Here is a 115,343-nt window from a genome sequence, read left to right as displayed (position 1 = left end):
CAGCAGATGCAGCTTCGTCAACGGGCAATCAATCAGAGCCACGAGGCGGCGGTGGTGCGGGGTGTGATATGCCGCAGCGAGCCCAACGGCATTTGTTACTTGCCGGTCACTTGCCGGTACGTGGGGGGTTGTGGCTGCCACCCTATTTAGATCGTATTGCATCTGATCAAGGTCCAACCTGCCTGGTTCAAGAAGATGTCAGTGGTGTGCGAATTCAATGTGCGCAGGTTCCTTTGGGGCAGCTTGACGGTCTTGCTTCCGAGCAGGACCTTGAACGAGTGGTCGTTGATCTGGCGCCCGAGATTGCTTGCTGGATTATTCTGGTTGATGAACAAATGCATCCGATCGATTTGTTGCGGAGTCAACCTGATCAAATCACACTCTTGACAAGTGCGGATCAAGCGGCATTGGTTGCGGCTTATCGGCGCATTAAAGTATTGGCCTTAGCAGCCCAGGAAGCTGAAATGCCATCACCAACGGTACATATGGCAATCGTTGGTTGTGATGATCACCAGGCTGAACAAATGATGGATCGCTTAAGAGCGACAACAGAAGCCCATCTTGGGGTCAAGCTACACTTAGGTCTTACGTTGCCACGTATTGATGTGCTTAAACACAGTCACCGTTCTTTGAATTGTGAAGGCGGTTTGAACGATGCGGTACTCGATATCATGACTGCTGTTCATGTTCCTCGAGCGGTGCGTTGGGAGCAGCCACCAGTTGATCAAAATGCCCCCTCCGCCCAGGCAACAGAAACAGCTCGTCCCAAATTGGAGATGCCAGCTGCTGCTGGATCTGCAACGGCCCTCGATGCGCTGGTGACATCGGAATCAACATCGCCATCTCAGCGCAGTGTGGTTGTTGACACAGCGCCGACTGAGCAAGGTCAATGGTCTTCACTCATGAAAGATCTGTTGCCTTTGAGACAACGCTGTCCTTATGATCAGACAATTGAGTTGGCAGTTGACAATGAGGGCCGGCTCAATATTCTCGCGTGGCATGATCAACTTCGTAAACTCGTCATGGTGACTTCATGGGCGAGTGACCACCTGCCGCTGCTCGCTGAAGCCTGTCATGGCGAAGGTCTGCGGGCCAAAGCCGAGATCAGGCAACATCTGTTTGCAGATAGCGCCGGGGATCTTGATGATCTTCATCGCTGTGGCTTTGAACTACATCTGGTGCTGCCCGAAGATCCTGACCAGCGTCCTCGCTGTATTGATTTGTAGGCACCACGCCATGGATCTTGCTGGCATTAGTCATTTGGTAACGCGGTTCGAAGGAAATTGAGCCAGTTGGCGTGCTCAAATCCACGAATGTCTGATGCAGACCAGCCCCTTTGGCGTAGTGCTTGGCTCAAGGCACCATACTTAGATGGATGATCAAGACCCTCCGGCATCTGAGTGGGTGCAAAGCCGCCATCAAGATCTGATCCCAAGCCACAGCCCTGATGATGGCCCATGACTGAACAGATGTGTGAGATATGGTCTATGCAATCTGCGACACGGGCACGGCGGTTGGGCGTTAGAAACTGGCTGAATAAATTCAGCCCAATCACGCCATTGCGATTGCTAATCTCTTTGATATGAGCATCCTGGATATGACGCTCATTGCCAGGAATGAAATGCCGAGCATTCGAGTGCGAGGCAATCACCGGTCCATGGCTGATACTCAGTAATTCGTCTACAGCTGGATCAGCGAGATGAGAAAGGTCGTGAACAATTTTATATTCATCAAGTGCAGTGATGAGTGCTCGGCCTTCATCCGTCAGGGGATGACTTTGAGCGTTTCCTCCCGCATAGCGACTTCCCATTGCCCATGTGAGTCCTACCACGCGCAGGCCGCGTTCAAACCACCAGCTCACTTCATCTGGTCGACGGATTGGGTCAGCGCCTTCCATGAGCAATACAATGCTTAGGCAGTCACAGTTGACGTCTAGATCACTGGTCGATCGGACAATGCGAATGTGTCCGTCTCTTTCTAGATTTTCGTAAACGGCCAACTGTTCCAGTCCAGCTTCATGACACCAGTTTCGTATTTCTTCATCAGTATGTGTGGCAATCATTTGGGGGCTGGGTGGATCAGTGAAGATTGTGGCAAAGGCATACTGAACATCACCCTCTGCAAGATCAGGCAAGCTGAGCGCAGCTTCTGAACGATCAGGGCAGGGTGTTGTCAGATCACGACCCTGGACGGCAGCCCAGGCCATATCAAGATGAGCATCGAGCCACATACAGAGAGCCTCCGAGTGTTTTGTATTAACGAGGCCTAAGTGAGGTTTCACGCAGGCTGATCATGATGAAAGCGCTGCAGGCTTTGATACACCTGCAAGGAAGGGGTAGGGTAGTCGAATCATGGAGAAATCGAGACCCAATTCAACCAACTTGACCGAGAGCGGCAATGCCGAGCTGTGCGCGGAAGCTCCTGGGGGGCAGTTGGTGGTGGAGCAGGCTCAGCGAATGGATGCTGTCGGAGCGCGGCGCCTTTGGGGCTTAACTCTTGCAATATTGGCAGGAACGCTACTTGGCATTGCAGTCTCATTGAGCCCTGATCCAGATGGCTATGGAACGCATGCTCAACTCGGTCTGCCGGCATGTAGTTGGATGTCTGGCTTTGGTATTCCCTGCCCAACCTGTGGTATGACCACTTCATTTTCACATGCGGTGAAAGGAGAACTGGGGCATGCATTTATGGCTCAGCCTTTGGGCGCAATCCTGGCAGTTGTGACTGCGGCTATTCTATTACTCGGCGTATATGTTGCTATTACGGGGTCTCGTGTGGCCAATCGTTTGGCAGGGCCGTTTCGTGCGAGGTGGCTATGGACGATTAGCGCAGTTGTGCTCGTTGCATGGGGCTATAAAATATTAGTGGTTACGACCGGGGCTTCATCATGAGCAAGACAATTCAGAGACTTTACGTAGGTATTGGAATCTGCCTTCTTGGCTTTGCAAACATTGGCCTCAGTGGTTGTGGTGTCATTAAGTTGGCTGGTGCTATGGCGCAGAACTATGAGTATCAAAAACTCATTGAGGTGCATCCTGAGTATTCCGGCCTTGAGAATCATACGGTTGCAGTACTCGTTGATGCAGACTACTCAATTCTCTTCGAGCACCCTCGCTTAATGGAGGTTGTTGCGGATCATATTTCAGCTCGCTTGGCGAAAGAGGTTGAGGGTATTCGGGTGCTCAATCCACAGATGGTTCGTACGTGGCAGTATCAGACGCCACAATGGAATGCGATGCCTTTGAGTGAGGTGGCCGATGATTTGGGGGTCAATCGTCTTGTTCATATTGACCTTTACGAGTTTCGCCTCAATCCGCCAGGAAATCAGTGGCTTTGGGAGGGTGTGGCAGCGGCCACAATCGGCTTGGCCGAACGCGAAAGTTATGATTCAGATCAATATGCAGAGACTTTTAATGTGGTGGCCGAGTTTCCAGACGTGCGCGGCGTGACACGTGACGGTGCCTCTCAGAATGCCGTTGAGACTGGCTTGTTGTCACGCTTCGTAAAGGAATCAACCTGGTTGTTTTACACCCACACTGAACCGAAGTATCCAGATAAATATAAGCCTGATACGACAAGTCAGGGGCAATCAAAATGAGCGGCACGGTTTATTTTTGGGTGGCACTGCCATTGCTCGCCGCCGTGTCCATGGGCTGTAATGTTGTAGCGCCGGTCGCATATGCAATTGGTCCTGAACCAAAAATTGCAGCGGTTCATATCATTGAAGATAAGCCGACCGTGGTATTTGTTGACGATCGTCTCGGGCGTGTCAGTCCGTCGCGATTAGTTCGTACGTTGGCTGATCAAACCAGTGAGATGTTGCTTGATATGGAACTGGTTGAGACCGTGTATCGGCCAGCCGATGCGATCGCATTTGTGAAGCAAAACGATCGCTCAGACAATGTGGTTTCTAATCAAGATATTGCTGAAGCAGTTGGTGCTGATCAGCTTGTGTATATCGAAGTTATACGATTTGATCTCACTGCGGGTGGGTATTCTAGTAAGCCGACGGCAGTGCTTAATATTAAGGTTTTAGATATCGAAGATAGCAGGATTGTTTTTCCTGATCCTGAAAGTGGTCAGATGATTCATCAGTTGTTAGTAGAACTACCCACCGTTGATATTGAGCTCTTTCGATCTCTTTCGGGGCGTTCCCAGATTAAAGAGCAGCTCGCTATTGAATCCGGCGATGCGGTGGCACGGCTCTTTTATGAATACGAACCACGGATTTTGGGTGACAGGCTCCAAGCAAGATAAAGGTGAGATAGCGCGTGCTTTCAGTATTGCATCTAGTCGATCCATCCTCACCCGGGGGGGGTGCCTTCACACTCCGCATGATTGCAGATCTTATTGACCGCGATCAGAGTGCAAATCATCGTGTTCTCATTCTTGGCAATCAAACGCATGTCAGACTGGCTGAGCGATGTGGCCTGCGACCAGTAGGGTCTATTTGTGCCCCACGTGGTGTGCGATTAGCAGAGCGATCGCTTCGGCAGTGGCTCTATGCTGCGGGACGCGTTGACATCATTCATGCTTGGACGATTGCATCTGCAGTGATGGGACGCGCTGCTTGTGATGGCTTGCGGGCGGTTGCCTTCACGGCCAGTATTGGCCCGGTCCGCAGTGTTCCCACAATTCGGTGGCTGACGCAGGTTGCAGATGGCGGTGTGCGAATGATGGTGATGTCTGCGTCCATTCAACAAGAATACGCTGCACTGGGATTATCGTCATGTGATATGAAGGTCGTGCCACCTTCGATTGACCCACATTTGATCGATACGTCCAATCGAGCTGAACTCCGCGCTAAGTGGGGTATTGATGATGACACATTTCTTGTCGGTCTTATGGCTGAACCGCTGCGTAGTGGTGATGCACAAAGAGCAGTCTCTGCAGTCGGGCGGGTTGCCTACTCAGGGCACAAGGTTGGCCTACTTGTACATCCCGGCGCAAAGAATAGTACGTCTGCCAGGCAATGGTCAGAGCGATCGATGCCAGGCGTTCGTGATGTTGTTGTGTTTGAGGAAGGACTTGCTGAGCCGTGGAATATTCTCAGTGGTTTAGACGGCGCGCTCATGCTTGGCCTGCCTTGTTGTGACGTGACGTACCACCCATCACTCACGCAGTTATCTCTGAGTGGAGCCAGTCAGCCAGATCTTGGCCAGCCAGGGGTGATGCCACTGTTATGGTCGATGGTTGCTGGGCTGCCCGTGATTACTGATGCAACACCAGCAGCTGATTTATTAGTGCGGGACGGAAGTTCAGGCCTCACTAACAAAAATCCAGACATCAACTGTATTTGTCGCCACTTATTGAAGCTGGTTGAAGATCCATCTTTGGCCGCCTCGATCGGCCAAGCGGCGAGAAACCGAGCTAAAGGTTTGTGTGCACCCCAACGTTTCGTTGAGCGTGTGCATGAAGTCTATCAGTCGTTTGAGCAAGCGCCTTTGCCCAGTAGTAGTGCTGTTGCCGCGTCGTGATAAACACTTTTGAGTAAGTGATCAGGGAGGGCCATTCCGCAGAGTGTGGGGCCATCCAACGGTGACGAGCCCTCGGGGTCGATGAGCGCGAGATCAGGATCAGCAATTGGTGAAGGAATTTTAAGATCGCTTTCGAAGAGCGTTCTTAAGGCCCAATAGCGACTTGCATAGAGATCAATTGCATCCTGCTTGTTGTTTGCTTTTAGGCTGTAAGCAGTCGCGTCCTCTTCAGGAGGCTGAAGATGTTGGTCGGATGTGAGAATATCCGAACCAAAGAGAATGCGTCCTTGGAAGTGTGTGATGAAATCACGAAAGTGACTCGGTTCATGCTTACTGATTTCTCGCACCATCCATTTTGTCGCACTTGTATCCAAATGACAATTGGGGTGTTGTTCTAGTAATTCCGTCAAGAATTCTAGATCTTCTGGCCAGCCACCCAGGTGAGCGATAATCCACGGTTGTGTAAACCTATCTAAAACATGACGCAAGGGTCTGTACTGATCAAGCTTCGTACCGAATTGCGATGCATCTTTGTATCGCGTTTGAAACCAGGTGTCAGGATCAGCTACATGAGCCATGAGAATCATGTCCAGACTCGTGGCTAGTTCCATTGCAGCGATGCGAGCGGGGGCATCAAGATTCATAAAATCTGGATCACCGATTGACTTCCCGTATTCACGCGCCCCGGGGGCCGCCCAGAATTTAGCAATGCGGACACCTTTCTGGTGATAGGCTTCAATTCGTCGGAGATATCCCTCTCCAAAATGCCAACGATGATCTGGATCTCGGAAGTTGGGGACGGCGATAAACGCTACCTTCTCACCTAACACTGAGCGGACCACCTCAATCTCATCCAGATCGGTCATGGAAAAGGTCATTCCAATGCCGTAGAGGCGGGCAATCTCCTTGTATAGAAGGCATGCCGATGCTCCAGAGAGGTGGGTGTGAACGTCGATGATGGGGTAAGGCAGCTTCTGGAAAGAAGCAGCCTGGGCATGATAGTCAAGGTCAAGTCGGTTGGAAGTCGTGGGATGGGGGGATACTGTGTGGGACATTCGCTGATGATACGTCTTTCTGACCAATTTGAGATCGTTCTTGCCCATGATTGGTTGGTGGGCTTACGTGGTGGTGAGTGGGTTCTCGATCAACTTGCACAAATGACAGGGCCAACAAAGCTCTACACAATGGTCTCAAATGGACAGCCATTGACCGATGCAATCGATGCATGTGAGGTGATCACATCATCTCTGCAAAGGTTGCCAGGCGCTGCTGGCCGCTGTCGCCGTTGGTATTTGCCACTGATGCCAAGGGCGGTCACCCAAATGAAGGTGGCGCCGTGCGATCTCATCATTTCAACTTCTTCGGCGTTCATTAAGTCCATTCCAGTTCCATCTGGAGCCGCCCACCTGTGCTATTGTCACTCGCCGGCGCGGTATTTGTGGGAACAGACCCATGATTATGCTCAAGGGCAGGGGGGGCGTTTGCGTTCTTTGGGGCTGAGCTTTACTGGTCCACGTCTTCGGAGTTGGGATAAAAAAACTTCAGCAAGCGTCACAAAGTTTCTTGCAAACTCACAACATACGGCTCATCGGATTGAACGGTGCTACGGCCGAAAGGCACAGGTGTGTTACCCTCCAGTTCGTGTTGGTTACTTTACGCCCGACGAGAACATTGAGCGTCAGCCTTGGTGGTTAGTCGTGGCGGCACTGGAGCCGTATAAGCGCACTGACTTAGTTATTGACGCAGCTCGGCGCGGTGGCTTTGCGCTCAAGGTGGCTGGTAGTGGTTCGCAGTTCGAAGAGCTACGACGGCATGCTCCTGAGCATGTTGAGTTTCTAGGACGCGTCACGGACGAGCACCTTCGCCAGCTCTATCGCCAAGCCAGAGGACTCATATTCCCACAGTTGGAGGACTTTGGAATTATCGCCGTCGAAGCACAGGCATCTGGATGCCCAGTGCTCGCGTTTGGTGAAGGTGGGGCATTGGAAATCGTGACGCCCGAAACGGGGTGGCTATTCAATGATGTCACCGCCCATGGTATTGCTGGAGCGGTCAAAGCTGCTGCCGCAGATCAACGTGATAGCAAGGCTTGCGTTGCCAATGCGCAACGCTTCTCCCCATCTGTTTTCGAACAGTCAATTGCGGATGCAGTTGATGCATTGATGCGGGTAAAGAAAGGCTCGTGACATGTGGTGGGCACGTCACGAGCGAAAGGGAAGGAGTTCTTCTCTTAACTTTCCCTTGTCCCGCGAGTAGGCCTCAGAGAGGCCTTCTCACGGAGACACGGTGCAGGGCTTGATCAAAAGACCAAGCATCGTGAAAGCGAAACGGGAGCACCGGCCATCCATGGCCGGTGTATGCTGTCGGGCGTCCTTGCCCGCTTTATCCCGCGCCCCGTTCGGGTGGTGGGTGCGAACGGAGCTTATCTTGCACGGAATGGATCTTGAACCGTTTGGGGCTCAAGAGCCTGTTTCAGAACCAGGCTGCTGCTGACGGAGTGCTTCTCGGGCGCGAAGCATGATGCTTCTCTGTTGACCGAGCTGCTTGTCGAGCTGCTGTTGCCAATTTGCAGGGTTGTGTAATTCCAGATGGTCTTTGACCCCCAGGATCATGATGGAGGGGCCAAGTTTGAAGTGATCCACCAATCGTTGCGGAAGGCGTATTCGATTGGTTGAGTCGATTTCTAGATGGGTCGCTTGGGAGAAGAGCAGCTGCTCGTAGAGCATTTGTTCTTCGGTTGGTAGGAGGGATTGCTCGAGCGCGCCCGACATTGCTTCGAAAACACGTTGGGGCCAGAGCCAGGGAACATCGTTGGGACCAGGTGCTAAATAGAACCCCGTCCCGTGGCGAGCTGGATCCAACGCGGCACGAATATCCGACGGAATCGCCAAGCGATGCTTGGCATCGAGATTGTGTTCGTACTGTCCTGTAAAGAGCACGCATTGGACCTCTCGTGACTGTCATTCAATGTTTGGGATCTTAACCCACTATGACCCACTTCGCAACACTTTGCCACTGAAAAGGTCATTTATGCTCCCTAAATGGTGGAAAATGCGCAACAGCCGATAAATATGGTCATGGAATCACAAAAATTCAGCAGCCCCGCGACGGCGGGGCTGCTTTTTGCATCAGCAGATATCTTCAACGCAGGAATCATCTACCACTACTTACTTGTAGTGTCCTACATGAGAAGCGTTTTTGTTCGATTATCTTGGATGGAAGTATCGGGCGTTGGTACTTAGCTACCGCCGGAAGCAGGGCGAATTGAACCGACAACGTGGGGTTTATCAGCCAAAATCTGATCAGCGACTTCGCGCCGATGTACCTCTATTTCGCGGGGAAAATCGAAGGCCAGCCTAATTCGATCACCTTTGATTGAAACGATCCGTACAACCCCAACTGGGCTTGAAGGATCTCCAATCACCACCTCTTCCCCTTCGCGTCGCGTAATAACGAGCATGTGCCGGACCTCCTGCCCATGAATTGCCTAGCGCCCTCGTGCACTAGTCCACCAACGCATAGGGTACATCACCACAGGCGTTATCCAAAGGGGCAAAGAGCCGGTTCACAGTAAATTTTAGAGATAAAAAACGATTCTAATCAATTGCAACCACTGAGGTTACGCCTGGAACAAGGTTTTTTAGATTTCTCTCGATGCCGCCATGTAAGGTGCTCGCACGGCTTGGGCAGTCGACGCAGGCGGCTTTGAAGCGAATTTCCACCACGCCTTCAGGTCGGACATCAATCAAGTCAAAGTCGCCACCATCGGCCTGTACTGCTGGTCGGATCAATTCCAGTACATGTTCAACGGAGGCTCGCAGGTCACCGCCTGATTGGGCGCTCGACTCTTCATGTGAGGTTGCATTCATTGCTTGGATCTCCGTGGACTTGGGGCTGCATCATAGTACTCACCATTACAAAGGGCCACTTTCAATTTGCACCGCTACACTACGGGCATGGTGAGAACTACTGCATGGAGGCGTTCACGCTGGTCGGTTTGCTCCTTTCAAGGGCTGGCCGCTGGATTCGTCATTCTGGTGATCGCAGGATGTGGCCCCAAGACGTTTGATGATCCAGTCACCGTGCTGCGATCGCCAGATCGGTCACCCTACGATCATGAAGATGCGATGATTCAACTTGATGTGACGCCTGATAACGAGGCCTATCACGAAGTGCTCCGGCGAATGATCTGGAAAAGTGGTTTCGCAATTGATACCAAGCGGGCTGCTTTTGATCGTCTTGAACAAAATGATCTCGAAGGCCTCAAGCGTACGATTCGTTTGCAGCTTCCTCGGATGACGACGATCACCTGGCTTGAGATACTTTGTCAACTTATTGAGGAACATGGTTGGCGTGATTTGAGTCCGGCGTTGGTGAGCAGTTGGTCACGTGAGGCGCAGGTTTGGGGCCCCGATGAAGAAACTCGTCCTGAGTACCTCGCACTCGTAGGATTGCACGGAGAAGATCAAGTCATTGATGTGGTCTTTGAAATGTTCAAATCGTCTGACACTGCTCGGGAAAGAGGCCTGCGCGAACGTTCTTGGACACTGCTCCATCGTTTGGGAGAGCGGGAGCGGCTTGTTGAACTCGTTGCTCAGCCTCTGCCCGAAGATAGCAACGATGGAATGTTGCTGGATCTACAATCGGGTGCTCAAGATCTAGGCATTCTGCCACGAAATCGTGAAGAGATTCTGTGGATGCGAAAGCTCAGAGATCCATCACGTTCTCTTTTCTGGAAAGAAGCATCTGGAGCGGTGAAGCTGATGCCACAATCAGAGCGCGTCAATTTGGAGTTGCGCACGCTTCCAGTTGTTGTTGCGGCTGCTCGGCATAGGCCTGAGTTACTGGTTGAGGATACAACATCTCTATACAGCGATCTTTCGAATCAATTGGATCAACGTAAACACTATGGCTACTCCCGCACATTCAAGGGTTTTAGAGGCGACTCTCCGCAGCGTCTTAATGAATTCTCAGAGAAGCTGAATTGGGGTGATTTGGCAGCGATGCACATTGCGATCGAAGCAATGTCTGTGCCAGAGCTTGTTGGCCATATGTTCGACTACGCTGATCGAGATAAGCAGGATGCGACAACGGAGTATGGTGGTGTCATCAATCTCGATGTTCAGGGTCGATTTCAGATATTGGAGTTCACCCCACGTAACCGCCGTCATGATGAGATGTTTGTCGCTTCTCAGGAAATGTTTGATGCTGGGTACACCTCCCCTTATCACTTTCATCTGCACGTCCAGCAACACGACAATAAAGAATTCGCAGGGCCGGGGCATGGTGATTTGAATTATGCAGATAACACGCGAACAAATTGTCTCGTGTTTACTTTTGTTGACGAAGACACACTAAATGTTGATTTCTATCGCCATAGCGGTGTTGTTGTAGACCTCGGCGTTATCAAGCGGCCATAGCGAAGCCTGTGTTTGTTTCTGTGGAGCATTCATGCAGCTCTTTTCAGTGCTTTTGGTAGCAGTTGTGATGGCTGTCGATGGCGGCTTGCAGATGTCATTGGAATCATCTCCAGTGACGGGCTGGTACGCCATGGCGGTTGCGGTTGTGCCAACACTGTTATTGGTTGCGGCTGCAGCGATTGCTATTCAAGTTGTGCGGCGTGCGATGGATCAGCAAGGATCTGTCAAGGCTTTACGGTGGGGTGATCGCATTATGCGACTCACTCGCTCTGGTGTATTAGTGATGTTCATTGTGTCGGTGGTCATGTTTGAGTGGTTGACAACCGTGCGCCATGTGACCGGGGACTTGGTTCTATTAGATGAAATTCTAGTGCTGTCTGTGCCTATTGGTGCAATGGTACTTCTTTGGGTGTTCTGGTATCCAATTGAGAGGCGCATGCGAGAGGCGGTCTTAATCAGGCAACTCGACATGGGCGGATCGATTCGGCCACTTCCAACGCGCGGTTCGTACGTGCTCTGGAAGCTTCGGACAAATGTGCTCTTATTGCTGGTCCCTTTACTGTTGATTGTGGCAGCCAGTGAAATTGTTGAGCATGCTTTGGGTGTATCAGACGGGAGCACGACCTGGATTGTGGAAGGTGTAACAATAATTGTTGCAGCGTCTATTTTTACGTTGAGTCCTCTTGTAGCAAAGTTTATTTTGGGTTTAAAACCACTGCCAGAAGGTGAGTTACGTACAGAACTGTTACTCCTTTGCAAAACGCACAGCGTGAAGGTGCGAGAGATCATGCTCTGGCAAACTGGGGGCTCGATGATCAATGCAGCCGTGATGGGTATTGTTGCACCGCTGCGATACATCATGCTGACTGATACGCTTCTTGAAGTACTGAATCGTCCACAAGTGTTGGCTGTCATGGCTCATGAGATTGGTCATGTTCGTCGCAGACATATTCCTTGGTTTTTGGTTTGCTTTGTCGCGATCGCAACGGTGCTTGATTTAGTGAGTCTTGGATTAATTCGATGGGTATTGCCTGAACCAAATATGGTTGTGCAGGGTGCAGAGATGCAGCTCGTTGCTGGTTGGGGCGATTCTGGCGTGCAAGTGGGGCTCCTTGTTGGTGCACTGGTGGTGATTATGTTGCTGTTTGGCTGGATCTCTCGCCGTTTTGAGCGGCAAGCGGATACGTTTGCATCACAGCATTTTGCGTTACACATCAGGGAATCGAGTGAAGCGATGGGTCAGATCAGTGAAGCCGCAGTGGTGCCAATGGCAACGGCATTGGCTCGTATCACAGAGTTTCATGCGCTGAATCCACGCGGAAGAAGTTGGCGACACGGATCGATCGCATGGAGGCAGGGGTATTTGGAATCATTAGTGGGAAAGCGAGCAGATGCATTGCCTATTGATCGAACAGTGCGGCGTATCAAGTTGAGTGCAATTGCAGTTCTGTTCTTGGCATTAGTATTGCGTGTTCTTTGGACGATTGGATATGAACAAGATGTGTCTATACAAGCTCTTTCAAAAACAGCGACGCTGATTGGAAATATCTTATGACCCGATCATTTTCAAAAATGCATGGCCTTGGTAATTCTTACATCTTCGTGTCAACGTTTGAATCGGTATTGATATCACCTGAAACACTAGCTGTTGCCGTGAGTGATCGAAATCGAGGCATTGGTTCAGATGGGCTTATTGTCATCGGGCCAGGAGACGATTCCTCACACGTGAGTATGCACATTTATAATGCCGATGGTAGTGCAGCGGAGATGTGTGGGAACGGTATCCGTTGTGCATGCAAGTATGTATATGAGCGAGATCTATGTCGGGCAAACCCGATGGTTTTTTCGACGCCAGCTGGTTTGCGACGTGTATGGTACGAAGCCAATGAACAGGGTTTGATTCATGAAGCTCAGGTTGAAATGGGCATTCCTAAGTTTGGTATTGATGCTATTGCCTTGGATCAGCGCTACGTTGATTTAGATGCAGATGGCCTGGTGTGTTTATTGAATCCTGTTACAGGAAAGCCGTCTCCAGAGATTCCGCCACTGCATTTGGTTTCTATGGGTAACCCACATGCAATCATCTTCGTCGATGCTCTGGACCTCATCGATATGTCTACTTTGGGACCTTGCATTGAAAAGCACCCTGCATTTCCTGAGCGTATTAATGTGCATGCAGTTGAGATAAGTCGGGAATTAGCTCAGCGTTCATCGCCGCTGAAGATGTTGACCTGGGAGCGTGGAAGTGGTCTCACTCAGGCTTGTGGCACGGGCGCTGCAGCAGTTTGTGCCGCTGTGGTTGATGCTGGTTATGCGTCTGGGCATATGGAAATCTTGCTGCCAGGGGGGATGCTGGCGCTAAACTGGCCTGGCGGCGATACGGAAGTTTCTCTGCGTGGTGATGCGGTCGAGGTCTGCTCGGGAACGCTGTGTGAGATAGCTGAGCCAGGTGATGCTTGTGCAGTGATGCCTACGACTCACTTTGTCTCAGATCGGCTTCCCCATTCATAAAGAGAAGCTTGGAATTGATGGCTCGATCTCCAATGCTGCGACCTTACTTCAAAGAGAACGCATATCTATGCACTGGCGATGTAGTTCAACTTGTGAAAGGCCTGTCGTGTTTATTACTTAGATGCAGCTGGCTTTGTGGAATCGCTTCATAGATACGAGGAATGATCTGACACAGAAGGTCTGGTTAGGTACTATTTAGGACTCCCAATAATAAATTCCAGAGCATTTCATGTTACGCCAGTTTATTTTCATAATCATCATTGCCACGTTCATGTCATCTGGCTGCCAAGATCGCAATCCGAGCGATACAAGCAGCGGAGGGCAGCTCACTATTAGGCGTATGCCAAAGACTATGACGGTCAGCACACAAAATGGCGATGTGTCAGTACTCGCTGATCCGTCGTTGGACCATGTTGAGATTCTATGGGTGGCCCATCTCTTTAGTGATGATGAATCGAATGAAACCAATGGAACTCAGCGGGCTGAGCTTCACCAAGAATGGTCGCGAAGTGATCATCTTCTCCTTGAGCCGAGGTTCTTCGGCGGCGCCCATCGAGAGAACGGAATGGACTTGATTGTGCACCTGCCAGATCTAAGTGGGCTGACAATTCAAACCCATAATGGAGATGTTCATACCAGAGGTACACAGGGGCAGTTAGCCATTAATAACCGAAGAGGTTCTGTGAGCGTGACCTCCCATGTTGGAGCGGCAAGATTGATCACGTCAAATGGTTCAATCATGGTTAATGGCCAAGTGGGTGATTTGTTGATTCAGACGTCAAATGGGCTGGTTCATGTGCAAGAACTTGCGGGTCAGCCAAGCATCAAGGCAACAAATGCCAGCATTAGCCTTCATCTCAATGAAGATCAGCGAGGCCCCATTTTTCTTGAGACAAGCAACGCACCAATCGCGTTTGAAGTTGGGCCTATGTTTGGTGGTACCATTTTGGCTGAAACGACAAATGCATCTATTCATGTTATTGATTCTGGAGATGCCATTCGTCGAATTTCAGACGGGCAATCTACAAAGCGTATTACGATGTTTGACGCAGGTGAAGCATCTCATGTTAAGACGACGAATGCTGACATTGAGGGTTGCATCGAAGCGGCTTCAGCGGAGTAGTCCGGTAGATCCTGCTTGCGTTTTACGAAGTGCTAAAATCAACTCAATCTTTCCAACCTGCTCATCGAGGGACTGAGCGATTTCCATGGCATTCTGGCCAAGATCAGCTCGGTCGTAAACACACTTGGAGAGTGGGTCAAGCGAAGCAGTGGGTATTGCGGTGTCGGCATTGTCCTCACTGGGAAGCATGCTTGTTGTCATAGGGTGATTTTTGGCATGTTCGAGCTGGGTCGTCAATTCGGCGATTCGTTCGTCAGCCTGATCTAGTAAATACTCAAGTTGCTTCGCTCTATTAGCCATTTGTGTGGCTAGTTTCTGTGACAAGACCTGTAGCTCACCTTGCAAGTGAGCCGTTCCCGTATGCTCTTCGCGCCGCTGTTTGATCTGTGAGATTTGTGTGCGTGGTGGTGGCGTTGCTTGCTTTCGCCGGGTAATGCGGCCTCTCACTTGCCAGAGGCATAAGAGTCCAACGCCCAGCAGTAAAACCACACCTGCCAGCAACATATACTCTGGCAGCCCAAGCTCTTTTTGTGATTCAGCGGTTTCACCATCGAGGCTGGTCTGGAGGGCTCGTTCGGCAGCAATCTCTCGGCCGACATTCAGGCCAGTCATGCCTTGCTCTCGGTCGAGGAGATCTCCAGAAAAGGAAGCGCCAGTGGGGTCCACTGAGGGCCAAGCATCAGTGATTATTTGATCGGTGGTCTGCGGCATCCATGCCTCCTACTCACGAAACGAGTGTTCTTCCATATCCATATCGGAGGAACCAGTGATTCGACTGCAGCATGGTAGTACCATCTGTGAGATGACACCACGATCAGGCTCATGTTCGACACTTCCGTTGGCTGCACGCCGTCATTGGCTGGTTGGTGAGCTCGATGCTGTTCTGACTCGTTTGGAGGTTGATCTTCGTCGGGTGGTCATTGCCTGTAGTGGCGGTGCTGACTCGACAGCGCTGCTCTTGGCTGCAAGTGTAATATCTGACCGATCCGATCAAGTTCAGGATTCAAGGCCTCTCGTGGTCTACGTTCACCATCATCTCCGCTCTGAAGCAGATCAGGAGGCCAAAGATGTGGCCACATTGTCTGATCGCATTGGTATGCCTTTCCGCTGTGTGAATATCAAACCAGCTGAAGAAAAGGGGAGTCTGGCTGCAGCAGCTCGCTCACTTCGCTACAGCAGTCTGCTAGAAGAGGCGAGCCGCGTGGGCGCTCAGGCTGTCTTGACGGCACATCACGCCGATGATCAGCTTGAGACCGTGCTTATGTCCTTAGCAAGAGGGGCAGGTGTTGCCGGCATCAGCGGTATGAGTCAAAAACGTATGCTCAGGTCAGATCGTACGGAGGGGATCATGCTTGTCAGGCCCTTGCTGCATGTGACGCATCAGATACTTTGCGAGTATTGCAGTCTGGCCCAAGTGCCCTGGTCTGAAGATGCAAGCAACCTTGATCCCCAGAGTCCGCGCATTCGTGTCCGCTCAGAAGTGACACCAGTACTCGAATCGATATGGCCTGGAACATCACGTCGTAGTTCAATTACAGCAGAAGTGCTTGAGCAGGCAGCCTTGGCACTAGAAGAAAAAGTGGCGCATATTTTTGGCCCACCGGAAGTCACCAGATGGGCTCGAAGTACGTTGGCTTGTCATCCGAGAGTCTTGGTAGGGATGGGCCTACAGCGAGCGGCTAGACACCTCGGCATCGCACCTGACAGTGTTTGTCAGCGGCAGATGCTGCCTGCAGCTGATGCAATCCGAGACGACGTAGATCGGCCTCGTCAGTTTGATTGGGAAGGTGGTGTGGAAGTTCACATCACGGCAAAGGAAGTCTGGCTGTCCTGTATTGCGGACGGCACTCATTAACGGATTACTTCTTTGCCCCGCATCAACGGCCGAAGTACTTCGGGCACCGTCACTGAACCATCTTGATTTTGGTAAAGCTCAAGTATGGGAATCAGAATGCGTGGACTTGCAACAACGGTATTATTGAGTGAATGACAAATGGCTCGCTGGTCTGCATCGTTGTAGCGGATATTGAGTCGTCTACACTGGTAGTCGTAGAGCCTTGAAGCAGAGTGTGTTTCACCCCAATGTCCTTTTGGCATGCCATCAGCATCCTCATCGCCTCGTGACGGCATCCAGCACTCGATATCAATCATATCTGCATTCTTTGGCCCCAAATCACCGGTGCAGCACTGGAGTAATCGATAGGGCAGTTCAAGTTGTTGCAAAAGTGATTCAACGATTCCCAGCATCGTTTTGTGCCAGGCTCTCGATTCTTCCTCATCCGCTCTGCAAATGACGACTTGTTCAACCTTATCAAACTGGTGAATTCTGTAGAGCCCCGCCGTATCCTTGCCGGCAGCGCCAGCTTCTCGGCGGAAGCAGGTTGAGCAGGTCGCATATTTCAGAGGTAGTTGATCCACATTAAGGATCTCATCTGAATGGAGCGACATCAAGGAAACTTCACCAGTTCCTGTTAGCCACAAGTCATGAGTGCCACCACGATGTTGTTCGTCAACAAGGTAAGCTTGATCCTTACCGTGTGGGAAGAAGGCTGTGCCCTCCATGCTCTGTTCGCGAACGATCACGGGTACGGACACAGGTTGAAAGCCGTGCTCTTCAGTGATGTATTGCAGGGCGAGTTGTAAGATGGCCTGATGTAAACGCATGCCATCGCCGGTTAGGACATAGCTTCGCGAGCCAGCTATTTTTACGCCGCGCTCAAAGTCGGCAAGTCCAAGCGATTTGACAAGTTCGATATGACTCTTGGGTTGGAATCCTTTGTTTTTCTCAAATGTCTTAGCGGGGTCGAACCATGATGGATTCCATGTGCGAAGCTCAACATTTTGATCGGCCGATGCACCAACTGGTACATCTTCGTCAGGCGGCTGCGGTACACACAACCATAAATGGCGCCATTCTGGTTCAAGCGATTTGAGCTGTTCATCAAGGTCATGAATTTCTTGCTTAAGTGCCGCAGGTTTCGCTTCAAGTAATTGGACTTGTGCTTCGAGATCAGGGCGCTGATCATCAGGAGCGGATTTGAGTTGCCCCTTTAGTTTGCCAAGTTGTGGGCCTACTTCTTTTCCAAGTCGTTTTTGTTGGCTGCGGGCTACTTCCTGTCGAGACATGAGCTCACGTCTTTGTTCGTCCAGCAACAGCAGACGATCAATATCGATGTCCATGCCTTTTAGTCGGGCCCCGTTCTTGAAGAGATCAGGATTCGCTCGCAATGCCTTGAGGTCAATCATGGGATGGCATGGTAGCAGCAGTTACAGGCAACGGCATCAGCGGTGTTCTAGCTCCGATTCAAAACGTCATCCAGTAGATCGGCAGGCCAACGCTCAATGAAGCCTTTGGCAAAGTCGATTTTTTCCATGATCTCAGGAGCAGACCATGTTGAATAGCCGTCACAGATCAAGCAGTCACCAGCCTTGATCTCAATTGGTGTGAAGGGTTCGGTCAGAAAGAACTCCATCATTCCCTGGTGTATAAGCCCGTAGGTGAATTGCCTATTCTTGCCTTTGACAAAGAATTTTCGGCTGAACTCACTGGATTCGAAGTCAATATCATCAAAGCCAATAGCAGCTCCAATTTTGTCGAATATAGACTCTGTCCGAACAATCATATCTGGCACATCAATAAAGGGTAGTCTCAAGATGAGATAGCTCAGATGATGTGTGGTTGTTTTCGTCGTCTTCCCATTGTTGCTTGTGACTGAATATTTGTAGTCGCCAATCTGTGCCCGAACATCTTTGCCGCCAATGGTCATTGTTCCAGCAAGCGTGTTATATGCCAGTCGGTCATGACCTTGGGAAAATGTTGTGAAATGCTTAAATGTATCGCTGGTTCTTGGACTCTCACGTTTTGTAAAAGTAAAGCCAATATTAATCGCTAATTGCTTGAGGTTCTTGCGGCGACCAGCAGCTTTCTCAACTGCGATCTTATTCATTGCGACCACCAAAATAACGAACGCCAAAACGAGTAACGGGGACATCATCCAAAAGACAGTAAAAATATTGTCCAAGTATGGCGCCTCGTTAGTTGCTCCGCTGGTGGGGATCAAGTGGAAGATGAGCCCAGCCTAATTTTTCTCGTAATGTCTGCCAGTAATGCAAAGTGGGATTCAAAACCAGAGAGGTTCGTTTGGTATGTCTGCGTACAGTAATTTCGGCATTCGTCTTGAGAGGTATCTGTACTTGGCCATCAAGAACCAGTGTACTACCAGGGTTTGCACGGTAGACCGTGCATTTCAGCGTCTGATCTGCACTGAGCACGATTGGCCGATATGACAGTGTATGAGCGCCCAGTGGCGTGAGGGCGAATGCGTCAAGGGTTTGCTGCACAATAGCGCCGCCAGCTGAAAGATTGTGGGCGGTCGAGCCAATAGGTGTCGCAATGACCAAGCCATCACCCGCCATAATTGGCCCTGGTGACTCATCCACTGCGAGTCCAATCTGAATGACACTGAAAGGTGGTCCACTATGGATGACACAGTCATTTGCTGCGATCATTGGATCGTTGGTATCTTCGTTTGGTTGGGCGACATGAACTGCAAGTAGCATTGGTGATGCGAGACAAGGATTGGGGCCAATAGCGCTTTCAAGATTGTCCTCTAAAGAGGCCACATCAAACTGGGTGAGGAAACCAAGGCGTCCACTATTGACGCCAATGATGGGGACTTCCTTGCCGGCCAATCGTCTGATCTGAGAAATCATGGCGCCATCGCCACCAAGGACCATCGCTCTTTCAATGCCATCTGGTAGTGGGATGTCATGGTCAATTGAACAGTCGATCAGTTCAGCATGATCGCCAACGACCTCATGGATCTTGGCAAGAATTTTTGTTACGCCTGGGCGTTGCTTGTCAGCGAGTAATGCGATGCGAACGGTCATGAGACCAGTCCTCTTGTGAGTCGCATGAAAGCGGTCTCAAGATTCAGTTGCTCAGGTTGCATCGCAGTCAGCCTAAATCCCTGGGCAATCAAGCGATTTGGAAGATCTGACATATCCAAGCCACTCTCAGGATTAATGGTCACGTCAATGCGCGGTTGGTTGTTTTGCCTAGTGAGATCAACCTTTGTGATTCCATCAACGTTCACAAGCAGCTTGGCTGCTTCTTCAGCGCGATCTCTTACGGTGATATGTACAACCTTTCCGACAGCAGCTTGTGCCATAATGTCTTGGACACTCCCCGAGTAGATCAGTTTTCCTTGTTCGATAATTCCGACTGAGGAGCAAAGCTCTGCAAGCTCATGAAGAATGTGGGAACTAATCAGAATAGTCTTACCCATACGACGAAGTTCTTTGAGTAGCTCACGGATTTCAATTCGTGCTCGAGGATCAAGCCCAGACGCTGGTTCATCAAGTAGTAACATCTTGGGATCATGCAGGAGTACGCGAGCAATGGATAGCCGTTGGCTCATTCCTCGGCTCAGACTATTGACATCCGCGTTTGACTTATAGGAGAGATCAGTCAGGTCAAGGACATCGCCGACGACTTGCCGGCGTTTTTTCCCGTGTAAGTTGTAGCACGCAGCAAAGAATTCAAGGTATTCCACAACAACCATGTCTTCGTACGCACCCATAAAGTCAGGCACATAGCCAATGATGGGACGAATGAGACCGTTCTGATATCCAACAACTTTGCCATCAATTCTTGCTTCACCCCAGGTGGGTTTAAGGAGGGTGGCAAGAATTTTAATTGTGGTGGTCTTGCCTGCGCCATTGGGGCCGATGAAACCATAGCACTCTCCCTCCTCAATAGTGAGGTTGAGATTGTCCAGCGCCGTCAGGTCGCCGTACTTCTTCGTCAGGTTGATGGTCTCAACAATGGGCACTGGTTGGTCATCATAATTTATAAAGAGGTTTTAAGGCATCATCGATTGGGTGCCATATAGTAGCCAGCGGGTCGAGAGGGTGGCAACATCAAGAATTCCAGATGGATCTTTCACGGGTGAGGTCACTGGATCTGCCAAGGAAGCTGTGTGAGCCATCTTAGAGTGCTGATTAATTGTCATCTGGTGTGATCTCTTCTTGCCACTGATCAATGGCTGTAGGAAGAGGATAGATCCATCGAAAGAGCGTCAAGCCAGTGCTTGGGATAGCGTCCGGATTACCCTCAAGCTGAATTGGCATCGGTGAAGTGCTGCCTGGCATATAACCCATGATAATAATACATGGCCGCGACAACCATCGGCCTAGATCAAGTGATCGCCCAACCCATCGCTGTACTTGCAGTGCAGGCTCTTCATTTTGGTTTGGTGATTTGAGATAGGTTGGAGGCGTTAGTTGGTTATAAAAACTCAACGCCTCTAGATGCCGACGCCGCACTGAGGGCGCAATATTGCGCAATCCAGAAAAGGCCTGGGTGCTTTTTTGGTAGGCCTTGTAGTAGCTGTCATTTAGAGCTGTTTCAAGTGAGAACGCAGGTGTGGTCGGCAGGCTTAGGTTAATAACTTCGCCCGGTGAAATGGCATCGATTGTCCAGAGATAGCCTCGATCAAGAAGATCGCCTGAATCTCGCATTTGAATCCACGGTTCTCGATCACCGTTGACAAGATTCGTCGCATAGGAGCGAGGTTTATTTCGCTCATTGGTGATCCAGATGATAGAAATATCTTCGAGCTCACTTGGTAGCTCACTAATAATGGCCCCAGCCAAACTGGTTTCCCGTCCATCTTCGTCTGTGATGACCCGTGGCGGATTGCTCGGATCAATTCGTAGCAGCGAGCCCCATTGATCTGGATCGACACCGCCTCGCCATTGGGAAAAGAAGTGAGAAGATGTTGCTCTTGCAGGCACTTGAAATTGACTCTGAGTCTGTCCAACATCGACCTGATAATTTTCTCGATTAGGAAAGCCTTGCCGAATCTCCTTAGGGCCCTTCCAGGGGTAGAGCAGATCTCGATTGTCTGTGGGGTTATTAAGGGAGATTTCTGGATCGCCATACATTGGAAGAAAGACTGTAAACCAGCTACTTGCTCGTTGCTGATGTGCTTCATCTGCGAGCGCAATGTGATCAAGCACTGTGACATGTTGTAGATTTAACTCGCGTCGCTGGAGTATGGAAACACTGCCCCACGTAATTGCAGTAAAAGCAATTGAGCATGCCGCGAAGACGATCCAGGCGTGCTGTGTCATGCGGTAGCGTTTGAGTAAAAAGAATGATCCTGGACCTGCGACAGCCCAATACAACAAGAACAATAAAAGCGCTAATATGAGTCCTTGTCCTGCTCGTTGTTGTAGCTCAGTTGCCTGTGAGAAGAGTTGCCCTTCGCCGAGATCCGTCCAGGTCGGTTGCACAAGGGCGAAACGATCTGCGGCTTTTGTGTCAGCAATTTCTGTTGGTGTCGGCGTGTCAGCACGTCTGCCTAAGACACGGTTCCAGAAGATGTCGGCTTGTGGCAGTGAGGGGAGGCTGCGGGCCAAGTCGCTATCGCTCAAGTCAATGCCAATGACTGTGATTGCTCCAAATCCTAATGGGCGTTCAACAACGATGACTCGTCCATCTTCGAGAGAAATGAGTGGTTGGTATGGCGCAAGGGCCTCAAGAGATTGCTTGTCTTTGCTTGCGAAAACCTGAAGAGCAATTTCCAAATCTGTTTGATTATTTCCAGCATTGATGTCCAACCGTGTCCTGGTTTCAGGCGTCTTGCTCAGAACATCAAGTAGGTTGTTAAGCGGTACATTTTCGTAAGTCCTTGGCGCAACAGGTGGGAGTAACGATCGAAGATAGATGTTGGAATTGTCACCGCGAGCAAGTTCCCATGAATCGACGTTTGGAGGCAGAATGATAATAAGATGCCCACCATTGCGTACATATTGGATGATTGCATCAGAAGTGCGGTCATTGAGTTGATCTGGACCATGTTGGGAATCAGTCATCCAGATGATCGATTCATACTGGCGTAATCCTTCCCAGCGATCGGGGAGATCGATGGGCTGGATGAGTTGGTTAATGACAAGCGGTTCGTGTGCTGCCGGGGATGGCTCGGTGCCCATGGCGTAAGAGAGCTCTGCTAAGCCAGCTGGCATTGGGCCAATGACACCGATCAAGCCTGTACGCGCGGACACAATTCGCATCGAAGGATCGTCAGCGGCTCTGACTGCCGTAGAGGCCAGGAGGTTGCCGCGTTGTCCATCTTCATATTCATGAACATGAATCGTCCATGGGTCCAGGCCATTTTGGTCAATATCAAAGGGAAGTGGGGCGTAGAGCCATATCGACTCTGAGCCAGCCAGGGTGATGACGCGTCCATATTCTGCGATGTCTTGATCTGGATTGGGTACCTCCCAGTGCACCCAAACTTGTCTAGGTTCACCGGTGTTATTGATGAGATCTAATCGAATGGCAGCCAATTCGCCCGCACGGGCAACAGAACCAATGCCAAACTTGTCAAGTTTGATAGAGATATCATCGACTTGGGCGCTGCTTGCAGTGCTGAGCACGAGAAGGGCAAGAGCCATAATGAACCAGCGGATATGCATAAGCGGATTCTAGCCCCATAGCGATGATCACGGCGAGTCGGTGTGATCATCGTTGCTTAATGGGCGACTAAGAGTCTGTTGAATGGGTGATCAGCCGTTTTTTTGAGATCAGCAGGACATTCCCGCAGGGCATTTCGCAAAGTGAGCAATCATGGCCACATGAGAAGCAGCGCCTTTCTCCAGGCAAGTCAATTCAAACTTCTCATTTGGCGAATGAATCCTATCGTCATCAAGGCCAAATCCAACGAGAAGGCAATCAAGATCAAGGATGTCTTTGAAAAAAGCCGCAACTGGTATCGAACCACCGCAGCCAATCAGTACGGCCTCTTTGTCGTAGATTTCAGTGAGTGCTTCACAACATGCATCAACCCAACACGACTCAGTTGGTACTCGAATGGCCGGGGCAACATGCGTCTTCCCGAACTCCCAATGGCAGCCTGGCGGCGTCCGAGCTTCGAAGAATTCTTGTAAAGCAGTTGCAATTTTGTCGCCATCCATACCAGGAACAAGGCGGCAGCTAATCTTAGAAGATGCTTTGGATGCAATGATTGTCTTCCCGCCTTCACCGGTGTAGCCACCAATGATGCCATTAAGGTCGCAGGTAGGACGTGCCCAAATGCGCTCCAGAGCAGAGAAGCCTGCTTCTCCGGTACCCGCGGTCATGCCCACGTCCTTGACGGTTTCTTCTTCGCTGAAACCGAGTTCGGCCCATTGTTGTTTCTGTTGCTCGGTGATCGGAATGATGCCGTCATAGAAGCCAGGAATCTGGATGCGTCCTTCTGCATCAATCAGCTGGCCAAGGGCCAGGGCGAGGCCGTTGATTGGATTTGCAACTGCACCGCCATACATGCCGGAGTGAAGATCATGATCGGGGCCATGGAGTGTGACCTCTGTACTTAGAACACCCCGCAGCATGGTGGTAATCGCTGGTGTATCAATATTCCACATACCAGTGTCACTGATGATGCAGACATCGGCCTTAAGTTCTTCAGCATGTTTGCTTAGGTAGCCTGGCAAGCTATGACTGCCTGACTCTTCTTCTCCTTCAATGAGAACACTGACTTGGAAGGGGAATGTTTCATTGACATCATGCCAGGCTCGTAGTGCTTCAAGGATCGTCCGTACCTGGCCTTTATCATCAACAGCACCACGCGCCACAATGCGCTTTCCGTGTTTTCCATCGAGGATGGTTGGTTCGAACGGGGGTGAATCCCAAAGTTCGAGAGGGTCTGCGGGCTGAACGTCATAGTGTCCGTAATAGAGAATGTGTGGTGCATCACCACCAGGCCCTGGATGATGTGCATAGACAAGAGGTTGGCCTTCTGTTTCGCGCAGTTCCGCCTTCAGTCCACATTCCTTAAGATCATTGACAAGCCATTCAGCGCAAGCTCTTGTATCTTTGTCAAAAGCGGAGTCTGTGCCGACACTCGGAAATCGAAGCACATGACAGAGTCGCTCCAGGCGAGCTTCACTTGTCGTTGCGAGGTGATCTAAGACGGGCTTTGAATCATTTGACATGGGTACTCTCCTGGCCATTGCATATTGACAATCATAAGACGTAAAGCAGCGCGGCATCCTACCACGACATCGGGCAAAGTCCGATTGGGTTGATGCTTGCAGCTCATGGGCCCAGCGTGCTTATTGACTCTGAGTCGTCTTGAACTAGATCAGTTGGGAGCTTCGACCAAGCCAGCCTCAACGTGCCATGGCAGGCATTGTGGTTCGTAAGATTCTTCAGCCTCACTGACGCAGACTATTTTGCCGTTATTGAGCGCAATGACGAGTGGCGGTTCAATCGCCCAATCTGGGCCCACAGGGAGCTCAAGCTCCTCACAACCATCGCAGGGCATACTCCAGAGGCCCTCGGTGGCATATCCATTGGCAGTGTCCGGAAAAGCAACCAGTGTTGATGGTACGACGGGCTCGCCATAGAAGTGATCGTAAATGAGTTCTTCGCAGTGATCGCAGGTCCTGCGGTAGAAGACGATGTAACGCTTACCTTTGTCTAAGTCCTTTGGTTTTACTTTCATATATTTGTAGAGATCAATAGAACGAAAAGACTGGCCCACCCAGGCATCTGGATCATCAATATAGTAGAAGCTTGGAAGTTGAATCTCAGTGACGGTTGATTGGTTGGCGGAGATGGAATTTCCATTTTCAATATCATTCGGAGATGGATCAGGTGTATTTGATGTTTCATTATTTGGTTGTGCGATCGTGATCACACGTTGATTGGCAGACCTGACTCCGAGTATGCGGATGTATGTAAATCCAGCAACTAATATAAAACAGGCTGTTACCAACGCCAGTAGGTAAGCATTGCTTTCAACAGATTCGCGTCGTTGCCAAGTGAGTAAGACACCAACAAGTAGAGAGCCGTCAATGATAAGCATGACCCAAGGCGGAATGGGTAGTGTTCCAAAGCAGCCACAACTCGTAACATTGCCTTGGAACATTTCTGCAAGCAGGATGAGGCAAAAAGCCACCAGCATAAAAACGGCCATTGGCCGCGCCCAACGTGTGAAGAACATGACTGCAATAGCAAAGAGTTCTAAGACGAGCAGCGTGGCCAGTAGCCAGTGAGCATCAATGCCCATTGTCTTATGGCCGAGTTGCAAGATCGTTGGTGGTAGGTTGGTAGGTGTTGCATGCGATAGCTTGAAGATCACCCCAGCAAGGACCCAGCAGGGAACAATGATGCGGGTCAGGATCGTGCCGAGTGTCCGGCGCCGACTCACTGAGGTTCGCGCCAGGGACTGGGACTGCGGTTCGTCATTGGGGGCCTTGGTCATCATTTGCTCCGATTCAACCCATCTCAACTTATATATTGATGCTCGGCCACCTTGGCTCAGCAATATTCTATTGGTCGCTCCGACTTTATCGGGCGTCAGGCAACTTCAGAGTGAACGTCCCTGAAACCGATTTTATGCAGGTATTAGATAATCCTGTCATTTAGAGGCCTTGTACGGGTCCGATAAATGCCAAACCATCAATTTAGGGTGGTTAAAATTGCCTGCTGTCTTCCCCCGCCTATACATTACATATTGTCTCCAAAGTACTTGCTGCTTTGGGCATGGTGTGCCTGGGAATGATCCGATAGAGGAAGGCGACACCCAGTTCTGTGGGCGAGGTCTGGTGGGGACCGCTCTCGTCCAGAAATTTCATTGAGAGAACTCGATCTGGCTCGGGAGGCTGGGTCGAAGTAAGAGCGGCTCCCCCTAAGCAAAACGCTTCGTTGATGCAGTCTTAATGCGTCAGGCGGATCGGGAAGGATAGTAGTAGATGAGCCTCTCCCCCCAGAGCGTGCATCAGTTTGATGCCCATCGAGACCATGTGGTGAACCCAGCATCGCCTCGCATTCATGAGGGTAGCTGGTCAGATGTTGAGGAGGCAGCTCGTTCACTTAATGAGCCTCTGCTGATGCCCATCACACCACACGCCGATGATCGGGGTTGGTCTTTGATGAATTGCATGGCAGGCGCTTTATCTGATCAAGGTCAGATCAACTATTCGTGCCAGCATCCAGGTATTGTAAAAGCGTGGCATCGACATGATCGCCAGACAGACTTTTGGTTGTGTGTGAATGGTCATCTAAAGGCTGGTGTTTGGCGGGAAGATGATGGCGCTTCATGGATGGCCGTACTCGGTCAGATGCGTCCAGCAGTGCTTGTGATTCCACCGCCGCTATGGCATGGCGCAGCCTGTGTTGGAGCTGAAGCAGCTGGCCTTCTTTATTATGTGACAGAGAGATATAACCCAGAAGCGCCGGATGAACATCGACGTGAATGGGATAGCGTGAGTGGATTCCCATGGCAACCGCGCCATGGGTAGTTTCTGAGTTGGGTTTCCGGGAGATTTTAGAAACGTGATATCGGGGATTGTTGTAGTCATGTTGGCGGGCCATATGCGCAGTTCTTCGCTGCGTGATTCGTTGGATACACCAACGATCTTGTTGCCATTGCGCCGATCTGCAACTGTTTTCGAGTCATGGTTAGAAATACTGAATCAGGCCTTTGTAGACGAAGTACGCGTGGCTATAAATCTTGATAAAGATACCCACGCTATTAATGCAGCAATCGATGCGATGACGCGAAAAAGAGACTTCCAGGCTGTGACCAGGACATTTTTGGAGCCAGCGGCATGGCGTGGTCCAGGCGGTGTGGTTCGTGACATCACTTTGGATCTTGATGCGGACACCATTGTGGTCATCGTTGAAGGAAATAGCGCCCCAGTTTCCTCAGTAAAGGATGTTATCTCTACGGTTCAGGGCGGTGCTGATGGAGCCGTTGGCGTGTGTGGATCAAATAGCCCAGCGGGCGTGTCTGCATTTCGTCGATCCAGCATTGATCTCATACCAAAGATTGGCTACTTCGATCTCAAGGAGCAGTTCTTGCCTGCTCTGCATGAGGCTCATTTTCGAGTTCGCCCAGTCAGCGTACTCAAAGGTTCTTCTCGAATACATGATCGTCTTTCGTATTTAGAAGCAGTTCGTAAGGAGCTGGCGGTTGAAAATCAGGTCGTCACGTATTCGAAGGATCAAGATCAGACAATTATCTCGAAGAACGCCGTCGTTGATGGCAGATGCTTGATTGAGTCTGGCGTCACTATCGATGATGGTGTACTTGTTCATGACAGTGTGATTTTGAACGGTGCCTCTATTGGTTATGGTGCAGTGGTTGCAAGATCAGTGGTTGGTGCTGGTGCAAAAGTTCGTCCTGGTGAAAGTGTTGTGGACACGATCCTTGGTGGGCATACTCTTCTGCCGAGAGTGCAGCGAACAAATAGACGCCAACTGAAAACAGGCAGTCATGCCGTCAGCAAGAGTCCAAATCCGGGAGCATCTCGGTCATGAACTTCCGCCCCCGAAGAGCTTGGAAAGTGACAGATTGGTTGATGCTTGGCGGCCTCTTGGTGTTCGCAGCATTTCTCATGCTGCAGCCATTGAAAGATATCGCCACGATTGGGATCAATGACACAGAACAGTCGCATATTTTCCTGGCGCCGTTAATTGCTGTTTGGCTCTTGTGGTTACGCCGGCCGCGGCTCAGGCATGTTCTGGTTCAACCCAGTTTGATAGGCCCCCTGATTGTGCTGATCGGATGGCTCATTTCATGGTGGGGCTTCACCTCTGGCATTCAGATCTTCTGGCATGCGGGGACATTATTGGTGCTCGTTGGCATTCTGATTTCTTTTACAGGCCTTTTGCCTATCTACCTTTTTGCGCCTGTATTTGGCGTGTTGCTGTTTGTGTTGCCTGTGCCTGGTGTGATACGTCATATGATTGCGCTGCCGATGCAAGAGTTTGCAACGAGTGTGTCATACTCAGTGTTAGAACTGTTAGGTGTGCCGACGATCAAGACAGGTAATGTTCTCGTTATTAATGGACAGTCTGTAGCAGTTGGCGAAGCATGTAATGGTATGCGTATGATCTTTGCGTTGACGTTGGTTGTTTATGCGTTCGCATTTAGTACGCCATTTAAACCTGTTACTCGTGTTCTGTTGTTAGTGATCAGTCCCTTTATTGCAATACTTTGCAATATCATCAGACTCGTTCCCACGAGTTTGATATATGGTTACGGCGATCCTGACTTTGCACATGATTTCCATGACATTGCTGGTTGGGTCATGTTGCCTGTTGCTGTCTTTATATTAATGACCATGTTGCGTACGTTGCGATGGCTTGATTTTCCAGTAAACAATTATCGATTGGCAAGCCAATGAGATTACCAAGACGCGGTCATTTTTTTCAGCGCATTCCAGTGGTTGCTCCGGCATGCACGTTCGTATTGCTTATCTTGCTTGGTTGGAAGCTGCCTGCTCATGTCCGTATTCAGGAAGAAGTGGAAGCCCGCAAAGAGAAGATTCGACAAACACTCGCAGCAGTTCCATTCCGAATAGGAGGGGGCCGTTGGAATGGCATCGACCAACCCATTCCGCCCGATGCGCAGCGGCTTCTTCGCTTTAACGGAGCTCTTAGCCGCCGTTATCGTGGGACAAATGGTTTATCTGCCACCTTTCTGCTTGTGCATTGTGGCGATTCACGGGACATGCTTGGGCATTATCCGCCGATTTGTTACCCGGCCAACGGTTGGGTTACTACGGATCTCGGCTTAAATGAGCGTGAGCAAATCGCAATTCAGACGCCAAATGGTGCCATTCCGGTGTTTGTTTATCAATTCCGTAGACGCATTTCAGACGGTACAGAGCAGAGGGTCCGAATATTCGACACATTTATCCTCCCAAATGGTGGCGTGACGCCCCATATTGGTGAGATCAATGAGCTATCAGGTCGATATGAACTGGCAGTCCAGGGGGTCGCTCAACTCCAAATTTTGACTCCCGCAGAGATAAGTGAAGATGTAGCAATTCAGACAGCCGAAGAACTATTAGCTGGGATGCCCATGCTGCTGTCAGATTTAGGTATTAAGAACGAATCGTCAGTTTACGTTGAAGGAGCGAGTCATGAGGAATGAGTATGACCAATTTGGAGAAACGGGTCACCCTTATAATAGTCCTCGTGATTTTCGCGATGCTCGGCTAGAGGATGATCAAAATAGCCAGGTTTCTCTCGGTGTACTATTTTCAGATCGATTGGGTGGTCGCTGGTTATTGGCACTGTGTTTAGCAGTGGTGCTTGGTTTCGCTGGCTTGATTGTAGGTTGGTATAACTCAAATCAAGAGTATAGAAGTGAAGCACTTATTCAGATTGATCCTCAAACTGAAGTAACTCGTCGGAAGATTGAAGATCTCAATATTAGGTTCTACGGTCAGTATCTTAAAACTCAAGCAGTCTTAATCAGGAGTCATCGAGTACTTGCGCATGCACTGACAATGGAAGAGCTGAAAAACAAAAAATACTTCCAAGGTGTGAATGGGATTGAAAACCTTCGGGAGGGTCTTAGAGCATCTAGTAGCTCTGATACGCAGCTTATTTTAGTTAGTTTTACCGCGCCAACCGGCGTACTTGCTGAAGCAGGCGTCAATGCTGTTGTCCGCTCTTATAGCGAGCTCTATGGACGTGCTGGTGTCATTGGCATGGGTCGTAAGATTCAGGATCTAAGAGATGATGTTGCAAAACAAGAGCGCCGACTTCGCCCATTGGAATCGCAGATTGCTGATATTCATTCCAGCTATCACACGAACGATCTTTCGGGATTAGTTATTGCGAGCCATGAAGTTGTTGGGACAATACAGACCCGAGTTACTGAAGCAGAAAAGATTCTTGCTAGTCGTCGACTCAGTAGTATTGATGATGAGGCAATCGCAGGGGTGACGCCAGTAGGCCCTTCACAGAAGGACCTTGAGAAGTTTGACGACCATCTTTTGAGCTTACGTAAAACACTTGATAGTGCGATTAGTCATTTTGAGATTATTAAGGGACGTTATAACACCTCTGCCCGACAGTATGTTTGGGCTGAGGAGCGACTTGCCAGCGCTCAGAAACTCTACGAGCGTCAGTACAAAGAAGTGAGTTCACAATGGATTGGCGTAGGTGCCAGTGGGGATCTCGACAGTGGTGTTAATGGGATTCTCGTAAATCCCGTGCTCGTCACGTGGAAGTCTGAACGCTTGGAATCACAGCTAGCGATGTGGAAAACAGATCTAGAGCAAGAGAGAGCCCTCTCTGAATCTTTGATGCAAGATGTGCGGGAGGTAAAAGATCTCTCGAGTCTCGTTACCACCATTAAGGAAGACCTGAGTCAAACGAATCAGCGTATTCGTGATCTTACGGTTGAAGAGCCATCAATTGAACGCCAGATAGAAATTCAATACGGAATTGTGCCTTCGTTAGCATCCAGTGATCGGCGCGCAATGAGTGCGATGTTAGGACTTGCTGGAGGGGCTTTTTTTGGTTTCTTCATTGTATTCGTAATAGGTTGTTTTGATCGCCGAGCGACGACGGCGTATCACGTGGGTAAAAGTTCAGTCAACGCAGATGCGAGATGTCTTGGTGTTCTGCCTGACTTGAACCAGGCAAAAGAAGACGTCGATGGAGCTGATGTTGCTTCTCACTGCGTGCATCAAATACGCAATCAGATCGAGGCAATTCGTAATCCTCGCAAAGGGTATGTGGTCACGGTGACGAGTCCATTTCAAGGGGATGGTAAAACCAGTTTAGTGATGTCTCTGGGCTGTTCTTATGCTGCAGCTGGATACCGAACCATCGTTGTCGACTGCGATCTGGTGGGTCGCAGTATGACACGGCAGATGGGTATGGTTGGAGCACCAGGTCTCAAGGAAGTTCTTCGATCGCATCACTTGAATGGGGAAGTTCGTGCTCTTGAAAGTCATAATCTGAGCATACTTCCGGTTGGTATAGATCCAAAAGTTGGCCCCGAGAGTATTCGTAAGTCAGACATTGATGAGTTATTCGATTCTCTAAGAAAGAGTTTCGATATCGTTCTCGTCGATACCGGGCCAATGACGGGTAGTCTTGAAAGCACGCCTGTCTCAGTAGCATCAGATGGGGTCATCATGGTCATCCGTAGTGGTGGCTCAAGGAGCGGGCTTGAAGAGTGTCTCAACGGTTTAAATCGCTACGGCGTGCGATATCTTGGAACGATCCTTAATTGCGCCCCTTATGAAGAGTGCTACCGATATGTATCAGAAGCATCTCTCTCAGCAGCGGCTGATGCCAGGGATGTTGTTGAAGGTGATGTTCAAGATAGGCCTTCGCTAGCAGTAGCATCAAGAAATGAACGTAGCCCGTTGATGCTGGCTATGGAAACAAGTAGTCGTTCTCGTATTGAAAACGAGGATAGCGAGGAATGATCAAGTGATAGGCACGTTGACCGAGACCGAAGGATCGGCGCCGGTCGTCCCGCCAGTCGTATGGGGATTGAGCGCTAGGCAACTTCACGATGCTTACTGGCGATCACGAGGTGTGGAGTGTGTTCGCCGCGGAAGTGGTTTGCCACATCGTTGTAGCGCCGAGCTGTACCTGTTGTTAGAAAAAGAGCAAATGTCACTCTTTGAGATGAGTGATCTGAGTGATCGCATGACTTGGCACAATGCGCTCATTATGCGTCTACGTCTTTTGGATGAAAGACACCGTGTTTACTCAGAACGAGTCGTTACAAATGATCAAGGTCTCGTTCGTTCGATTGAACGTCGCTATAGCGATACAACCCTGCCTATGAATTGGGTGGTTATCACAACGAAGCGTCGTGTAGCACAGAATTGGTCGGCTGCAGCGACACGGCGCGTGGGATGGGATCGTGTGCGTCGTTCAGTTCCATGGTCACGTGTCAACCATTGGAAGTGTGATGGAACCACTTTCGATGAACGCATTGTTGGCGAGCAGCAATCACTCTTGACGAACCTTGTAGAGCGATGGCTTGATCCCAGTCAGGTCATTGAGGGAATTGTCTCAACAGGTGGTGACATTTGGCATCTAGAAGATGAGACTCCACCGCCAGACAAGAAACTGATTGGGCCGCTTTGGCTTGGATCTGGTTGTCAATCGTTCTCTCGGCAGTGCGTTGTGGGGCCAAGTTGGCAAGTAGATCGGCGAGATAATCCTTTAGGAACCATAGTTCGCACAATTCCAGATGTTGAAGCCAGTAAAAATGCGTCCTTGAATCAAGAGAATCAAAAATCAAGAACGCTTTACCGTATTAGTAAACGCCTTCTTGACTTGTTATTCAGCTTTTCTGTACTTGTTTGCCTTTTACCGCTCTTGTTGATTATTTCATTAGCGATTCTTCTGAGTGACGGTGCTCCGGTTTTTTATGGACATAAAAGACAAGGGCGTGGTGGACGGACATTTCGTTGTTGGAAATTCCGGACGATGCGAAAAAATGCAGACTCGATGGTCCAGAGTTTGCAAGAAAGTAATGTCTGTGACGGTCCCCAGGTCTTAATAAAAAACGATCCTCGGGTCACACCAGTTGGAAATATTCTGCGTAGCACGCAGCTTGATGAGCTGCCTCAGTTCCTTAATGTGTTACTTGGTCAAATGAGTATTGTGGGCCCAAGACCAAGTCCGAATGATGAAAATCAACTCTGTCCAGCATGGCGAGATGTTCGATTAAGCGTGCGCCCAGGTATTACTGGTTTATGGCAACTAAAGCGCACTCGGCAGCCTGGAGAAGATTTTCAGGAGTGGATTCGTTTCGACATTGAATATGTGAGACAAGCTTCTATGAAAACAGATCTTTCTATTCTATTTGCAACGACTTGTTCATTTATTAGTGGGAGATTGCGCCGTGGCAATGACACGAAAATTTAAGCGACGTATTACGTTTTTATTGGCACTGATTGTTGTTCTGGTGGCCGGTGTTGTCATCGTGAAGTTGGTCCGTGATAGCCAGAGCGCTCGAATGCTTGCGGAATCTCGTGAAGCAGGTATGCAGGCATACGCAGAGAATGACTATCCAGCGGCGATCGAAAATCTAAGTAACTACAATGCTCATATTCAAACTGACTACGAAACACTCATCGCCTTTGGCCATGCTCGAGCGATGGTGCCTGCTGAGGGTTACATTAGTCAAGCGATTTATCTGACTCAGCAGGGGCTTCTGGTTATGGAAGCTGAGGCGGAAACTGAAATAGACAGTGATCTTTATGAGCAGGCGCAGCGGCGGATACTCGAGTGGTATGAAATGGCTCAGCAGTTTGTCGAGGTGTCTGAGCTTGCTGATCGTCTGTTGGCCAAGCATCCAAATGACGTGCGCTTGATTAGTGCTAAGGCAGTGAGTTTGAGAAATCAGCGACTGCTGGAGGAGGCTGGTCCATTTATCTCGCGTCTTATTGAATTGGAACCAGAAACTATTTCATGGTACGCCCTCAAGATTGATGTCCTATTGACGCTGGATACACCAGAGTTAGAAATGCTTGAGATGACGCAGCAATGGATAGATGAGTATGAAGGCGATGGGCGTTTTCACGTGTTGCGTGCTGGACTGCTTATCAAATTTAATGACTATGTTGGTGCTCGAGAAGAAATGGAACTGGGTGAAGCCCAAGGCTACCGTGATACGGATGTGTTGAGTCGTTCAGTGTTAGTGTATGATCAGCTTGGAAACTTTAACAAGGCTGATGAAGCACTGCAGGAAGCTATTGAAGTCGAGCCTAACAATCAAGGCGTGTATGAGGTGACGGTTCGTCGTCTTTGGCGTTCAAGTCGTTTAGAGGAAGCCAAAAAAACACTAGCTCTTGCCGAGGAGAGATTCGAGAACTTAAGCCAAGAGTTGATGCGAGATAAACTTCTTCTGTCTTTACTATCAGCTGACAGTTCATCAGCGAAGGTAATTGCAGAAGAAATGATCTTGCAATTTCAAGGTCAGGAGAAACAAGCGCAAGAAGCTTGGGCCAATGCAATGTTAGCTCGGAGCCTATTGAATGAAACAAACATTCAAGAGGTGTTAGATCAAGTTCTGGATGCGTCTGTTATTAATAGTAAAGATCCTGTTATTCACTACATTCTGGGTGAATTGTATTCCTATCGAGGGCAGAATCCTGAGGCACTTGATTCGTTTGGTAAGGCGAGAAAGTTAGATCATCGTTGGTTGGCAGCGAATGTTGCGTATGCCCGTACGCTGGTAACTGCGGGGCGGCCACGTGAAGCGCTTCCGGTCGCGAGGGACTCGATGTTTATATCGCCAAAAGGAATGGTTGCGCCATTTCTGTTGTACTCTGATGTGTTCTTATTAGTCGAAGAAGCGAATAAAAAAATTGGTCCTGTCAATAGTCCACAAGAGCTGATCTTTGTAACTGAAAATTTAGAAGAGCTTGCATCGCTTATTGTTGACAGTGAGTTAGTCGCTCCATTGTTAGTTCGAGCGTATCTATTGGCTGATGATTCTGCGGCGGCTATAGGTGTTATGGAGGCAACTTTAGAAGATTCAAATAGTACCTACCCGACGTTCATTAAGTTGGCTGCACTCAGTGAGAGGACTGGGCTTGGCTTAGATAAAAGACTGATGGCAGAGGCTCGTCGGCGTGGAACCCCTTCAAATTTCAATGTGCTTCTGGCTGCAAATAAAATGGCAGTGGACGGCAATGTAGAAGGTGGGCTTGAGATGATTGATGCAGCAATTGAGAAGCTTCAGCCTAATTCACCGGAGCTTCGAAACTGGCGGCGTCTGCGCGTGACTTATCTAATCCAGCAAGGACACGAGAAAGCCGGAGACGCATTAAGTCAGCTGGTGGTCGTGTATCCAAGCGATTTGTCTATACAGAAAATGGCTTTGCAGACTCAGCAGTTTGAGGACTTGCCAGAGTTGGCGCAGGTAGTCATAGCGAACCTTCGCAGAGAACTTGGAGATGAATCGCAATTAGTTACTTTAGCGATGGCGTCTGCGTTAATGGCGGATAGTGAACTAGACGAAAAATCACTTGCCGAAGCGACTGTAAGAATTCAGGACATACTGGAAGTAGATCCAGACTCTGAGTTGGCTCTTGAATTACTGGTCCGTGCGAACCTGTCAGGAACGGTACCATCATACAGTTCAGCAATTAGGGCTCTTACATCGCTTAATTCACTTTATCCTGACAACGCCGATCGGCTGATCAGATTGATCGGCCTACAGCAGGTCACTGGCGACTATGATTCAGCAGCTTCTAATCTGAGCCAATTATCTCCCATGGTAGATGCCGAGCCACGTTTGAATAAGAGTGAGCTTAGGCTACTTAGTAAACAGGGTGATGTGAAATTATTGTCGAAGCGAATTCAAAAAATGGATGCGCCAAATGCGAGTTTCTCTGATCGTATGTTGATGGCAGAGTTGTTGACGAATATTGGAGAGTCGAGGCGGGCAGGAGAGATTTACGAATCTCTTCTAGAGAGTGAACCAAATGACAATGTCCGCATTGCTTACGCGAATTATCTTGGGCTACAGGGTCAAATCGAAGAGGGACGTGTAGTTCTTAGTCAAGTTCCTGATGATGGTGTATCTGCTCGTATGCCGATGACACGCGGTTTGTATGCGGCTCGATTTCTTGGCCCAGATGCAGCAGATCCGTTCTTTGATATAGGTATTGCGCGATCACCAGAAAATCCACTTCTCTACTACGACGCTGCTAAGTTGCTGATGAAATCGGGTAGTCCAGAGCGAGCGCTTAAAAAGGTCCAAGCTGGTCTAGAGATCGCGCCGGAAGATTCAGGTCTTCTCGAGAGCCTTGCTCTCATTTTACTTGAGATGGGTGGCGACACGAATGATGTTTTGGCTAAGTTATCTGTCAGAGAGACCAGTTCAGACACACTATTTGTGGCCTTGAGTTTACTCGAGAAAATTCCTCTTGAAGATGGAAAGAGAAACCCGTCGAATGTCGATCTCGCTGAGGTAATGAGGATTATAAAGAAGTCCCCACAGCACTCGGTGCTGTGGATTATGGCAATCTCTATCCATGAGGATGGCGGCAAATATTCACGCGCATGGGATCTGGCTCAACAGGCTGCAAATCGTTTTCCAAACAATAGTTTGCCTTTGCAGCGGGCAGCGGAAATATCGGCTAAGCAGAAGAAGTGGGATCAAGCAATAGCAGATACGCAAGCATGGCGAGAACGAACTCCTTATGCAACGCTGAAGCCTGATTTGTTTTTAGCACGTTGTTATTTGGAGAATGATCAGCCAAGGAAAGCGATCAGTATCTTAGAAAACTATAAGGATGAACTCGCATCAACTGTAGAGGAGCGTCCATTTGATACCTCTTTACTTGTGACGGCTTTGGCCGAGGTCGGGGATTTTGAGGACGCGCGAGCAATCGTTCAGGATCTTCTGCCATCGGATGATAAATGGGTGCAGTTATGGCTTGGCGTGAGTCAGCTATTTGAGCCAAGCGAGACGGCGGAAGCAATTGAAATGGTCGAGTCGCTCTCTTCAGATGCGGTGGGTATCAAAGGAGAGGTCATGCGAGCGTGGGTTCGATTATCAGAAAGAGATCAGAATCCGATCTACTTGCAAAAGGCGATCGCATCAGCCACTCAGATGACTGAGATTCCCAGTGAAGCAACGCGGGGTGAGCTTGTGTTGGCGCAAATTGCGACCGGACAAAATAACTTGAGTAAAGCCTTGGTGATTTATCAGGGGGTTTTGGAAAGAGAGCCTAAAAATACCGTTGCTCTCAACAATATGGCGATGGTGTTTATCAATAACGGTCAACCCGATGAGGCGTTGGTAGCGATTAATAGAGCACTGGATGAAAATCCTGACTGGTTAGTGTTACTCGATACGAAAGGGCAGAGTCTGTGTGCTCAGGGACAGTATGAGGAGTCATTTGAGGTTTTCTCAAAGATCATTGCTGTTGATCCTGAATATTTGAGTTCCCGACTTCATTATGTCAGCTGTTTGATTGAATCCGGTCGCCTTAGTGAAGCTGAGTCAATTTTAGGTAAAGCGCAACTCAGTACTGTTGACCGGGAAGAAATGGAGTCTGAACAGAAGGCGCTTCTTGAATCTATAGAGAGTAAGCTCCACTCGATGTCTACAGGGGTCAATTGGTGAGAACACTGATATTACAATTAAGAATGTGGGACCTACGATGAAGGGTGTTATTCTTGCTGGAGGTCTCGGAACTCGTCTCTCACCGCTTACGCTTGTGACGAACAAGCACTTGCTGCCAGTGTACGATCAGCCGATGATTCACTATCCCATTGAGTGTCTTATTAAAGCGGGCATTGACGAAGTCTTAGTGGTTACCGGTGGTGAACATGCAGGAGATTTTCTGCGTCTGTTAAAAAATGGGAAGCATTTAGGTTTGTCAGATCTTCACTATACGTATCAAGAAGGTGAAGGTGGTATTGCTGATGCGCTTCTATTAGCGGAAGATTTTTCTGAAGGTGGCCGCATATGCGTCATTCTAGGAGACAATATCATCCAGGGTTCCATTCAAGCCTCTGTCAATAGTTATCGTGCGCAGCAGACAGGTGCGCGGCTTCTTCTTAAAGAAGTATCAGATCCGGAGAGGTTTGGCGTGCCACGTTTTGCAGATGAGAAAATCGTCGAGATTTTAGAGAAGCCAGTTTCGCCGCCTAGTTCATATGCTGTGACAGGCATCTATATGTATGATCAAGACGTCTTCGGTATGGCCAGCCAACTGTCCCCAAGTGAACGAGGAGAGTTGGAGATCACGGACGTTAATAATATGTATCTTGCTCGCGGTGATCTGGAGTATGAGATACTCGAAGGTTGGTGGTCTGACGCAGGAACATTTAAGAGCCTCCACTCAGTTTCAAATCTTGTGGCTGAGAGTGGTGCGAACAGTACAGATGTATCGTTCATGTCAGGGCAAGGTCAAGAAGGAGCCAGGGATGGTGACTGAGCCTATGCGGATTTTGGTCACCGGTGGTGCTGGGTTCATTGGCAGTAACTTCATTCGCTTCGTGTTGGCAGAGCGATCTAGCTACTCAGTTGTGAATTTAGATGCGCTGACTTATGCAGGTAATCTAGAGAGCCTGGTCGACTGTTCAGAAAACCCTCGATATAAGTTTATACAAGGCGATATCCGTGATCCGCTTGTTGTTCAGCAAGCACTCCAAGATTGTGATGCAGTTGTGAACTTCGCAGCTGAGTCGCATGTGGATCGATCTATCTATGATTCTGGTCCTTTTGTATCCACAAATATTACTGGTACCCAGGTATTGATGGATGCATGTAGGCAAATGGAAAACTGTCCTAAGTTCCTTCAGATTGGAACAGATGAGGTCTATGGTGATCTTCCACTGGATCGCCCTGACTTGCTATTTCAGGAAAGTACGCCACTCTGTCCGAGTAGCCCTTACAGCGCATCTAAAGCTGCCGCAGATTTGCTCGTGCTTTCATATCATCATACGTTTGGTTTTCCCGGACTCATTACGCGTTGCTCTAACAACTTTGGACCGTTTCAGTTTCCTGAGAAAGTGATCCCACTGTTCATTACCAATTTGATAGATGGTGAACGTGTGCCACTTTATGGTGATGGACTTAATGTAAGAGACTGGATTCACGTGCATGATCATTGTGAAGCAGTTCTTCTTACATTGGAACGAGGGACGCTTGGCGAGGTTTACAATATTGGTGGTTGTAATGAGTGGAGTAATCGATCGCTCACGGATATGTTGCTGGAGTGCATGGGCCAGGATCAAGCGATGATTGAGCCAGTACCTGATCGACTTGGACACGATCGCCGCTATGCGATTGATGCTTCAAAGATTGAACGGGAGTTGGGTTGGAAGCCACAGCGGAGCGCCTGGCCGGCAGGGCTGATTCAGACGGCGGAGTGGTATCGTGAGCATGAGGATTGGTGGCGACCACTCAAGGTTGCAAAATAGATTGCTCTATTGCTTCGCAAAGTAGATGTAATACAACCTGGTGAGCATCTTGGATCATGGCTGTATCCGCGCCATGGCTTGAGATTGCAATGTCACAGAGTTCGTGACAGGGGCTGTCATTGGGGCCGAGTAGTCCCATGGTTCTCGCGCCTTTAGAGCGAGCGGTTTTTAAGGCTCGAATAATATTAGGACTCTTTCCTGATGTGCTAAAAACAAGCAAGAGGTCACCCTCGTTAAGAAGGGCTTCACACTGGCGAGCGAAGATAGCATCGAACCCGTAGTCATTGGCGATACACGTTAAAAGTGTGGGGTCGGCGTTCAAGCACACGCCCGCTAAGGGGCGGCGATCGGCACGGTATCGCCCCATGAGCTCTTCCGCGAGATGGAGCGCTTGGGCAGCGGAGCCACCATTTCCACAGGTGGCAATCATTCCGCCACCCTCAATCGTTGCTATTGCAAGTTCGCAAGCCTTGGTAAGTTCATCACCAATTCTTTGCAATGAAGTGATCGTCTCGGCAGCGATCTTGAGTCGTTTGGTAATCAGATCATTTAGTGACATGTGGCATTCCTAGGCAATGGCAACAACGGTTGTGGTTCGACTTATTTCAGATATTGCTTGCAAAGCGTGTTCAATGTTATCTCTAGTCAGAAATGGACCCAGGCTCAGCCGTGTAGCGCCATGATGACAAGAGGATCCCATTTGTTGATGGGCAAATGGGGCACAATGCAAGCCACTTCTGGTGAGTATGCCGTGCTCTTGCTCAAGTTTTTGAGAGACTTCTTCCGGCGTTAACTTCTTGACGATGATAGAGAAGACGCCGCACCGATTTTCGAGCCCCTGCGGGCCCAGAAGCTGGACATCCTCTAGTGTTCTAAGGCCATCAAGCATCTGCTCTATTTGTATACATTCCTGACGCCACAGTGCAGCGGGCGTCTCTTTTTTGATCCATGTAATTGCTTCAGATAGGCCAATAAGGCCCAGTGTGTTATGAGAGCCACATTCAAATTTATCGGGCATGACTATTGGCTGATAGGGGGCTTCGCTTGCACTGCCTGTGCCACCTTGTCGGTAGGGCTCCAAGAACGGTTCCATACCTGGTCGAATGTACAAGCCGCCAGTACCGAGAGGGCCAAGTAAACCTTTGTGCCCAGGGAACGCAAGAAGATCGATCCCCATCGCTTGGACATCAATGGGCTGGTGCCCAATCGTTTGGGCCGCATCTACTAAGAGTGGTACTTGTTTTGATCGGCAGCGGTCACCGATTGCCGCGATGTTCTGGACGGTGCCGGTGACATTTGAACCATGGATCACAGCGGCGAGGCATGTCTGTGGCGTGAGAGCAGCTGCAAATTCGTCAGGATCAACCAATCCTGATTGAGGATCGCCCTCAACGAAGGTGACATCAACGCCTTGATCTTTTAGGGCGTGAAAGGGACGAAGCACTGAATTGTGATCCATCACCGTTGAAACCATATGAAGTCTTCGTGAAGAACTTGACTTGAGATGTGACTGGTAGATTCCGTAGATCGCAAGATTGAGAGCGTCTGTTGTATTGAGTGTGAAAATGACGTGCTTCGGATTTTCACCATTGATGAGCGAATTGATATTGTCTCGACAACGCTCAAGCTCACTCGATGCCAGTCGTGATTCGGCATAGGCTCCGCGCCCGGGGCTGGCACCGCACATTTTCGAGAAATGTACGATTGCATCAGTTACAGCTGGTGGTTTAGGGTAACTCGTTGCTGCGTTGTCAAAATAAATACGTGACATATTGATTGGCGACCAGATCTTTAATGTGCGTTCCTAAAAGGCCGATCATGTTGTATCGAGTTACTTAGTTCTGTGTTTTGACTTTATATGCTGCGAGCGCAGATTCAAGGATGTCGATACATCGCTTTAGTTTGCTTGATTCGAGAACATATGCAATCCGAACTTCATTCATTCCCATTCCTTCGGTGGCATAGAAGCCTGCAAGGGGCGCCAGCATGACTGTCTCGCCATCAAGACTGTGTTCATTAAGAAGAAAGCGGCAAAAGTCTTCGGCATCGCTTACTGGTAATTGCGCTGCAAGGTAAAAGGCACCGTCTGGCTTTGTGCATTTGATGCCGATGCGTACCAGCCCCTCGACCAGTAGATCGCGGCGTTTCATGTATTCGCGGCGAGCCTCAGTGAAATAAGATTCTGGAGTTTGAAGTGCAGCCATGGAAGCATATTGATCGACTGTCGCGGGGGACAGTCTCGCCTGACCATAGCATAGTGCAGCATCACGAATAGCCTTGTTGGTTGTTGCGAGCCACCCGATGCGGCTGCCACATGCGCTGTATCTCTTAGAGACAGAGTCAATCACCACAACGTGTTCCAGATCTCCATGACATGAGAGAGAGCTCGGCGCTCTTACTCCTTCTGGAAGGTTGTAGACAAAGTCCCTGTACACCTCATCACTAATGTAGAAGAGATTGTGCTCACGGCATAAATCAACAAGTGCCTGTAGTTCATCTTGGGTGAGAACCAAACCAGTGGGATTTCCAGGAGAAGGAATGGTGATCGCACGTGTGCGTTCGGTAATGGCATCTCTCACTTGATTAATATCGATGCGATATCCATCCTCTGCGCAGGTTGTTACTGGCTTGGTCTTAATTGACAGTAGGTGGGCAAAGCCGGCGTAGTTGGTATAGAAAGGTTCGCAAACGAGGATCTCATCATCAGGGTCGCAGATTGCTGCAAATGTGAAGAGGAGCGCTTCAGACCCACCCGTTGTGACGACAATATCATCAGTCTTAATGGGGGACTTTCCTAGCAGGTTCTGATAGTAGTTTGCCAGTTGATCACGAAACTGCAGATAGCCGTCGCTTGGTGCATATTCAATAACGGATTCGTCATAGTTCCGATAGGCATCGAGCATGCATTGTGGGGTCTTGATATCGGGTTGACCAATATTAAGGTGGTGTACGGTCACCCCCCGTTTGGCTGCCTCATCTGCCAATACAGCGAGGCGTCGAATCGGTGAGGATGGTGAAGTAGCACCTCTCTGGGAGGGTCGAAACATAGACATACGGGGCTCCGTCAAGGCTACACGGCGGCCTACGCGGCCTACTCAAAGAATGCGCGACGATCATATCCGCACGCCGTGGACGATGTGTTAATTGTCGCTTTTTGCCTTCCACTGACTGGTCACACTAGAATGCTGAAACAGCTTCCTTTATCTACAGAAAGGGCCCCGCGATGCCCCTCCTTCGTTTTCACATGATTTTGATAGTCTTACTTTCCTGGGGTACGGTCGCCCTGGGACAGGAAGAATTCTCCGACATCGTAGAGCAACTCAATAGCAGCCCTCAGGTTGACGGTACCGAACAAAGCAAGTCATACCGCATTCTGTTCGATGCTTATCTTGAACTCTCGCCCCCACCTTTTGAAATTGGTCCCAATTTCAATCAAACCACAATCTGGCCTGGCATGGAAGGTTGGGATCAGGTCAGTGCTTGGGCGGAAGGAAACCAGGCAATGGCAGAGGCCATTTTAAAGTCTGGAGATCGTAATATCATTGGGCTGCCTTATGGGAAGAGCTCAGTTGATAGTGTTTACCAATCTCGGGGACTACACATTGAAATCGGAGTCGAAGGTAATCTTCGCCGAAGTGAGTTTCCGTACCTCAAGGCCATGCGAGTCATAGCTGCATTCTCAACAGCGAATCACTACCGGCTATGTGAAGCGAAGAATTTTGAGGATGCTCAAAAGCAAATCGTTGCCAGCTTACGGGTTTATCGAATGCTCTGTGATCGTGATTTCTTTGCTGAAAAAGTATTTGCTATCACGATGCTCTCTGATTCACTTAGTATCCTCCGAGACATCTTTTACACCTATCTTGATGAGATGCCAGGCAAGATATATCAGGACTTTGGTCGAGAAGATATTCCATTCTTGCAGCCAACTCGTAATCGCCTGACGATGCCAGAGGGAGATCGAATTGTTTCGACTGGGCTCATCGATCTGGTCTTTGATGAAAACAGTGGCAAAGCAGACCCACAGATGTTCCGTAAGGTATTTACAGATATCCAGGCCGAATCTGAACCATTGACACGTTTTGGTGCAGCTCGCCGTTGGGAGAAGGTGGCAGCACTTCATAGTCCCCGTAAAGAGGCTCACCGGCATTTAATATTGATTTATGACGACTGGTGGCGCCGCTGGCGTGTGCAGGAATACGATCCAATACTGGAAAGGAAGTCAGAGTTCGATCGTACAAATCCAGTTCGCTATGCCGCTGTTCTTTATGCCATTCGAGACATCAAAGAGCTGTTTGCGATTCGAAATCTACTGATTGTGCAAGTAAACGGTACTGCGATCTCTGCGGGGCTCTGTGCCTATCACAAAGAGTACGGTAACTATCCGAATGACAGTGAAAAGATCTACCCGACCTATACGCGGAAGAGATCAAACGTTGACGCGTTTGACCTGAAATTTGACCCTCTGATTTACAGGTATGTCGCAGCCAGGCGCGCTCTTGATACTTCGCTGGGTCGAGTCTGGCTTAAGAGAGGTTCGGGTTTACTTTACAGCGTTGGGCAAGACCATGAGGATGGACTTGCTGCAGAACATGTGCCTATTGGTGCAACCGGTGATGTTGTCATCTGGCCACCAGTGAGAACAATTGTTCGGGAAGCTTCGCAGTCATCCTAAAAGTATTTTGTGTAAATTGTTTTGACTTGTTCATCTGCCCCTAGGCCAACTGACTTGATAGGTTTTCAATGACAGAAGTATGCAAGGTCATCATTATTGGAAGTGGTCCAGCAGCCTGGACAGCGGCGATCTATGCAGCAAGGGCTAATCTCTCGCCAGTTGTTTGTGTTGGTGTGCCAAAATCAAACCCTGCACCGGTGCTGCCAGGTGGGCAACTTATGCTGACCACTGATGTTGAAAATTATCCTGGCTTTCCTGAAGGTGTGAGCGGTCCTGACATGATGGCTGCCTTTCGTAGCCAGGCAGAGCGTTTTGAAACTAAGATCATCGAGGATGATGTTGTTTCCTGTGATTTTTCATCAACACCGCTTAAATTGACTCAGGCCAACGGCCAGACCTTGTCTGCGCATGCGGTGATTATTGCAACTGGTGCGACTGCAAATTGGCTGGGCCTTGAGAATGAAATGAGGCTGGCTCAAAGTGGCGGGGGCGTGAGTGCATGTGCTGTTTGCGATGGCGCCTTGCCTATGTTCCGTGATCAACCATTGGCGGTTATTGGTGGCGGTGACTCGGCAATGGAAGAAGCAAGCTATCTGACTAAATTTGCATCAACGGTCTATGTGATTCACAGGAGATCAGAATTCCGCGCCTCTAAAACGATGCAAGATCGTGTTCTCAATGCCGAGAATGCTGAGGTGCTTTGGAATAAGCAGGTCATCGATGTGCTTGGTGAAGACCGAATCAGTGCCGTCTTATTAGAAGATACTGTTACTGGTGAGAAGTCCCAAGTTGAAGTAACGGGAATGTTTGTCGCGATCGGGCACACGCCAGCGTCAGAGTTTCTGGAGGGAACATCAATTGCGATGGATGACAAGAAGTACGTGAAGCTTGAAACACGTACGAGTCATACAAATTTACCTGGTGTCTTCGCTGCTGGTGATGTTGCTGATAGCGTCTATCGACAAGCGGTTACTGCAGCGGGCATGGGGTGTCAGGCGGCACTTGATGCGGAGCGATGGTTGGCTGACCAAGGCATCGAATAGAGCACATTTTAGATATCTGAATCTGATGCGTCACTGACGGGCTCATCGGGCGCCAATCGCGAAATAATCTTGGCGCCAGTGGCGTCACCCCACACGTTGACTGTTGTTCGGCACATGTCCAAGATGCGATCGACACCTAGAATAATGCCGATTGCAGCAATGGGTAGCGGATCCACGCCGGTTGGTGCAAGACTGGTATTGACTGCAGAGATAACCACAACCATCGTAACAAGGCCCGCTGAGGGAATGCCAGCAGCACCGATTGCTGCTAGTGTCGCAGTAATAACGACAATCGTCAGTTGAACCATGCTGAGATCGTAGCCATATAACTGGAATAGAAAGACGACTGCGACGGCTTCATAGAGGGCTGTGCCATCCATGTTGATTGTCGAGCCCAGTGGTAATACAAAATTCGAGGCTCGTTTAGAACATCGCCCCTCATTTTCGGCTGTATCCATCGTGACTGGCAGTGTGGCAGAGCTAGAGTCGGTGCCAAATGCGGTCAGTAATGCTCTTCGCATCTGCCATAGGAATTGGTATGGATTTGTTCGTCCGAAGATTGTTAGCACGATTGGAAGAACAATCAATCCGTGAATTGCGAGCCCGACAAGCACCACAAGCATGTATTTTCCAATTGGCCCAGCAATGTTTGTCAGACCAAGTTGGCCAACAGACCATGAGACCAAGAAAAATACACCAATAGGCGTGAGCCAAATAATCCACTGAACAAAGATCATCATGCCTTCAAAACAAGCATCCATGACCTTTCTTGCGGCCTTCGTGCGTTCTCGTCCCCAGGCCAGCGCCAGCCCAAATCCAATGGCAAAGACGATGACGCCCAAGGGTCTGCCATCTGACATTTCCTTGATGACATTGTCTGGTATCAACTGCCGTAGGATATTTGTCCAGGCGGAACCCATCGTCTGGTTGCTGACTTTGCTTTGAAGATTGGTGCTGTCATTAAAAGCAGCCTCGCCTTGGCTGATAAGTGCAAGTTGTTGATCGTGTGGGCTGACGCCAGGTGCAACCCAAGAAACGAGTGCCGTCCCAAGGATGACGGCAAGCAACATCGTTGTGATGTAATAAATGATGGTTGCGCCACCAACCAAGCCAAGCCGAGAGGGGTCACCAATTCGAGTGATGCCTGATACCACGCTAAAGAAGATGAGGGGGATCACCAGCAGCTTCAGCGGTCGAATCAAAATCAAATCACCAAGCTGTTTTGTCCAGTGATCGCCACCAACTTGCCCAGAAGGGAAGAGGATGTACTCACCAAAAAGAGCGCCTGCAACCAAGCCAATCAGAATCAGTAGTGTTAGAATCGCGTTTTTACTCATGAGAAAAAACAGTCACAGGTCTTGAGAGGCATTAGGAAGCAGTGTCTGGTTCCATGACACAAACACGCAGTTCGGCGAGTTGCTCATCATCAACAGGTCCAGGTGCTTCTGACATGAGATCTAAGCCACTGCCAGTTTTGGGGAAGGCAATGACGTCACGAATATTATCAGTATCACAGAAGAGCATCGTCAAACGATCCAATCCGAAGGCAATGCCACCGTGTGGTGGGGCTCCATATCTCAAGGCTTCCAATAAGAAACCAAATTTTGTTGAAGCATCTTCTGGAGTGAGCCCTAAAAGTGAGAAAACCTTGGCTTGGACATCTTGATCATGGATACGAACAGAGCCTCCGGCTGCTTCTGAACCATTGATAACCAGATCATATCCAGCCGAGATGCAGGCACCCGGATCAGAATCAAGCACACCAACCTGGCCTGGCATGGGGGCGGTAAAGGGGTGGTGCAAACTCGTCCAATGGCCCGTTTCCTCATCGCGTTCAAACATCGGAAAGTCAACAACCCAAAGTAACTTGAATTGGGTCTCGTCGATCAGATCTAAATCTCGGCCAATTTGTAATCTTACTTGACCCAGTGCCGTGTTGGCGATGTTGGCACGATCAGCGGTAAAGACAACAATATCACCGTGCTTGAGATTGAGTGATGCAGCGAGCTCACCTGCAATGGGAGCAAGGAACTTGGCAATACCAGTTTCGAAACCGCCGTGCTCACCTTGTCCTGTGAACTTTGATGTCGGCAATCCACCTGCACCATAGGTTTTGGCAATCTCTCCATAGCCATCAAGATTCTTGCGAGTTAGTTTGTCGACCCCGTTCGGTACAACCAGTGCTTTGACAACACCATTTTCTAATCCAATTGCTTCAGTGAAAACGCGGAACTCTGTCTTGCTCGCAAGATCAGTGGCATCGTGAAGCTCAAGGTCAAAGCGAAGGTCGGGGCGATCACTACCAAAGCGGCTCATCGCATCGGCATAGCTCATTGTTGGGATCAGGCCAACGTCTATACCCTTCAGTTCTTTGAATAGTAAACGTACGAAACTCGACGTCATGTCCATTACATCATCTCGATCCACAAAACTCATTTCGAGATCGATTTGAGTGAACTCTGCCTGACGATCGGCACGAGGATCTTCATCTCGAAGGCACTTGCAAATCTGCATGTATCGATCGAGGCCACCAATCATCAAAATTTGCTTAAAGATCTGTGGACTTTGTGGGAGTACATACCACGATCCTGGCTTGACGCGCGAAGGCACAATAAAGTCACGCGCTCCTTCTGGTGTCGGTTTAATCAGAAGTGGTGTTTCAACTTCAATGAAACCATTTTCACCAAAGAACGATCTTGTTAGTTGTGTGATTCGATGTCGAGTGGTGAGGATATCCTGCATTCGCTTACGCCGCAGATCGATATACCGATACTTGAGTCGAATATCTTCAGAGATTTTTTCAGCTTCGTGTTCGTCAGGAAGAATCGGTGGATTATCACTGCGACTGAGGACTTCAAGCTTGTCTGCTCTTACTTCAATGGCGCCGGTTGCAAGTTTTTGATTGGCCTTGCCTTCACGTTCCCGCACCATGCCGGTGATGCTCACTACAAACTCGCGGCGGAGACTCTTTGCAGTCGTAACCAGCTCTTCATCGACATCCTCTAGATCAAAGACAACCTGGGTAATACCGGTGCGATCTCGAAGGTCCAGGAAGATGAGGCCTTTGCCCTGATCTCGATAGGTAGCAATCCAGCCGCTGATAGTGACATGTGAGCCGGAATCGGTTTCTCGAAGCTCGCCGCACATATGAGTTCTTTTGTTCATTGGAATAGGGTGGTTGCCCAGTTGGGCTGCTTGGGGCTGATTGGATCAGGACGAAGACAGAACGCTGGCACATCCTAGCGAGGAACGTTCAATCTGCCAGAGATTGAGGCTTTGCTTGGTTTTTTCGGATCTCTGATTTGATCTGCTGGAAGGCATCTCGGATGAGCGTTTTGGCAGGCTTTCCGTCAATGCCATAGCCAAAATCCCGTGAGCCGCCGCTGTGGTACGGATCCCAGTGGTAGAGGAAGAACCCCTGTACGGGGCAGGCCTGAGCCGTGAGCTTTGCCGTCCAAATTGTGAGAAAGGCCTCATAGGCTCGAGCTTGGGTTTCAGGATCAGATTCTTTGAGATCGCCGGGCTGGTAGTTCCATGGATGAAGGGCTGCCCATGGTACAGATGGATATCCGACTTCCATGAGCAGAAGTGGTCGGCCCTGTGTCTTGGCAAAGTCAGCGATTTTAGTGGCAATTTTTCCCCAGGCTTCGGACATCATTAATACGTTTTGTTGTTCTGGATTTTCTACTAACTCAAAGTAGGCACTAATGCTGATGGCATCGACAAGATTCCAAAATTTTACTTTCTCATATCGATCCCAATTTGCGGTGTAGGTCATTGTGCCGGAGAATATTTTTCGTGTAGCAGCAGCAACATGAGTCCAATGTTGCTCTTGATCTTCAGTTGAGTTCAACTCACTTCCGATGGAAAGGATGTCAATATCCAATTCAGCGGCCATGCCAGCGAAGTGGTTAATAAATGCACCGTAGCTCATCCACCATTGTTCCCAATTTGTGGGCGCGATAGTCCCTCGCCACTCTTTGCCAACTGGATTTTTAATAAGCACGATTGGGACAATGGCAGTACGAAGGTTCCGTTGCTTTGCTCGCTTAAAAACAGCTTTGAGCTGTTCGTCGGTGGGGCAGCGGCTGGAGATCCGGTAAATGGTATTGGTACTGCCGGTATCCTGAAACCATGGTGTTACGACCACCAGTGCGTTGGCTCCAAGTTCGGCAATCTGATCAACGCTCCTTAGATAGAGTTCTAAGTCGCTGATATGGTGAATATTGAGGGCGATGCCGAGCACTGGCTTACGAAGAGCTGCCGGGATCTGATCGGAAGCCATGGAGATCGTGGGGGCCGGCGGGTTCGATTGGGCATCCTGAGCACACAAGCTGGCTATTGAACATAGTGAGAGAGCGATGGCGATCACATAGCGTTTTGTCGGCACCTGTATCTGTTGTTTTTGCAGAAATGTCATAGGCCCATCCTATCCCGTATGATGCCCTCCGTGAGCAAAGCTATTTCTAAGAAGCGTAAAGGCTCGGAGCAGAGTGCCAGTGGTGACCATGTTCACCAGCGGGCACCTAGTATTCTGTTTACGGCATTTGAACCGAGCGGTGATGCGTTGGCAGCGCCACTGATTGCAGAATTAAAGAGGCTTCGCCCTGACATCCAGATTTTTGCCTGGGGTGGCCCACTCATGGAAAAGGCTGGAGCGAAAGTGATCAGCCAAACCACTGAAGCGAGCGCCATGGGGCTCAATGGTTTTAAGCGCATTCGCGAAGTACGCAAAGAAATTAGTCGCATCAAGCAGTGGATACGGCAGTACCGGGTTGTGGCCTATGTGCCTGTCGATTCACCTGCCGCGAATTTTCCTATCTGCAAAGCCGTTCGGAAAACTGGAGCCAGAATTATCCACCTTAATGCTCCACAGATTTGGGCATGGGCAGGTTGGCGTATTCGTAAACTCAGGCGACTCACTGATTTGGTGCTTTGTCTTTTGCCTTTTGAAGATGAGTATTTCAACGACCGTGATGTGCCAGCAAGATTTATAGGGCATCCGGCAATTAATCGTGAGATTGACAGTAAGGCTCTTCGGGAAAACAACCCTGGCTTGCCTCAGGGCGCGCCGCGAGTGGCACTCTTCCCAGGATCACGAGAGCATGAGGTCAAAGCGAATATTAGGCTTCTGGCTGATACGTTTAACCAACTACAAGGTAGGCATAGTGGGACCGCTGGTGTCATTGCAGCAGCAACGCCAGCGTTAGCGAAGATCGTGCGTGATCGCCTAAAGGTTTTTCCAACAGGACTGCACATGGTGACAGGGATGGCTGATGAGGTTGTCGCTTGGTGTGATTTAGCTTTGGTCGTTTCAGGCACAATGACGCTTCACATTACGCGTCAGCGAAGGCCCATGGTCGGTGTCTATAAGACTGGTCTTGTGAGTTGGTTGGGCGCTAAGATCATATTGCGAACGCCATATCGCCTTTTGCCCAATATCATTGCCTCACGGGAGATTGCGCCCGAGTTTGTTCCCCATATTGGCGGCTGTAGCGCTGTGGTCAAGGCGGCGAGTTACTTTTTTCATGATTCTAAGAATGCGGCCAATCAAGCAGAAGAGCTTAAACGCGTCTGTCTACGATTTGCCAATAAGAGGCCTGCTGAAGAAGCGGCTCGTCACATCTTGGAAGTCATTCGTAAGGGTGCTGCTGGGGCAGATGGCTCATAAAACTCGTTGGTTGATCTGTCTACAAATGCCTGACTGGAAAAAGAGACATGCAGCAGACATGATTGCCAAGTCGATCTGTAATCGGAACGATGCGATGCGCTGGTGCAGCAATCGGTAGGCTTTGTTCAAGGCACTTATCTTGCCAAATTTGGAGGTCATGTTCTGCAACCTCTTCGCTTGCAACGAAGAGCATGATGAGTAGGCCAGCATGTAAGATGGACCGATCTGAAGCCAGTTTGAATACATCTTTTTGGACTGTTGATAAGAGCTCGCTTGTATAGCTTGAATTGGGCCCTTCTGGCGTGAACTGTGTGACGCACTTCACTTCTAACCAGAACGCATCTTCTAATTCCACCGCATTGGTCGGTGCAAATAGTGTCTGTTTCTGTTGTGGTTCAACCAATGGTTTGCCATCAGGTGTGAGCACGAGATCGCAGCGACGGCCCTCTGTTTGACGTCGCCGACGGCTCTCGGCTGGATAGCGCACTTCACGGGTGGCACCAATCGAGGCCGCCTCGAAAATCTCTTGCAAAAGCGGATGCAGTTCGACCTCAGACCGTGCATCAAGACCTCGAACAGCTTGTTCACGGCGTAGTCCAGCTTCAGCAGATAAGAAGCCTGCTTCCAATACATCTGCAATATCTGCCACAGACCATTGGTGATGACGAGCCAGATTCCTATCAGTCTGCGTTGACATCCTTGTTCCTGTGCTTTGTGGACTTAAACTCGCCCGATCGAAGGCGATCTATGTACGACCGATAGGTCTTCATCGCAATAAACCCAAATATCAACATGATTGGGATATTGGCCCAAAGCATCACCCCAGTTCCCAAGGCGGTGAGGTTGTCTAAGTCCTTGTCAGATTCCATGAAGCCTAGCGTTGCCACGATGATCATCGCACAATAGACCACTTTATAGGGGACGGCAGACCATTCGCCGAGCATATAGACCATGCCCTGCTCGCCGTAATAAGACCATGAGATCATGGTTGATATGGCAAAGAGCCAAGCAGCAACCAGGACCAGCCATGTACCGAGGCCAGGAATTGACCGGTCAAATGCATGTGCTGTGAGTGTGGCGCCGGGATACTCTTTGTAGACAGCAAGTGATCTAAAAGTTGGTTTCTCTGCACCGTTTGACTCGAGTGCATTTGGTTCAAAAACCATGGCATGTGTGCCATCGTCCTTCTTGACCACACGACCTCCAACCCGAACAAGGTCGGAGTTGGTGTCTTTGCTTTTGTTGCCTGTTTGAGCCACCACGAAGGCGCGATCTTCTTGCTGCCAATTCTTACCTGTCAGTGATTGAGCTTCTTCGGATTTATCAGGCAATGGAACAAACCATGCAATCGAGGGGATGGAATCATCTTCGATGGATTCTGGATTGGCAATCTCCGAGTTCTTAAGGCTGCTTAATGGGAATTCACCCTTTTGCCCGACATTCCAAGTACTGGTTGCGGCCTCGGCATCAAGTTCAACCATAATCAATTGTGGCTCGTTGGCCAAAGTTGACTCATGGTCACGATCCCAGGCGCCAGTTGAGAGGATGACCAATGCTGTAATTGTGCAGACAACCAGCGTGTCGATAAAAGGCTCAATACCAGCGACCAACGCTTCACGAACCGGTTCATTTGTCTTTGCAGCACTATGGGCAATGGGCGAGGACCCTTGTCCAGCTTCACTTGAAAACAGTGCGCGTTTCATGCCCCATAAGAATGCATACCCTGCTGATCCGCCAAGGAAGGCATTACCAGCTTCTTGCGGTGAAAAGGCGCTCTTGAAAATAAGCGAAATCATCTCAGGTATCACAGAGATGTTCATTGCGAGCACAACAAGGCCAGCAGCAATGTATGCAACACACATAAATGGCACTAGAAAACCTGCGACATGACCAATTCGTTTGATGCCGCCAATAATGACGAGACCAACAAGGATTGCCAGCACAATTCCCACTCCGAGTTTGGGAATTTCAGGGGCGACCTCTTGTGTCATTTCCGCCACGTTCCACGCTTGGAACATGTTGCCACCAGTAATGGCTGAAATGAGCAACGTGATGCAGAAAATAAAACCGACAAACACACCAAGTCGGTGGAAGTTCCACTGAGAAAGACCTTTTTCAGCAACCCACATTGGACCACCGTGTGGGTTTTCGGGATCATCAACGTTTCGGTAGAGCATGGAAAGTGTGACAGATGTTGTTTTCAGTGCCATGCCGGCAAGTCCAACAATCCACATCCAGAAAACGGCACCAGGCCCACCAAGCGCAATGGCTAATGCAACGCCGGCGATATTGCCCAAACCGACTGTTGCCGAGAGAGCAGCAGAAAGTGCTTGAAAGTGATTGATAGCACCTGGATCGTCTTTGTTGTCATAGCGGCCAGTGACGACAGCGGTGCCGTGCACTAAAGCTCGATACTGGCAGAAGCCACTAAACAAGGTGAAAAGCACTCCAACCGCAAGCACGGCATAGAGCACCCAGTCGGCCCAGATAACACTGTTTACTGCATCAAGAAATTGATTAAAGGCTTCCATGAGTTTTCTTTCTCTTAGACACCAAAGGAATGATTCGATAAAGGTCTGAGTTAAAAGCCAATCGCGTAGAAGAACTCATCTGCATCAATAAAACCGATTTTTTGAAGCAGAACAACGATGACCAAAGCGGGCGCAACAAAACGAATAAGCAAGAACCACAGCATGACCAAGCCTCCAGCCATATCTTCCATCTCTGCCATACGGAGTTTGCGTGGCATGAACCAGCCAGCATAGATGGCGATGAAGAGTCCACCAAGTGGAAGCATCCAGTTCGAAGTTAGATAGTCAAGCGTATCAAAGAAGTTCTGGCCATAGCCTGGTTCCCATGAGGCTAACTTGAAGCCTGGTGAGTTCGCAAAAGCGGCTATGACCCCGAAAGCAAAGATAATACCGCCCAGAAGCCACGCGGCCTTGCGACGTGACCAATTTCGTTCGTCGATGAAGTAAGAAGAAACGACTTCGAGCAAACTAATGGCCGACGTTAACGCCGCGAAGACCAGGAGTGCAAAGAAAATGATGCCCAGTATCAAGCCGCCTTGACCCATCTCCGCAAATGCAAGTGGCATGCTCATAAAGACGAGTCCCGGACCGGCTCCAGGTTCTTGGTCGTAGGAAAAGATGATGGGAAACATCATCATGCAAGCGAGTAGTGCGATCAGCGTGTCAATGCCGGCGATCGCAAAACTCTGCCCCAGAAGTGACTTTTTGCTTTTTTGGTAGGAGCCGTAGGTAATCATGGCACCCATACCCAGCGACAAGGTAAAGAAGGCATGTCCAAGTGCCTCAAGGACACCGCTGGGTTTCAGTCTCGAAGCATCAGGTTTAAAGACAAACGAAACGGCTTCTTCAAATCCCCTTTGAAAGAAGCCATAGACAACCATGACACAGATCAAGAAGACAAGCAGTGGCATCAGGACCTTGCAGGCCCGTTCAATGCCAGCAGAAACACCATTCGACACGATGAGTATGGTGAGCAGCATGAAGATGGCCGCCCAAAAGCTAGCAGTCCAACCATCTTTGAGTAGTTCTAGAAAAACTGTTGTGACACTGGTTGAAATAGCATCCCGTCGATGTTGTTCGGTGGCCAGAGTCTTGACTTCTTCATCACTCATCGGCGCATAAAATTGCGTTGCCTCAGTATTGGCTTCGTTGCGATACTCAAGGTCATCACCAAATTCATTGAACGTTTCAGTTGACCACAGCTGTCCTAGTGTCTCATCAGATAAAACTGCGTCTAAAGCGCCTTGGCGTGATTGTTTCCAGCTGGCGAGGTCGTTTGAATCAAGAGGTCTTGTCCCAAAAGCACCGTTCGCGAGTGCTTGCTCGATTGACTGATATGCCTGCCATGTCCGTGGGCTCATGGTGACTTGTAAGTTTTCTTCATGCTCAGCAATGGACTCATTTGCACGTTGATCGATCAGGTGAGATCGCATTTCATCAGCGCTCACGTGTGCCCGATAGTCGAGGGAGTCAGCTTCTGCTTTTTCATAAATAGGTTGGGTAAAATTGACCACGCTCTTCAGCGTGTAGTCCATCGCCCACCCTGCAACAACAATGTAGAAGGAGAGAATCAGAAAGCCAGCAATCACACCGAACCAGCCCACAATAGTCCAACCGGAAGAGCTGCTCTCAAGTTTCTTAAAGGCGCCAACTGGTTGCCGTTGAGATGATCGGCCGATCATTATTTCGGCCATCATGATGGGTAATCCCACCAATAAGATGCAGCCAAGATAAATCAGTACGAACAGTCCGCCGCCATTCTGGCCGGTGATATAAGGAAACTTCCAGATATTGCCAAGGCCCACAGCGGAGCCTGCTGCTGCAAGAATGAATCCTAGTCTGCTGCCCCATTGGGCTCGCTCTTTGGCCATCAGCATCTCCAGGACTGCGGATCTATGGCCTTGCCATGGATCCCTGGTACAGAATGTCCACCTACCCTCGTGAGGTGGGGCGACCGTGCCTTGAACTCGCTGGCGGCCGCAACGCTTATGATCTTCCCCTGGATACGATGTGGATGATACCGGAGCGAGTCGGTTCAGGTTGCCTAGGCCTCATTCTTCCTTGCTACCATATCCATTCGATGCCGAACCCCCGTATGCAACCTGGGCTGACCCGACCGACCTGTGATGGCTTCCGCTATGCATTAGGTGTGCTGCCCCAACCCGGTTGGTGTCCGATTCAGGGGTACACGGTGACCTATCAGCCAGGTGATTCTGATGGCCAGGATGTCTATATTCTGGACCTCACAGTCTCTCATGAGCGTCTGGAAGGTCTGATCAGCGATTTGATGGCATTGCTCAGCCATGAGGTGACGGCCATGTTCGAGATTGCTTCTCGCGATGCCTACCGCGCTTTAGATGTTTTTCTAGGGACGCAGCCTATTGCCCTGAGTCAGTTTCTTGCTGGTTGGCATAAGTGGTCAGCACTGATTCTTGAAGATGGCATGGTGGGGGCTGGAGTTTGTAGTGAAGAGACGCTCTTTGAGATCTTCATCACCCAGATGAAAACAGTTCTGGTTTATGTTGAACCGCAGATGTTGCCCGCTGTACGTCAAGTGCTTGATCGTCACGATGTGGTAGAGGTTGAAGAGACCTGGCCTGAACCGCCTTCTGATGAAATTGATGGCGGAGCGACATTCCGCAGCATTTTGGAGTCGAACCATCCAATGGGCGGTGGTCTTGATGAGGTGCTTCTTTCATTAGAAAATAAGTGGCATCTCGATCTCCAAATTGACCCAGCGGCCAGTCAGGATGAACGTGGTCGTATTCTTGGGCCGACGCTCTGGTTTGTTTTAGCCAAAGTGCGTCACAGGCATAGCGGCCGGCTTGGCGAAGCTGCTATATGGATGACAGCAGACTGTCTGGACAATGCGTATGAGCTAACAGAGACGTTTTTTGAGACGGATCAGACCAATGCTCTTATTCAGATTCAGTCAGCGGATCGTATGGCATTTGATGAGCGACCGGCGCAGCTCGTTGATCTACGCCTTGGCAATCAGCAGGCAGAAGTTCATTGTATTCGCATCGATCAACATCCACATCAACGCGCGAACGAGTGTCGTGGACACCAGAACGCATCGTGACAAAAGAGAGCAAGTCATCTGAGGACTCCGTCGAGCGCGAGTGGTATCGTGATGGACTGCGCTTCGCTTGTACGCAGTGCGGTAATTGTTGCACAGGCCCTCCGGGTGCCGTTTGGTTTACTGAGCAAGAGGGCCTGGAGATGGCAAAAGCGATGGGGCTCAAGCCACGCGCGTTCCGGGACCAATATGCTCGGAAGCTCAATGATGGATGGTCGCTCAATGAGCACCTGACAGAGTCCGGTTACGATTGCATTTTCCTTGACCGAAAAACGGAGCCGGGCAAAGCGTTGTGTGGCATCTATGGGGCTCGACCCCGGCAGTGCCGTACTTGGCCATTTTGGACAGAGAATCTTCGCAGCCCAGAGGATTGGGCAAGGGCCCGTAGATCGACTCCCTGTCCAGGCATGGATCAGGGAAAGGTCGTGCCGATTGAGCAGATCCGAATCCAACGCGACAAGACGCCCTAAGGCATTTCGAGCAGAATCCGTTCCATATCACTTCAGCTTAAAAGCGCACTTGTTAGGGTTTTTGCGCTTTTTATTTTTGAAGCCTGAATTGGCTCTATGTTGGGGCGAACCGAGTGCGACTTGTCACGGACTCGATCTTTTTGATTGCGGGCGAGGGATTGAATGGTGGGGAGATAGACCGGGGATTGGGAAAGAGAGCACGTGCTCCATATTGAGGATCGATCGTCTGCCTAAAGCCTTCGGGGTCAGTGGCGGGTCCAGCAAAGGGGCGAGCTACCGCGCTATGGCGCGGTGGTGTGCGTTTTGGGGTGGCGGTGATCCTTGTGAGGCCTTCCCAGGCGGAGCAACCTGATAGACTGCTCAGTCGTATTCTGACGGGACAGGTGTCCGAGCGGCTTAAGGAGCGGCACTGGAAATGCCGTGTACGGCTTGTCCGTACCGTGGGTTCGAATCCCACCCTGTCCGCTTCATTGCGGGGTGTAGCGCAGCTTGGTAGCGCGTCTGACTGGGGGTCAGAAGGTCGCAGGTTCAAATCCTGTCACCCCGACTACAAAAGGCTCGCATACGCGGGCCTTTTGTAATCGGGGTGTATACCTGATCTCATGGGTTCATCACCGCTTTCTGGGGCAAAATTGGTTCCCTATGTGAGGAAAATGGCTTTGAGTGATCCGAAACCAACATCCGAAAAATCAACTGGGCATTCAGGCCTCATTGGTTTTTTATCGGTGATCAAGCCTATTGGTCCATCTTCAATGCAAGCTGTTTCAGTTGTTCGGCGAAGAGCTGGATCTGTGCGCACAGGACATGCTGGCACTCTTGATCCGCTTGCAAGTGGTGTCTTAGTGATGGGACTGGGTAAAGCAACACGATTGCTGCAAGAAGTCATGGCGACAGATAAAACTTATCGAACAACAATTGATCTTAGTGCATTTACGAATACTGATGATCGAGAAGGTGAGATGCAGCCTGTGTCAATCTCTAAGCCGCCAACTCAAGAGACTGTTGCAGCGGCATTGAAGTCTTTTGAAGGCGAAGTGATGCAACGGCCACCGCAGTTTAGCGCGGTCAAGATTGACGGTGTGCGAGCTTACAAGAAAGCTCGTAAGAACCAGGTTGTTAAGATTGAACCTCGTCGTGTCTTTGTTCATGAGCTGAGGCTCTTAAGCTATGCTTGGCCTGAGGTCGAACTAGAGGTACGTTGTCGAACCGGCTTTTATGTCCGAAGTCTTGCTCGCGATCTTGGCGTGGCACTTGGTACTGGCGGGCATTGCGCAGCAATCGTTCGTACTGCCGTTGGCCCCTTTACCGAGGCACTTTCTGTGCCATTGGAAGCAGTGCCAGATCCTGTGACGAGTGAAGATCTGGTCTCTGTAAAGCAGTGGGAGTCATTCTTGGCCGGGTGAATCGGTTTTGCTTGCTTGGGCCTTTCGATTTTCAGCTCGATCATCGATCATGGCATGAATGAGTAGTAGTCCCATACCTGTGAGCAAGAGGACGTCAGCCACATTGAAGATCCAAGGAAAAACTTCGCCGGTTTGATTGCCCGGCCAGCTCCAGCCGAAGGGCAGCTCAACATCTGGAAGCATGTGCAAGAAGTCACGGACCCGTCCAATCAGCAGTCGGTCGTATAAGTTTCCAAGCCCACCAGCCAGAATAAGTCCGATGGCAAAATGCGCAATGGTGCTACGCGCTGATGTGAGCCAACCGAAGACAAATAAACCAATCACAAGTGCAATGACTGTGAAGATAATGAAGAACGCGCGTTGGTTTGGTCCAATGCCAAAAACGGCGCCTTGGTTTAGGACCAGATGAAAATCCAAAAGGTTCCAAGGCAGGGCTTCAGTACCGTCATGGCTTTCTATTGGATCAAACCAAGGTTTATTGATGAGCGTATCTCGGTCTAGCTCTACTGGCGAAGAAGTCACATATTCAAAAGCGAGGCGTTTCGTCACAAGGTCAATGCTGAGGCCAGCCAGAACAACGCAGACTAAAACCAGCCACGCCATTGGAGACTGGTAAGCTCTAACAAATGTTTTGTCGTTTGTGCTCTGCGACATTGCTTAGAGGCATCTACGTGATCATGAATTCATGTGACGTTCGCGTTCCCGAGCGGCTTCAACAGTATATTTTGCCCACGGTTTCGCATTGAGTCTGGCCAGTGGAATCACCTTGCCAGATGCTTGGCAAATGCCATATGTCTTTTTCTTGATACGTTGTATTGCTTCATCAATTTCCCGAATGAGTTGCCGTTCCTTGGCAGCCAGGCCAAGATTAAGATCCTGGTCATAGGTATCTGAACCGAGATCAGCGGGGTGGATTGGCATTTGTGATGAGCCGTCTTTGTTGGCGCGAAGTGCATGATTTTCCATTGCTCCCAGATCATGCATCAGTGACTTCCGACGTTCATACAGCATCGACATGAACGCTTTGAGCTCTTTGGCAGTCAAACTTGTCTTGATTGCCTTTAGGGACTGTGAAACCTGTTCTTCGGCGCTCAATGCAGCAGCGGTCAATGCAGCCTTGGTACGTCGGGTCTTCTTCGCGATGAGTCCTGCCATCATGCGTACTCGGCGGCCAGCAACGATGACATAGCCGTCGCCATCGGCAGTAGAAGCAGCAGCGACTTCAGCCACGGTGCGACCGCGGCGGCGATTGCTCGCGGTCGTGCCGCCAGCGGAGGCGGTCTTCTTGGCTGTTTTCTTCTTGGCTGGAGCTTTCTTCTTAGCTGGAGCCTTCTTCTTAGCTGGCGCCTTCTTCTTAGCTGGAGCCTTCTTCTTAGCTGGCGCCTTCTTCTTAGCTGGCGCCTTCTTCTTAGCTGGCGCCTTCTTCTTAGCTGGCGCCTTCTTCTTAGCTGGCGCCTTCTTCTTGGCTGGCGCCTTCTTCTTGGCTGGAGCTTTCTTCTTGGCTGGAGCCTTCTTCTTGGCTGGAGCCTTCTTCTTGGCTGGAGCCTTCTTAGAACTTTTCTTAGTGGTCTTCTTGGTGATCTTCTTCTTTGCCACGATCAGATTCCCTTTGGGGAGATACGTTTTGATTGCTCTGCCAGCGATTGTGCCAGTCTGAGGAGCGAATCCTGCCCATCTATATGTCTGAGCCACCAACACACGGTCATACGAGCTCTGAAATCAGCCAAAAACGAGCGAATAATAGAGCAGCGGCGACAGCTTCATGAGATCAAAAGCCCTGACTAACCTCTGCGGCCCTCGAAACCTGCTTCTAGACCTCTCAGTGGGGGCAACTGCCTCAGAAAGGTCCCCATTGCGGGGCCATGATAGGGATGCCGCCTGAGGTGGTCAACGAGTGGCTCTGATTACCTCTCCGGGGCTTAGACGGGGCCGTATTCCTGAAGACGGCCAATTCTTCTCAATTTCTCATAGCGTCTTTGAACCAGTGATTGAGGTTGAAATCTGAGTAGATCTGAGAGTTGGTCAGTAATCCATCGCTCAAGCGTGGCGGCGACTTCGGTGGGGTTGCGGTGGGCAGCACCAAGAGGCTCTGGAATGACATGATCAACCAAGCCATTGGCCAGGTTCTCTTTGGCGGTGAGAGATAGGGCTGAGGCTGCAAGCTGATTGGTCTCTTCATTGCTCTGTTTCCACAGAATGGCCGCGCAGCCTTCGGGAGAAATAACTGAGTACCAGGCATACTCCAGCATTGCAGTGCGATCACCAACACCAATACCCAAGGCGCCGCCTGAACCACCTTCGCCAATCACACATGAGATAATTGGTGTCTTGAGGCGACTCATCTCTCGAAGATTCAGAGCGATTGCCTGAGCTTGCCCACGTTCCTCAGCTTTGACACCTGGATAAGCGCCAGGCGTATCGATGAATGTCACAATTGGAAGGTTGTACTTCTCTGCCAACTGCATTTTTAACAGCGCCTTTCGGTAGCCCTCTGGATGGGCGCAGCCAAAGTGGCAGGCTACTTTCTCTTGCGTCGACTTTCCTTTTTGATGTCCAACAACCATGACCTTATGGGAGCCGATTCGACCCAGTCCGGTCACAATGCTGGGATCATCACCAAAGTGTCGATCACCATGCAGTTCTCTAAAGTCTCGAAAGAGCATGCGGATGTAGTCAGAAGTTTGAGGGCGTGCAGGGTGGCGAGCTACCCGGACGGTGTCCCAAGGTGTCATCTGTTGATAGAGTTTTTCCAGCAGGCTGTCCCGGTTTCGTTGCAGACTAGCACGCTCTTGTTCATAGTTGGAAGCCTGCTCAGAAGATTCGAGCGCCTCGATCTGTTTCTCAAGTTCGATCGCTGGCTTCTCAAAAGGAAGGACATAGGTACCGGTATATGTCTCAGTTGCTGCCATTTAAAAATGCCTTTTTCCAGACGGTTGCTCGCATATCTTCCAGCATTCTATCGCAGCATCGCTTGCGGCGCCTTGAAGAGCGCTTGACCAGTGGTTTTCCGCTGTTAGGCTCACGCCCCATGAGGTGAATTCAATGGCAACTTTCCGACTTAGCATTATTGGGCTTGGAAATATGGGCGGTGCAGCCCTTCATGGTCTACTTGAGGCGAACATTCTCAAGCCTCAGCAGATTGTGGTGGCAGAGCATGATGAAGAGCGACGCCAACGTGCGGCTGATCTTGGGTGTGCCACCTCACAAGATGCAGCTCAGATTGCCAGTGCCGATCAGATCATGTTGGCGGTCAAGCCACAAGGCTTCTCAGAGGTTGGTGCTTGGATCGGCAAGCTTTTAGAGCCAACAGTGGTCATTTCAGTCATGGCTGGTGTGCCGAGTAAGAAGATTTCCGACATGCTGGGTCCATTGGCGAAGGTCGTGCGCGTCATGCCCAATACGCCTTGTCGAATCGGTCGCGGTATGACAGCCATTGCACTAGGGCATGGAGCAGCACAAGAGGATGCCGCACTCGCAACCGAAATATTCGATGCCTTGGGACATAGTGTTCAGGTTGATGAAGCACACATTGATGCAGCCACGGCGCTCGGAGGGTCTGGTCCAGCTTATGTGTTCTTATTAGCGGAGGCGATGGTGCGCGGTGGTATTGAAATGGGCCTTGAGGAGCACATCGCTTTACAGATTACAGATCATACGATTGCTGGTGCGGGGCAACTTCTACTTGAGAGTGAACCTGATGCCGCGGCGCTCCGTGCCATGGTTACCAGTAAGGGTGGGACGACCGCCGCTGCGATTGATCTTATGTTGGAACACAAGTTTGATGAGATTGTTCTCAAGGCAGTCAAGGCAGCTCAAAAGCGAGGTCAGGATTTGGGTAACCAATAGGTCAGTAGTCGCGACGAATAAAAACGAATGCGGCAAAAGTCAGGATCACCAATTCGAACACAACAGAGGTGCCCAAGATCCACCACGCCGGCACGCTGCGCTCTTCTGCTTCAATGCGTAGTTTTGCTTCCCTCTCAGTGTCAGACGTTGAATTGCGTCGACTAGACGAATCAAAATTACCGGTCATAAGATCGGTAAAGGTGACGGGCGCGTCACCTTCTAAGGCCCTGGTTAGGAGTCTCTTGGTAGCACCTGTTTTTGGTAGGAACCAAAGGGCAGTATCAATTCCGTTTTTCCAGGCTCCCAGCGTTCCAAGCGTTTTCTGTTGATCTTCCATCTCGGTTTTATAACGTGAAATCTGATCATCAAGCGAGTCGCGTTGGTTTTTTAATGTTTGACGATCGCTGTTATCAGCTGCTGCTAATCGCTGTTCTGTTGCCTCGAGCTCTTTGCCTTTGTTGTCAATGGCTCGCTGTTGGCTCTCAGTTCCCAACGCCATGTCTGTATGCGCCCATGTCACCAATTCGGAAGCTTGCTGGATACTGAAGACTAAAAACCAAAAGAGTAGGCAAATCAAAAGTGCTGCCAAGGCAGATCGGGAGATAATGCCAACAAGCACGTTGATACAGTAGATGTATGAGAAGAACAGTGTGATCAGAGGGATGCCCAGCAACACTGTCGGATCCCATGTGCCGATCCGCAGGCCAATGCAGATAAATGCGCCAACGCAAAAGACAGTGACTTGAAAGATGACAAAGAGCAGGGCGCCAATATATTTGACGATAAAGAGTGTGATGCGACGAATTGGCTTTGACAGTACAAGTTCAACCGAACCACTGGCGAGAAAGTCTGGGAAGATCGATGTCGTTGAGATTAACGCCAATATGGTGGCGCCCCACGCCAGCCAAATAGTCACCATAAAGTAAGAGAAAATGCCCTGATAGAAAATGCGAGTAAGAGGGTTGCCTTCTACAAAGTAAGGTGACTCGACCTCATAGAGGCCATACAGCAGGGACAGGCCACGCTCATTAAAGCCAATAGATCCAAACGCCAGTACCAGTAAGAGTGAAAGTGCGAGCGTCAGCCAAAACAACTTGCGTGCGTTGAGCTCACGATAAGCATCGATAAACAGGGCAATAATGCCATTCATTTGGCACCACCAGTATTTATTTGTGACTTCTTTTTTGCTGCTCCAATGTCAGCGACTTGCCCTGTATCTTCATCTGTCACAGCTCGCATAAAGAGATCTTCAAGTGTCTCTCTGCGTGTTGCAAATGACTCAATGACACGCTGTTCGCTACGGAGCCGATCTAAAATCCATTGCACATCAACAGCTACTTGGTTCTTTGCATGAATTGTTGTTGTATTGTTTTTAGTATTAACGTTGAGTTCTGGGTGTTCTCGTAGCCATTGAGGTGAAGGGCCTTGGAATGAAATGTCGATCCGTTGGCTTGCCGCGGTCAGATCGTCGATGGTCCCTTGCATATTTACTTGGCCTTGTACAAGGATGGCCACTCGATCACAGATCATCTCAAGTTCACTGAGTAAGTGACTATTGATAAAGATGGTGGTGCCTTGTTCTCTTAGAGATAAGATGAGATCGCGAATTTCGCGGCGTCCCACTGGATCAACACCATCAGTAGGTTCGTCGAGCATGATGAGATCAGGTTTGTTCATCATGGCTTGAGCAAGGCCGATGCGCTGTAGCATGCCCTTGGAGTATGTTGATACACGCTTCTTTGCCCAAGAAGACATGCCCACAGTTTTTAAGAGATGCTCCGCAGTCCGGCGACAAGACCGACGTGATTGGCCAGTCAGCCCACCATAGTAAAGCAGTGCTTGGTAGCCAGTAAGATAATGTGGCAGACGAGCGTGTTCTGGTAGGTAGCCGACGCGGCGCAAAGTTGGTTTGTGTCCAATTGGTTTGCCCAGCAGCATGCCCTCTGAAAGGCTGGGCTTGATCACCGTCATAAAGATCTTGACGAGTGTGGACTTGCCGGCGCCATTTGGACCCAAAAGACCGAAGATCTCACCTCGCTCAACGCGAAGGTTGACGCCGCGCAGCGCTTGAATACCTCCACGGTAGGTTTTCGCCGTCCCCCGGACATCAATAGCTGGTTCATTTGGCAAAGCTATTTTTCCAGTTCTTAAGTGCTAAGTCTTCGTCCCCAGTGTACCCAAGGCTCGCCACCATTGCTGAGGGCGTCTATGCTCAAGGTATGTCAAAGCACCTCGGGCAATTTCTAGATGATCTTGATGCAGCAGGAGAGCTCGCTCGTATCTCTGCTCCTGTCTCGCCATTGCTCGAGATCACCGAGTTTTCGCAACGTATGGCACTCAATAAAGCCGCCCAGCCAAGTCAATATGCAGCGGCATTTGATCCAGATCATGCTGATTTGGGCGGGCATGCACTTTTATTCGATAACGTGACTGGATCAGATTTTCCTCTGGCCATCAACGTCTTTGGTTCTTATTCACGAATGGAACGAGCACTTGGTTGCCATGCGAATGGTGGTTTGGCAGCGATCGCGGACAAGATCGCAGCATTGACTCGCCCTGAAAGGCCAACCAGTGTTCGCGATCTATTTGAGAAGGCTCGCCAGTTCTTGTCGCTTCTTCGATTGGGACCGAAGCGTGTGCGCCACGGTATTTGTCAGGAGTGTGTCCGTCTGACTTCAAATGGTGAAGTGGATCTCACCAGATTGCCAATCTTAAAATGCTGGCCGCTCGACGGTGATCCACAGGGCGTTGGTATTGATATGACGCCTGATGCTGCAGGTACGGCTCAAGGTGAAGGTCGTTTCATTACGTTTGCGGGCATACATACGATTCATGCGGATGACCGAAATGCCAAGCGGCCATCAAGTCATAACGTTGGAATGTACCGATCGCAGTTATTAGATGAAACACATTTGGCCATGCACTGGCATATGCACCATGATGGAGCATCGCATTGGCGCAGCTGGAAACGACTCGGGCAGCCAATGCCGATCGCGCTGTGCTTTGGTGGTGAGTCAGTGATGCCATACGCAGCAACAGCGCCATTGCCACCAGGAATCAGTGAACTGCTGATGGCCGGTTATCTCAATGGCCGCGGTATTCCCATGGTGCCGGCAAAGACCGTTCCGCTGAGGGTGCCAGCCAATAGTGAGATTGTGATTGAGGGCTACGTCAGTACAGCGTGTGGTGAGATTGACTGGGATCCATCGAGTGGTGAGCCGCTTGGTCCTGGTGCTGTTTTTGAGGGGCCTTTTGGTGATCATACGGGGTATTACTCGATGCCAGATCGCTATCCGATCGTTGATGTGACAGCCATCACACATCGAAAGAATGCCGTATTTTCTGCAACGGTTGTTGGGCCGCCACCACAAGAAGATTACTACATCGGTAAAGCGACTGAACGCGTCTTTTTACCATTACTGCAAGTGCTGGTGCCTGATATCACCGATTACCATTTGCCACTTTTTGGATGCTTCCATAACTGCGCTGTGATTGGCATGAAGAAAGCGTATCCGCTTCAAGCGAGGCGACTGATGCAATCGATCTGGGGTGCTGGTCAGATGGCATGGACCAAAATGATCATTGTGGTTGATGATTGTGTCGACGTGCATAGCCTCGATGCGGTGTTGCAAGCAATTGCAGAACATGCTGATATGGATCGTGATCTTGAAAAGGTACTTGGTCCACTCGACATCCTTGATCATGCAGCAGCGCGTTTGGCGGCCGGAGGCAAAGTAGGCATTGACGCTACTGAAAAATGGCCAGGCGAAGAAGTAAAAGGCAGTCGACCGAAGCTCCAAACAGGCAACCCCTCAGACGTGACTCAGCTATTGAAGAGTTCCAATGTCGATTGGGTTGATGTTCAAGTGTTGCAATGGGCAGATAGTGCGGAACATTTCGCAACCGGAACGGGTCGTATTGTTTTCGCAAGCATCGAGAAAACCGGCGCAGGGCAGGGAATTGAGGCAATTGAGCAGGCATTTTCTGCAATGGGCGATGCGCCAGGTTGTGATTTGCTGATCGTGCTCGATAAGCGAGTTGATCTTACGAATATGGATGAAGCGCTCTTTCATATGGCGGCCAATATTGATCCTCAGCGGGACTTTATCCATAGAGCGAGGCGATGCGGCATCGACGCGACATGCAAGTTGCCCGACGATGCCCGAGCTGGTCAGCCAGTGCGACCTTGGCCACCACTGATTGAAATGGACGAGGAAGTTGTTGCACGTGTTGATCGTCAGTGGTCTGCATGTGGCTTGTCTGATACCTCATGCAAGTAGCGGCCCCTAATGCTGCGACGTTTTACCGATTGTTACTGGCGCTGTTGATTGCTGTTCATGTGTTTTTGATGTACCTCCTCGCGAGAGTCTACATTGGTGGGTTTGGCTTTAATCTATGGTGGGTGTTGTGGGGAAGCCTCTTCGCTTTTGCCATGCTCATCCCATTGCTCTGGGTAGTTTCTTTTGTGGAGCTGCCAGAGATGTGGGAGATGAACGTGCGCCGTCAACGTCGATGGAGACAAGGTTCTTGCCCATTGTGCAGTTATCCGAGAAATTGTGATTCACTCCAGCATCAAGGAAGGTGCCAGGAGTGTGGCGCGTTGCTGGTGAAGCCATCTCACTATCAGATTGGTCTTAAGGCTGTGAAACGTTTTTTTGTAATCTTGGTGATCGGTTTGATACTGGGTGTGATGAGTGGAGAGACCTGGTTAAGAACTGATGAGATCGCCTTTCAGGATGAGATTCGGCGTCAAGTAATCATGGATGCTCAGCGCAAGCAGACCCGCCAGCGAGCCTGGCCGGGTTGGGGAAAGTTGACTTATGTTCAAGGCGAATTTACCGGGCACTGAATATCGCTGGTATCGCTCTCTACCAGCACTTTACTGCACGGCGGTGGTGCGGGTCTTGTTGGCTGGAGCGTACTGAGCAATATGATCCGGTTTCAGGAAGAAGTAATAGAGCTTGCCCTCTGCAAATTGACCACCAGCGAGTACTTCGGCGCTTGGTCCAATACCCATAAAAATATCTGCTCGTCCTGGAGCCTTGATAGCGCCACCCGTATCTTGATCAAGCATGAAACGAACCAGAGGTTCGCGTTGTCGATCGATGGTGACGGCTTGTGTATCAACCATGACCACGCCACCACGCGGATAAACCGTCTTATCTGTCGCGATTGAGGCACGTTGGTTGACAGGTACGCCCAGGGAACCAGCCGGCCAGTTACCGCCCGCGTATTCAGTAAAGAAGACATAGCACTCATTCTTGTTGATGAGCTTAGAGATGGTTTCTGGATCTTGGCGGTACAGTCGGCGTATGGTTGCAAGACTTAGTTGGTTGCGTCCGACGAGTCCAGCGTCGAGCACACTGCGGCCCAGTCCTTTATAGGGGCGATCAGTCTTGCCGGCATAGCCGACATACATTGTTGTATTGTCGGGCATCAGCAGTTTTGCTGATCCATTAACATGAACGAGATAGGTGCTCAGTGGATCTTGCAGCCAGACCAATTCCGTTCCCTTGAGCATTCCTGATGACTCGATTTCCTCTCGCGTTGGATACGGTGTCACGCTGCCGTTGCTTTGTTGCTGCCCCTTTGGTTGGCCAGTTGTTGGATCGGTGACCAAATCTGCTGGTCTTGTATAGAGGGGGTAGGGGTATTCAGAACTCGGTTGCTGACTGGCTCGGAAAATGGGGGAAAAGTAACCAGTGAACAGGACCGTTCCGTCGTCATCACAGCCTCGGGACACATACACATCAAAGGTGTCCAGAATCTCGGTTTCAAAAACAGCGCTACTGCGGGCGTTTTCCAAAATAGTCTGAAATGCTATCACGCTGGCTTGGGCCTGTTCGTGTGTGATGCCTTCATATGGGAAATGCGATCGACTGGATGGCGCCTCGAACCAGCGACGGCTCGCATCACAGCTCTCAAGTAAATAGACGTCCTTTGCCGCCCAAGCATCTCTCAGAGATGGCAGCTTGTTGGGGTCGGTCACCTTAATCAGAGCCGAATCGCCAGGAGGCAGCTGACGCGAGTAATCTGGCAAGGTGGTGGATGCTTGATCTGTCTTCTGCTGAGAACAAGCAACATTGAGGAGTAGGAGGGACGTCGTGAGGAGCAGAGCTGGTCTTACCGGCTGCATAGAAATCGCCTTTTCTAGGTCTGAGAAAAAGGGCCTGTACTGCATCGCATGGGCACGTTCTTGGGCTAGACTACCGCAGTAGAGCTGCCCAGAAGGGATATCGGCTTCTCTGATAGAACTACGCCACCCTTGGGCTCTTTCAGTAGCTAGAATACGTTTAGCCGATACCCAAGTTAGTTGAAAGGTTGATCATGCTTCTCCTTGACGGATCCAATGAATCTTTGCTGGCACTCCTGCCTTTTGGAATGCCTGGCTGGACTGAAGCGGTCATTATTGTCGTCATTGGCCTTCTCATTTTCGGTCGACGCCTTCCCGACGTTGGTCGCAGCTTGGGCCGAAGTATCGTCGAATTCAAGCGTGGTGTTCGTGGGTTCCAGGATGAGATTGAGTCAGAATCAAAACATGGTGGTGGGGCGGGGCAATTACCCGATGACCCAGGCCAAGCGGTGTCTGATGCCCCACCAGGACAAGTAAAGGCAGGATCCTCACCAACGGGTGGAAAGTCCCCCTTCTAGCCGCGCTGTATTTCAGATAATCTTGTTGGAGGCAGTGTTTGTCAGTTGAACCTGCCTGAAATGTTCGAGAGCTGTGACTCAAATCAGTAAACTTCTCACCTAGCGTCCTGCCTATAGGGCGATCAGCTCATTTGGCTAGAGCACACGGATCAGGCTGGCCAGTGGGCGAGCCATTGGTATGGCAACCCAATATGTGCGGTATCGCTGGATATATATCTCGAGGTCGACCCTTCCAGATTGATCCGTCTCAAGTAGCGGGGATGCTGGCAGATCTTGCACATCGAGGTCCAGATGATCAGGGTGTACTTGTGCTGCGCCATGGTGACAAGCAGGTTCAACAAGGTGGTCCGGAGCTTGCCGAAGAAACATGTGAAGTACTTCTCGCCCAGCGACGGCTGTCTGTGCTTGATACAAGCGATGCCGGCCATCAGCCAATGTCGAGTGCTGATGGGCGTTTTCATCTTGTCTATAACGGTGAAATCTACAACGCTGATGCGTTGCGGATGGAATTGCAAGAGCAAGGGATTGAATTCCGAGGAACTTCAGACACTGAGGTTTTACTTGCCGCCTTACAGACTTGGGGTGAATCTGTATTGAATCGTCTGGTTGGGATGTACTCACTTGCATTGCTTGACGTTCAACGGCAGCAGGTCTTGTTGGCCCGAGATCCGTTTGGGATAAAGCCACTGTATTGGACATGCGGGCGTGTTGGTGATGAGCCAATTTTCGTTTTCGCTTCAGAGCCAAGCCCGCTATTAAAAGTGCCAGGCGTATCGCGGCAGGCTGATCGGCGCCGTGTTGCTGAGTACTTGCTTGGCATTGATGGTGGCGATTTGTCGTCATCGTTTTTTGCGGATATCCGGGCATTGCCGCCCGGTCATCTCATACGCATCAGAGTGGGTGATTCCGGATTGCCTCGTGCGCATCGTTTTTGGAAGTTGCAGACGGCTCCAGCAGCATTGACCTTCGATCAAGCTGTCAAAGAAGTTCGATCGTGTTTTTTAGATGCTGTTGAAAAACATTTACGGAGTGATGTGCCACTTGGCATTGCGCTTTCAGGAGGCATTGACTCCAGCGCTATTTTGATGGCAATGCGGCAAATTGCGGGCCCTCACGCAGACTTACATGCAGTGAGCTATTTGGCGCGTGGCAGTTCCGTGAATGAAGAACCGTGGATCGATCTGATCACAAAAGAAGCAGGCGCCATTCGGCATGATGTCTTGGTGCAGCCGGAGGATTTGGTCAACGATCTCCCTGAGTTCATTCGAAGTCAAGGTGAGCCTGTAGGTTCGACCAGCATCTTTGCCAGTGATTGTGTCTTTCGCGGCGCTCAAGAAGCAGGTCTGACGGTGTTGCTTAGCGGGCAAGGTGCTGACGAACTTTTCGCGGGATACCATGGATATGCTGCTTATCGAATGGCCGGGGCACTGAGACAAGGTCGCTTGGGCGCGTGGTGGCAATTATCAGGGCACTGTGCATCCGATGATGGTTCATCGCTTCAGCTCCGTGCCAGGAGTATTGGCCTAAGCCTTCCTCGAGTGGTCAGACGCCGACTGCGCAGCCTCAAGGCCAAGGGGGCTGAACTTTATCCCTACCTTGATCCAAGCTGGCGATTAAAAACAGACGCAACGGATGACATGGACACAGCAGCGTGGATGTCAGGTACGCGGCTCAATCATCGACTGATTGATACGCTACTGCGATCCAGTGTTCCTGATCTGCTTCGCTATGCAGATCGTTGCTCGATGCGACATTCAATTGAGTGCCGTGTTCCATTCTTGACCACCGACTTGGCGAACCTTGCACTTTCGTTGCCAGATGATGCTTTGATTGCGTCAGATGGAACAACTAAGCACGTATTTCGTGAAGCGATTCGCCCATTTGTTCCGGATGCGATCGTTGATCGAAGTGATAAACTTGGTTTCCCGACACCCGAATCTCAGTGGATGGAAACACTTTCTGACTGGGTTGCTGAGAAACTTGATTCGGCCTTCGCACGGGACGGCTTACCGATTGATCTTGCTGCGATTCGCGCCGACTTTGATAGAGTTCGCGAAGGTCGTGCAAATTACTCTTGGCGGTTTTGGCGGGTTGTGAATCTGATTGAGTGGGCAGAAATCTTCGATGTCAGTTTCTCATCACCCTCGGCTAAGAGTGAGCCTTCTTACGGCGATTGAACAAGCGGTATTTGTAGAGTCGTACCAGGTGTCTCAGATATAGCCACTGTTGCCGGAGTGTGAGTTTACTCTCCCCAGCGGTGCGATCGACAAAGACAATTGGGACCTCAGTAATTTTTGTAATAGAGCATTTTACAATGAGCTCGAGACCAATTTTATACCCCAGTGGACTGAGGTCATTTGCTTGGGTGATCAACTGTTTTCGGAGTGAGAAAAAGCCTGACATCGGGTCTTTTGCATTGGTCAGTGGGCGAGCCATCCAGGTTGCGGCTCTACTATTGAGTTGTCGCAGCCAACCCCATTGCTTGTCAGTGCTGCCGCCGGATGCATAACGAGATCCAATTGCCATCTCTGCGCCATTTTCTATCGCCTTGACTAAGGCGTGGATCTTCTCTGGCGGATGGCTCAGATCTGCATCCATAACCACCAGAATGGCCCCAGAGGCATGACTAAAGCCATCAATAACCGCTGGTGCAAGCCCCCGATTGGACTTTCGGACAATCACCCTCGCCCACGGAAATTCGGACTTCTTTACCGCTTCAAGGATGCCATCCTGGCTATCATCATCCATGAACAAGACCTCACAATCCAGATTGCCGGATTCCCGGGCCAGGTTAATTCTCTGTAAAAGAACTGGGGCATTGAGTGCCTCTTGGTAGGTGGGAATAATGATGGAGAGTTGGGGCACGGTCGTCGTTTCAAAGATGAGTGTTTTGCTAGTAGTTGGTGAAGTTCAGGTTAAGAACATATTTGATCAAGGTTTGAATCGTGATTATGAGATCAAAGGATGGATTAGGCAGTGCCAAGGCGTCGAAAATGCGGTTGATTGGTAACACAACGCAAACAATCTAGCCGTATACTTCGCGCAACATATAAGACGAGAGAGTTAATGACAAATCAACAAATTATCATTGTGGAAGACGAGCCAGAAATTGCAGAGCTAATCGAGCTGCATGTGAAACGGGAAGGCTTCTCTACCCAGATCATCGATGATGGCGGTGAGGCACTTGAAATTATTAAGAAGTCGCCTCCGGATCTCATACTGCTTGATCTCATGCTGCCTGGTATGAGTGGTTTGGAGATATGCCGTGCATTACGTTGGGAAGAGGCGACAAGAGAACTCCCCGTCATCATGGTGACTGCTCGTGGTGAAGAAGCCGATGTTGTCGCTGGCTTGGAGGTTGGAGCAGACGATTATGTCACCAAGCCTTTTAGTCCGCGTGTGCTTATTGCGCGCATTCGTAATATCCTGCGCCGGCGAAATCGGCCTGTATCTAGCCTTGAAGAAGTAGACACTCGCTCGCTTTTTGGTGGTCGTTTATCAATTGATACGGATCGGCACGAAGTTCTTATTGGTGACCAGCCCTGTGACTTGACAGTGACGGAATTCAGGATTCTCCAGTATCTTTGTGAACGGCCGGGGTTTGTGCGGACGCGACATCAGATTATCCAGGCTGTTCATGGTGTGACGGCCGTTTTATCTCCGCGTACCATAGACGTTCACATCACCTCACTGCGTCGTAAGTTAGGCGAATTGGGTAGCTGTATTGATACCATTCGTGGCGTTGGGTACCGTCTAGAAGAGTTGCGTTCGTCACAAGAGGAGTAGTTGAAATGGAGCGTCGTTCGAGGACACTGCTCAGGCAGATGGGCCTCGTGCTGATGATTATTCAAGTACTTATCGCCATTCTTATTGGTGTGGTGCTTGTTAAGGAAGCTCGTAATTTTTACGAAGAAGAACGCTTGGAAGAGCTCAGGCAATTGACGCCTTGGGCTGCTGCAGTCATTGAGGGTACAGGCGTTGACTCGCCGACACTGCAGTCCTTCGTAGATAGCCTTTGTGCAAAGACACCTGGACTTCGGATCACCGTCATTAAGAATGATGGAACCGTTGTCGTGGATAGTCTTGAGGACGCGGGTGGCATGGACAATCACCAGTTTCGTCCTGAAATAATCGCGGCAATCAAAGAAGGGCATGGTCATATCAGGCGCCATAGCTCTACGCTCAAACAAGACATGCTGTACTACGCAGCTGCTGTTACTGATGAAAATAAAGAGCCACTCTTTGTGGTGCGTACCGCCGTCTCTATGCAGTCCATTAATACGCGAATTACGGGGCTCACTACTTTTATATCTGGTGTGCTCATTGTTTCGTTGCTCATGACACTCATCGGTGTCTATATCTTCTCAACTTGGCTGAGTAATCGAGTTAGCGTCTTGGTTCGTGGAGGTCAAAGATTTGCTTCTGGTGCGCTTGATCATCGCATTGAGCGGCCAGGTACGCGAGAACTGGATTTGCTGGCAGGTGCCCTGAATCATATGGCTTCCGAGCTTGAAACACGGATGGAGATGCTGCAGGTTCAACAAGGGGAGGTGCAGGCGATCTTGCAATCAATGAGTAATGGTGTCATTGCTCTTGACCTTGATGGGCATGTTCTAAGTATGAACCGTGCGGCACTGACCATGTTGGACTTGATGGGACGTGAGGTACGAGGGCATGTTTTACAAGAATTTGTGAGAGACCCCGCCCTTGATCAATTTGTTCGTTCTTCCTTAGCACAAGCTGAGCACCAGTATGCTGAACTTAAGCTTAGATCTCTTGGTGGGCGAGTGATGGAGGCGACAGGTGAGCCGCTATTTGATTCAGATGAAAAAGTATCTGGCGCGCTGATTTTGCTTGATGAAATTACTCATGTTCGACAGCTTGAACGTATTCGTACTGATTTTGCAGCCAATGTTTCACATGAGCTGCGTACGCCAATCATGTCAATACAGGGATATGCCGAGCTCGTTCGCGAAGAAAATGATCCAGAGCAGCGTCAAAGGTATCTGGACATTGTCTTACGCAACATACGTCGCCTCTCAGCTATTATTGAGGACTTGCTTTCTCTGGCTCGCCTCGAGGAACCTGGAGGTGGGCGAGGGTTGGAAAGAGAGTCCTTGTTGGTAAGTGATCTGTTACAGGGCGTTCGCAGAGACTGCAGTGAACAGGCAGAAATTTGTTCGATCGATATCTCAGTTGAAGTTGTTTCGGATCTTCGAGTAGAGGGTAATAGGGAGCTACTCCACCAGGCTGTGGCGAACCTTCTCGTGAATGCAATTCGCTATAGCGAGCCCGGTGATGAAGTGGTTCTTATTGGGCGTGCTTCACCAAACGAGCAAGTCATCATTGCTGTCAGTGATACTGGTCCGGGTATTGCGGCGGAGCATTTGCCCAGGCTCTTTGAGCGGTTCTATCGGGTGGACAAGGGGCGGAGTCGCCAGATCGGTGGCACAGGTTTGGGCCTTGCGATCGTCAAGCATATTGCTCGGGTGCATGGTGGGATCACTGATGTGATTAGTGATGTGGGTGTGGGTAGTCGATTTAGTATCTACTTACCTGCTCAATCGGTTTCTCAAGAGCTACCAGAGGTCGTCGGCGAGTAATGAATACTTACTCAAACCCCTTTGCAAACAATATCTAAACTAGAGCTTATCGAAGCGATCACTCTGCTTAGTGCTCTAAGTCGCTCTCCAGCCACCTGCGCCCCCTGAGCGAACGTTGCCTTGGTAGGCCCCGGACTGATCCTTTCGCATGCTGTCCATACTGAGGCCGTCTATGTTGGAGGCACCTGGCGGGCAGAATTCACTGCCGAGAGACCGGTCATCTCTTCTATCGCCGATTTGTACACAATATATTACGTCCGAGCAGATGATTGTGGTCTTTGGAGAGAGGGTACTCGCTCTGATTGATGACCTATGGCACAATGCCATTCGGTACAAGAACCACTGTTACTCACAGGAGCGTGCGAATGCGAATTCAGGTTAAGAGCGATTCTTCTTTTCGATCCCGTTGTTTTTATGCTGCGGCCGTTGGGATAGGTATTTTGGCCATCAATGGATGTCATAGTCAGCAGTCAAAAACGACAGATCAGATTAATCTGCCGCCGGTATCAGAAGAAAAATTCAGTGTTGAGCCGGTGTCGAAAGCAGTCATGTTTTTGCAAGGTTCACTGATTAGCATGCGAGACGAAGCAACGCAACTTCAGATTATGGGCCGCCAACTTTCTACAAGCGAAGAAAAAATGATTGCTTCGATCTTGCGCTTTCAGGATTTGGTTGAACGGGTGACCGTTAATCTAGAAAGTGCCGCGGCCACGATGGGTATGGCCACTGTATCTATTGCCTCCTCGCCACCGCCAGACCATCGGGTTTCAGGTGGTTTGGAAAATGCGAAGGAACAAGTACGGAAGGCCATCGATGAGCTTCAACAGAGTGCTTCGTCCATCCAGGTTGTGGGGCGTTCATTGAGTCAGAAAGAAATGGCTTTTGCGTCAGCAATGGATACGGCTGCGTTGCAATTAGAAGGTGGTTTGGCAAATCTGTCAGAGAGCGACGGTTTCCGGGAAGATCCAGGTCATTTTGATCTCGGTCAAGAACCCTAGGCGACGACGCTCACTGAGCACCACATTTAGAAAGAGGTTGAGCTGCAATGCGAACCATGCTCCTTGTATTACTTCCTATTCTGGGCATGTCGCTTTTTGGCTTAGACGACTTGCAAGTGGGCGATGTTGGTCTGAATGAGTCGAGCAAAAGACAACCGAACATCGTTTACATCCTGGCAGATGACCTTGGCTATGGGGAATTGGGTTCATACGGCCAGGAGTTGATTGAAACTCCTCATTTAGATCGTTTGGCGAGCCAAGGTGTGCGCATGACGCAACATTACTCTGGCAGCACGGTGTGCGCGCCATCACGTTGCGTGCTCCTTACAGGTTTGCATACAGGACACTCGGTCGTACGCAATAACTGGGAAAATGGCGGTTGGGGGCCAGATCAGCCAGAGGGGCAATATCCGCTTCCTCCAGGAACAGACACGCTCGCAAGGCGTTTGCAAGACCAGGGCTACCGAACATCAGCCATTGGCAAATGGGGGCTCGGTGGACCGGGCACATCTGGGCATCCTAATCTGCAAGGTTTTGATCATTTCTTTGGATACCTTTGCCAAAGAAAAGCGCACAACTACTATCCGACGCATTTGTGGCGCAATTCAGACAAAGTCATGCTTGAGAACAATGCGTACTTCAAAGCACATCAGAAAATTAGTGAACCACTCGCAGATAAAAGCATGTATCAGCAGCAGTACGGGGGTGCAGAATATGCGCCCGACCTGATGATTGATGAAGCTGTGCAGTTCATTAAGTCCAGTGGTGATGAGCCTTTCTTTCTGTACTATCCAAGCCCGATTCCTCACCTTGCTCTACAAATACCTGAGGATGATCTTGGCCGTTATCCAGAAGCATGGGATGAAAATGCTTATCTTGGTGACAAAGGATATTTGCCACACGATCGTCCAAGAGCAGCTTATGCGGCGATGATTACCCGTCTTGATACAGAAGTTGGCAAGATCCTTGATCAACTTGATGCGCAAGGTTTAACAGAGAACACAATCGTCATTTTCTCAAGTGACAATGGAGCAACCTATGCAGGGGGTGTTGACTACGACTTCTTTGAAAGTTCGGGTGGCCTGCGTGGGTTAAAGGGATCGTTCTGGGAAGGTGGCATTCGCGTGCCAATGATCGCTCGGTGGCCGGGGCATATTCCTGCTAACACAGTCAGTGATCACATCAGTGGTTTTCAAGATGTCATGCCAACAGTGCTCGACATGGTGGACGCTCCGCCAGCAGACAATATTGATGGCGTGAGCTTCGCTGCGGCCTTGAAGGGGCAGGAGCAGGTCGACAGTCCCTTTCTCTACTGGGAGCGAAATGGTCGCCAAGCAGTGAGAATGGGGCGGTATAAAGCTGTTCGGACTGGAATGGCCAAGGGGAAGACGAGGCTTCAGTTGTTTGATCTCTCGGTTGATCCAGCTGAGACCACTGACATTTCAAACCAACACCCTGAAGTGACTGAAAAGATCAAGCAGATTATGAATCAAGAACGTACGCCCTCTGCGATCTTCCCGATGGAAGGGGTTGATCCGAAGTTACCGCCGGAATCCTAAAGTACCATTTCTTAATGAGATGAGATGGACTGAGCTGCGATTGATTGACGGTGTCGTCGATACATGATTAGATTTGATCGACAAAAGTAATCGTCTTAGACGGCGGGTGTATTGCGATTTCTTTGGAAGAAGTCGATCTGCGAGGCCGCTTGATCACGCATGACCTGTAATGACTTTCCAGTAGAGACGAGTTCATCAAGATCTTTTTCAAGAAGTGCAAGGCCATCAAGGCGTGGATCATTGGTGTTCCAGTTGGCGGCTTGCTCTTTGAGCCAGTTCACTTCAACGCGAGCTTGAGTGCCCAACTGACCGATCCGATCTAGCGAGTTGACAAGGGTCTGCCACTGTTGAATTGCATTGTCAGAATTGGTACGCCAAATTCTTACTGATGGGCCGGTAAAACGCCATCGTGATCCAGCCCAAGTTCTCACGTAACGCGATCGATAACGTATATTTCGGGGATCTGCCTGTTGTGCAAAATACTCTTGCCGAGGGAGATCGTTGATGAGATCCTGAGCCGAAGAAATGAGGTTGAAAGCTTTTGCGAAAGTTGTCTCGACTCTGCCTTCATGTTGGAGTTGTGTTTTGACTGCTGCCTGCATCAGGATAGCGCCGGATGTCTGGGATGGCCTAAAGGTTTCAAAGCCCAGTGCGTGCCCAAGTCCATCCATGCCACCTTCAAGCTGCTTTGCAAGACCGGCGGCAATGGCTGTTGAAGCGGTAATTCCAAGTGCTTCGGTTAAGTCAATGTGTTTGACCTCTTCTGGAACGTCAGGACGCGTATTGGAAGCTCGTACCTGTCCAGATTCAGTTTTCCATGCATACAAATCAACGTTTGGATCGATCATGGCGTCAATCACTGGCTTCCAACTAGGCATGTCTGCAACAAGCGTCCGGTACAGGTTCTGTTGGCGTGTGATTGCTTGTTCGTTTGTGCCGGAACCATGAGTCCATGCTGCATGAAACTCAAGGATGGTTCCCTCTGGACGCGGGTCAGCAATGAAGATTTTGTCACAGGTGAGAAGGATGCCTAGGGCGGGTCCAATGCATTTCTTGACGATGCCTATTCGCTGGTAGCGATCGCCGGTTTGCTCGAGAATATCGATGATGCGCTTTGCCTCTATCTCGCTGCCACCATCACTGTCGAAGGTCAGTACAAGCGTGGTATTGCTGCGGTTCGCACGAGCGATTCTAAGCGTTTCAGAAAAACCCTCGGCGAGGGTATCGATTCCGATCTGTCCATCAACGGGAATGGTGATATATCGGCCGGCGGTTCCTTGCGCCTGAGCCTTGGTTGCCAGTGCAATCAGGACCACCAAAAGCAGAGCAGGCAGAAACGTAAAATGACATTTGTTGATTTTTTTCATGCACACAGAATACACGTTTCTGCTGTAAATATGTGCCAACATCAGTGGTTGCCTGAAGAGGCGACCCGATCCCACTTACTGGGTATCTGGTGACACCATCGATCGGCTGGTGATGTACATGCCGACCAGCCGTGCCACAATCACCGCGAGATATAACTGTCCCAGAATTGCCTCGATCGAAGCCGTGCTGCGTGTGCCTTGTGAATTGGGAACGATATCACCATAGCCAAGGGTTGTGAGCGTTGCGATACTGAAATATCCAAGGACACCGTACTCTTCGCCTTGGAAGACAATATCACTGCTGGTTATGGTCGCCCCTTCCCATAGTGACAAACCATCTGGATTGAATTGCAGGATAATCGAATAGATGGACGCAAAAATGGCGGCCATAAGCACATAGCCGCAGCATGCACCAGCGAGCGTTTCTACGGTGACTTGACGGTCCGAGAAGACACCGTACTCCACGATCAGAAAGAGTCCAACAAGAAAAAATAGAGCAAATAAATTAGCAGTAACTGCCAGCCATTCACCCATTCCGAAGTGATGCAGCAGTTGAAATGCAACGGCGCACAGCGCTAAGATGCTGAGGGTCCAGACAGCTATTCGACTTCGGCTGACGGCAAAGATTCCAGCCAGTAGTACGAGCAAGCTGAGCAGCGCGCTGAGCCGAAGCGTGAATATCGTGAAGCTTGAAAGTGATGGGGCGATGATGAGTAGGACGAAGAGCGCTGATAGTAACCACATATACCCGCCAATATGGATAGCTGGGATGTGTTTCCAAAAGCGATGACTGTGTGTTAATGGTTCACTCATCGCTAGCTTATCGGCAGTTTGTGAAGCCTTTATAAAAGATAATTTCTCGTTCACGGATATGCATGTGGTGCATGATGTATGCAGATGCATGTCTCGATGCCACGGCAGCCATTCTGCCGGTGTTATTGCGAAATGATTGTGAGAAATAAAGCGATCAGCTGGTCAGCGAATGAGTAAAGGCAACATTAATCCAACTGAAGGCAGGCAGAGTTGATCGGTGCAAGGTTGGTACATCAACATTAACTTGGGTGTTCCAGTGATAGGCCCAGTCTGTCGGATTGTGACGGGTAATGTGATCGTCCCTTTGTATATTCTCACCTCGCCTCGATAAAGATCACCCTGCGGATACTCAACACTTATTTCCACACCCTTGCTTCCAACGACACGTATTGAAGTGGGTACAAGTGATGGGTCACCCGGTTCATTTGAATTGAGGTGTATGTCTGCACTGATTTTTATGGCAATGTCTAACGTTACAGGTTTGCTTTTAGAAAGCGACACGGATTTCTCGCTAACGGTGACAGTCACTGGAAGTTCTTGACGGACTCGTGCAACAGCATTGGGGGCCAATCCTGCACCCTGGGCTTGGTGAATTTCATAGAGCGCTAAGCTTGTAAGGGGATGACTACGCAATTGTCGCATGGCTGGCGCAGAGAGCATGTCGATGGTCGCCAGTGCATCTTCTAAATAGGCAGCCTCACTTGTGATGTCAGCAAGTGTTGTGAGATTATTTGCCATGACAGCATTGGGGCTTGGTACCGCGCCATCTCTAAATACGCGGCTTCGCACAAACAGATCTGCTTGATCGGGAAGCGTGTCGTAGTAGCCGCCGTTTGCTTCGTCCCAGAAACGTTGTTTTGCCGAATCAGCGAGCTCTTTCGCCATGCTGAGATATTTACTTTCTTTCTTGACCTCCCATAGTGCTAATAATCCTTGGATGAGATAGGCGTAGTCCTCCAAAAAACCATCAATCTGAATTGACCCATTGTGGTAGGTTCGCCAGAGTCCACCATCTTCTTTGCGCATGTTCTTAGTTAGAAAATCAAGATTGGCTTCAGCAGCATCTAAATATTTCTTGCTGCGCAATGCTCTGGCACCGTTCGCAAAGGCCTCAATCATGAGTCCATTCCAAGCGGTTAATGTTTTGTCATCAGTGATTGGTTGCACACGTTGATAACGAGCACTGAGAAGCGCGTTATTCAGGCGGGCAAGTCGCTGATTGAACTCATTGGGCGAGATATTCAGTGACGTGGCTAATGCAGAGGGTGTTGCGGTGAGATTGAGCACATAGGTTGGTTCATCGTTTGGGTGGTGTGGATCTACAAAGAATGCGGGCTGATCAAGTCCATAGGCAGCTACCGCAAGATCGAAATCTTCGTTCAGTCCGGCGCTGGTCAGTGTGTCTTTTATTTGTTGACGAGTCCAAACATGCGTGCTGCCTTCACGATGTGCAGCTTCAGCATCCTGGGCGCTGAAAAACCTGCCATCTGAGTCAGTCATTTCTCGCAGGACATAATCCAGGATCTCACGTGTCATCTCAGCGTAGAACTCCTTATCAGTAAGTTCGTAGGCCCTGGCGTAGATCACAGCGAGCTGAGCATTGTCATACAGCATCTTCTCGAAGTGGGGGACGCGCCATTGACGATCTGTGCTATAGCGGTGGAAGCCCCCGGCGACTTGGTCATACATTCCACCCATCGCCATGCGGTCAAGTGTGAATTCAACGGCTGATCGGACATCAGGTCGATCCCATCCCGCTTCCATCAAAAGTAGCAAATTTGACGGTAGTGGGAACTTTGGTGAACGCTTTGTGAAGCCTCCAAACTTGTCATCATGTGTAGCGATAAGACTATTAATGGTCTCATCGATACGCCCTTGGTTCAGACGAACATTGTCGCTTGAGCTTTCAAATTGCTGAGCGACTAACTGAGCAATATTGTTCGCCCGTGCAGTGACAGATTCTCTTTGATCTTTCCATTCACTGCTTCGCTTCGCTAGAACTGAAAGAAAACCCTCACGTTGCCGGGTAGTGTTCTTTGGAAAATAAGTGCCACCAAAAAATGGTTTCCTTTCCACGGGTTCAAGAAACATATTCAATGGCCAGCCGCCTCTTTTAGACATCACATTGGTTGCGGTCATGTAGAGTCGATCAACATCCGGACGTTGCTCCCGATCAACCTTGATGGGAATAAAATGATCGTTGATATAGGCTGCAACTTCTTCATCTTCAAAGCTCTCACGTTCCATCACGTGACACCAATAGCAGGTGGCATAACCAATACTCAGGAGAATTGGTTTGTCTTGCTCAAGAGCGGCATCAAATGCTTCTTGGCCCCATGGATACCAGTCCACCGGGTTGTGGGCGTGTTGTAGAAGGTAGGGACTGGTCTCTGTAATCAGGCGGTTTGTGTGCGCATGGCCATCGCCGCCAGCTTCAACCAAACGAGGTTGGTATTCCAGAGGAAATGCTTGGGGATCTTGCTTGGCACTGGTTATAGAAGCTGTCGTAGCCAGTAGGAACACAAATAAGATAGCCCGCCATACGCGGCACCAAAGCGGGTAATTTCTATACATAGTTGATCCTACGACTCTGTGGCACATCGAGTTCGAATGATGGTAAGCGAGCGATCATTAGCCCGTTGCAGCAGCCTTGTTTTTTTCATCAGTCGCCTTCTTGATTGCTTGTTTAATGGCGCCTTCAACTGCATTGCTCGGGATCAAGAAAGTTCTCTCCTGGCCACCACCGAATCCTGCTTGGCCAGTTCCATCGTCAGGCATTTCTTGTGGGCTAAGAATTCCAACTGCTTTTCCGTCTTTATTAAAGAGTGGAAGGCCACGCTCTCCAAAGCCACCTGAAACACGCCACATGCTGCGTGGCTGGTGAATTTGTCCAGTAACACGTACGGTTTCAAAGTAAGGGGCATAGTCTAATGCTGCGGGCTCAAGATTGATGCCAGTGAGCTCTTCTCCAAGTGCAATTTTTGTATCACCAGAAAAAGTAACTGGGTGTAGGTCGAGCCCCGCCACATCATCAAGCTTGACGAATGCAATATTGAGTTTGGAATCGGTTGCAAGCAGCGTCGCTTCTCTTTCTTCTTCAGTTCCGGGAATCAAAACACTGATTTCAAGCGGTTCGGCAACGACATCAAAATCACCGCCACCACCACCACCACCACCACGGCCGCCACCACGACCACCTCGCCGCATGCGTTGTGACATTCGTTGTGGTCCATTAAAAGCGTCGCTGGACATCATCAGTAATCCGTCTTTCGTAATGACAACGGCATTGCTGTCAATATTGACCTCTCGTTCATCAGTATTGCCCATGGCAGTAATTTGAACTTGAAGAAGTATTTTCATACTCATGATGCTGGGTGTTTGTTTTTCAAGCAGGCCTTGGAAGTAAGCCTGGTCGGCGTCGGCAGGCATTGCAGAGGGAGCTGGATCAGCATAAGTGTTCGTAGCAAATAAACCGACAACTACAAATACAAGTGATGCCCTTATGCAAAGAAGTGTTTTCATCGTATTTTTCCTTTTGTTGTGCTTGCTTATGTTTCGGCTGTACTGGGCACCGAATAATTTCTTGTGCTTGCTCTGTTTGGATCGCTTAAGTATTTGATGTTGCTGGCTTGACTTTGTTATCTGGCATCCAGACTGGTTCAATAAACAGAAACGTTGTGCGATGCCCGCGCTGTATGAAGACTTCAATTACCTCTGGTTGGTTGGTGTGGACGTCTTTCATGGCCTTATCGAAAGCATTCACATCTGGTGTCTTATTGCCTTGGATGCTGATGACAACATCCTGGCCACTGAGTCCAGCAAGGCTACCCCAGCCACCGTTTTCAACATCGGTAATGAGGACACCCTCGAGGTCTGAAGGCCAGCGTTTTTCAATCAGATCCATCGGAGTTAGGTCACGCACATCGAATTCGAGAATGCCGTCACCACTCTTTGCGGCGTCCCTGGAACCGCTGGGAATCTGCTCCATCACAACGGGAATTTGTATGGTCTCAGAGTTGCGGTTCAATGTAAGGCTCACCGTATCACCAATCGTCTGATTCTCGATCATCCGTTCCAATAACGGCGCATCTTGTATGCGACGGGCTTTGATGATGCGGTCATTCATATGGGTAATGACATCGCCGGTTTGTAGTCCAGCATCAGCAGCCTCTGTATTTGGCAAAACACGAGTGATGCGAAAGCCAGTCTGTCCTTCCATGCCTAATGCTTCAGCGACAGGTGAGGTCATGACTTGGGTCTTAACGCCCAACCAAGCAACAGGTAAGGCGCCACCAGATTGAGACTCACGTTCACGATTGATTTCAACGACCGTAATGACATGTTCTTGTCCACGACGAAGTTCCACAATCGTTGGAGTTTCTGGCTCAATCATGCCTGCTTGTGTTTGAAGATCTTGGTGATTATTGACTGGCACACCGTTGATGCTCAAGATGACATCACCGGACTTGATAGCTGGGCGTGCTTTATCAGCAGGTTTGCCGGCGCGTGCTCCAGTGATGAGTACGCCATCACGATTTGGCCAACGACGTGCAAGCGACATCTGACGAGTAATATCGCGTACGGTGATACCAAGTGGTTTGATCTCAGCTTGATCACCGAGGTAAGCCTCCATTGGAGCAACGGGCACAGAACAGGTTCGACGTTCGCCGCCGCGCATGATCACCAAGGTGGCATCTTTTCCGGCAGGAAGATCAGCAAGCCTTTTCAGAATAGGTGGAATCGCCTCAAAGTTCTTTGCAGCAATCGCTTCGCCATCGACCTCGAGAAGCACGTCGCCTGCCTTGATGCCGGAAACATCAGCTGGTCCAGCTGGTACAACCCAAGTCACTAAGGCGCCATCCTCCCGTCCGAGCTCATCAACAGGTCTAATTGATGCGCCAATCCAGCCACGCCGTACCTCGCCATGCTCAATAGCCTGTTTGAGAACGTGTCCCGCCAGATTGGATGGGATCGCGAATCCAACGCCTTGCCCCCCAAGTTCATTGATACCGATGATCTCACCCTTCAGATTAACAAGGGGGCCTCCGCTATTGCCTGGAAGAATAAGTGCATCGTGTTGAATCCAGCGTGTAAAGAGACCCGTTGTCTGTCCGCCGCCTAGATCCTGTTCATCAATAGCGTTCCCAGTGAAGCTTGTGAAGACTCGTTTGGGGTGGGAGACAATACCAAGGGTCATTGAGTTTGAATTGGTATTGGGATTACCCATGGCCAGCACATAGTCGCCAACCTGGAGTGCATCAGAGTCTCCCAGGGGCGCGCACGGGAGATCATTCTCTTGGTCCTCAATTTTTAAGACAGACAAGTCAGTCAATGGGTCATGCACGATCACGCTCGCATCAAACTCTCGACCTGATGGTAGTGTGCAGGTGATACGGGTTGTTTCGCCGGCCACATGGTAGTTCGTGAGCACATAGCCATCCGGAGTCACAATGACGCCACTGCCAGCTGCAGGAAACTTCTGTTCACGACCACCTTGATAGTTCTGGCCAACCACCGCGATGTTAACCAAGGCAGGATAGACATCATTCCTTGCAGTATCGAGTGCAGATTCAAGGGTGTTCTCTTGGCCATACGCTTGTGGAACTATTGCAAAAAGAAGATTTGAGGTGATGATCACAAGGATCAACAGTGACTGGTTCTGTATTCGATACATTGGGCAAAGTCCTCTAGCGTGTGCGTGAGCAGCAAAAAAGCAGTTGCCTGACGGCTTAGCTCTGAGTTTCTTGAACCACGGCAGTGTAGCGGAACTTGTTACGTTGGAAATAGAGCTGGACTCGCCCAGGCAAGCAAAAAAAGCGGGCTTGTCCGACTGGACGAGCCCGCTTTCGTGCATCGTTTATTTGAAATGAACGCCTCGAGGCGTGTTTAATCAAATGAAACGTATCAATATTTATCGCAATCCAACGGCTTCAGTAACAGCCATTGCGGTTTCCTGTGGAGACCAGCCATAACCATAAAGTTCTCGGAGGTCGCTGTCCCTGGTATTGGACGCCTGGAAAATCTCGCCGGAGAAAAGGTCGTATTGTACTTCAACCTCATTGATGGCCTTTGTAACACTCATCTTCCATTGGTTGAACCCTTGATTTGTCATGGCAGTGCTCCGATTTACTTCTTAGATCTCAGCATCTTGAACGTGATCGCTGTCTAGAAGACATTGCGGAGTTCCGAACTTGCGGGGGCAAAAACGATGAAATCTTTTTTGAGATCCTTCGTCGGAGTCGCTCCAGCGGCTGATGGGGTATATGCTCGCCAGCAGCCTTGCCTCTGATTTGGTGCCCATATCAATGGCAGGGCGCTCCAGCGAGCCTCAGAGCGGCTCTGGAGGCCTTCTGAATGGAGCCCCTACAAGCCTTGGACTTGATCAAAGAAGCAGTGTTCATTCTTGAGGCAAATACCCAATCAATTTTCTTTGGCGAGCGTTCAGCATGAAGTTTCTGTGTGGTGAGCGGAAGAAATTTCTTGGTCTGACAGCCACTCTTTCTGGGCTAAAAAACAAACTCAATTCTATTGGTATTTAGTGCACGAATATTGAATAACTTAATGCGATATGTAAGAGACCCACGGATTTCTTACGCAATCAGCATCATTAATGTGTGATCGATTAATCGAATGACTGTGTGGCTTCGTTACTGTTCTGTTTACTCATCCGATTCAAGATGGACGTAAAGCCGTCGCCACGGTTCTTCGCCAATGAGCTTCCAGCGATGCCCACCTCCTGTGAGATCCTCGGCAATCAGTAGGTCGCCGGTTGTAAAACTTTGAGTCTCACCCTGGCGTGTTTCAAACTCAACGGTTCCAGCAAGAATGGCGAGTAGTTGGCGGCGCGGTGCACAATGCCAGTCGTAGGTTCCACCTGCAGCGGTTTCAGCAAATTGTACGCTATGGTGCTCCATCAAGGCGGAGAGGCCAACACCGGGCATGACTTCATTGAGATCAATGAAACCATCTTCAAAGTGAGATTGGCCATCATCCCCGGTAAATAGCCGTGTGTACTTTATACGCATGAATCATGTCCTTCAGAGTAATACAATTCTATCAGTCCTGGCGTGCGATAGGCATCGTCATTGCAGCCCAATGCGGAGTACCGAATGGTACTCAAGATATGCTACAGTGCGCGGCGTGGAATATCCCGAGAGACCCTCTTTAGAAGCGAATTAAAAAATGAGTCGATATGAATATGATGTTGTAATTATTGGCGGAGGAATTAGTGGCTGCTCACTTATGTATCTGCTATCAGCGTTTACCGATATTCACAGTATTGGATTGTTAGAGAAGTACGATCATCTGGACCCACTTAATTCGAACGCTCATAACAATAGTCAAACGTTGCACTGCGGTGACATTGAGACCAACTACAGCCTTGAGAAGGCGGCGAAGGTTAAAACTGCTTCAGATCTGACACTGCGGTATATTCAACGTATTGCTGAAGACGAGAAGATGTCACGTTGCTATGGAAAGATGTTGCTTGGTGTCGGAGAAGAAGAGTGCGCGGTTGTAAAAAAACGCGTCGAGGACTTTAAGCATCTGTTCCCGACAATTGAGTTTCTCGATAGAGATGGAATCAATAAGATTGAACCAAACGTTGTCAAGGGGCAGGGTGGTGGTGCGAGGCCTGAACAAATTGCGGCATTGCATAATCCAGAAGGTTATGCCGTTGACTATGGTCTTTTGACTGAATCATTTGCTGAAGAAGCGCAGCATGTTGATGGCAAGAATGTCAACGTACATCTAAAGTGTCGATCCAAAAAAATAAAGCGGACTGATGATGGTTTTGAAATACGCGCCACCCGAGGGCGAAGGTTTCATGCCAAAATGGTTGTTGTATCTGCAGGCGCACATAGTTTGCTCATTGCTCAGAAGATGGGGTATGCACACCATCTTTCAGTGATGCCTATTACTGGAAACTTCTTCTTTGCCCCTAATGTTCTTAATGGCAAGGTTTACACTGTGCAAAATGATAAGCTTCCCTTTGCCGCCATTCATGGTGATCCAGATCTAACCCAGCCCGATAAGACGCGATTCGGACCCACTGCATTGATGATGCCAGTGCTAGAGCGTCATAATGCAAAGACAGCTTGGGGATTCCTAGAGTCTGTGCGTTTCGATCGGGATGTTGCATCGGTTCTGTATCATCTGATGAAGGACAAAGACATTCACGACTTTGTCTATAAGAATATTGGTTATGAGATACCGGTCTATGGAAAGCGGAGTTTTCTAGAAGCAGCTCAAAAAATCGTGCCAGCGCTTGAGGTGGATGATCTTGAGTTTGCGCATGGTTATACAGGTATCCGGCCACAAATCATCGACAAGAATGCGCGAAAAATGCTTATGGGTGAGTCGAAAATCGATGAATCTGATGGCATTATTTTTAATATGACGCCATCGCCTGGTGCTACCAGCGCACTTTCAAATAGTAAGGCTGATATGCATAGCATCGTTGAACAGCTTGGTGCCAAATTCAATGAAGATGCATTCGAGACAACTTTCGGTGATTGAAACTCAGTCTGATTGAAAGAGGTGTTGGGTCTCTTTGTCGAAAATGGTTTTTGAGACGATCATTTTATGAATACTCAAATGGGAAAAAACCATTGCTCCTTAACGCAGGTCAATCGCGATTTTTATAATCACCTGTGGCAGGGTGTTGAGCTCCATCAGGCCGAGGCATTCAATACATGGCCAGCTATCTCTCCATATTTTGAGCAGTGCAAAGATCGACTTGAGATTGGACCTGGATTGCGACCGCGGCTTCCAGTTGAGGGTACCCAGTTCGTTGATCTGAGCCCAGTTGCGGTGAGCCGCCTCAACGATGCTGGTGGGCAAGCAGTTGTGGGTTCGATTGAATCACTGTCAGCTGAGGATGAGTCGATGGATCTCGTTTGCGCCTTCGACGTACTCGAACATATTGAAGATGATCGAATGGCGTTAGGTGAGATCACTCGTGTCTTACGAAAGGGTGGGGTTTTGTTTCTTTCCGTGCCCCTCTATCAATCTGCCTGGACTGGCTTTGATCGATTGGTCGGACATGCGCGACGGTATGAGCCAGATGCACTTGAAGCGCTTCTTCATGCTCACGGTATCACGGTCCGCCGTAGTGCGGCTTATGGAATGCAGCTTGAATCTCGCATGATCACGAGAGTAGGACTCTGGTTCTTGAAGTACTTCTCGCGCATGGCCCTGAGCTGGTACAACAAGTTTGTGTTTCCGAGACAGTTGAAAAAACAACAGCCACTGATATTTCAACCCGGGATCATCCAAGACCCTCAGGTTGATGAGGTTGTTATGGAATGCGTGAAGAGGGTAGACGCGGCTAACGAAGGTTGACCTTTTCGATCATCGCGTAAGCTGTTTCACTGACTTTCCAGCCATACATGTGGAGTTCGCGAAGATCCTCTTCAGTGGTATTGGTAATTAGGAGAATCTGACCTTGACCAAGGTCGCGCTCGAGCTCAACGGCACTAAGGTATTCGATAAGGCGTTCTCGCCAGACGTTAAAGATAAGATGAGCCATCATTTACTCCTTCCCCACTCTCTACGTTGCGAAGAGGGGTTCGGTTCGCCACTGGTCCTTACTGTTAACGGCAGGAGGCGTGCCATGGCTCACAATATTTTGGAAAAAGGCCATTAAAAAGGGCATCAGCAAGGATCGTAAAGATTTAGTGTTAACTGCGTGAGTGGCTAGTGATAAAGGGTTTACGTCAATCTACAGTACTTTGATCGTATGAGTGCTTCGCGTAGGTGTGTCATAAACTAGTTGCTGGTAAGTGCGAGTTGGTCATCTTGGCCAGGGTTGACATAAAAAACCAGTTGATCGGTACGATGATGACATGCTTGCAAGGCCTTTATATTTTCATTCTATGAACGGTGGACTTTCTATATAGATGAGTAATCTTAAGCCTAATTTTCTCGTCATTGGTGCACCAAAATGTGCCACCACTGCATTAAGTATGCATCTGCGCAGGCATCCTGAGATCTTTGTTTCTCATCCAAAAGAAACTTTTTTCTTTTGCTATGACGAGGTGTATTCAAAAGGTTGGGATTGGTATCTATCGCTCTTCAAAGATGTAGACAGCGAGCGTGCTATTGGAGAAGCAACAACACTTTATTCATCAATAAGAGCATTTCCTCAGGCCCTGCCTCGAATTGTCAAACATTTACCAGATGCCAAAATAATTTACATGGTCCGGCATCCTATGCAACGGATTCAATCAAATTATGTTGAGTTTCTCAGCCAAGGTCTCACTCAACTTAACTTCAAAGAAGCGGTCCACGAGATTCCTCATTTTATTGATGCGAGTTGTTATCACAGGCAGCTCGAGGCCTATCGTAAGCATTATCCTAAAGAACGAATAAACGTTATTTTTTATCGAGACTACAAAAAGAATCCAGAAAAGGTCTTACAAGAATGCTTTGAGTTCCTCGATGTAGATCCAACATTTGTCGTTGATAATCCAAGTGAAAAAATCTACCAATCTAAAGGTAAGCGCCGCGATTTACCGATCACGAATCTGATTCGAAGAAAAATGCCTGGGTTTTTGACTATTCGAAATGTGATGCCAAATTGGACGCGAACTATTGTCCAGAAAGCACTGAAAAGAGAAATTAAAGCCAAGCCAAATTGGGATCGCGAAACACGCGAGTGGGTCATTTCTCAAATTCAATCTGATATCGAATCCTTTTTACACACACAAGGTAAACCAGTTGGGTATTGGGACCTTAACCAATAACAATTATGGCCACAGCTAAAGGCACTGCTGAAATCTTTTGGTGGGTATTCTCTTTGGGGCAGGTTTAATGTAGGTGTGTTGCAAACCAGTCGCTGGCAAGGGCGAGTTGTTTATTTCGGCCAGGGTTCACATGCAAATCCAGATGATCGGTGCCACCAGGCATCCAGTGAATCTTGTTTTCACAGGAAGCAAACTTGCTGATTTCTTCAATCTGGGCGTGCGTTGCGCATTCATCTTGATCACCACAAATTTGAAGTAGTGGAATATTGTGAAGTAAGGCAGCGGCCTGTTCGGGATGAAAATTCAACATATAAAAAGCTGTTTCAAGAAAGTACTTTGGATCAACATCATCGTCTGGTGATAGTCCAAGTTCGTCTTGGAATTTCAACAACTTTTTTTGATAACTATCACTGAATGGAAGAAGCTCTAACAAAGAAACTTTAGTGGGTGGCTCACCCTCTTCTTGCCGCCTTCGGTCTTCTTCAAGTCGTGCGATAAAGATGCTCCATTCAGCACGCGTTCGCATGCTACGCATCATTCTCCAGCCGTTGCCTGGTCCGGCAGCGCTTACCACCGCACGAACATTGGTGGCCAGCGAAGCAGCGCAGATTGCGATAGGGCCACCATAGCTAAGGCCATAAATACCGACTCTATTTGCATCCACATCATCACGAGCAGACATAATGTCAACCGATTGAACCGCTTCGTGAACACGATCAAGTGGGCGTACCCAAGCGTGTTCTGGTGTGTTAGGCTGAATTTCTTTGTATCTGATAGCGCCAGTCACGAAGCCTTGATTCGTAAAGTACTCGGTGATACATCTATTCAAATTCTGAGGATTTCCACGTAAACCTGGGCAATATAAAATGGCTGGAAAACCACTCGATGGTGCATCACCTTCTGGTACGTGTACTTCAAGATCTACAGGCACTTGGGCGGCGCTGGGCGTATCGGATGGATTCAGAGAGAGATGCATACGCCGCACCATCCTGTGTAAGGGGTGTTCGTTTTCCTGAATATGAAGATGGCTTTATTCTGATCAATTGTCAAGTCAGGCTGAGCGTTTGAGAGGTTGCAGGAGTGGAACATCACACTTGTGGCCCTTGAGCTCTTCGCGCGTCAGGATCTGACCACATTGCCAGCATGGATTAAGCCGTGTTTGTCCATACTCCCGCAGCAATGAACTTCGCATACGTTGTCGCATCAGAATGAAGGACAGCGGCACCGTCAGCCCGTAGCCGATTATTAGAGATACCACGATGTTCATATTCTGCAGCATGCCAAAGCCAATGAGGGTGATGACTACTGGCAACACGCTGGCGATGAGCAGCGCAGCTAATAAGCCAAGCCATCCACGTTCTTGAATGACACGCTGAGCAGCTCGACGACGGGCTTCTGATGTTTGGAAAAGTCTCCATTCGGCGACTCCACTACCAAACCAGTTGACCCGCCAGCAAAATGACTGGGGTAATTTCAAACAAAAATCTCCAATAGCCATCGTTACGGACAGATTGCTAGGTGGATCCGTTTGTCTTTCATTTTCTGCCCGCTTTTTGGAATATTGGCGCATCTGGAGGGTCTGAGGCATGATTGGGCCAGAAAATCGCTGGAAAGTGTGAAACTAGGCAAGATAGGGTTCAAACAACAGCATCTAGAACACGTATCAATGGTGATGCCAAAATCTGGGCGCCAACTCGCATTTCGTTTACTTCTCGTAGGAGTGGGATGTCTCGTGTCGCTCTGGATGGCACTGGAGATTCACCTTTTTATTCAGCGGAGTTTTGACACCAGTGCGTTCTATGGTTGGACATCTCTTGTTGTTGTCCTGAGTATTCTGGGCGCGTTGGCCTGGATTGTCACCTCTGAAGCGTTTGCCTATGCCAAGCTTAGAGGTGTTGAGCGTCTGCAAAGAGGTATCCAAGGTCAATTGGATCCTCAGCTGGCACAACATCTTCTGGCGAACTATTGCCGTCGACTTCAGCATCGCAATGACGCTGAAATTAATATAGCTATCGATCGGTTTCACCAAAGTGAGCAAGAGATAAAGTCAGCTAATGGATCTGCTGCTTCCCTGCGCACTCGAGTAGAGCAGACGCTCTTGCTTCCACTCGACCGTCGAGTGGATCGTATTATTCAACGTGAAAGCGTAAGTGTTGGATTGATTACTGGATTGGCGCCTTGGCCGCTCATTGATGCGGCCTTAGTGCTCTGGCGTAATGTCCGCATGATGCGGAGCATTGCTACGGTCTATGGTGCTCGGCCCGGGATAGCAGGAACGAGCAGGCTTGTTCGAAAAGCACTCATTAATGTAGCAGTTGCAGATCTATCGCAGCACGCATCGGATCTTGTGACCAGTAAAGTCCCGGCATTAGGTGTCGTTGCGCCAGCGGCTGCTCAGGGAATGACTAGTGCGATGTTGACTATTCGATTAGGTTTGTGGACCCAAGCAATGTGTCGACCAGTGGCACCCAATGGACGCCGCGCAATCTCGAGCTTCTTCGCCACCAATGCAAAGAACTTCTTCTTTGAACGAGTCAGTAGGCCTTTGGCTTCCTTGCTCAAGAGAAAAGGATCTCGTTCGGTGGATACTGTCAAGACGGCAATTTAACGCTCTTCATTAATGGACTGTTTTGCTTGTACTTTGGCAATGAGTGCAGTTATTGAGTGGGGTGATAGTGCTTTCAGGTCACTGACCACTAAGTCAGCCTGAGCGGCGAGCAGCTCCGCTCGTGTTCTTCCACGACTAGCGAACCCGATCGCAGTCATGCCGGCAGCTCGTGCTGCTTGTATGCCAGCAGGGGCATCTTCTATGACACAACAATCTCGAGGTCTTATGCCCAGGCGGTCGGCGGCGACCAAAAAAACCTCTGGGTCAGGTTTTCCATGTGTCACATCCATGCCAGTTACCAGAGCTCCAAATGCATGGGCACTTCCAAGCTTGGTGTTTGCTAGTTTTACATTTTCTGGTGGGCCCGAAGATCCCATCGCTTGCTTAAAGCCTGCAGCGTGTAACTGATCAATAAGTTCGGTAGCGCCGGCCATCGCGGGAAACTCATGGGTCACCAAGGCCCGATAGTTCGCCTCTTTTTCCCCGTCATGTAACGCCACATCCTCATCACTCATCTCTGGGTCAAACCAGGTCCTTAAAATATCACGACTGGTACGTCCGAAGCTCTCTGTAAAATCTTCGTCAGTGAATTTCGTATTGAGTTTGTCAGCAAGTTGCATAAATGCAGCACGATGGGCCTCATATGAGTCTACGAGTACACCATCGACATCAAAGATAACGGCATAGGGAGAAGTACTATTCATAGTGTTATCTCTTTTCTTGATATCCAAATAGTGGATAACTAAATACTCTGTACCGAGTCCACCATTCGCCTGTTGTAGCACGAGTCTGTCGATCGGTGAAAGTGTATTGGTATAGGGTAAAGCGTACTCGTTCTGGCGGAAACTCAGGAAATGGATTGGAATCAAGAAGATTAAGAACCGCTGGACTGCCTTGACTGAGTTTCTTTCCGAATGCTTGAAGCCAACCAGGGATGCGATGTTGCTCCACATTCAGGGCTGCAAACCACATTTGCCAATCAAGTCTTGGCATATATGGTTCTACGAAGGCTGGGGCTCGATTCAAGGCTCCAGGCTTCCACTTAAATGAGTAGGCCTTCCAAGTCAGTCCATCCTGGCTGCCTTCAATGACAAGCTCTGGTCGTCGCACAGTCATAACGCGAAAGAGTCCATAGGAGTTGGCGACATGGCTACGAATGAGAGGGCTTGCTGCTTCTGGAATTGAAATCTGATAAGCCGAGCCAGCAGTCCTTGCGGCATCATTGATTCCAATCACGATTGTCAATGGAAGTACAAAGAGCAATACAAGAAAGTTGACACTCCGCTTAATGAGATGCTCGCGTTGTGGCAAAATGAATGACATCTTTGTTGCGAGTCGTTTGGGAGTAAAAAAGCGCCAACTGCCGTCATCGATGAGAAGAAGGCAAAGAACGATGGCGAGTAGATTAAAGAAACCATAATTGCCGGTGCCAGCAATCAGTAGCATTAATAGCGTGATGGCGGATGCGGCGATGAGTCGCGGTACTCGAGGTAGAAAAATGAGGAAGGGTATTCCCAATTCGATAATGAACATGATCACTGTTGATGTGATCTGAAACCAATGTGGCCAATGCGTGGCATACCAGCTTGTCCATGTTGGAAGTGGTTGTGTGAAGTAGTGGTACTCCAAGGCAGTGAACTCAAGCCAAGTGGGATCACCACTAAGTAGCTTCACAAGTCCCGAGAGAAACAAAAGTCGAAAGAGTAGCCACCACAGGAGCCATCGTATGAGTGTGGAGGGGCGCGAGGCACGTTTTGAGTAAAGCGACCAACTCGATGGAGCAAAAAAGATCGCTAAAAAACCTGCTTCAAGTAACAAGATGTCCCATTGAAAACTAAAAAATTCTTGGCCAATGTTTACTAAGGAAAGATAGAGGATCCACATTGCAGCGAAGCAAAAAACTGGCAAGAAACCAATCATCGCCATAATCCCAAGGGCTATTCCAGCGATACACATGATGTTTATAAAACCATCTGAGCTGTTAAACCAAGCCAATGTGGGCAAAATAAAGAAGGGGCTGCTGGATGTTGCATAAGCAGCGTCAACTTGTTGTAAAAAGTCTGCTGCAGGGAGTATTCCATCAGAGCCGATGAGCCCCGGGGCTTGCATAAAAAAAGACAAGAAGGCAATCAAATAAACCACGGCGAGAGAGAAGAGAAAAATACGACGAGCGTACTGATATGTCTCTGGTACAGCAGGGCGGCCACATAAAAAGCGTGCCACCAATGTTGTCAGGGGGCGATTCCTCGCGACGGTGCGATATCCAATTTCACTAATGTTTGGGGCAAGTGGAATGAACTCGTAAAAAAATCTGGGCCAACGTCTTATTTGGCCGAGGTCCATCATTCTGAAAATGGCCTCTGCGCCGCGCGTAAGATCTCCATTTGGTTCGAGGAGATGAACTGATTGTTGAAGTTCCTGTTGTGGAATCTCTATTCCATAGCGATCCGCATACTGAAGCGGTATCCAGGCAATCCTATCTCCAGATAATGCACGCAATCGGTCTCGGCTGTCACGACAGAAGCCACAGTTGCCGTCATAGAGAGCAACAGGTCGATCAGTGGGCCGCTCTAGTGGTCCTGGCTCTAGAGGAACGTCTTTGCCGCAATCTTTGCATCCGGTCTCGGTCATGGGCTTCTATTATGGCCAATTCGGCAGAGGCTGACGAGCCGCCTTATGAAGAAAGCACCCGGCGGTTGGTCCCGCCGGGTGCTTTGGGCTGGCAAATGAGAGGTTCGCCAGCTGGATGCTTATGACTTATAAGGAACCCACTGAGTGACCAAACTTCAAGAGACGGCTGATCGCCACAAAACTGTTTTTATCAGCATCTCTATGATCATGACTCAGTGTCCAAAACAGCAAGAAGTAGCTGACGGCCAGTTAACTTATCACGACTCTTTCAGAGCATTTCTGCGCAGCAGGGGAGGGAGGCAACGGATGCCTTTTACGCAGGACTGAGTCATGTCCGTTTTGGATGTGGGTCGTGAAGTTCTCCTCTTCAGTCACATTCCATGAACACATCCGCAGCACTCTCGGAAGAGGTTCGAAGGAATCACTAAAAAGACAAATTGACTTTTCTTAAATTGAAAACAACACGCGCACTATCCGCGCGTTCTGTTTCGTTTGTTGTACTTTTACATTCTTATCTATGGGCAGGCTTGGCCATAACTAATCAGTAGTAATGAGAAGTCTTCGAGCGTAGTCTCATCGTCGCCGTTTGCATCTGCAATACTATTAACTGTTCCGTAATGAACAAGTAGTAGAGAGAAATCACCGAGATCGGTGACGTCGTCATCATTAAAGTCGGTGGGGCAGTCATTAGAGGCGCAAGGATCATTGGCTAGGCAGTTGGTGCCGGGGCCGCCCCAGGTACCTCCCAATACGAGGCATGTGTCTTCATCGAGCTCAAAGCAACTGGCGGATTCACTGCAGCAGGTTCCGGTTGGATTAGGGCATGTCGTACTCGTGCAGCTCGTGCCATCGCCTTGGAAAGTGCCACCTAAAGCGGCGCAGCTCTCGGGAGTCGTATTGTCGGTGCACTCACCTGTGGGCAGGCAGCATGCACCCTCCGGAAAACAAATCAACTCGCCGCAAGTGGTGCCATCGCCCTGGTATAGCCCCTGAAATGTGTTGCAGCTTTGCTCTGTCACGACGGCACAACCACCAGTGCTTTCAACGCAGCAGGCGCCGGCTGGCAAAGGGCAGTTCGCACTGAGACATGAGGTGAGGACTCCCTGGAAGCTGCCGCCTATCGCCAAACAGCCTGACTCAGTGGTTTCAATACATGTTCCAGAGGGCTGGCAGCAAGCGCCAGCTTCTTCTTCGCAAGAGAATGGTGTATAGCTGGCTCGCATCACCCAATCACCACTGGGCGTGCAAATTGCAGGAAAAGATTGGAAGTTAAACCAACCTGGACTACAACAAAACAAGCCTTCCACAGCATTGATCCAATTTCCGGTGGGCGAAGCAACCCCGTCTAGGTCGGTTGTTGGGAATGCATTTTGGTTTGGATTGGGTGCCACAAGGCAGGGGGAGCCAGGTGCATTGTGGGAATCAATTCGAAAACCGATCGTAAAGGTGTTGGTTTGAGAAGCGTTTGAAATGATAATCTGGTCTGGATCAGTAGGATCAACGCTCACCGTAAGGACACCGCCTTCAGTACCAGGGCCGAGAACCATGTGCGGCAGTATTGCATCGTCTGATGAAAATAAAGCGATGAGCTGCCCATTGGTAGGCGTTCCATCCCAGACCATGAATGACCATTCTGTGGTGGTTTGTACGATGGCCTGATTTGTCGAAAACAACATTTCTACTGTTTCGATTTTCAAAGGGAAGTCACTCGCATCCAGCGTATAGCTTGCGGCGGCGTACTCACCTTCAACAAATCCAGCTTGCAATGTATAAGTGCCAGGTCCGAAATCACTTTCTGTATGAGAGACACTCTGTGTTTCACACAGCGAGCCACCCAAGTTGCGATACGGTCCATTCGGTATTTTGACGCGTTTGATAGTCGCGGAAAGTGATTGTGGTCGCTTTAGAGTTGCGTTTATCTCTTCACGCTTTGGTGTCTCTTCGACTGTTTTAGAGTTAGAGCTTGGCTCACGTTGTGCGAGTGCTGGCGCAGCCATGCCCCCTGTGAGTAGAAGCAAGCAAATGATTGCAAAGTGGATCATTTGTGATGGCAAATAAATACAAGATGATGCTAGGCATGCCTGTGGACGATCTTTCATCTCACGGAGTCTCCTGATGTGCGCATTAAACAGACCATCCCTCGCCAGGGCTCCTAAGTATCAGTCGCATTTCCCATGGGGGCAAGAAAAAACTCCATGAGGTGGCAATCTACCTCTCATCGCCCAATAAGAACGATCTGAGGCATGCTGCCAGCAGGTTCATGCCCGCCATTGCCAACGGCCAGGATTATGGGCAACTTGTGCCAAACACAACAAGAAACGCAGAGAAGTCCCCAAGTGCCACGCTGCCATCTTCATCCATATCTTCTGGACATCCTGAGCAAGTGCTGCCAAACAAGACAAGGAAAGATGAGAAGTCACTGAGTCCGACTGACCCATCGCCATCGAAGTCACCGGGGCAGCTGGTCGGATCATCGCAGCCGGCCTTGGTTACTAAGAACTCATCCATGCCAGCCTCCACAACTGAAGCTGGGGCAGCATCGCCTGCAGCGAATCGAACACGGACTTGGTCTGATGGAACGACATAATCACTGACAGTGAGATTTACCTGCTCCCATGCGCCGCCTGTCCCAAGTGTAGAATTTGCGGCTACCCAAGTGGCACCATCATCGTTCGACAGACTCACGGCAAGAGAATCTTCTCCAGTGCCAGAGCTATTGAAAAACCACTGTGACCAACTAATGACTGCATCACCACCTGCAAGGTCTAATTGAGGCGAGACGAGATAAGCGGTTCCGCCGTCAATGTCATCGCTGCCAGCACTGCCGCCGGGTGCTCCGTTTCCAGTCACGAAGCAATGGGTGCCATCATCGCTTGCATCATCCTCAGGTGCGGATGCTGAAGAACTCCAAATGGTTCCATTGGGATCTACATTTTCCCATGCACCAGTTGTGAGCGATCCGTCGTCGGATATGGTCCACTCGTCGACAGACCCTTCAAAGTCTTCGTCAATAAGAACAATATCGCCATCCGATGCGCGTGCGGTATATGTGGATGCTGGGGCGTTGACTGGGCTCGTGCTACTTATGCCACCTTGTAGCGAGGCAGAGAAGTAGAACTTAACGTTGTCGTCACAGACGAAGCCAGGCAATGTTGCAAAGAGTGAAAGAGAGCCGCGGGTCTCAGCTAAGCTGACTTCGGTGTATGGGCCATCATTAACCGAATAGTGCATTTTGGGTGTCGCAGGATCAAGCGTTCCTGAGCCAATGGCGAGATCGACTTGGAATGTGGTCGCTACCCCAGAATCAAGCGTGGTGGGTACGCCGTCGGGAAAGGTGAATGAGATTGAGGACTCATGAATCCAAATTTCGCTGCCTGTGCAACGGCCAATCACCATATCCAGGCTGCCATCATTATTGATATCGAAGACCGCAACGTCATGGACGCCAACAAGCATTGAATTTGGAATGATATTGCCGTCTTCACGAAGTACGACGGCGTCGCCTGGGGCGCCTTGGAAGCCAAAGTTACGGTAGATATGTGTGCGATCAGAGTTGCAGGTGTCAATGTCCACATCAACATCGGCAATGATGACATCGTTCCAGCCATCTGCATCAAGATCGGCAATGACACTATTGCTTCCGAATGCAAGTTCACTGCCGCCACCTTCTAGCTGGAATTCCTGTTGCAGGAAGTCTGGCTCAGATCCGGTACCTGGAAGCTGAAGCATATATCGATCGGTACTGTCATCAGTAACAACGATGTCAAGTAATCCGTCGTTGTTGAGCTCGCCAACGCTAATGTGATATGGGGCGAGGGAATACACTTCATCATAGATATTAAAGAAACCAATATTAAGTGGATTGTTATAGACAATTGCCACATGCTGCGGGGCATTCAATGAGGTTTGCTTGACGAGATCTATTGCGCCGTCGTTATTGATGTCCGCGAATTGGGCGGCAGCGCCGAAGGCTGATAGAAGCATGTTTGCGTCCATGCGGGTTTGCATGGAGTCGGTGAAGAAGCCGTTGCCATCATTGACAAACAAGCGGTTGTTAACGTCAAGGCTCGAGTCCTGTGGTTCGCCGCCAGCGCCACTACTGTCATAGTCGCCAAAGTAAAGTTCCACACGGTCATCACCAGTGACATCTGCTGCTGTCACTGAGCAGAAGCGGGGGTTCACGGGATCTCCCGTCAAGGTCATAATCTGAGGGATGCGCCCATCTTCATGGCGGAAGCCTTGCCAGACGCCGTTGATCTCACCAAGGTTCATGTAGATTCTGGGATGGCCTATCGCCTTTGAATCACTATCGCTGAGCGTTGTTGCGGTGACGATATCCAACCATTGGTCACCATCGATATCAACGATGATCACATCGCGATCATTGGTTGGTGTATTGAATCCATTATCGCCGGGTACATCAGAGAGGCTGGCGTACTCGGAAGTGCGGTCAGTCAATACACCAGACTCATTCATGAGGAGAACATTTGCGAATTTTCCACTGGAGGTAAATGGACTCTTCCGCACAATGACAAGATCAGTCCAGCCATCACGATCAAGATCTTCCCAGGCATAATCCTTCTCTTCTTGATCAGTTTCAAAAAGTGTATCACTTGCTGAGATGTGGCTAGCCGTCTGGTCATTCAATACGACCCATTCTTGGGCGACTGCTGGATAAGAAAGCACGAAAGAAGCAATCCCCAAACTGACTACCAATCTCTTTAGCATTTTTGTCTCTCCTCGTGGCCTGACATAGAAGTGTCGGCCTAATGTTCATCTCTTTGTCAAATGCTCAACTATGGAGTGTCACAGATTTGACCAAATTGAGTTAGTAGAATTGTAAAATCGCCAAGCCCAACAGTGCCGCTATTATCAAAATCGGTCATGCATGGGGCGGCACAAGGTCCCCAGTTGATTAGTAGTAGTGAAAAGTCATTGATGTCTACTACTAAGTCCGCATTTGCATCTCCCAGGCAAGTGTCGCATTCATCCGGAATTCCATTGCCATTTGTATCGACGCTCACGCCCTCAAAAATATCTTGAAGGTCACTGGATCCATTATTGTTGCAGTCATTTATGGTTCCGTCAAAGACAGTCATAAAGACATCAAAGTCATTGAGATCAACGTCACCATCTTGATCGACATCATGGATGGCGCAGGGGTCGTTCGGTTTGATTCCAGAGCCAGAGCAAAGTGCGAGATCATTGAAGTCATCGACATCAATAATGGAGTTGCTATCTACATCGAACTCCAAGCGTCCTAGTGAAGCAAGAAATGTAACGACACTATCTTGCTCTGCTGTTGATAATGCAAAGAACGCCTGAGCAGAGGTCTGTGCCTGGCTACCAAACTGATTGTGCCAGTAGATGACGCCTTCATTGCCAGGGCTGGTTCCTTTGATACGGCTTGAAAAAGTGCCTGCTCCAACTCGGCCATCATGCCACATCGGATCACGGTTTTTCATGCCCCAAAGTGGTGGTGTGCGTAGCATGCGTCCACTTGCAACACCATCGGTAATGCCATCGCCTGCGATGCCCATGTCGTGCAGCATGAAATCACTGTATGACTTTATTGGTTTATTGCGTAGTGCAGCTTCCAGCGACATGTCATTTGGTGTGGTGTATGAAGTCGTGTGACAAACGTTGCATCCAATGTTGTTGAAAGTTGTCTCGCCAGATAGTCCAGATCGAGGTGTTTGCGGTGGCATGGCTAGGAAGCGTTGGAAGTCTGTAATGCGATCAATAAACTCGACACCAAGTGCATCAGGTTGATCTTCTGGGTCCGCGATATTGTCACAAGCAGCCAATAGTAATGCATCGCCATTCGGTGCATTTTCTGTAGGCATTAACCTATTGGTAAGGCCCATTTCATTGAGTGCGGCATCACCAGAGAAAGTGAGTATTGTTGCAACTTGTGCCTTCCATCCAAAACGACCAACTCGTAGTGGACTCATGGGTGGATCTTCGAGTGCAGAAACGAATTGAATAACACCTCGTTGGGCAACCGGCTGCGCAGCCTGTAGTGCGGTAAACTGAGTTTCTTCAATTGCTTCAATGAGACCATAGCCAAGCGCGCCGTTTGTGACGCGTTCAGTTGTGATGTTGGCCATAGGCGGAATGACCTCGGCGCAAGTCGGAGAGATTGCGTCGTTTTGCAAGAGTGAGCCACCGATTGAATCGAGTGGATCAAACCCACCCTTCTTATCAATCATGCCAAAGCGAGTCACGCTGATATTGCCTGGGCCACCGATTGGATTGTTATGACAATTGCCGCAGGCCTGTTGGTTCATGATAGGCCCAAGCCCCTCAGGCGCTGTAAAAACATGGAGGTAGGCAGCCCGGCCGAGCTCGAATCGATTGAGTTGGGTCCGGGTGAGGTCGCTGAGGGGTGCTCCGGAGGCCTCTTGGGCCTGGTATTGAGCAAGGCAGGGTGCACCGATAGCCACGGACAAAACAGTGGGCAAGACGGCTCTGTGGAGCGTCCAATAGTGCTTAATATTCACTTGCGCCGATCCTTGTCTGGACGTATCGAAAACAGTGTTCTCTGACTCAGCGTACCTTCTCTTACTACCCCACCATGAAGAAGATTCGAGCATCTGTCCACATCCGTTGCGTGAAAAATGAGCAAATCGAAAGGTTGTGCGGATTTTGGCAGTGTTTTTTGTCGGAATCGGACGTTTTGAGGGTCTTTGGGGCCCCTGAGGGTGGCCGCCGTAGTGAGCCTCAAGGCGGCCTATGATGCCTCCAAGATGGCACCATTTTTCAGAAAATATCATCCAATCACGATTGATCGCAGTCTCATCACCAGGTTGGTGGTGAGCCTCTTGTTGATCTCTTTTTCGGGAGGTTGTGAACGGGGATCTACTCCAGATACCTCCGCGCAACAAGAGGTAGAACCTCCGGTCTTTGTTGTCGACCCAGAAGAAAGACTCCCTGCGCCGGACACATCAGTAAAACTGACGGGGGAACTTGCTCGCCACTTTGCATTGATACAGAAAGGCCAGCCAGACGCAGCTCGTGTCAGATTGCGTCGATATCTTGATGCACAGCCACAAGAGGGATTGGCGCACTTTCTTTTCGGTCTGACGTATCACACTGAGAAACGATATGGATTGGCTTTGGAATCTTTTTCCAGGGCCCGTGAGTTTGCGCCTACCTATGGACAGACTGCATATTTTCAGGGTTGGGCGCTTTACTACATGGGGCAGCCGGTTGAGGCTCAAGAGGCGGTACTTTGGTATTTGCAGGGATCTCCTGAAAATGCAGATGCACATTTTCTTCTTGGACTTCTTGCATATGAGCAAGGAGATCTTGAAGAGGCGAATAATCGATTGAATCGTAGTGTTTCGTTGTTTGAGAACTCAATAAAACCACAAGGCAAAGATCTTGGCAAGGCACTGGTTCGGCTTGCCGATGTACAAGTGCAGCAGGGCAATATAGAACGCGCTTATGACTCTCTGGCAAAAGCAGTCATTCTTATTCCTGAGTCACCGGAGGTGCATTACAAACTCGCACAGGTGTTAAGGCGCCAGGGTCTTGCTGATCAAGCAGCTCAGTCACAGAAGATCTATGAGGCATTATGGAAAAAAGAGCACCCTACAACGAGTTTTCCAGAATGACTTCGATGCGACGCCTAGTTCAGTTGGTTTTGTTGATGGTTTTCATTGTTGTGAATGGGAGTTGCGATCATTCTCAAGCAACGAAAGATGAAACTGACACAGTTGATGGTGGCGTGCCACTCTTAAGAGACATCACTGCCCAAAGTGGGATTGATTTTGTGACAACCAGTGGTGCAAAGGATCCATCGCATATTTTGGAGGTCAACGGAAGCGGCTTGGCACTCTTTGATGGCGATGCAGATGGTGATCTTGATGTTTTTATTGCCAATGGTGCTTCTTTACTTGATCCAGCCGGTGGTCTCGGGAGTCGCTATTTCGAGAATATCACTCGGCCTGGCCAGCCAATTGAATTCATCGACGCAACTGAGCAGTCGGGCCTGGGAATAAATGGTTGGAGTATGGGTGTGGCAGTTGGTGATATTGATGGTGATGGATTTCAGGATCTTTACATCACACGTTATGGTCCAAATGTTCTCATGCGCAATACAGGTAACGGGGAAGGATACTTTGAAGATGTAACAGCAGTTGCTGGTGTTGGTGATGAGCGATGGGGTACATCAGCAGCAATGGGTGATGTCGATTCCGATGGTGATCTTGATCTCTACGTAGTGAACTACCTTGAGTTTGATGTTGATAATCCGCCAGGCAAGGCGACTTACAAAGACATTGAGGTCATGGCTGGACCACACGGTTTGAAGCCACAGCATGACGTGCTCTATCTGAATGATGGCAATGGTGTTTTTCAGCCTGCTAAAGATTCAGCTGGCGTCAACGCGGTAGACGCTTCCTTTGGACTCAATGTCATGATGTTAGATGTTGATGCTGATGGCGATCAAGACATCTTGGTTGGCAATGACTCCATGCCAAACTTCTATCTCGAGAATGATGGCACAGGTGCCTTCATTGATATGGGATCTCAAACAGGTTTAGCTGCAAACATGGATGGTGGGGCCCAAGCAACAATGGGTATGGCAGTCGCAGATCTAAATGATGATGGTCTTGCAGATTTTGTAACAACAAACTTTTCAAGCGATACCAATACCCTGCATATGAGTGCCGGCTCTGGTTTTTATGACGATCGTAGTGGCCCCTCTGGCCTCGGCTTGGTGAGCCGGCGTTCGCTGGGGTGGGCCGCAGGCTTCGTCGATTTTGACCAAAATGGTGTGGAGGAGCTCTTCATTCTCAATGGCCATGTCTATCCTCAGGCCTCGCTTGAGCAAATGGATTCAACCTACGCGCAGCTTCCGGAACTGTATGTCAGAAATGGTGCTCGTTTTGAGTTGGTCCAGGGTGAAGCGGTCAATCGATGGGGCGATTGGCTTGCAGAACCACGCCATGGACGAGCAGCTGCATGGGGTGATCTTGATCGTGATGGTGATGTTGATCTCATTACTGCTGATCGGAGTGGGCCGGTACGCGTGTATGAGAACAATACGTTAGGCCAAGATGTGCACTGGCTCACGGTGTCACTGCGCGATCGGCGATCTGGCATTGGTAATTCAACTGGTGTCGGGGCACTGGTATCAGCAAAGGCAAATGAAAAAGTGCAACAACGTTGGCTGGCCAGTGGCGGTAGCTTTCAAAGTGCACTTCCTGCTGAGGGTTACTTTGCATTTCCTGGAGAGGTGCAAAGCATTGAATTGACGGTGGTCTGGCCTGATGGATTTGTGCAGCATGAGCTTGTCACAGATCATAACCAGCATCTTGTCATCAATCACGTTTCAGAATCGATAACAAGCGATTGAGTGTCGTGATTTGTTCTTAAGGACAGTCGCCGAATGCGATCAGGATTGCAGTGAAGTCAAAGTTATCAACGATCCCGTCTGGTGTATCAAAAGGCCCACTAATATCAGAAATGCAGATGGTGGGTGGTGCGCACTGGCCATACTCCACAAAGAAAACTGATAAGTCACTGAGTCCGACTATGCCGTCACAGTCAAAATCAGCGGGGCAAGCTGGAGCGCAGGCAACAACATCATTACAAGTTGTTCCTTTGGGTTGGGGGGTGCCACATCTACTGAGGCACTCGTTGACATCAATGACTTCGCAAATGCCATCCACGCAGCAGGCAACATTGGCCGGGCCGTCATCACATATGGAAATGCTGCAATCCGCAAGGCCAGGGAAGGGTGTGCCCCCCTGTGCGGTGCATTCTGGTATTGAGATGACACGACATGAATCCCCAAGACAACAAGCACGCTCAAGATCGCCGGGATCGACGGCTTCGCATGTGTCCAGAATATTGTTGAGATTCAAATCAATTTGCGGCACGCCGTCGACGGTCGAATCCGCAATCTGGCAAGGATCGAATTGACAGTCGCCGTCACAATCTAAGTCAGGGACATAGGAGATGCTGGCTTGTACGTAGCTTTGTTCAGGATCGCATGCAAAGGGGTCAACAGCGGGGTTGCCCAGCGATGGGTTGACTGGATTTCGAGCACCGACAAGAAGGCTGATCGGCCCATTGGCACTCAGCAAGATTGAATTGAAGTCAGCAGCCGATAGGTTGATCGTCTCAGTCGGTAAATCTGAACTGGCACATGCGACCGTGACATCACTAAACAGTGGTCCAATTGGTTGCAGTGTTGTTGGATCGGTGTACGTGCCATCAGTCAGGCATGTCTGATTGAGAAAGACATGAAGTACGCGTCCACTTGTGTCAAGATCAGCCGATGCAGAAATGTTGATATCTACGGTGAGTAGGCCGGCTAAGTCATCTGCAGCAGGCGGCGGATACTCGAGTGACCACGGCGTTTCGTAGAGTTCTTGCTGCCCACTGGAATTGATGGTGCAGCCAATTGGCCCAAGCGCGGGAGAGGTGCGTGTAAAGCGAGTTAGTTCAACAGTGCAGTCTGCGGGGAGTAATGCGGGGCAACCTTTTATTGTTGGGTCCCACTCACACTCATCAGGTACGCCGTTGAGGTTGCAGTCGGTGCTGAGGCCGCTCAAGATGTCTTCGCAGTCCCAGATGCCATTGCAGTTACAGTCCTGCCCGCCCGTGCCGCCAGCGGCGAAGACTGAGCCAGAATCACTTGTTGTTCCTTGGTAGTCCCCGCGGAGTGCGCCGCTGGCAAGGGTGCCTTCATCAGCGGCCACATCAAAACCGAACCAAGCAAGTGCTTCAGGCGGTCCCATGATTTGTTTCTCATCAAGAGTCCATCCGCCATCGCCATCGCTCGTATACAAGTAGATTGCGCCAGCCCCCTGGATGGTGCTCTCTGGGATGCCATCACCGTCGGTGTCGGTCGTCGATGCCTCAAGTGGCGCGCCCACAATCAGTCGATTGTTCGCCAGGGCCACCGCATGGCCAAAGAAGGCTTGGTCGACAACCCCTGGAACATCTGGAATATCTGGCTCAAGTGGCGTTGTATGGCCACCGCTTAAGTCATCGGTCAGGAATGTGTAGACGCCGCCACGAAGGCCACCAACCTTTGCTTCTCGGCGATGGGCACCTACCACAATCAGCCCACCATCAATATCAACATCATGACCAAATTCATCGTCTTCAGAAGCGTCATCAGCTTCAAGAAGGGCTTCAAATTCCCATGGGGACTCGGTATCCAGTGGATCAAGGGCACGCTTGAAGACATAGACACTGCCTTGGTTGGCAGGGAAGCGGCTCCGCAAGAGTACATCATCTTGATAAGCGCCAATGACCAGGTATTCGCTGTTTACTGCAATGGTGTACCCAAATGCTGCTCCAGGCATTGGACCAGGTGGCAGTTCTGTTGCCTGTGGCACGCGCAGTGCTGAGGTGAGAACCTGTTGAGTGCTGCCACCGTCGTCACCTCCGACGGTCGCGGTTCGTAACCAACTCCGCTGGCACCAAGGTGTGTTGCATTCTTCAGAGTCGGGATCGAAGTCAGAATCGTATTCGAAGAGATAAACAGATCCACTATTGGGTACCAACTCGCCTGCACTTATTAAGTCTCCGTAGTCGCCAGGTGCTCCGATTAGGATAGCTCCACCAAACGGATCAATGGCAACGCTGTCGCCAAAGTACTGTTGAAAATGAGATGGGTTGCTTGCGTTGGTATTGAGCTGCAGCCTTTGTTCAAGTTTCCAGTCACCCTCAAGGCTGTCATACCGATAAACAAATGCCAGGCCGGCAGCATCGTTTTTGGAGCCAACATCTTGGAGGCGGGCTCCGATCACGGCGTAGTCGCCATTGATTGGATCAGATTGAATGGCGACGGCCTCCCCAAAACGAGCCCCATTTGGTTCGAATGTACTGGGGTTGTCTGGGTCAGCAACTTCTGGATGATCTGGATGGGGGACAGGGCCGCCTTCCGCAACCCAGCTACTGCCGTTGAAGCGGTAGAACTGGACGGCGCCTGTGCCGTTGTAACTGCCAGCGGTATCGAGTCCGGCATAGTTACGAATGCCAACCACCATGACATCGCTACTCACTGCTACGGAAGAGCCAAACTCATTACTTGTTTGTGGATTGGACTGTGGTAACTCTCCGGTAATGCTTCCACGAAGTGTTGTCTCGCATCCATAGGTCACGTCATACCAGCCTGATAAATATCCTTCCGAGAAGCAGTGCATGCGCCCAGCCTGCTGGTCCGAAAATTCGCTGTCGCAATTGGCATAGCTCATGAAGTTTTCGGGCTCTGTGGTGCCCCATGGAACGCCACTACAAGGATCTGTGCCACCGGGATCAGCACATGCATAGTTCTTAGGGGTCGCTGATGTATCACTACAGAAGTCACCAGTCGTATCGCTGTTGACGCCATCTGCTCGCTCCCAGCAAGCGGAGCACTGGCTCACTTCGCTGACACCGTGAAAGGTGTGATACAAACCCAGGTTATGACCAATTTCATGCATCAACGTGGTGTTGTTTGCTCCGAAACAGGAGTCTCTTAGAACGGATCCGCCACCGGCACTGAGTGCTTGTCCAGAAGTTGGGAAGAGTGCGTATCCACAGAGTCCGTTGAGTTGCCCTGAAAAACTAGTGACATAGACATTGAGCTGGCTTGCGGGATTATCAGCGTAGGCCTGCTTCATCGCTCTGCTCTCTGAAAAAGAGTTCAGCACGCGATAGGTTGAGTCATCAATGAACTCAACTTCGGAAACAAATCTGATTTGATGCGGCGCAAAAGAAAGATTCAGAGCGCTCATTTGCTGGTCAACGGCCGTCAAAGATTCAGCAGGGTTACTGCCGTCGTCTTCACGAAAAATGTTGATCTTAAGGCGAAATGTCTTCCAATCAGCGAGGTTGCCCGTCGGAATATAGCGATCACGTTTTGCTGGATTATCACAGGGGTATACGACGCAGCTATTGCCGTTTCCTGAAATACCACGGGGTTGCTCGATCCCCATTCGTTCCAGGTGTTCTCTGAGCGCTTCGGTGCCGCAGCCAGCGCCCTCAGCTGGTGTGATTGGTTTCTTCGGTTGGAGCGATGCGGCGACGGGGCGGCTGGGTACTCTGCCTGGATCTCCACTGGTTCGAATCTGACCCGATGAGCTGGCGGTCATGAGTAAGGTGGTACAGAGTGCTGATGCCGCCAGCCAGCGGAGGCCAGCTGCGCTATAGGGGAGGGCACTCGCCTGATCGCGGGTCTTTTGTTGGTTCGTCGTTCTCAACTTGCCTCAGTCATCTCCAACAGGGATTCTCGGTGCTCAGCACCCAGAATTCTGGTTCGTTTGCAATTGCCTTTTTACTCTTGAAGTCTACCACCCTGGAGCCAAAAGTCGCCTTTGTATTGATGTGAATACGTGAAGGCCGATTCATAGAACTCAAATCGCCAATTTTTAATACTTCAAGCATCGCTACAGCAGCTGGCTGGATTAGCTCTCATCTTCAACTTCTGCCTGAAAACCGAGCATTTCGATTGCTTGGGTGAGAGACTCGGCGGAGGCTTGGTCATCAGCCTCAATCTTCGCAACGCCTTCCTCGTAGGAGACCTGGCATTCAATCACGCCGGGCATCTCCCTGAGATAGGCGTCAATCGCTTGTGCACAAGCATCGCAGTGCATGCCGGTGACATCGATCGTGTAGTTGACTGGTGTAGGGGTCGACTTTGAGCGGGTCGTTTCAGCATCATCTGTACAGCTGCCGGCAGTGAGAGCGGTGATGAGCAGGAGCGTTATGAAATAAAAATGTCTGCTTCGCATGGTTCCTTAGATCTGAATCAGATTCGCCTTCTGGTACTGCTGTCCTAAAATTGAATTGGCTGGAGATTTCATCCAATCCTGTAATACAGAAGTATAGACGGAGCGGAAGTCGACTTGGAATTTAAGGTCGCCATTATCAAGATCACGCAGTGAAGGATGCTGACCAAGAAGGCCAGGGCGTAGCATATCGCCAACAAAATACATGGGCGCGGCAGTGCCATGGTCAGTGCCACCAGAGGCATTCTGCGAAACGCGCCGTCCAAATTCACTAAATACCATAGTGAGAACCCGCTTGGAGTTGCCTTGTGCTTTCATGTCCTTGTAGAAGGCATTCAACGACTGACTCAATTGACTCATCAGGTTGGCATGCTGGAAACTCTGGTTGGCATGTGTGTCAAACCCGCCAAGTGATACATAATAGACGCGGGTGGGCATTTCATCGCGGATCATTGCTGAAACAATCTTCAGTTGCTGAGCGAGGCGATTGCCTGGGTATTGCACAAGCGTTTGTTTTGCAACTGCTGCTCGAATTCGATCTGACGCTAACTGGGCATCGAGGCTCGTTCGCATCAGGAAGTCCATTTGGCTGCCACCCGTTGCACCAGGTGTGCTGCCCTCGCGGGTAATATTGTCATAAGGTTCACGGAGTGAGCTGTGTAGATCTTGGCCAGCCCACCGGAAGGCATCGGCTGACTCAAAACTGATTGGTGACTGGACAGATCCGTTCATTGCAAGAGGGACTTGATTGCCTATGGCGACGCCGGCTTGAGGTTCAGGTGTTCCTTTGCATGTGTTGTCGAAGTACTTGCCGATCCAGCCAAACCCTTTGCCCGATGTATCAGCGGTATGCCAGATATCCATCGACGCGAAGTGGGAGCGATTGGGATTTGGATAGCCAACTCCCTGGACGATGGAGGCGACGCCGTCATCCATCAGCTCTTTGAGCCCAGTCATATTTGGGTGGAGACCAATTCCATCCGCGCCATCAATACGCAGGGCGCCACCTTCTTGGCCAGGTGCTTTTATGCCTAATGAGGGGCGACGGCGGTAATACTCATCGTTGCCATAGGGAACAACGGTATTGAGCCCATCGTTCCCACCGCCGAGTTGTACAACAACAAGTACCCGATCTTCAGGGACGCCTGCTTGGCTACTCGTCATGGAGCCAATTGGTCGCATCATTGCATGGGCTGATCTCTCAACAAAGAAGGGCACCGTGGCCATCATCGAGGCCAGCGTGACACCTTGCTGGAGAAAGAGTCGGCGACTGTATGCGTCTTGTGGGATTTCGTTCATGTTCTGAGCTCCTGAGCGTCACGCAGAGTCCGCGCTTCGTTTCAGTAGTAAAAGGTGCCTAGCAGAGTTGGTACTCCGGCATGGCAGCAATAAGCGCAAGAAGGCCAATGATCATATCGTTGCTAAGTCGGTTGCCACGTGAAGCAACGAACTTCTGTAGTGTTTCTATGCGTTCCGTTTGAGGCTCACTACCAAGCGTAAAGCGTAGGAGGTAGCGAATGGCTTCTCTGGGTTCAAGTGTTCCATTTGATTTTCGAAGATGATCAATGAGATGAGTGGCATCGTATTTTCCAAGTCCACTGGTTTCCCATGAGTACATGTCAGGACGTCTTCCAGTCAGCATATAGATCAATGTGTTCTGGCGAACAAACATCGTGGAGGTGTTAATCCAGTTGCGTCCCCCGGTCCATCCTTGCACGGTGGGTGGATAGAACAATCCTTGGCCCATCATTTCGCAGGCCGTGGCGAGATCTGGAAGAACACCTGCTGGAACAGTTCTTAAGAGTGATCGAACCGCTTGGACTGTCAGCTGTATTGGAGACTTGATCTGAGCAGCGAGGTTGGATTGGTCGTAGAAGTGTTGTGATCGGAAGAGTGTTCTTAAGACCGGCTTAATTTCATAATTATTACTACGCAGTTCTTTTGCCATTCGCTGGATAAGCGTTTGGATATCCCGAGTAGGGACCTGTGGCACATCTTGAACAAAGAATTTATAGAGTTTGAAGCAGATGTATTGAGAAACTTCTGGTCGACGGAAAATCAGCTCGATGAAGTCATGTCCATCAAATCGGCCCCGCGAACCTAAAACTGTTTTAAATTCATCGTCATGATTTCGATCTTTGAAGACAAATTCGTCATCATCAAAGGTATAGCCGGTCAGGCATCGAGCGCCTTCTTTTATATCTTTTTCAGAGTAAGCATTCCCTTCACCTAAGGTGAAGAGTTCCATCAGTTCGCGGGCAAGGTTTTCGTTGGGAGCCTGCCGTCTGTTCTGGTTATTGTTTAGATAAGCAATCATTGCAGGATCTCGAATGATTGCGTGCGCCAGTTCTTTAAAGTTTCCGACCGCATGCTGGCGGAACAGATTGTTCTGCATCAGCATGTGATAACTGTCTTCGACGGCACGGAAGCTAGATGCAAAATGCCCGTGCCAAAAGAGTGTCATCTTCTCTTCTGTTGGTCGATTCGTTTCGATGATGCGTTTCAGCCACCAAGCCTGAATACGTCGCATCTGGCCACGATCTTGCGCACGCTGCTCGTTTCGCTGTTGTCGAATTCGAGACAATGCTGCTTCGTCACTATTGCGACGAGCTTTTGTGACCACGGCACGTTCCTGCTGGCTGTAGGGTCGAATGATGCCTGAATCGAATTGGCTCATTTTTAAAGGCGGCGCGGGTAATTCTTGGTAATCAAGAAGGAGGTCCACAGCTTGGTTTAAGCCGAGGCTCGCTAACTGTTGCACTTGAGCGGGTGTGCCGCCGAAACCGGCCCGCGTCAGTAGGTGGTGCGCTTTCCAGTAATCAAACTGGGATGGGTTGATGGGAAGTAGCGAGGTGTTCGTCATCATTGGTCCTTTGCCCGTCAAGACCGGGACATTCCATCCTGTGGTGTGAGCCCGGCTCACAATAGGCACACCCCTCAATCCTACGTTCCCAAGGCCTGTCTAAGCCAGCAAATCTCGGGACTCTCTCCTTGATTGTCGGTTGAGTCGTGATTTAGGGACATGAAAATGTCATCTCAGCGGCGGTATTTTGTGATCTCACTTGGATCTTGCTGGAATTTTGGGCAGCAGTGGCCGTCCGCGTCGGAGTCGCGACTGGAGCCTCAGAGCATTGCCAATGACACAGACATCACTGAGCCCCATGGCAAGCGCCGCAATCATTGGGCCGTATTCAGCCATCAGCCCGAGTGCGGCAATAGGAATCGCGCAAGTGTTGTAGACAAAAGCAAAGAAGAGATTCTGATGAATGGTACGTAGTGATTTGCGTGCAATCACGATTGTCTCTGGAACCGCTAAGACGCGATTGTTGGGTATCACCACATTCGCGGATTCAATTGCGATATTGGTGCCAGAGGCCATCGCAATCCCCAAATCAGCAGTGGCCAGCGCAGCTGCATCATTGATGCCATCACCGACCATGACTGCACCATCAGCATTGGCTTTTACAAATGCATGCTTTTCCTCTGGAGTTACATCTGCAGTGATATTCTCTTTCTTAATACCAATCTCTGCCGCAATTCGTTCTGCTGCACTTTGACGATCACCTGTCAGCATGTGTACTGAGATGCCCAGCGCTTCCAACGCACGAATGGCCTCTGCAGCATCCTCACGAGGCTGATCATCAAGCGTGATGGTGCCTTTGATCTCATTGTTGACGAGTACCTGACAAGTGGCCTCAGGATCACGGCGAACAATAATTTCCTGATCTCCGACACGCGCCCAAACACCGTGGCCTGAAGTGGACTTAAATTCATCGGGCTGTGAGACGGTGATTCCGCGTTTTTCCGCAGCGGCCACAATCGCCTGTCCAATCGGGTGCTCGCTGGCGCTTTCAGCTTGGGCGGCGATTCCAAGCAGCTCGTCAGGTGACATCTGCGAATCAGTTGGTGCGATCGAGGTAAGTTCTGCTTGGCCCTTGGTCAGCGTTCCAGTTTTATCAAAGATGATTCGTTTCGATCGTCCAGCAACTTCAAGCGCGCCTGCTGACTTGATCAAAATACCCCGTTTACTTGCCGAACCCGCGCCAACCATGACCGCCATTGGTGTGGCAAGACCAAGGGCGCAGGGGCATGAAATAATCAAGACGGTGACCGCTGCAATCACGCCGGTCGACCAATTGCCGAAAGACCCCCAAGTGGCGATGGTGACGGCCGCAATGATCAAGACAGCGGGGACAAAAACGCGAGCAAGGCGGTCGGCGACGCGCTGAATATCTGCCTTGCTAGCCTGGGCTTCGCTGACCAATTCTGCAATGCGAGAAACAGTGGTGTGTCGACCATCGACGCTGGCTTTGATAACGAGCCGGCCAGTGGTATTGATCGCTGCAGCGACCACCGAATCGCCCGGCTTCTTCTCAATGAGTCGAGACTCACCTGTCACAATGGCTTCATCAACTTCCGAATGGCCTTCAAGCACGATGCCATCAACGGGAACGGCATCGCCCGGACGAATGATGACGCGATCGCCTGGGACTAAATCCGCACTCTTGACATCCCGCGTGGTTCCATCATCTTCGAGAAGGGCCGCGTGATCTGGTTGCAGTTCAAGCAGGTCACGTACCGCGGACCCGGCCTTGGCGGATGATCTTGCTTCAAGCCAATGTCCCAAGCTAATGAGACCAAGTAGTCCCGATGCTTCTGCAAAATACCCCATCCCATCATGGATACCGAGTAGCTGCTGGATAAAGAGCACCAGTGAATATACATAGGCGGTTCCAGCACCGATCGTAATGAGGGTGTCCATGTTTGTGGTGCGCTGCAGTGCGGCAAGAAATGCCGATCGGAGGAACCCCCATCCCACGAAGAGAATGACTGCGGTGGCTCCAGCAAACATGACCCACTGTAGTGCCATGGAATCGTGTCCACGGAAGGTCCAATGTAGAATTTCGAGTGGGATCCAAACGCTGAGACCAAGGACAGCCCGCCACTTCCACTGGTTTGTGTTGCGCAGCTGTTGTTGTTCGATGTCGGTGAGCAGTTCACCAATGGTCTGATCCTCTGAAAAGGGTTCTGCGTTGAAGCCACTCTTCTTGATCACCTTGGCCATCGCTGCGGCGTCTACATCCTGGCCCGAGATCGTCGCTCTATTGAGAGGTAAGCTGACGACTGCAGTTTCAACGCCCTCCTGACCTTCAAGGGTTCTCTGAATAGACTGTGCGCAGCTGGCGCAGGTCATGCCGTCCACCTTGAGGATGACTTGGTTAGCTGACTGGCTTGGATTTACCGAATCTGGTGACATAGGGTCTTTGATCGCGAAAAGGTCCTTGAAGTAGGGAATCGGTGGTCTGGGGGTACCTATCTTAGGCTGCGAGGCATTATTGAATGATCTTACCTGGAGTCCAGGGCTTGTCTGGGGTCTTTTTACAGTAGATAATGATCTACCTAGCGGAGATTCAATGGCCCACTTGTCTTCACAACCTGGTTTCCGATCATCATCGAGGTCAATTGCTCTTGTAGCTACGATTTTGGTGGTCGTTATGGCGAGCGAGCCGAGTCAGTCAAACCTGACAAGTGCTCATCGGCACCTAGGTTGGCGAGCTCAAGAAGCGGAAACGCTCTGTATTGTTGCAGGCTTACTAGCGACTCAAGCGGTTTGGGATCTTCATGATGGTTGTCGGGAACGACAGAACTTTGGCGAGAAGGCTCTCAGTACGTCTGAGCTTTGCGAGTTTCTAGGGCAGCAGCTTATTGCCATGCCTCTTTCAGGCGACAAGTTGACCAAGCGTCAGCCTTTACGTGTTGCTTTGCTGAATATACCACCGCCACTGCTGCAGATTGGCTGAATCGCGTCTTTCGAACGACTTGTGGCTTTCAATACGCCTTTTTGGCGATGAGGGTCAGGTTGTTTCGGAGAGACTTTTTATTAACAAAATAGAGTTATTTAATGAGGTCCTGTGATGGGTATTCCCGTTGTTGGTAAGGCCTTCAAAAAGGTCTTTGGTACGCGCAATGAGCGCATGGTTAAACATTACCTACGAATCGTAGATGAGGTCTCCGCCCAGGAACCTTCTGTGCGCGTCATGACAGATGCGCAGTTGCTTGCGAAGACAGACGAATTTCGGAAGCAGATCAGTGATGGTGCGAGTCCACAAAGCATGATTCCGGAGGTCTTCGCGGTTGCCCGTGAGGCCATGGATCGAAATGTGGGTATTCGCAACATCTTTAATCCGATCCACGGATTTGATCCGTCAGCTCTTGCCTCAGATGCAAGGGCAGCATTTGACGGCGTGGTTGCCGAAATTGCAGCGTCTCAGCCGAAGGCCCCAGAAGGGCGACTGCTGGGAAATTCGAGTGCTGTGGATCCATGGCTTTGGGTAGATATACCCAATGTGGTGTACGACGCGGTGCGTGAACTTTATCCAGAATCGAAGCCACCCTTTAGGGCTCGTCCGTTTGATGTACAGATCATTGGGGCCATTGTGCTCTATGAAGGTCGCATCGCTGAAATGAAAACTGGTGAAGGCAAGACAATTGTGGCACCACTTGCTTGTTATCTCAACGCCATACAAGATCATCAGGTTCATGTGGTCACTGTGAATGACTATTTAGTTCAGCGTGACCGCGACTGGACATTCCCGTTCTTTTATAGCCTTGGTTTAACAGTTGGTGCGATTCATCCAATGCATATG

92 protein-coding genes and 2 tRNA genes (2 of these 94 cut by a window edge) are annotated in these 115,343 nt (G+C 49.8%); 45 read left to right on the top strand and 49 right to left on the bottom strand.

Annotated features, from left to right (window positions below):
* A protein-coding gene (locus tag P8J86_10905; GenBank protein ID MDG2055203.1) for a hypothetical protein crosses the window boundary here: on the top strand, positions 1-1,226 show its 3' portion. 52 nt of this gene lie to the left of the window's left edge; 1,226 of the gene's 1,278 nt are visible here — the last part of the coding sequence; its start codon lies beyond the left edge, outside the window; it ends in the stop codon at positions 1,224-1,226.
* Positions 1,227-1,252: 26 nt separating this feature from the next.
* Here the strand turns inward: P8J86_10905 and P8J86_10900 are convergent, their stop codons facing one another.
* Positions 1,253-2,230, bottom strand: coding sequence for a membrane dipeptidase (locus P8J86_10900; GenBank protein ID MDG2055202.1), 978 nt, complete (start codon positions 2,228-2,230; stop codon positions 1,253-1,255).
* Positions 2,231-2,351: 121 nt separating this feature from the next.
* Here P8J86_10900 and P8J86_10895 point away from each other — a divergent pair, with 121 nt between their 5' ends.
* Genes P8J86_10895 through P8J86_10880 form a run of 4 tightly spaced genes read left to right on the top strand, consistent with a single transcriptional unit; the run spans position 2,352 to position 5,477 of the window.
* Positions 2,352-2,891 (top strand): DUF2752 domain-containing protein, encoded by a 540-nt coding sequence (locus tag P8J86_10895; GenBank protein MDG2055201.1) that lies wholly within the window; start codon positions 2,352-2,354, stop codon positions 2,889-2,891.
* A complete protein-coding gene (locus tag P8J86_10890) occupies positions 2,888-3,598 on the top strand; it encodes a hypothetical protein (GenBank protein ID MDG2055200.1) in 711 nt (236 codons plus the stop codon). Before P8J86_10895 ends, P8J86_10890 begins: the two co-directional genes overlap by 4 nt.
* Positions 3,595-4,257 (top strand): hypothetical protein, encoded by a 663-nt coding sequence (locus P8J86_10885; protein MDG2055199.1) that lies wholly within the window; start codon positions 3,595-3,597, stop codon positions 4,255-4,257. The genes P8J86_10890 and P8J86_10885 overlap by 4 nt, the downstream gene beginning before the upstream one ends.
* A gap of 14 nt (positions 4,258-4,271) precedes the next feature.
* A complete protein-coding gene (locus P8J86_10880) occupies positions 4,272-5,477 on the top strand; it encodes a hypothetical protein (protein MDG2055198.1) in 1,206 nt (401 codons plus the stop codon).
* On the opposite strand, the gene P8J86_10875 is transcribed toward P8J86_10880, so the two are convergent.
* Positions 5,423-6,532 carry an amidohydrolase family protein gene (locus tag P8J86_10875; GenBank protein MDG2055197.1) on the bottom strand — a complete coding sequence of 370 codons (1,110 nt, stop codon included), beginning with the start codon at positions 6,530-6,532 and terminating at the stop codon, positions 5,423-5,425. The two genes, P8J86_10880 and P8J86_10875, sit on opposite strands and share 55 nt — an antisense overlap.
* A 6-nt stretch (positions 6,533-6,538) precedes the next feature.
* Here P8J86_10875 and P8J86_10870 point away from each other — a divergent pair, with 6 nt between their 5' ends.
* Positions 6,539-7,663, top strand: a complete 1,125-nt coding sequence (locus P8J86_10870; protein ID MDG2055196.1) for a glycosyltransferase — start codon at positions 6,539-6,541, stop codon at positions 7,661-7,663.
* A 273-nt stretch (positions 7,664-7,936) separates the two neighbouring features.
* Here the strand turns inward: P8J86_10870 and P8J86_10865 are convergent, their stop codons facing one another.
* The 3 genes from P8J86_10865 to P8J86_10855 form a co-directional block, all read right to left on the bottom strand.
* Positions 7,937-8,416, bottom strand: coding sequence for a hypothetical protein (locus P8J86_10865; protein MDG2055195.1), 480 nt, complete (start codon positions 8,414-8,416; stop codon positions 7,937-7,939).
* A 299-nt stretch (positions 8,417-8,715) separates the two neighbouring features.
* Complete coding sequence (locus P8J86_10860) at positions 8,716-8,937, bottom strand: carbon storage regulator (protein MDG2055194.1); 222 nt, start codon at positions 8,935-8,937, stop codon at positions 8,716-8,718.
* 136 nt (positions 8,938-9,073) lie between these two features.
* Positions 9,074-9,346: a NifU family protein gene (locus P8J86_10855; protein ID MDG2055193.1), complete on the bottom strand. Its 273-nt coding sequence runs from the start codon at positions 9,344-9,346 to the stop codon at positions 9,074-9,076.
* 87 nt (positions 9,347-9,433) lie between these two features.
* Between P8J86_10855 and P8J86_10850 the strand changes: the two genes are divergently transcribed.
* The 4 genes from P8J86_10850 (at position 9,434) to P8J86_10835 (ending at position 14,531) form a co-directional block, all read left to right on the top strand.
* Positions 9,434-10,897: a hypothetical protein gene (locus P8J86_10850; protein MDG2055192.1), complete on the top strand. Its 1,464-nt coding sequence runs from the start codon at positions 9,434-9,436 to the stop codon at positions 10,895-10,897.
* Positions 10,898-10,928: 31 nt separating this feature from the next.
* Positions 10,929-12,452: a M48 family metallopeptidase gene (locus P8J86_10845; GenBank protein MDG2055191.1), complete on the top strand. Its 1,524-nt coding sequence runs from the start codon at positions 10,929-10,931 to the stop codon at positions 12,450-12,452.
* Entirely contained in the window at positions 12,449-13,408 is a 960-nt protein-coding gene (gene dapF / locus P8J86_10840; GenBank protein ID MDG2055190.1) for a diaminopimelate epimerase, read from the top strand. Before P8J86_10845 ends, dapF begins: the two co-directional genes overlap by 4 nt.
* Before the next feature lie 229 nt (positions 13,409-13,637).
* Complete coding sequence (locus tag P8J86_10835; protein MDG2055189.1) at positions 13,638-14,531, top strand: hypothetical protein; 894 nt, start codon at positions 13,638-13,640, stop codon at positions 14,529-14,531.
* Here the strand turns inward: P8J86_10835 and P8J86_10830 are convergent.
* Positions 14,520-15,242 carry a hypothetical protein gene (locus P8J86_10830; GenBank protein MDG2055188.1) on the bottom strand — a complete coding sequence of 241 codons (723 nt, stop codon included), beginning with the start codon at positions 15,240-15,242 and terminating at the stop codon, positions 14,520-14,522. The genes P8J86_10835 and P8J86_10830 overlap by 12 nt on opposite strands.
* Before the next feature lie 55 nt (positions 15,243-15,297).
* Here P8J86_10830 and tilS point away from each other — a divergent pair, with 55 nt between their 5' ends.
* On the top strand, positions 15,298-16,386 hold the full coding sequence (gene tilS / locus P8J86_10825; protein MDG2055187.1) for a tRNA lysidine(34) synthetase TilS: 1,089 nt from the start codon (positions 15,298-15,300) through the stop codon (positions 16,384-16,386).
* Here the strand turns inward: tilS and serS are convergent.
* From serS to P8J86_10790, 7 genes are all read right to left on the bottom strand, one after another.
* Entirely contained in the window at positions 16,383-17,777 is a 1,395-nt protein-coding gene (gene serS, locus P8J86_10820) for a serine--tRNA ligase (protein ID MDG2055186.1), read from the bottom strand. The genes tilS and serS overlap by 4 nt on opposite strands.
* Positions 17,778-17,824: 47 nt before the next feature.
* Positions 17,825-18,478, bottom strand: a complete 654-nt coding sequence (locus tag P8J86_10815; protein MDG2055185.1) for a hypothetical protein — start codon at positions 18,476-18,478, stop codon at positions 17,825-17,827.
* Between the two features lie 88 nt (positions 18,479-18,566).
* Positions 18,567-19,421 carry an NAD(+)/NADH kinase gene (locus P8J86_10810; GenBank protein MDG2055184.1) on the bottom strand — a complete coding sequence of 285 codons (855 nt, stop codon included), beginning with the start codon at positions 19,419-19,421 and terminating at the stop codon, positions 18,567-18,569.
* Positions 19,418-20,365: an ABC transporter ATP-binding protein gene (locus P8J86_10805; protein ID MDG2055183.1), complete on the bottom strand. Its 948-nt coding sequence runs from the start codon at positions 20,363-20,365 to the stop codon at positions 19,418-19,420. The genes P8J86_10810 and P8J86_10805 overlap by 4 nt, the downstream gene beginning before the upstream one ends.
* A gap of 169 nt (positions 20,366-20,534) precedes the next feature.
* Positions 20,535-23,015 (bottom strand): hypothetical protein, encoded by a 2,481-nt coding sequence (locus P8J86_10800; protein ID MDG2055182.1) that lies wholly within the window; start codon positions 23,013-23,015, stop codon positions 20,535-20,537.
* A gap of 108 nt (positions 23,016-23,123) precedes the next feature.
* The gene (locus tag P8J86_10795) at positions 23,124-24,533 is read right to left on the bottom strand and encodes a dipeptidase (GenBank protein MDG2055181.1); all 1,410 of its coding nucleotides are present in this window, start codon (positions 24,531-24,533) and stop codon (positions 23,124-23,126) included.
* Between the two features lie 149 nt (positions 24,534-24,682).
* Entirely contained in the window at positions 24,683-25,810 is a 1,128-nt protein-coding gene (locus tag P8J86_10790) for a hypothetical protein (GenBank protein ID MDG2055180.1), read from the bottom strand.
* Positions 25,811-26,297: 487 nt separating this feature from the next.
* Here P8J86_10790 and P8J86_10785 point away from each other — a divergent pair, with 487 nt between their 5' ends.
* The 9 genes from P8J86_10785 (at position 26,298) to rfbB (ending at position 39,267) form a co-directional block, all read left to right on the top strand.
* Complete coding sequence (locus P8J86_10785; protein MDG2055179.1) at positions 26,298-26,846, top strand: hypothetical protein; 549 nt, start codon at positions 26,298-26,300, stop codon at positions 26,844-26,846.
* Between the two features lie 73 nt (positions 26,847-26,919).
* Positions 26,920-27,867: an NDP-sugar synthase gene (locus P8J86_10780; protein ID MDG2055178.1), complete on the top strand. Its 948-nt coding sequence runs from the start codon at positions 26,920-26,922 to the stop codon at positions 27,865-27,867.
* Positions 27,864-28,736 (top strand): exosortase/archaeosortase family protein, encoded by an 873-nt coding sequence (locus P8J86_10775; GenBank protein ID MDG2055177.1) that lies wholly within the window; start codon positions 27,864-27,866, stop codon positions 28,734-28,736. Before P8J86_10780 ends, P8J86_10775 begins: the two co-directional genes overlap by 4 nt.
* On the top strand, positions 28,733-29,488 hold the full coding sequence (locus P8J86_10770) for an exosortase-associated EpsI family protein (GenBank protein MDG2055176.1): 756 nt from the start codon (positions 28,733-28,735) through the stop codon (positions 29,486-29,488). Before P8J86_10775 ends, P8J86_10770 begins: the two co-directional genes overlap by 4 nt.
* The gene (locus P8J86_10765) at positions 29,478-31,787 is read left to right on the top strand and encodes an AAA family ATPase (protein ID MDG2055175.1); all 2,310 of its coding nucleotides are present in this window, start codon (positions 29,478-29,480) and stop codon (positions 31,785-31,787) included. Before P8J86_10770 ends, P8J86_10765 begins: the two co-directional genes overlap by 11 nt.
* A gap of 16 nt (positions 31,788-31,803) precedes the next feature.
* The gene (locus tag P8J86_10760; GenBank protein MDG2055174.1) at positions 31,804-33,246 is read left to right on the top strand and encodes a sugar transferase; all 1,443 of its coding nucleotides are present in this window, start codon (positions 31,804-31,806) and stop codon (positions 33,244-33,246) included.
* On the top strand, positions 33,230-37,462 hold the full coding sequence (locus P8J86_10755; protein MDG2055173.1) for a tetratricopeptide repeat protein: 4,233 nt from the start codon (positions 33,230-33,232) through the stop codon (positions 37,460-37,462). The genes P8J86_10760 and P8J86_10755 overlap by 17 nt, the downstream gene beginning before the upstream one ends.
* A gap of 37 nt (positions 37,463-37,499) precedes the next feature.
* Entirely contained in the window at positions 37,500-38,279 is a 780-nt protein-coding gene (locus P8J86_10750; protein MDG2055172.1) for a sugar phosphate nucleotidyltransferase, read from the top strand.
* Positions 38,269-39,267, top strand: coding sequence for a dTDP-glucose 4,6-dehydratase (gene rfbB / locus P8J86_10745; GenBank protein ID MDG2055171.1), 999 nt, complete (start codon positions 38,269-38,271; stop codon positions 39,265-39,267). Before P8J86_10750 ends, rfbB begins: the two co-directional genes overlap by 11 nt.
* Here rfbB and P8J86_10740 read toward each other — a convergent pair.
* The 3 genes from P8J86_10740 to P8J86_10730 all read right to left on the bottom strand — a co-directional run bounded on the left by P8J86_10740 (position 39,251) and on the right by P8J86_10730 (position 42,320).
* Positions 39,251-39,826, bottom strand: coding sequence for an SIS domain-containing protein (locus P8J86_10740; protein ID MDG2055170.1), 576 nt, complete (start codon positions 39,824-39,826; stop codon positions 39,251-39,253). The genes rfbB and P8J86_10740 overlap by 17 nt on opposite strands.
* A 9-nt stretch (positions 39,827-39,835) precedes the next feature.
* A complete protein-coding gene (locus P8J86_10735; GenBank protein MDG2055169.1) occupies positions 39,836-41,038 on the bottom strand; it encodes an aminotransferase class V-fold PLP-dependent enzyme in 1,203 nt (400 codons plus the stop codon).
* A 64-nt stretch (positions 41,039-41,102) separates the two neighbouring features.
* Complete coding sequence (locus P8J86_10730; protein ID MDG2055168.1) at positions 41,103-42,320, bottom strand: pyridoxal phosphate-dependent aminotransferase; 1,218 nt, start codon at positions 42,318-42,320, stop codon at positions 41,103-41,105.
* 170 nt (positions 42,321-42,490) lie between these two features.
* Between P8J86_10730 and P8J86_10725 the strand changes: the two genes are divergently transcribed.
* Positions 42,491-43,942, top strand: coding sequence for a hypothetical protein (locus P8J86_10725; protein MDG2055167.1), 1,452 nt, complete (start codon positions 42,491-42,493; stop codon positions 43,940-43,942).
* A 68-nt stretch (positions 43,943-44,010) separates the two neighbouring features.
* Complete coding sequence (gene trxB / locus P8J86_10720; protein ID MDG2055166.1) at positions 44,011-44,985, top strand: thioredoxin-disulfide reductase; 975 nt, start codon at positions 44,011-44,013, stop codon at positions 44,983-44,985.
* Between the two features lie 8 nt (positions 44,986-44,993).
* Here the strand turns inward: trxB and P8J86_10715 are convergent, their stop codons facing one another.
* The 3 genes from P8J86_10715 to P8J86_10705 form a co-directional block, all read right to left on the bottom strand.
* Positions 44,994-46,322 (bottom strand): dicarboxylate/amino acid:cation symporter, encoded by a 1,329-nt coding sequence (locus P8J86_10715; GenBank protein MDG2055165.1) that lies wholly within the window; start codon positions 46,320-46,322, stop codon positions 44,994-44,996.
* A 31-nt stretch (positions 46,323-46,353) separates the two neighbouring features.
* Positions 46,354-48,150 carry an aspartate--tRNA ligase gene (aspS, locus tag P8J86_10710; GenBank protein ID MDG2055164.1) on the bottom strand — a complete coding sequence of 599 codons (1,797 nt, stop codon included), beginning with the start codon at positions 48,148-48,150 and terminating at the stop codon, positions 46,354-46,356.
* Positions 48,151-48,238: 88 nt separating this feature from the next.
* Positions 48,239-49,405 (bottom strand): hypothetical protein, encoded by a 1,167-nt coding sequence (locus P8J86_10705; GenBank protein MDG2055163.1) that lies wholly within the window; start codon positions 49,403-49,405, stop codon positions 48,239-48,241.
* Between the two features lie 30 nt (positions 49,406-49,435).
* Here P8J86_10705 and P8J86_10700 point away from each other — a divergent pair, with 30 nt between their 5' ends.
* Complete coding sequence (locus P8J86_10700; protein MDG2055162.1) at positions 49,436-50,656, top strand: hypothetical protein; 1,221 nt, start codon at positions 49,436-49,438, stop codon at positions 50,654-50,656.
* A gap of 19 nt (positions 50,657-50,675) precedes the next feature.
* Here P8J86_10700 and P8J86_10695 read toward each other — a convergent pair whose 3' ends face one another.
* The 3 genes from P8J86_10695 to P8J86_10685 are packed head-to-tail and all read right to left on the bottom strand — an operon-like array spanning position 50,676 to position 55,058.
* Complete coding sequence (locus P8J86_10695) at positions 50,676-51,353, bottom strand: hypothetical protein (protein ID MDG2055161.1); 678 nt, start codon at positions 51,351-51,353, stop codon at positions 50,676-50,678.
* Positions 51,337-53,187 carry an amino acid carrier protein gene (locus P8J86_10690; GenBank protein ID MDG2055160.1) on the bottom strand — a complete coding sequence of 617 codons (1,851 nt, stop codon included), beginning with the start codon at positions 53,185-53,187 and terminating at the stop codon, positions 51,337-51,339. The genes P8J86_10695 and P8J86_10690 overlap by 17 nt, the downstream gene beginning before the upstream one ends.
* A 50-nt stretch (positions 53,188-53,237) precedes the next feature.
* A complete protein-coding gene (locus P8J86_10685) occupies positions 53,238-55,058 on the bottom strand; it encodes a sodium-dependent transporter (protein ID MDG2055159.1) in 1,821 nt (606 codons plus the stop codon).
* A 53-nt stretch (positions 55,059-55,111) separates the two neighbouring features.
* Here P8J86_10685 and P8J86_10680 point away from each other — a divergent pair, with 53 nt between their 5' ends.
* From P8J86_10680 to truB, 5 genes are all read left to right on the top strand, one after another.
* Positions 55,112-56,269 carry a hypothetical protein gene (locus P8J86_10680; GenBank protein ID MDG2055158.1) on the top strand — a complete coding sequence of 386 codons (1,158 nt, stop codon included), beginning with the start codon at positions 55,112-55,114 and terminating at the stop codon, positions 56,267-56,269.
* On the top strand, positions 56,242-56,736 hold the full coding sequence (locus P8J86_10675) for a YkgJ family cysteine cluster protein (protein ID MDG2055157.1): 495 nt from the start codon (positions 56,242-56,244) through the stop codon (positions 56,734-56,736). The genes P8J86_10680 and P8J86_10675 overlap by 28 nt, the downstream gene beginning before the upstream one ends.
* Before the next feature lie 377 nt (positions 56,737-57,113).
* Positions 57,114-57,201: transfer RNA gene (locus P8J86_10670), tRNA-Ser, on the top strand.
* Between the two features lie 8 nt (positions 57,202-57,209).
* Positions 57,210-57,283, top strand: a tRNA-Pro gene (locus P8J86_10665).
* A 112-nt stretch (positions 57,284-57,395) separates the two neighbouring features.
* Complete coding sequence (gene truB, locus P8J86_10660) at positions 57,396-58,139, top strand: tRNA pseudouridine(55) synthase TruB (protein ID MDG2055156.1); 744 nt, start codon at positions 57,396-57,398, stop codon at positions 58,137-58,139.
* On the opposite strand, the gene P8J86_10655 is transcribed toward truB, so the two are convergent.
* The 3 genes from P8J86_10655 to P8J86_10645 form a co-directional block, all read right to left on the bottom strand.
* Entirely contained in the window at positions 58,122-58,742 is a 621-nt protein-coding gene (locus P8J86_10655) for a signal peptidase II (GenBank protein ID MDG2055155.1), read from the bottom strand. The genes truB and P8J86_10655 overlap by 18 nt on opposite strands.
* Before the next feature lie 72 nt (positions 58,743-58,814).
* Positions 58,815-59,735, bottom strand: coding sequence for a TraR/DksA C4-type zinc finger protein (locus P8J86_10650; GenBank protein MDG2055154.1), 921 nt, complete (start codon positions 59,733-59,735; stop codon positions 58,815-58,817).
* Positions 59,736-60,058: 323 nt separating this feature from the next.
* The gene (locus P8J86_10645) at positions 60,059-61,048 is read right to left on the bottom strand and encodes an acetyl-CoA carboxylase carboxyltransferase subunit alpha (GenBank protein MDG2055153.1); all 990 of its coding nucleotides are present in this window, start codon (positions 61,046-61,048) and stop codon (positions 60,059-60,061) included.
* Between the two features lie 133 nt (positions 61,049-61,181).
* Between P8J86_10645 and proC the strand changes: the two genes are divergently transcribed.
* Entirely contained in the window at positions 61,182-61,985 is an 804-nt protein-coding gene (gene proC, locus P8J86_10640; protein MDG2055152.1) for a pyrroline-5-carboxylate reductase, read from the top strand.
* A gap of 1 nt (position 61,986) precedes the next feature.
* Here proC and P8J86_10635 read toward each other — a convergent pair whose 3' ends face one another.
* Positions 61,987-63,135: a hypothetical protein gene (locus tag P8J86_10635; protein MDG2055151.1), complete on the bottom strand. Its 1,149-nt coding sequence runs from the start codon at positions 63,133-63,135 to the stop codon at positions 61,987-61,989.
* Positions 63,132-64,115, bottom strand: a complete 984-nt coding sequence (locus tag P8J86_10630) for an ABC transporter ATP-binding protein (protein ID MDG2055150.1) — start codon at positions 64,113-64,115, stop codon at positions 63,132-63,134. The genes P8J86_10635 and P8J86_10630 overlap by 4 nt, the downstream gene beginning before the upstream one ends.
* An 89-nt stretch (positions 64,116-64,204) precedes the next feature.
* On the opposite strand from P8J86_10630, the gene P8J86_10625 reads away from it, so the two are divergent.
* A complete protein-coding gene (locus tag P8J86_10625) occupies positions 64,205-66,265 on the top strand; it encodes a UbiD family decarboxylase (GenBank protein MDG2055149.1) in 2,061 nt (686 codons plus the stop codon).
* Complete coding sequence (locus tag P8J86_10620) at positions 66,256-66,834, top strand: hypothetical protein (protein ID MDG2055148.1); 579 nt, start codon at positions 66,256-66,258, stop codon at positions 66,832-66,834. The genes P8J86_10625 and P8J86_10620 overlap by 10 nt, the downstream gene beginning before the upstream one ends.
* A gap of 30 nt (positions 66,835-66,864) precedes the next feature.
* On the opposite strand, the gene P8J86_10615 is transcribed toward P8J86_10620, so the two are convergent.
* Positions 66,865-68,121 carry an MltA domain-containing protein gene (locus tag P8J86_10615; GenBank protein ID MDG2055147.1) on the bottom strand — a complete coding sequence of 419 codons (1,257 nt, stop codon included), beginning with the start codon at positions 68,119-68,121 and terminating at the stop codon, positions 66,865-66,867.
* 191 nt (positions 68,122-68,312) lie between these two features.
* Between P8J86_10615 and P8J86_10610 the strand changes: the two genes are divergently transcribed.
* A complete protein-coding gene (locus tag P8J86_10610) occupies positions 68,313-68,636 on the top strand; it encodes a twin-arginine translocase TatA/TatE family subunit (protein MDG2055146.1) in 324 nt (107 codons plus the stop codon).
* A 191-nt stretch (positions 68,637-68,827) separates the two neighbouring features.
* The gene (asnB, locus tag P8J86_10605; GenBank protein MDG2055145.1) at positions 68,828-70,813 is read left to right on the top strand and encodes an asparagine synthase (glutamine-hydrolyzing); all 1,986 of its coding nucleotides are present in this window, start codon (positions 68,828-68,830) and stop codon (positions 70,811-70,813) included.
* Here the strand turns inward: asnB and P8J86_10600 are convergent.
* Entirely contained in the window at positions 70,785-71,501 is a 717-nt protein-coding gene (locus P8J86_10600; protein ID MDG2055144.1) for a polyprenol monophosphomannose synthase, read from the bottom strand. The two genes, asnB and P8J86_10600, sit on opposite strands and share 29 nt — an antisense overlap.
* Positions 71,502-71,702: 201 nt before the next feature.
* Here P8J86_10600 and P8J86_10595 point away from each other — a divergent pair, with 201 nt between their 5' ends.
* The 4 genes from P8J86_10595 (at position 71,703) to P8J86_10580 (ending at position 76,796) form a co-directional block, all read left to right on the top strand.
* Entirely contained in the window at positions 71,703-72,422 is a 720-nt protein-coding gene (locus P8J86_10595) for a response regulator transcription factor (GenBank protein MDG2055143.1), read from the top strand.
* Between the two features lie 5 nt (positions 72,423-72,427).
* Positions 72,428-74,239, top strand: coding sequence for an ATP-binding protein (locus tag P8J86_10590; protein MDG2055142.1), 1,812 nt, complete (start codon positions 72,428-72,430; stop codon positions 74,237-74,239).
* Positions 74,240-74,604: 365 nt separating this feature from the next.
* Positions 74,605-75,237, top strand: a complete 633-nt coding sequence (locus P8J86_10585; protein ID MDG2055141.1) for a hypothetical protein — start codon at positions 74,605-74,607, stop codon at positions 75,235-75,237.
* A 47-nt stretch (positions 75,238-75,284) separates the two neighbouring features.
* Positions 75,285-76,796, top strand: a complete 1,512-nt coding sequence (locus P8J86_10580; GenBank protein MDG2055140.1) for an arylsulfatase — start codon at positions 75,285-75,287, stop codon at positions 76,794-76,796.
* A 95-nt stretch (positions 76,797-76,891) separates the two neighbouring features.
* On the opposite strand, the gene P8J86_10575 is transcribed toward P8J86_10580, so the two are convergent.
* The 7 genes from P8J86_10575 to P8J86_10545 form a co-directional block, all read right to left on the bottom strand.
* On the bottom strand, positions 76,892-78,163 hold the full coding sequence (locus tag P8J86_10575) for a hypothetical protein (protein ID MDG2055139.1): 1,272 nt from the start codon (positions 78,161-78,163) through the stop codon (positions 76,892-76,894).
* A gap of 75 nt (positions 78,164-78,238) precedes the next feature.
* Positions 78,239-78,976: an ion channel gene (locus P8J86_10570; GenBank protein MDG2055138.1), complete on the bottom strand. Its 738-nt coding sequence runs from the start codon at positions 78,974-78,976 to the stop codon at positions 78,239-78,241.
* Positions 78,977-79,138: 162 nt separating this feature from the next.
* Positions 79,139-81,550 (bottom strand): DUF255 domain-containing protein, encoded by a 2,412-nt coding sequence (locus P8J86_10565; GenBank protein ID MDG2055137.1) that lies wholly within the window; start codon positions 81,548-81,550, stop codon positions 79,139-79,141.
* A 57-nt stretch (positions 81,551-81,607) separates the two neighbouring features.
* Positions 81,608-82,498, bottom strand: coding sequence for a hypothetical protein (locus P8J86_10560; GenBank protein MDG2055136.1), 891 nt, complete (start codon positions 82,496-82,498; stop codon positions 81,608-81,610).
* Between the two features lie 85 nt (positions 82,499-82,583).
* Positions 82,584-84,650, bottom strand: coding sequence for a PDZ domain-containing protein (locus tag P8J86_10555; protein MDG2055135.1), 2,067 nt, complete (start codon positions 84,648-84,650; stop codon positions 82,584-82,586).
* 237 nt (positions 84,651-84,887) lie between these two features.
* The gene (locus tag P8J86_10550; GenBank protein ID MDG2055134.1) at positions 84,888-85,088 is read right to left on the bottom strand and encodes a hypothetical protein; all 201 of its coding nucleotides are present in this window, start codon (positions 85,086-85,088) and stop codon (positions 84,888-84,890) included.
* Between the two features lie 547 nt (positions 85,089-85,635).
* Positions 85,636-86,001 (bottom strand): hypothetical protein, encoded by a 366-nt coding sequence (locus tag P8J86_10545; GenBank protein MDG2055133.1) that lies wholly within the window; start codon positions 85,999-86,001, stop codon positions 85,636-85,638.
* 157 nt (positions 86,002-86,158) lie between these two features.
* On the opposite strand from P8J86_10545, the gene P8J86_10540 reads away from it, so the two are divergent.
* Together P8J86_10540 and P8J86_10535 are read left to right on the top strand one after the other, a co-directional pair.
* Positions 86,159-87,493 (top strand): FAD-dependent oxidoreductase, encoded by a 1,335-nt coding sequence (locus tag P8J86_10540; protein ID MDG2055132.1) that lies wholly within the window; start codon positions 86,159-86,161, stop codon positions 87,491-87,493.
* A 66-nt stretch (positions 87,494-87,559) separates the two neighbouring features.
* Positions 87,560-88,318: a methyltransferase domain-containing protein gene (locus P8J86_10535; protein MDG2055131.1), complete on the top strand. Its 759-nt coding sequence runs from the start codon at positions 87,560-87,562 to the stop codon at positions 88,316-88,318.
* Here P8J86_10535 and P8J86_10530 read toward each other — a convergent pair.
* Complete coding sequence (locus tag P8J86_10530; GenBank protein ID MDG2055130.1) at positions 88,305-88,508, bottom strand: hypothetical protein; 204 nt, start codon at positions 88,506-88,508, stop codon at positions 88,305-88,307. The genes P8J86_10535 and P8J86_10530 overlap by 14 nt on opposite strands.
* Before the next feature lie 367 nt (positions 88,509-88,875).
* Between P8J86_10530 and P8J86_10525 the strand changes: the two genes are divergently transcribed.
* Entirely contained in the window at positions 88,876-89,721 is an 846-nt protein-coding gene (locus P8J86_10525) for a sulfotransferase (GenBank protein ID MDG2055129.1), read from the top strand.
* A 64-nt stretch (positions 89,722-89,785) separates the two neighbouring features.
* Here P8J86_10525 and P8J86_10520 read toward each other — a convergent pair whose 3' ends face one another.
* Positions 89,786-90,697: an acetylxylan esterase gene (locus P8J86_10520; protein ID MDG2055128.1), complete on the bottom strand. Its 912-nt coding sequence runs from the start codon at positions 90,695-90,697 to the stop codon at positions 89,786-89,788.
* Positions 90,698-90,772: 75 nt separating this feature from the next.
* The gene (locus tag P8J86_10515; GenBank protein MDG2055127.1) at positions 90,773-91,198 is read right to left on the bottom strand and encodes a hypothetical protein; all 426 of its coding nucleotides are present in this window, start codon (positions 91,196-91,198) and stop codon (positions 90,773-90,775) included.
* Positions 91,199-91,453: 255 nt separating this feature from the next.
* Here P8J86_10515 and P8J86_10510 point away from each other — a divergent pair, with 255 nt between their 5' ends.
* Positions 91,454-92,329, top strand: coding sequence for a DUF697 domain-containing protein (locus P8J86_10510; protein ID MDG2055126.1), 876 nt, complete (start codon positions 91,454-91,456; stop codon positions 92,327-92,329).
* Here P8J86_10510 and P8J86_10505 read toward each other — a convergent pair.
* The 5 genes from P8J86_10505 to P8J86_10485 form a co-directional block, all read right to left on the bottom strand.
* Positions 92,326-93,033, bottom strand: coding sequence for an HAD family phosphatase (locus P8J86_10505; protein ID MDG2055125.1), 708 nt, complete (start codon positions 93,031-93,033; stop codon positions 92,326-92,328). The genes P8J86_10510 and P8J86_10505 overlap by 4 nt on opposite strands.
* 4 nt (positions 93,034-93,037) lie before the next feature.
* A complete protein-coding gene (locus P8J86_10500) occupies positions 93,038-94,960 on the bottom strand; it encodes a lipase maturation factor family protein (GenBank protein ID MDG2055124.1) in 1,923 nt (640 codons plus the stop codon).
* 515 nt (positions 94,961-95,475) lie between these two features.
* Positions 95,476-97,059, bottom strand: coding sequence for a hypothetical protein (locus P8J86_10495; GenBank protein MDG2055123.1), 1,584 nt, complete (start codon positions 97,057-97,059; stop codon positions 95,476-95,478).
* Between the two features lie 187 nt (positions 97,060-97,246).
* Positions 97,247-99,688, bottom strand: coding sequence for an FG-GAP-like repeat-containing protein (locus P8J86_10490; protein MDG2055122.1), 2,442 nt, complete (start codon positions 99,686-99,688; stop codon positions 97,247-97,249).
* A gap of 68 nt (positions 99,689-99,756) precedes the next feature.
* Complete coding sequence (locus P8J86_10485; protein ID MDG2055121.1) at positions 99,757-101,463, bottom strand: di-heme oxidoredictase family protein; 1,707 nt, start codon at positions 101,461-101,463, stop codon at positions 99,757-99,759.
* Positions 101,464-101,709: 246 nt separating this feature from the next.
* Here P8J86_10485 and P8J86_10480 point away from each other — a divergent pair, with 246 nt between their 5' ends.
* Together P8J86_10480 and P8J86_10475 are read left to right on the top strand one after the other, a co-directional pair.
* The gene (locus P8J86_10480) at positions 101,710-102,579 is read left to right on the top strand and encodes a tetratricopeptide repeat protein (protein MDG2055120.1); all 870 of its coding nucleotides are present in this window, start codon (positions 101,710-101,712) and stop codon (positions 102,577-102,579) included.
* 5 nt (positions 102,580-102,584) lie between these two features.
* Positions 102,585-104,324 (top strand): CRTAC1 family protein, encoded by a 1,740-nt coding sequence (locus P8J86_10475; protein ID MDG2055119.1) that lies wholly within the window; start codon positions 102,585-102,587, stop codon positions 104,322-104,324.
* A 16-nt stretch (positions 104,325-104,340) separates the two neighbouring features.
* Here P8J86_10475 and P8J86_10470 read toward each other — a convergent pair whose 3' ends face one another.
* The 5 genes from P8J86_10470 to P8J86_10450 form a co-directional block, all read right to left on the bottom strand.
* Entirely contained in the window at positions 104,341-108,168 is a 3,828-nt protein-coding gene (locus P8J86_10470; GenBank protein MDG2055118.1) for a M43 family zinc metalloprotease, read from the bottom strand.
* 204 nt (positions 108,169-108,372) lie between these two features.
* Positions 108,373-108,699 (bottom strand): heavy metal-associated domain-containing protein, encoded by a 327-nt coding sequence (locus P8J86_10465; GenBank protein ID MDG2055117.1) that lies wholly within the window; start codon positions 108,697-108,699, stop codon positions 108,373-108,375.
* 6 nt (positions 108,700-108,705) lie between these two features.
* The gene (locus P8J86_10460; protein ID MDG2055116.1) at positions 108,706-109,995 is read right to left on the bottom strand and encodes a DUF1501 domain-containing protein; all 1,290 of its coding nucleotides are present in this window, start codon (positions 109,993-109,995) and stop codon (positions 108,706-108,708) included.
* 58 nt (positions 109,996-110,053) lie between these two features.
* The gene (locus P8J86_10455) at positions 110,054-111,628 is read right to left on the bottom strand and encodes a DUF1800 domain-containing protein (GenBank protein MDG2055115.1); all 1,575 of its coding nucleotides are present in this window, start codon (positions 111,626-111,628) and stop codon (positions 110,054-110,056) included.
* A gap of 126 nt (positions 111,629-111,754) precedes the next feature.
* The gene (locus P8J86_10450; protein MDG2055114.1) at positions 111,755-113,953 is read right to left on the bottom strand and encodes a cation-translocating P-type ATPase; all 2,199 of its coding nucleotides are present in this window, start codon (positions 113,951-113,953) and stop codon (positions 111,755-111,757) included.
* Between the two features lie 157 nt (positions 113,954-114,110).
* Between P8J86_10450 and P8J86_10445 the strand changes: the two genes are divergently transcribed.
* Both P8J86_10445 and secA read left to right on the top strand, forming a co-directional pair.
* Entirely contained in the window at positions 114,111-114,497 is a 387-nt protein-coding gene (locus P8J86_10445; GenBank protein ID MDG2055113.1) for a hypothetical protein, read from the top strand.
* 114 nt (positions 114,498-114,611) lie between these two features.
* Positions 114,612-115,343 carry the 5' portion of a preprotein translocase subunit SecA gene (gene secA / locus P8J86_10440; protein MDG2055112.1) on the top strand. Its footprint extends 3,435 nt past the window's final position, so the window shows 732 of its 4,167 coding nt (coding positions 1-732); it begins with the start codon at positions 114,612-114,614; its stop codon lies off the right edge, out of view.

The organism is Phycisphaerales bacterium (assembly GCA_029268515.1).
Taxonomy (GTDB): Bacteria; Planctomycetota; Phycisphaerae; order Phycisphaerales; family SM1A02; genus JAQWNP01.
Note: the sequence above shows the minus strand (reverse complement) of the source record. Positions and strands in the feature narration are given on the sequence as shown.

Bases quoted from the DNA above. Each gene is read 5' to 3' on its own strand.
- aspS (MDG2055164.1), bottom strand. From the start codon at position 48,150: ATGAACAAAAGAACTCATATGTGCGGCGAGCTTCGAGAAACCGATTCC.
- P8J86_10620 (MDG2055148.1), top strand. From the start codon at position 66,256: ATGCAAGTAGCGGCCCCTAATGCTGCGACGTTTTACCGATTGTTACTG.
- P8J86_10785 (MDG2055179.1), top strand. From the start codon at position 26,298: ATGAGCCTCTCCCCCCAGAGCGTGCATCAGTTTGATGCCCATCGAGAC.
- P8J86_10575 (MDG2055139.1), bottom strand. From the start codon at position 78,163: ATGAAAAAAATCAACAAATGTCATTTTACGTTTCTGCCTGCTCTGCTT.
- P8J86_10495 (MDG2055123.1), bottom strand. From the start codon at position 97,059: ATGAAAGATCGTCCACAGGCATGCCTAGCATCATCTTGTATTTATTTG.
- P8J86_10770 (MDG2055176.1), top strand. From the start codon at position 28,733: ATGAGATTACCAAGACGCGGTCATTTTTTTCAGCGCATTCCAGTGGTT.
- P8J86_10735 (MDG2055169.1), bottom strand. From the start codon at position 41,038: ATGTCACGTATTTATTTTGACAACGCAGCAACGAGTTACCCTAAACCA.
- P8J86_10505 (MDG2055125.1), bottom strand. From the start codon at position 93,033: ATGAATAGTACTTCTCCCTATGCCGTTATCTTTGATGTCGATGGTGTA.
- P8J86_10885 (MDG2055199.1), top strand. From the start codon at position 3,595: ATGAGCGGCACGGTTTATTTTTGGGTGGCACTGCCATTGCTCGCCGCC.
- P8J86_10530 (MDG2055130.1), bottom strand. From the start codon at position 88,508: ATGATGGCTCATCTTATCTTTAACGTCTGGCGAGAACGCCTTATCGAA.
- P8J86_10740 (MDG2055170.1), bottom strand. From the start codon at position 39,826: ATGTCACTAAATGATCTGATTACCAAACGACTCAAGATCGCTGCCGAG.
- P8J86_10655 (MDG2055155.1), bottom strand. From the start codon at position 58,742: ATGGCGTGGCTGGTTTTAGTCTGCGTTGTTCTGGCTGGCCTCAGCATT.
- P8J86_10570 (MDG2055138.1), bottom strand. From the start codon at position 78,976: ATGAGTGAACCATTAACACACAGTCATCGCTTTTGGAAACACATCCCA.
- P8J86_10750 (MDG2055172.1), top strand. From the start codon at position 37,500: ATGAAGGGTGTTATTCTTGCTGGAGGTCTCGGAACTCGTCTCTCACCG.
- P8J86_10790 (MDG2055180.1), bottom strand. From the start codon at position 25,810: ATGATGACCAAGGCCCCCAATGACGAACCGCAGTCCCAGTCCCTGGCG.
- P8J86_10540 (MDG2055132.1), top strand. From the start codon at position 86,159: ATGAGTCGATATGAATATGATGTTGTAATTATTGGCGGAGGAATTAGT.
- asnB (MDG2055145.1), top strand. From the start codon at position 68,828: ATGTGCGGTATCGCTGGATATATATCTCGAGGTCGACCCTTCCAGATT.
- P8J86_10480 (MDG2055120.1), top strand. From the start codon at position 101,710: ATGGCACCATTTTTCAGAAAATATCATCCAATCACGATTGATCGCAGT.
- P8J86_10895 (MDG2055201.1), top strand. From the start codon at position 2,352: ATGGAGAAATCGAGACCCAATTCAACCAACTTGACCGAGAGCGGCAAT.
- P8J86_10610 (MDG2055146.1), top strand. From the start codon at position 68,313: ATGCTTCTCCTTGACGGATCCAATGAATCTTTGCTGGCACTCCTGCCT.
- P8J86_10900 (MDG2055202.1), bottom strand. From the start codon at position 2,230: ATGTGGCTCGATGCTCATCTTGATATGGCCTGGGCTGCCGTCCAGGGT.
- P8J86_10685 (MDG2055159.1), bottom strand. From the start codon at position 55,058: ATGGCCAAAGAGCGAGCCCAATGGGGCAGCAGACTAGGATTCATTCTT.
- proC (MDG2055152.1), top strand. From the start codon at position 61,182: ATGGCAACTTTCCGACTTAGCATTATTGGGCTTGGAAATATGGGCGGT.
- P8J86_10835 (MDG2055189.1), top strand. From the start codon at position 13,638: ATGTTACGCCAGTTTATTTTCATAATCATCATTGCCACGTTCATGTCA.
- P8J86_10830 (MDG2055188.1), bottom strand. From the start codon at position 15,242: ATGCCGCAGACCACCGATCAAATAATCACTGATGCTTGGCCCTCAGTG.
- P8J86_10525 (MDG2055129.1), top strand. From the start codon at position 88,876: ATGAGTAATCTTAAGCCTAATTTTCTCGTCATTGGTGCACCAAAATGT.
- P8J86_10730 (MDG2055168.1), bottom strand. From the start codon at position 42,320: ATGTCTATGTTTCGACCCTCCCAGAGAGGTGCTACTTCACCATCCTCA.
- P8J86_10890 (MDG2055200.1), top strand. From the start codon at position 2,888: ATGAGCAAGACAATTCAGAGACTTTACGTAGGTATTGGAATCTGCCTT.
- P8J86_10535 (MDG2055131.1), top strand. From the start codon at position 87,560: ATGAATACTCAAATGGGAAAAAACCATTGCTCCTTAACGCAGGTCAAT.
- P8J86_10775 (MDG2055177.1), top strand. From the start codon at position 27,864: ATGAACTTCCGCCCCCGAAGAGCTTGGAAAGTGACAGATTGGTTGATG.
- P8J86_10780 (MDG2055178.1), top strand. From the start codon at position 26,920: ATGCGCAGTTCTTCGCTGCGTGATTCGTTGGATACACCAACGATCTTG.
- P8J86_10795 (MDG2055181.1), bottom strand. From the start codon at position 24,533: ATGTCAAATGATTCAAAGCCCGTCTTAGATCACCTCGCAACGACAAGT.
- P8J86_10490 (MDG2055122.1), bottom strand. From the start codon at position 99,688: ATGCTAAAGAGATTGGTAGTCAGTTTGGGGATTGCTTCTTTCGTGCTT.
- P8J86_10590 (MDG2055142.1), top strand. From the start codon at position 72,428: ATGGAGCGTCGTTCGAGGACACTGCTCAGGCAGATGGGCCTCGTGCTG.
- P8J86_10475 (MDG2055119.1), top strand. From the start codon at position 102,585: ATGCGACGCCTAGTTCAGTTGGTTTTGTTGATGGTTTTCATTGTTGTG.
- P8J86_10800 (MDG2055182.1), bottom strand. From the start codon at position 23,015: ATGCATATCCGCTGGTTCATTATGGCTCTTGCCCTTCTCGTGCTCAGC.
- P8J86_10815 (MDG2055185.1), bottom strand. From the start codon at position 18,478: ATGAATAAGATCGCAGTTGAGAAAGCTGCTGGTCGCCGCAAGAACCTC.
- trxB (MDG2055166.1), top strand. From the start codon at position 44,011: ATGACAGAAGTATGCAAGGTCATCATTATTGGAAGTGGTCCAGCAGCC.
- P8J86_10725 (MDG2055167.1), top strand. From the start codon at position 42,491: ATGCCCCTCCTTCGTTTTCACATGATTTTGATAGTCTTACTTTCCTGG.
- P8J86_10550 (MDG2055134.1), bottom strand. From the start codon at position 85,088: ATGACAAATCAAGGGTTCAACCAATGGAAGATGAGTGTTACAAAGGCC.
- P8J86_10755 (MDG2055173.1), top strand. From the start codon at position 33,230: ATGACACGAAAATTTAAGCGACGTATTACGTTTTTATTGGCACTGATT.
- P8J86_10870 (MDG2055196.1), top strand. From the start codon at position 6,539: ATGATACGTCTTTCTGACCAATTTGAGATCGTTCTTGCCCATGATTGG.
- P8J86_10860 (MDG2055194.1), bottom strand. From the start codon at position 8,937: ATGCTCGTTATTACGCGACGCGAAGGGGAAGAGGTGGTGATTGGAGAT.
- P8J86_10520 (MDG2055128.1), bottom strand. From the start codon at position 90,697: ATGCATCTCTCTCTGAATCCATCCGATACGCCCAGCGCCGCCCAAGTG.
- P8J86_10645 (MDG2055153.1), bottom strand. From the start codon at position 61,048: ATGGCAGCAACTGAGACATATACCGGTACCTATGTCCTTCCTTTTGAG.
- P8J86_10635 (MDG2055151.1), bottom strand. From the start codon at position 63,135: ATGAATGGCATTATTGCCCTGTTTATCGATGCTTATCGTGAGCTCAAC.
- P8J86_10580 (MDG2055140.1), top strand. From the start codon at position 75,285: ATGCGAACCATGCTCCTTGTATTACTTCCTATTCTGGGCATGTCGCTT.
- P8J86_10585 (MDG2055141.1), top strand. From the start codon at position 74,605: ATGCGAATTCAGGTTAAGAGCGATTCTTCTTTTCGATCCCGTTGTTTT.
- P8J86_10560 (MDG2055136.1), bottom strand. From the start codon at position 82,498: ATGAAAACACTTCTTTGCATAAGGGCATCACTTGTATTTGTAGTTGTC.
- P8J86_10690 (MDG2055160.1), bottom strand. From the start codon at position 53,187: ATGGAAGCCTTTAATCAATTTCTTGATGCAGTAAACAGTGTTATCTGG.
- serS (MDG2055186.1), bottom strand. From the start codon at position 17,777: ATGATTGACCTCAAGGCATTGCGAGCGAATCCTGATCTCTTCAAGAAC.
- P8J86_10555 (MDG2055135.1), bottom strand. From the start codon at position 84,650: ATGTATCGAATACAGAACCAGTCACTGTTGATCCTTGTGATCATCACC.
- P8J86_10545 (MDG2055133.1), bottom strand. From the start codon at position 86,001: ATGCGTATAAAGTACACACGGCTATTTACCGGGGATGATGGCCAATCT.
- P8J86_10615 (MDG2055147.1), bottom strand. From the start codon at position 68,121: ATGCAGCCGGTAAGACCAGCTCTGCTCCTCACGACGTCCCTCCTACTC.
- P8J86_10845 (MDG2055191.1), top strand. From the start codon at position 10,929: ATGCAGCTCTTTTCAGTGCTTTTGGTAGCAGTTGTGATGGCTGTCGAT.
- P8J86_10810 (MDG2055184.1), bottom strand. From the start codon at position 19,421: ATGACCGTTCGCATCGCATTACTCGCTGACAAGCAACGCCCAGGCGTA.
- rfbB (MDG2055171.1), top strand. From the start codon at position 38,269: ATGGTGACTGAGCCTATGCGGATTTTGGTCACCGGTGGTGCTGGGTTC.
- P8J86_10625 (MDG2055149.1), top strand. From the start codon at position 64,205: ATGTCAAAGCACCTCGGGCAATTTCTAGATGATCTTGATGCAGCAGGA.
- P8J86_10460 (MDG2055116.1), bottom strand. From the start codon at position 109,995: ATGAACGAAATCCCACAAGACGCATACAGTCGCCGACTCTTTCTCCAG.
- P8J86_10595 (MDG2055143.1), top strand. From the start codon at position 71,703: ATGACAAATCAACAAATTATCATTGTGGAAGACGAGCCAGAAATTGCA.
- P8J86_10450 (MDG2055114.1), bottom strand. From the start codon at position 113,953: ATGTCACCAGATTCGGTAAATCCAAGCCAGTCAGCTAACCAAGTCATC.
- P8J86_10465 (MDG2055117.1), bottom strand. From the start codon at position 108,699: ATGCGAAGCAGACATTTTTATTTCATAACGCTCCTGCTCATCACCGCT.
- P8J86_10565 (MDG2055137.1), bottom strand. From the start codon at position 81,550: ATGTATAGAAATTACCCGCTTTGGTGCCGCGTATGGCGGGCTATCTTA.
- P8J86_10715 (MDG2055165.1), bottom strand. From the start codon at position 46,322: ATGAGTAAAAACGCGATTCTAACACTACTGATTCTGATTGGCTTGGTT.
- P8J86_10500 (MDG2055124.1), bottom strand. From the start codon at position 94,960: ATGACCGAGACCGGATGCAAAGATTGCGGCAAAGACGTTCCTCTAGAG.
- P8J86_10445 (MDG2055113.1), top strand. From the start codon at position 114,111: ATGGCCCACTTGTCTTCACAACCTGGTTTCCGATCATCATCGAGGTCA.
- P8J86_10850 (MDG2055192.1), top strand. From the start codon at position 9,434: ATGGTGAGAACTACTGCATGGAGGCGTTCACGCTGGTCGGTTTGCTCC.
- dapF (MDG2055190.1), top strand. From the start codon at position 12,449: ATGACCCGATCATTTTCAAAAATGCATGGCCTTGGTAATTCTTACATC.
- P8J86_10875 (MDG2055197.1), bottom strand. From the start codon at position 6,532: ATGTCCCACACAGTATCCCCCCATCCCACGACTTCCAACCGACTTGAC.
- P8J86_10695 (MDG2055161.1), bottom strand. From the start codon at position 51,353: ATGTCAACGCAGACTGATAGGAATCTGGCTCGTCATCACCAATGGTCT.
- P8J86_10705 (MDG2055163.1), bottom strand. From the start codon at position 49,405: ATGACATTTCTGCAAAAACAACAGATACAGGTGCCGACAAAACGCTAT.
- P8J86_10765 (MDG2055175.1), top strand. From the start codon at position 29,478: ATGAGGAATGAGTATGACCAATTTGGAGAAACGGGTCACCCTTATAAT.
- P8J86_10680 (MDG2055158.1), top strand. From the start codon at position 55,112: ATGTCCACCTACCCTCGTGAGGTGGGGCGACCGTGCCTTGAACTCGCT.
- P8J86_10855 (MDG2055193.1), bottom strand. From the start codon at position 9,346: ATGAATGCAACCTCACATGAAGAGTCGAGCGCCCAATCAGGCGGTGAC.